The organism is Pseudomonas capeferrum, from assembly GCF_013523055.1.
Taxonomy (GTDB): Bacteria; Pseudomonadota; Gammaproteobacteria; order Pseudomonadales; family Pseudomonadaceae; genus Aquipseudomonas; species Aquipseudomonas capeferrum_A.
This window is the reverse complement of sequence record NZ_JAAMQM010000006.1, coordinates 1-114,356: the sequence shown is the minus strand read 5'-3', so window position 1 is coordinate 114,356 and position 114,356 is coordinate 1. Positions and strand designations below refer to the sequence as shown.

The 114,356-nt window shown below is 62.4% G+C and carries 105 protein-coding genes (1 of these 105 running past the window's edge); 54 read left to right on the top strand and 51 right to left on the bottom strand.

Annotation, left to right across the window (positions count from 1 at the left end):
* From hscB to G7009_RS08690, 15 genes are all read left to right on the top strand, one after another.
* A protein-coding gene (hscB, locus tag G7009_RS08760; RefSeq protein WP_181129602.1) for a co-chaperone HscB crosses the window boundary here: on the top strand, window positions 1-133 show its final stretch. Its footprint begins 389 nt before the window's first position; only the last 133 of its 522 coding nucleotides appear in the window; its start codon lies beyond the left edge, outside the window; it ends in the stop codon at window positions 131-133.
* Between the two features lie 42 nt (window positions 134-175).
* Window positions 176-2,038 (top strand): Fe-S protein assembly chaperone HscA, encoded by a 1,863-nt coding sequence (gene hscA / locus G7009_RS08755; protein ID WP_181129601.1) that lies wholly within the window; start codon window positions 176-178, stop codon window positions 2,036-2,038.
* Between the two features lie 5 nt (window positions 2,039-2,043).
* The gene (fdx, locus tag G7009_RS08750) at window positions 2,044-2,385 is read left to right on the top strand and encodes an ISC system 2Fe-2S type ferredoxin (protein ID WP_181129600.1); all 342 of its coding nucleotides are present in this window, start codon (window positions 2,044-2,046) and stop codon (window positions 2,383-2,385) included.
* 14 nt (window positions 2,386-2,399) lie between these two features.
* Entirely contained in the window at window positions 2,400-2,600 is a 201-nt protein-coding gene (gene iscX / locus G7009_RS08745) for a Fe-S cluster assembly protein IscX (RefSeq protein ID WP_181129599.1), read from the top strand.
* 88 nt (window positions 2,601-2,688) lie between these two features.
* Window positions 2,689-3,114, top strand: a complete 426-nt coding sequence (ndk, locus tag G7009_RS08740) for a nucleoside-diphosphate kinase (RefSeq protein WP_181129598.1) — start codon at window positions 2,689-2,691, stop codon at window positions 3,112-3,114.
* 28 nt (window positions 3,115-3,142) lie between these two features.
* Entirely contained in the window at window positions 3,143-4,288 is a 1,146-nt protein-coding gene (gene rlmN / locus G7009_RS08735) for a 23S rRNA (adenine(2503)-C(2))-methyltransferase RlmN (RefSeq protein ID WP_181129597.1), read from the top strand.
* Window positions 4,289-4,301: 13 nt separating this feature from the next.
* Entirely contained in the window at window positions 4,302-5,039 is a 738-nt protein-coding gene (pilW, locus tag G7009_RS08730) for a type IV pilus biogenesis/stability protein PilW (protein ID WP_181129596.1), read from the top strand.
* A gap of 20 nt (window positions 5,040-5,059) precedes the next feature.
* Window positions 5,060-6,073, top strand: coding sequence for a RodZ domain-containing protein (locus tag G7009_RS08725; protein ID WP_181129595.1), 1,014 nt, complete (start codon window positions 5,060-5,062; stop codon window positions 6,071-6,073).
* Between the two features lie 3 nt (window positions 6,074-6,076).
* Entirely contained in the window at window positions 6,077-7,186 is a 1,110-nt protein-coding gene (gene ispG / locus G7009_RS08720) for a flavodoxin-dependent (E)-4-hydroxy-3-methylbut-2-enyl-diphosphate synthase (protein WP_181129594.1), read from the top strand.
* Window positions 7,187-7,210: 24 nt separating this feature from the next.
* On the top strand, window positions 7,211-8,500 hold the full coding sequence (hisS, locus tag G7009_RS08715) for a histidine--tRNA ligase (RefSeq protein WP_181129593.1): 1,290 nt from the start codon (window positions 7,211-7,213) through the stop codon (window positions 8,498-8,500).
* Between the two features lie 37 nt (window positions 8,501-8,537).
* Complete coding sequence (locus tag G7009_RS08710) at window positions 8,538-9,179, top strand: tetratricopeptide repeat protein (protein WP_181129592.1); 642 nt, start codon at window positions 8,538-8,540, stop codon at window positions 9,177-9,179.
* A gap of 1 nt (window position 9,180) precedes the next feature.
* Complete coding sequence (bamB, locus tag G7009_RS08705) at window positions 9,181-10,323, top strand: outer membrane protein assembly factor BamB (RefSeq protein WP_181129591.1); 1,143 nt, start codon at window positions 9,181-9,183, stop codon at window positions 10,321-10,323.
* Window positions 10,324-10,440: 117 nt separating this feature from the next.
* A complete protein-coding gene (gene der, locus G7009_RS08700) occupies window positions 10,441-11,907 on the top strand; it encodes a ribosome biogenesis GTPase Der (RefSeq protein ID WP_181129590.1) in 1,467 nt (488 codons plus the stop codon).
* A gap of 489 nt (window positions 11,908-12,396) precedes the next feature.
* Entirely contained in the window at window positions 12,397-13,545 is a 1,149-nt protein-coding gene (locus G7009_RS08695) for a pyridoxal phosphate-dependent aminotransferase (RefSeq protein WP_181129589.1), read from the top strand.
* Window positions 13,533-14,333 (top strand): amidohydrolase, encoded by an 801-nt coding sequence (locus G7009_RS08690; RefSeq protein ID WP_181129588.1) that lies wholly within the window; start codon window positions 13,533-13,535, stop codon window positions 14,331-14,333. Before G7009_RS08695 ends, G7009_RS08690 begins: the two co-directional genes overlap by 13 nt.
* 491 nt (window positions 14,334-14,824) lie before the next feature.
* Here G7009_RS08690 and G7009_RS08685 read toward each other — a convergent pair whose 3' ends face one another.
* The gene (locus G7009_RS08685; protein ID WP_181129730.1) at window positions 14,825-17,380 is read right to left on the bottom strand and encodes a sulfite reductase flavoprotein subunit alpha; all 2,556 of its coding nucleotides are present in this window, start codon (window positions 17,378-17,380) and stop codon (window positions 14,825-14,827) included.
* 104 nt (window positions 17,381-17,484) lie between these two features.
* On the bottom strand, window positions 17,485-19,794 hold the full coding sequence (locus G7009_RS08680; protein ID WP_181129587.1) for a TonB-dependent receptor: 2,310 nt from the start codon (window positions 19,792-19,794) through the stop codon (window positions 17,485-17,487).
* Between the two features lie 205 nt (window positions 19,795-19,999).
* On the opposite strand from G7009_RS08680, the gene G7009_RS08675 reads away from it, so the two are divergent.
* Together G7009_RS08675 and G7009_RS08670 are read left to right on the top strand one after the other, a co-directional pair.
* Entirely contained in the window at window positions 20,000-20,680 is a 681-nt protein-coding gene (locus tag G7009_RS08675) for a Fe2+-dependent dioxygenase (protein ID WP_181129586.1), read from the top strand.
* A 1-nt stretch (window position 20,681) separates the two neighbouring features.
* Window positions 20,682-21,440 carry a tetratricopeptide repeat protein gene (locus G7009_RS08670; RefSeq protein ID WP_181129585.1) on the top strand — a complete coding sequence of 253 codons (759 nt, stop codon included), beginning with the start codon at window positions 20,682-20,684 and terminating at the stop codon, window positions 21,438-21,440.
* Window positions 21,441-21,928: 488 nt separating this feature from the next.
* Here G7009_RS08670 and G7009_RS08665 read toward each other — a convergent pair whose 3' ends face one another.
* From G7009_RS08665 to G7009_RS08645, 5 genes are all read right to left on the bottom strand, one after another.
* The gene (locus G7009_RS08665) at window positions 21,929-23,092 is read right to left on the bottom strand and encodes a type III PLP-dependent enzyme (RefSeq protein WP_181129584.1); all 1,164 of its coding nucleotides are present in this window, start codon (window positions 23,090-23,092) and stop codon (window positions 21,929-21,931) included.
* Window positions 23,093-23,813: 721 nt separating this feature from the next.
* A complete protein-coding gene (locus tag G7009_RS08660; RefSeq protein ID WP_181129583.1) occupies window positions 23,814-24,971 on the bottom strand; it encodes an osmoprotectant ABC transporter ATP-binding protein OsmV in 1,158 nt (385 codons plus the stop codon).
* Window positions 24,968-25,621, bottom strand: a complete 654-nt coding sequence (locus G7009_RS08655) for an ABC transporter permease (protein WP_181129582.1) — start codon at window positions 25,619-25,621, stop codon at window positions 24,968-24,970. Before G7009_RS08655 ends, G7009_RS08660 begins: the two co-directional genes overlap by 4 nt.
* Window positions 25,618-26,526 (bottom strand): glycine betaine ABC transporter substrate-binding protein, encoded by a 909-nt coding sequence (locus G7009_RS08650; protein WP_181129581.1) that lies wholly within the window; start codon window positions 26,524-26,526, stop codon window positions 25,618-25,620. The genes G7009_RS08655 and G7009_RS08650 overlap by 4 nt, the downstream gene beginning before the upstream one ends.
* A gap of 13 nt (window positions 26,527-26,539) precedes the next feature.
* On the bottom strand, window positions 26,540-27,253 hold the full coding sequence (locus G7009_RS08645; RefSeq protein WP_181129580.1) for an ABC transporter permease: 714 nt from the start codon (window positions 27,251-27,253) through the stop codon (window positions 26,540-26,542).
* A 380-nt stretch (window positions 27,254-27,633) separates the two neighbouring features.
* Between G7009_RS08645 and G7009_RS08640 the strand changes: the two genes are divergently transcribed.
* The 3 genes from G7009_RS08640 (at window position 27,634) to G7009_RS08630 (ending at window position 31,470) form a co-directional block, all read left to right on the top strand.
* Complete coding sequence (locus G7009_RS08640) at window positions 27,634-28,209, top strand: hypothetical protein (RefSeq protein WP_181129579.1); 576 nt, start codon at window positions 27,634-27,636, stop codon at window positions 28,207-28,209.
* A 115-nt stretch (window positions 28,210-28,324) separates the two neighbouring features.
* Entirely contained in the window at window positions 28,325-29,908 is a 1,584-nt protein-coding gene (locus tag G7009_RS08635) for a peptide chain release factor 3 (protein WP_181129578.1), read from the top strand.
* A 599-nt stretch (window positions 29,909-30,507) separates the two neighbouring features.
* Window positions 30,508-31,470, top strand: a complete 963-nt coding sequence (locus G7009_RS08630; RefSeq protein WP_181129577.1) for a hypothetical protein — start codon at window positions 30,508-30,510, stop codon at window positions 31,468-31,470.
* Between the two features lie 194 nt (window positions 31,471-31,664).
* Here the strand turns inward: G7009_RS08630 and G7009_RS08625 are convergent, their stop codons facing one another.
* From G7009_RS08625 to G7009_RS08585, 9 genes are all read right to left on the bottom strand, one after another.
* Window positions 31,665-32,636 carry a peptide ABC transporter ATP-binding protein gene (locus G7009_RS08625; RefSeq protein ID WP_181129576.1) on the bottom strand — a complete coding sequence of 324 codons (972 nt, stop codon included), beginning with the start codon at window positions 32,634-32,636 and terminating at the stop codon, window positions 31,665-31,667.
* Window positions 32,636-33,604: an ABC transporter ATP-binding protein gene (locus tag G7009_RS08620; protein ID WP_181129575.1), complete on the bottom strand. Its 969-nt coding sequence runs from the start codon at window positions 33,602-33,604 to the stop codon at window positions 32,636-32,638. The genes G7009_RS08625 and G7009_RS08620 overlap by 1 nt, the downstream gene beginning before the upstream one ends.
* 10 nt (window positions 33,605-33,614) lie before the next feature.
* Entirely contained in the window at window positions 33,615-34,535 is a 921-nt protein-coding gene (locus G7009_RS08615; RefSeq protein ID WP_181129574.1) for an ABC transporter permease subunit, read from the bottom strand.
* Between the two features lie 10 nt (window positions 34,536-34,545).
* Window positions 34,546-35,556 carry an ABC transporter permease subunit gene (locus G7009_RS08610; RefSeq protein ID WP_181129573.1) on the bottom strand — a complete coding sequence of 337 codons (1,011 nt, stop codon included), beginning with the start codon at window positions 35,554-35,556 and terminating at the stop codon, window positions 34,546-34,548.
* A gap of 71 nt (window positions 35,557-35,627) precedes the next feature.
* Window positions 35,628-37,223, bottom strand: coding sequence for an ABC transporter substrate-binding protein (locus G7009_RS08605; RefSeq protein WP_181129572.1), 1,596 nt, complete (start codon window positions 37,221-37,223; stop codon window positions 35,628-35,630).
* 70 nt (window positions 37,224-37,293) lie between these two features.
* A complete protein-coding gene (locus G7009_RS08600; RefSeq protein ID WP_181129571.1) occupies window positions 37,294-38,673 on the bottom strand; it encodes an OprD family porin in 1,380 nt (459 codons plus the stop codon).
* Window positions 38,674-38,834: 161 nt separating this feature from the next.
* Window positions 38,835-40,427, bottom strand: a complete 1,593-nt coding sequence (locus tag G7009_RS08595; protein ID WP_181129570.1) for an ABC transporter substrate-binding protein — start codon at window positions 40,425-40,427, stop codon at window positions 38,835-38,837.
* Window positions 40,428-40,657: 230 nt separating this feature from the next.
* Window positions 40,658-42,283 (bottom strand): ABC transporter substrate-binding protein, encoded by a 1,626-nt coding sequence (locus G7009_RS08590; RefSeq protein WP_181129569.1) that lies wholly within the window; start codon window positions 42,281-42,283, stop codon window positions 40,658-40,660.
* A gap of 334 nt (window positions 42,284-42,617) precedes the next feature.
* The gene (locus G7009_RS08585; RefSeq protein WP_181129568.1) at window positions 42,618-43,337 is read right to left on the bottom strand and encodes an SIMPL domain-containing protein; all 720 of its coding nucleotides are present in this window, start codon (window positions 43,335-43,337) and stop codon (window positions 42,618-42,620) included.
* A 200-nt stretch (window positions 43,338-43,537) separates the two neighbouring features.
* Here G7009_RS08585 and G7009_RS08580 point away from each other — a divergent pair, with 200 nt between their 5' ends.
* The 4 genes from G7009_RS08580 to G7009_RS08565 all read left to right on the top strand — a co-directional run bounded on the left by G7009_RS08580 (window position 43,538) and on the right by G7009_RS08565 (window position 48,171).
* Window positions 43,538-44,797, top strand: coding sequence for an ATP-binding protein (locus G7009_RS08580; protein WP_181129567.1), 1,260 nt, complete (start codon window positions 43,538-43,540; stop codon window positions 44,795-44,797).
* A complete protein-coding gene (locus G7009_RS08575) occupies window positions 44,794-45,354 on the top strand; it encodes a response regulator transcription factor (protein WP_181129566.1) in 561 nt (186 codons plus the stop codon). The genes G7009_RS08580 and G7009_RS08575 overlap by 4 nt, the downstream gene beginning before the upstream one ends.
* A 460-nt stretch (window positions 45,355-45,814) precedes the next feature.
* Window positions 45,815-46,756 carry an AEC family transporter gene (locus tag G7009_RS08570; protein WP_181129565.1) on the top strand — a complete coding sequence of 314 codons (942 nt, stop codon included), beginning with the start codon at window positions 45,815-45,817 and terminating at the stop codon, window positions 46,754-46,756.
* Window positions 46,757-46,800: 44 nt separating this feature from the next.
* Window positions 46,801-48,171: an amino acid permease gene (locus G7009_RS08565; protein WP_181129564.1), complete on the top strand. Its 1,371-nt coding sequence runs from the start codon at window positions 46,801-46,803 to the stop codon at window positions 48,169-48,171.
* A 60-nt stretch (window positions 48,172-48,231) separates the two neighbouring features.
* On the opposite strand, the gene G7009_RS08560 is transcribed toward G7009_RS08565, so the two are convergent.
* The 5 genes from G7009_RS08560 to gatC all read right to left on the bottom strand — a co-directional run bounded on the left by G7009_RS08560 (window position 48,232) and on the right by gatC (window position 53,064).
* Window positions 48,232-49,257 carry a calcium/sodium antiporter gene (locus G7009_RS08560; RefSeq protein WP_375139544.1) on the bottom strand — a complete coding sequence of 342 codons (1,026 nt, stop codon included), beginning with the start codon at window positions 49,255-49,257 and terminating at the stop codon, window positions 48,232-48,234.
* Window positions 49,258-49,334: 77 nt separating this feature from the next.
* Window positions 49,335-49,709 carry a septal ring lytic transglycosylase RlpA family protein gene (locus G7009_RS08555; protein WP_181129563.1) on the bottom strand — a complete coding sequence of 125 codons (375 nt, stop codon included), beginning with the start codon at window positions 49,707-49,709 and terminating at the stop codon, window positions 49,335-49,337.
* Window positions 49,710-49,852: 143 nt separating this feature from the next.
* Window positions 49,853-51,298: an Asp-tRNA(Asn)/Glu-tRNA(Gln) amidotransferase subunit GatB gene (gene gatB, locus G7009_RS08550; protein WP_181129562.1), complete on the bottom strand. Its 1,446-nt coding sequence runs from the start codon at window positions 51,296-51,298 to the stop codon at window positions 49,853-49,855.
* An 11-nt stretch (window positions 51,299-51,309) separates the two neighbouring features.
* Window positions 51,310-52,761, bottom strand: coding sequence for an Asp-tRNA(Asn)/Glu-tRNA(Gln) amidotransferase subunit GatA (gene gatA / locus G7009_RS08545; RefSeq protein WP_181129561.1), 1,452 nt, complete (start codon window positions 52,759-52,761; stop codon window positions 51,310-51,312).
* A 15-nt stretch (window positions 52,762-52,776) separates the two neighbouring features.
* Entirely contained in the window at window positions 52,777-53,064 is a 288-nt protein-coding gene (gatC, locus tag G7009_RS08540; protein ID WP_181129560.1) for an Asp-tRNA(Asn)/Glu-tRNA(Gln) amidotransferase subunit GatC, read from the bottom strand.
* A gap of 202 nt (window positions 53,065-53,266) precedes the next feature.
* Between gatC and mreB the strand changes: the two genes are divergently transcribed.
* The 8 genes from mreB to tldD all read left to right on the top strand — a co-directional run bounded on the left by mreB (window position 53,267) and on the right by tldD (window position 64,554).
* Window positions 53,267-54,304 carry a rod shape-determining protein MreB gene (gene mreB, locus G7009_RS08535; protein WP_039575577.1) on the top strand — a complete coding sequence of 346 codons (1,038 nt, stop codon included), beginning with the start codon at window positions 53,267-53,269 and terminating at the stop codon, window positions 54,302-54,304.
* A 203-nt stretch (window positions 54,305-54,507) separates the two neighbouring features.
* Window positions 54,508-55,608: a rod shape-determining protein MreC gene (mreC, locus tag G7009_RS08530; RefSeq protein WP_375139543.1), complete on the top strand. Its 1,101-nt coding sequence runs from the start codon at window positions 54,508-54,510 to the stop codon at window positions 55,606-55,608.
* On the top strand, window positions 55,608-56,096 hold the full coding sequence (mreD, locus tag G7009_RS08525; RefSeq protein ID WP_181129559.1) for a rod shape-determining protein MreD: 489 nt from the start codon (window positions 55,608-55,610) through the stop codon (window positions 56,094-56,096). Before mreC ends, mreD begins: the two co-directional genes overlap by 1 nt.
* Before the next feature lie 32 nt (window positions 56,097-56,128).
* Window positions 56,129-56,740 carry a Maf family protein gene (locus tag G7009_RS08520; RefSeq protein WP_181129558.1) on the top strand — a complete coding sequence of 204 codons (612 nt, stop codon included), beginning with the start codon at window positions 56,129-56,131 and terminating at the stop codon, window positions 56,738-56,740.
* A 54-nt stretch (window positions 56,741-56,794) separates the two neighbouring features.
* Window positions 56,795-58,252, top strand: coding sequence for a ribonuclease G (gene rng, locus G7009_RS08515; RefSeq protein WP_181129557.1), 1,458 nt, complete (start codon window positions 56,795-56,797; stop codon window positions 58,250-58,252).
* 196 nt (window positions 58,253-58,448) lie between these two features.
* Complete coding sequence (locus G7009_RS08510; RefSeq protein ID WP_258197892.1) at window positions 58,449-62,264, top strand: YhdP family protein; 3,816 nt, start codon at window positions 58,449-58,451, stop codon at window positions 62,262-62,264.
* Complete coding sequence (locus tag G7009_RS08505; protein ID WP_181129556.1) at window positions 62,261-63,112, top strand: carbon-nitrogen hydrolase family protein; 852 nt, start codon at window positions 62,261-62,263, stop codon at window positions 63,110-63,112. The genes G7009_RS08510 and G7009_RS08505 overlap by 4 nt, the downstream gene beginning before the upstream one ends.
* A 2-nt stretch (window positions 63,113-63,114) precedes the next feature.
* Complete coding sequence (tldD, locus tag G7009_RS08500) at window positions 63,115-64,554, top strand: metalloprotease TldD (protein ID WP_181129555.1); 1,440 nt, start codon at window positions 63,115-63,117, stop codon at window positions 64,552-64,554.
* 38 nt (window positions 64,555-64,592) lie between these two features.
* Here the strand turns inward: tldD and yjgA are convergent, their stop codons facing one another.
* Window positions 64,593-65,114, bottom strand: a complete 522-nt coding sequence (gene yjgA / locus G7009_RS08495; protein WP_181129554.1) for a ribosome biogenesis factor YjgA — start codon at window positions 65,112-65,114, stop codon at window positions 64,593-64,595.
* Between the two features lie 108 nt (window positions 65,115-65,222).
* Between yjgA and pmbA the strand changes: the two genes are divergently transcribed.
* The 6 genes from pmbA to G7009_RS08465 all read left to right on the top strand — a co-directional run bounded on the left by pmbA (window position 65,223) and on the right by G7009_RS08465 (window position 70,859).
* Complete coding sequence (gene pmbA, locus G7009_RS08490; RefSeq protein WP_181129553.1) at window positions 65,223-66,569, top strand: metalloprotease PmbA; 1,347 nt, start codon at window positions 65,223-65,225, stop codon at window positions 66,567-66,569.
* A gap of 512 nt (window positions 66,570-67,081) precedes the next feature.
* Window positions 67,082-67,483, top strand: coding sequence for a FagA protein (locus G7009_RS08485; protein WP_181129552.1), 402 nt, complete (start codon window positions 67,082-67,084; stop codon window positions 67,481-67,483).
* Window positions 67,476-68,852, top strand: coding sequence for a class II fumarate hydratase (locus tag G7009_RS08480; RefSeq protein ID WP_181129551.1), 1,377 nt, complete (start codon window positions 67,476-67,478; stop codon window positions 68,850-68,852). Before G7009_RS08485 ends, G7009_RS08480 begins: the two co-directional genes overlap by 8 nt.
* Window positions 68,853-68,879: 27 nt before the next feature.
* Complete coding sequence (locus tag G7009_RS08475) at window positions 68,880-69,341, top strand: DUF2753 family protein (RefSeq protein ID WP_181129550.1); 462 nt, start codon at window positions 68,880-68,882, stop codon at window positions 69,339-69,341.
* 1 nt (window position 69,342) lies between these two features.
* Window positions 69,343-69,954, top strand: coding sequence for a superoxide dismutase (locus tag G7009_RS08470; protein ID WP_181129549.1), 612 nt, complete (start codon window positions 69,343-69,345; stop codon window positions 69,952-69,954).
* A gap of 11 nt (window positions 69,955-69,965) precedes the next feature.
* Window positions 69,966-70,859 carry a ZIP family metal transporter gene (locus tag G7009_RS08465; RefSeq protein WP_181129726.1) on the top strand — a complete coding sequence of 298 codons (894 nt, stop codon included), beginning with the start codon at window positions 69,966-69,968 and terminating at the stop codon, window positions 70,857-70,859.
* Window positions 70,860-71,034: 175 nt separating this feature from the next.
* On the opposite strand, the gene G7009_RS08460 is transcribed toward G7009_RS08465, so the two are convergent.
* The 11 genes from G7009_RS08460 to G7009_RS08410 form a co-directional block, all read right to left on the bottom strand.
* Complete coding sequence (locus G7009_RS08460; protein ID WP_181129548.1) at window positions 71,035-71,547, bottom strand: hypothetical protein; 513 nt, start codon at window positions 71,545-71,547, stop codon at window positions 71,035-71,037.
* Window positions 71,548-71,637: 90 nt separating this feature from the next.
* The gene (locus G7009_RS08455) at window positions 71,638-71,910 is read right to left on the bottom strand and encodes an HPr family phosphocarrier protein (protein WP_181129547.1); all 273 of its coding nucleotides are present in this window, start codon (window positions 71,908-71,910) and stop codon (window positions 71,638-71,640) included.
* A gap of 20 nt (window positions 71,911-71,930) precedes the next feature.
* Window positions 71,931-72,785: an RNase adapter RapZ gene (rapZ, locus tag G7009_RS08450; RefSeq protein WP_181129546.1), complete on the bottom strand. Its 855-nt coding sequence runs from the start codon at window positions 72,783-72,785 to the stop codon at window positions 71,931-71,933.
* Window positions 72,786-72,787: 2 nt separating this feature from the next.
* On the bottom strand, window positions 72,788-73,252 hold the full coding sequence (gene ptsN / locus G7009_RS08445) for a PTS IIA-like nitrogen regulatory protein PtsN (protein WP_181129545.1): 465 nt from the start codon (window positions 73,250-73,252) through the stop codon (window positions 72,788-72,790).
* 12 nt (window positions 73,253-73,264) lie between these two features.
* On the bottom strand, window positions 73,265-73,573 hold the full coding sequence (hpf, locus tag G7009_RS08440) for a ribosome hibernation-promoting factor, HPF/YfiA family (protein WP_181129544.1): 309 nt from the start codon (window positions 73,571-73,573) through the stop codon (window positions 73,265-73,267).
* A 78-nt stretch (window positions 73,574-73,651) separates the two neighbouring features.
* Window positions 73,652-75,145, bottom strand: a complete 1,494-nt coding sequence (locus tag G7009_RS08435) for an RNA polymerase factor sigma-54 (protein ID WP_181129543.1) — start codon at window positions 75,143-75,145, stop codon at window positions 73,652-73,654.
* Between the two features lie 184 nt (window positions 75,146-75,329).
* The gene (gene lptB / locus G7009_RS08430) at window positions 75,330-76,055 is read right to left on the bottom strand and encodes an LPS export ABC transporter ATP-binding protein (protein ID WP_181129542.1); all 726 of its coding nucleotides are present in this window, start codon (window positions 76,053-76,055) and stop codon (window positions 75,330-75,332) included.
* Window positions 76,056-76,583, bottom strand: a complete 528-nt coding sequence (lptA, locus tag G7009_RS08425) for a lipopolysaccharide transport periplasmic protein LptA (protein WP_181129541.1) — start codon at window positions 76,581-76,583, stop codon at window positions 76,056-76,058. It lies immediately after the preceding gene.
* Window positions 76,570-77,142, bottom strand: a complete 573-nt coding sequence (lptC, locus tag G7009_RS08420; RefSeq protein ID WP_181129540.1) for an LPS export ABC transporter periplasmic protein LptC — start codon at window positions 77,140-77,142, stop codon at window positions 76,570-76,572. The genes lptA and lptC overlap by 14 nt, the downstream gene beginning before the upstream one ends.
* An 8-nt stretch (window positions 77,143-77,150) precedes the next feature.
* Entirely contained in the window at window positions 77,151-77,675 is a 525-nt protein-coding gene (locus G7009_RS08415; RefSeq protein ID WP_181129539.1) for a KdsC family phosphatase, read from the bottom strand.
* Window positions 77,675-78,649: a KpsF/GutQ family sugar-phosphate isomerase gene (locus tag G7009_RS08410; protein WP_181129538.1), complete on the bottom strand. Its 975-nt coding sequence runs from the start codon at window positions 78,647-78,649 to the stop codon at window positions 77,675-77,677. Before G7009_RS08410 ends, G7009_RS08415 begins: the two co-directional genes overlap by 1 nt.
* 242 nt (window positions 78,650-78,891) lie before the next feature.
* Between G7009_RS08410 and G7009_RS08405 the strand changes: the two genes are divergently transcribed.
* The 13 genes from G7009_RS08405 (at window position 78,892) to G7009_RS08345 (ending at window position 89,264) form a co-directional block, all read left to right on the top strand.
* Entirely contained in the window at window positions 78,892-79,701 is an 810-nt protein-coding gene (locus G7009_RS08405; RefSeq protein WP_181129537.1) for an ATP-binding cassette domain-containing protein, read from the top strand.
* Complete coding sequence (gene mlaE, locus G7009_RS08400) at window positions 79,701-80,498, top strand: lipid asymmetry maintenance ABC transporter permease subunit MlaE (RefSeq protein WP_181129536.1); 798 nt, start codon at window positions 79,701-79,703, stop codon at window positions 80,496-80,498. Before G7009_RS08405 ends, mlaE begins: the two co-directional genes overlap by 1 nt.
* Window positions 80,498-80,965, top strand: coding sequence for an outer membrane lipid asymmetry maintenance protein MlaD (gene mlaD / locus G7009_RS08395; protein ID WP_181129535.1), 468 nt, complete (start codon window positions 80,498-80,500; stop codon window positions 80,963-80,965). The genes mlaE and mlaD overlap by 1 nt, the downstream gene beginning before the upstream one ends.
* A 9-nt stretch (window positions 80,966-80,974) precedes the next feature.
* Window positions 80,975-81,628, top strand: a complete 654-nt coding sequence (locus G7009_RS08390; RefSeq protein ID WP_181129534.1) for an MlaC/ttg2D family ABC transporter substrate-binding protein — start codon at window positions 80,975-80,977, stop codon at window positions 81,626-81,628.
* Complete coding sequence (locus tag G7009_RS08385) at window positions 81,625-81,927, top strand: STAS domain-containing protein (protein WP_181129533.1); 303 nt, start codon at window positions 81,625-81,627, stop codon at window positions 81,925-81,927. The genes G7009_RS08390 and G7009_RS08385 overlap by 4 nt, the downstream gene beginning before the upstream one ends.
* A gap of 119 nt (window positions 81,928-82,046) precedes the next feature.
* Window positions 82,047-82,286, top strand: coding sequence for a BolA family protein (locus G7009_RS08380; protein WP_029613593.1), 240 nt, complete (start codon window positions 82,047-82,049; stop codon window positions 82,284-82,286).
* A gap of 23 nt (window positions 82,287-82,309) precedes the next feature.
* Complete coding sequence (gene murA, locus G7009_RS08375) at window positions 82,310-83,575, top strand: UDP-N-acetylglucosamine 1-carboxyvinyltransferase (protein ID WP_181129532.1); 1,266 nt, start codon at window positions 82,310-82,312, stop codon at window positions 83,573-83,575.
* 93 nt (window positions 83,576-83,668) lie between these two features.
* Window positions 83,669-84,304 carry an ATP phosphoribosyltransferase gene (hisG, locus tag G7009_RS08370; protein ID WP_181129531.1) on the top strand — a complete coding sequence of 212 codons (636 nt, stop codon included), beginning with the start codon at window positions 83,669-83,671 and terminating at the stop codon, window positions 84,302-84,304.
* A 126-nt stretch (window positions 84,305-84,430) separates the two neighbouring features.
* Window positions 84,431-85,756: a histidinol dehydrogenase gene (gene hisD, locus G7009_RS08365; protein ID WP_181129530.1), complete on the top strand. Its 1,326-nt coding sequence runs from the start codon at window positions 84,431-84,433 to the stop codon at window positions 85,754-85,756.
* A gap of 2 nt (window positions 85,757-85,758) precedes the next feature.
* Window positions 85,759-86,805, top strand: coding sequence for a histidinol-phosphate transaminase (hisC, locus tag G7009_RS08360; RefSeq protein ID WP_181129529.1), 1,047 nt, complete (start codon window positions 85,759-85,761; stop codon window positions 86,803-86,805).
* Between the two features lie 137 nt (window positions 86,806-86,942).
* Window positions 86,943-87,590 carry a FadR/GntR family transcriptional regulator gene (locus G7009_RS08355; RefSeq protein WP_181129528.1) on the top strand — a complete coding sequence of 216 codons (648 nt, stop codon included), beginning with the start codon at window positions 86,943-86,945 and terminating at the stop codon, window positions 87,588-87,590.
* A gap of 13 nt (window positions 87,591-87,603) precedes the next feature.
* Entirely contained in the window at window positions 87,604-88,884 is a 1,281-nt protein-coding gene (locus tag G7009_RS08350) for a CynX/NimT family MFS transporter (RefSeq protein ID WP_181129527.1), read from the top strand.
* 80 nt (window positions 88,885-88,964) lie between these two features.
* A complete protein-coding gene (locus G7009_RS08345) occupies window positions 88,965-89,264 on the top strand; it encodes a GIY-YIG nuclease family protein (RefSeq protein ID WP_181129526.1) in 300 nt (99 codons plus the stop codon).
* On the opposite strand, the gene yejK is transcribed toward G7009_RS08345, so the two are convergent.
* Window positions 89,245-90,252 (bottom strand): nucleoid-associated protein YejK, encoded by a 1,008-nt coding sequence (gene yejK / locus G7009_RS08340; RefSeq protein WP_181129525.1) that lies wholly within the window; start codon window positions 90,250-90,252, stop codon window positions 89,245-89,247. The two genes, G7009_RS08345 and yejK, sit on opposite strands and share 20 nt — an antisense overlap.
* 415 nt (window positions 90,253-90,667) lie before the next feature.
* Here yejK and G7009_RS08335 point away from each other — a divergent pair, with 415 nt between their 5' ends.
* Entirely contained in the window at window positions 90,668-90,949 is a 282-nt protein-coding gene (locus G7009_RS08335; protein ID WP_181129524.1) for an HU family DNA-binding protein, read from the top strand.
* Between the two features lie 50 nt (window positions 90,950-90,999).
* On the opposite strand, the gene rlmF is transcribed toward G7009_RS08335, so the two are convergent.
* The 5 genes from rlmF to G7009_RS08310 form a co-directional block, all read right to left on the bottom strand.
* Window positions 91,000-91,956, bottom strand: coding sequence for a 23S rRNA (adenine(1618)-N(6))-methyltransferase RlmF (rlmF, locus tag G7009_RS08330; protein ID WP_181129523.1), 957 nt, complete (start codon window positions 91,954-91,956; stop codon window positions 91,000-91,002).
* A gap of 157 nt (window positions 91,957-92,113) precedes the next feature.
* Complete coding sequence (locus G7009_RS08325; protein WP_181129522.1) at window positions 92,114-94,960, bottom strand: valine--tRNA ligase; 2,847 nt, start codon at window positions 94,958-94,960, stop codon at window positions 92,114-92,116.
* A 180-nt stretch (window positions 94,961-95,140) separates the two neighbouring features.
* Window positions 95,141-95,512: a DNA polymerase III subunit chi gene (locus tag G7009_RS08320; RefSeq protein ID WP_181129521.1), complete on the bottom strand. Its 372-nt coding sequence runs from the start codon at window positions 95,510-95,512 to the stop codon at window positions 95,141-95,143.
* Window positions 95,513-95,514: 2 nt separating this feature from the next.
* A complete protein-coding gene (locus tag G7009_RS08315) occupies window positions 95,515-95,946 on the bottom strand; it encodes a DNA polymerase III subunit chi (RefSeq protein ID WP_181129520.1) in 432 nt (143 codons plus the stop codon).
* Window positions 95,947-95,993: 47 nt separating this feature from the next.
* Window positions 95,994-97,487 (bottom strand): leucyl aminopeptidase, encoded by a 1,494-nt coding sequence (locus G7009_RS08310; protein ID WP_181129519.1) that lies wholly within the window; start codon window positions 97,485-97,487, stop codon window positions 95,994-95,996.
* Between the two features lie 288 nt (window positions 97,488-97,775).
* Between G7009_RS08310 and lptF the strand changes: the two genes are divergently transcribed.
* Together lptF and lptG are read left to right on the top strand one after the other, a co-directional pair.
* A complete protein-coding gene (lptF, locus tag G7009_RS08305) occupies window positions 97,776-98,891 on the top strand; it encodes an LPS export ABC transporter permease LptF (protein WP_181129518.1) in 1,116 nt (371 codons plus the stop codon).
* The gene (gene lptG / locus G7009_RS08300; protein WP_181129517.1) at window positions 98,884-99,945 is read left to right on the top strand and encodes an LPS export ABC transporter permease LptG; all 1,062 of its coding nucleotides are present in this window, start codon (window positions 98,884-98,886) and stop codon (window positions 99,943-99,945) included. The genes lptF and lptG overlap by 8 nt, the downstream gene beginning before the upstream one ends.
* A 531-nt stretch (window positions 99,946-100,476) precedes the next feature.
* Here lptG and G7009_RS08295 read toward each other — a convergent pair.
* The 12 genes from G7009_RS08295 to G7009_RS08240 all read right to left on the bottom strand — a co-directional run bounded on the left by G7009_RS08295 (window position 100,477) and on the right by G7009_RS08240 (window position 114,084).
* Window positions 100,477-100,971 (bottom strand): RDD family protein, encoded by a 495-nt coding sequence (locus tag G7009_RS08295; RefSeq protein WP_181129516.1) that lies wholly within the window; start codon window positions 100,969-100,971, stop codon window positions 100,477-100,479.
* Between the two features lie 93 nt (window positions 100,972-101,064).
* Window positions 101,065-101,277 carry a cold-shock protein gene (locus tag G7009_RS08290; RefSeq protein ID WP_181129515.1) on the bottom strand — a complete coding sequence of 71 codons (213 nt, stop codon included), beginning with the start codon at window positions 101,275-101,277 and terminating at the stop codon, window positions 101,065-101,067.
* A 341-nt stretch (window positions 101,278-101,618) separates the two neighbouring features.
* Window positions 101,619-102,740: a glycine cleavage system aminomethyltransferase GcvT gene (gene gcvT, locus G7009_RS08285; protein ID WP_181129514.1), complete on the bottom strand. Its 1,122-nt coding sequence runs from the start codon at window positions 102,738-102,740 to the stop codon at window positions 101,619-101,621.
* Between the two features lie 23 nt (window positions 102,741-102,763).
* Entirely contained in the window at window positions 102,764-104,140 is a 1,377-nt protein-coding gene (locus G7009_RS08280) for an L-serine ammonia-lyase (protein WP_181129513.1), read from the bottom strand.
* A 69-nt stretch (window positions 104,141-104,209) separates the two neighbouring features.
* Window positions 104,210-107,065 (bottom strand): aminomethyl-transferring glycine dehydrogenase, encoded by a 2,856-nt coding sequence (gene gcvP, locus G7009_RS08275; RefSeq protein ID WP_181129512.1) that lies wholly within the window; start codon window positions 107,063-107,065, stop codon window positions 104,210-104,212.
* A gap of 9 nt (window positions 107,066-107,074) precedes the next feature.
* On the bottom strand, window positions 107,075-107,458 hold the full coding sequence (gene gcvH / locus G7009_RS08270; protein WP_181129511.1) for a glycine cleavage system protein GcvH: 384 nt from the start codon (window positions 107,456-107,458) through the stop codon (window positions 107,075-107,077).
* Window positions 107,459-108,053: 595 nt separating this feature from the next.
* Window positions 108,054-109,562 carry a sigma-54-dependent transcriptional regulator gene (locus G7009_RS08265; RefSeq protein ID WP_181129510.1) on the bottom strand — a complete coding sequence of 503 codons (1,509 nt, stop codon included), beginning with the start codon at window positions 109,560-109,562 and terminating at the stop codon, window positions 108,054-108,056.
* Window positions 109,563-109,680: 118 nt separating this feature from the next.
* Window positions 109,681-110,040 carry a DUF5064 family protein gene (locus tag G7009_RS08260; RefSeq protein WP_181129509.1) on the bottom strand — a complete coding sequence of 120 codons (360 nt, stop codon included), beginning with the start codon at window positions 110,038-110,040 and terminating at the stop codon, window positions 109,681-109,683.
* Between the two features lie 188 nt (window positions 110,041-110,228).
* Window positions 110,229-111,485, bottom strand: coding sequence for an arginine deiminase (gene arcA / locus G7009_RS08255; RefSeq protein ID WP_181129508.1), 1,257 nt, complete (start codon window positions 111,483-111,485; stop codon window positions 110,229-110,231).
* Window positions 111,486-111,544: 59 nt separating this feature from the next.
* On the bottom strand, window positions 111,545-112,891 hold the full coding sequence (locus G7009_RS08250) for a CoA transferase (RefSeq protein WP_181129507.1): 1,347 nt from the start codon (window positions 112,889-112,891) through the stop codon (window positions 111,545-111,547).
* 117 nt (window positions 112,892-113,008) lie between these two features.
* A complete protein-coding gene (locus tag G7009_RS08245; RefSeq protein ID WP_181129506.1) occupies window positions 113,009-113,422 on the bottom strand; it encodes a YbaN family protein in 414 nt (137 codons plus the stop codon).
* A 53-nt stretch (window positions 113,423-113,475) separates the two neighbouring features.
* A complete protein-coding gene (locus tag G7009_RS08240; RefSeq protein ID WP_181129505.1) occupies window positions 113,476-114,084 on the bottom strand; it encodes a biliverdin-producing heme oxygenase in 609 nt (202 codons plus the stop codon).
* Between the last annotated feature and the right edge of the window lie 272 nt (window positions 114,085-114,356).

The window sequence follows — 114,356 nt, the reverse complement described above, 5'->3', positions numbered from 1 at the left end:
GAACGACGACTTCGCCGCCTGCTGGGATGACCCCGCGCAGCGCGAACAGGCCGAGCGCCTGATGCGTCGCATGCAGTTCCTCGACAAGCTCGCCTACGAAGTGCGCCAACTCGAAGAGCGCCTCGACGATTAACCCGGCGTTGCCCGTGACGACGCCTAAGGTATTCAGATAAGCATGGCCCTACTGCAGATCGCCGAACCCGGTCAGAGTCCCCAGCCGCACCAGCGTCGCCTGGCGGTGGGAATCGACCTTGGCACCACCAATTCGCTGGTCGCCGCCGTACGCAGCGGCCGTAGCGAACCCCTGCCCGATGCTCAGGGCGAAGTCATCCTGCCCTCCGCCGTGCGCTACCTCGACGACGGCATCGACGTCGGGCATGCCGCGCGCGCCTCGGCCTCCAGCGACCCGCTCAATACCATACTGTCGGTCAAGCGCCTGATGGGCCGTGGACTGGCAGACGTCAAGCAGCTCGGCGAGCAACTGCCGTACCGCTTCGTCGGTGGCGAGTCGCACATGCCGTTCATCGAGACTGTCCAGGGGCGCAAGAGCCCGGTGGAAGTCTCTGCCGACATTCTCAAGGTCCTGCGCAAGCGCGCCGAAGAGACCCTTGGCGGCGAACTGGTCGGTGCCGTTATCACCGTCCCGGCGTATTTCGACGACGCCCAACGGCAAGCCACCAAGGACGCCGCGCGTCTGGCCGGCCTCAACGTGCTGCGTCTGCTCAACGAGCCCACCGCTGCCGCCGTTGCCTATGGCCTGGACGAGAAGGCCGAAGGCCTGGTGGCCATCTATGACCTGGGTGGTGGGACCTTCGATATCTCTATCCTGCGTCTGACTGGCGGTGTCTTCGAAGTCCTGGCCACCGGTGGCGACACTGCCTTGGGTGGCGACGATTTCGATCACGCCATCGCCGGCTGGATCATCGAGCAGGCAGGCCTGAGCGCGGACCTGGACCCAGGTACCCAGCGCCAGCTTCTGCAGGCTGCCTGCGCCGCCAAGGAAGCCCTGACCGATGCCGATACCGTCGGTGTCAGTCACGGCGCCTGGCAGGGCGAGCTGAGCCGCGCCGCTTTCCAGGCCCTCATCGAACCCCTGGTGGCGCGTAGCCTCAAGGCATGCCGCCGCGCCGTGCGCGACAGTGGCGTCGAGCTGGAAGAGGTCGGTGCAGTGGTCATGGTCGGCGGTTCGACTCGCGTGCCGCGTGTGCGCGAAGCCGTGGGCGACTTGTTCGGACGCGCGCCGCTGACTTCGATCGACCCCGATCAGGTGGTGGCCATCGGCGCCGCCATCCAGGCCGACACCCTGGCCGGTAATCGCCGCGACGGTGGCGAGCTATTGTTGCTTGACGTGAACCCGCTGTCCCTCGGTCTCGAGACCATGGGCGGACTGATGGAAAAGGTCATCCCGCGCAACACTACCATCCCAGTGGCCCGCGCCCAGGAGTTCACTACCTACAAGGATGGCCAGTCGGCCATGATGATCCACGTGCTGCAAGGTGAGCGCGAGCTGGTCAGCGACTGCCGTTCCCTGGCGCGCTTCGAGCTGCGCGGGATTCCGGCCATGGTGGCCGGCGCGGCGAAGATCCGCGTGACCTTCCAGGTCGATGCCGATGGCTTGCTCAGCGTCGCGGCGCGGGAGATGGGCTCGGGTGTCGAGGCGAGCATTCAGGTCAAGCCGTCCTACGGCCTGACCGACGGCGAGATCGCGCGCATGCTCAAGGACTCCTTCCAGCATGCGGGCAGCGACAAGCATGCGCGCCAGTTGCGCGAGCATCAGGTCGACGCCGAACGCCTGCTCGAGGCCGTGCAGGGCGCCCTGGACGCCGACGGTGATCGCTTGCTCAGCGCCGAAGAGCGCATGGCGATCGACTACCAGATGCAAGAACTACGTGATTTGCTCACCGGCACCGATGGCGCCGCCATCGAGCAACAGACCAAGCGTCTGTCGCAGGTGACCGATGCTTTTGCCGCCCGTCGCCTTGATTCGACGGTCAAAGCTGCACTGGCCGGGCGCAACCTGAATGAGATCGAGGAATAATCCAGATGCCGCTGGTAACTTTTCTGCCACACGCAGAGCATTGCCCCGAGGGGATGACGGTAGAGGCCGCACCGGGTACCTCTCTGCTCGACCTGGCCCACGATCACCATATCGAGATCGAAAGCGCCTGCGGCGGGGTGAGTGCGTGCACCACCTGCCACTGCGTGATCCGCAAGGGTTTCGACTCGTTGGCCGAAGCCGACGAGCTCGAGGAAGACATGCTCGACCGCGCCTGGGGCCTTGAGCCTACGTCGCGCCTGTCGTGCCAGGCCAAGGTCGGTGACCAGGACCTGACCGTGGAGATTCCGAAGTATTCGCTCAATCACGCTGCCGAAGCGCCCCACTGAGTCAGGAGTCGAGCATGAGTCTGAAATGGGTTGATGTACTTGAGATCGCCATCCAGCTTGCGGAAAGCAAGCCGGAAGTCGATCCTCGCTACGTGAATTTCGTCAATCTGCACCGCTGGGTCATGGCTTTGCCGGATTTCAGCGACGATCCGTCACGTGGCGGTGAAAAGGTGCTCGAGGCCATCCAGGCGGCCTGGATTGAAGAAGCCGACTGAGCGCAACTCGCAGGTTAGGCAATCCCCTGGAACCCGCGTATAATTCGCGGGTTTAATTTTTCGCAACATTCAATTTCTGGAGTTTTCCATGGCTGTTCAACGTACTTTCTCCATCATCAAGCCTGACGCTGTCGCCAAGAACGTCATCGGCAAGATCACCACCCGCTTCGAAGAAGCCGGTCTGCGCGTCGTCGCTTCGAAACTCAAGCAGCTGTCCAAGGCCGAGGCCGAAGGCTTCTACGCCGAGCACAGCGAGCGCGGCTTCTTCGGTGATCTGGTTGCCTTCATGACCTCCGGCCCGGTCGTTGTTCAGGTTCTGGAAGGCGAGAACGCCATTGCTCTGAACCGCGAGCTGATGGGCGCTACCAACCCTAAAGAAGCTGCCGCTGGCACCATCCGCGCCGACTTCGCCGAGTCCATCGACGCCAACGCCGTCCACGGTTCGGACTCCGAAGCCGCCGCTGCTCGCGAAATCGCTTACTTCTTCGCTGCTACCGAGGTAACCACTCGCTAAGCGAAAGCTTACGGGTGAGGGTGAATCCATGACGACATCTGCTGGCAAAATCAACCTGTTGGGTCTGACCCAGCCGGAAATGGAAAAATTCTTCGAGTCGATCGGGGAAAAACGCTTCCGTGCCGGTCAGGTAATGAAATGGATTCACCACTTTGGCGTCGATGATTTCGACGCCATGAGCAATGTCGGCAAGGCCCTGCGCGAGAAGCTCAAGGGTGTTGCCGAAATTCGCGGTCCGGAAGTGGTCAGCGAGGACATCTCCAGCGACGGCACCCGCAAGTGGGTGGTGCGCGTGGCGTCCGGCAGCTGCGTCGAGACCGTGTACATTCCCCAGGGCAAGCGTGGCACGCTGTGTGTCTCGTCCCAGGCCGGTTGCGCCCTGGATTGCAGTTTCTGCTCCACCGGCAAGCAAGGATTCAACAGCAACCTCACCGCCGCCGAAGTGATCGGCCAGGTGTGGATTGCCAACAAGTCGTTCGGCAGCGTGCCGGCGACCGTAGATCGCGCCATCACTAACGTGGTGATGATGGGCATGGGCGAGCCCCTGCTCAATTTCGACAACGTCGTGGCCGCCATGCATCTGATGATGGACGACCTCGGCTACGGTATCTCCAAGCGCCGGGTGACCCTGTCCACCTCCGGCGTGGTACCGATGATCGACGAGCTGGCCAAGCATATCGACGTTTCCCTGGCCCTGTCGCTGCACGCGCCGAACGATGCGTTGCGCAACGAACTGGTGCCGATCAACAAGAAGTACCCCCTCAAGGTGCTGCTCGAGGCATGCCAGCGCTATATGTCGGCGCTGGGCGAAAAGCGGGTCCTGACGGTCGAGTACACCTTGCTCAAGGATGTCAACGACCAGCTGGAGCACGCTCAGGAGATGGCCGTCCTGCTCAAGGACGTACCTTGCAAGATCAACCTGATCCCGTTCAATCCTTTCCCGCACTCCGGCTACGAGCGACCGAGCAACAACGCGATCCGCCGTTTCCAGGACTACCTGCACCACGCGGGTTTCAACGTGACCGTGCGCACTACCCGTGGCGAAGACATCGACGCTGCCTGTGGCCAGCTGGTGGGACAGGTCATGGACCGTACCCGTCGCAGCGAGCGCTACATCGCCGTACGTCAGCTCGGCAGCGAGTCCGAGCAGCAAGACAGCGCCATGCGCAACTGACGGGACCCAGCCGATGATCCTGCGCGCCGCGCTGTCGATCCTGTCGCTTTCGCTGCTGGCCGGCTGCGTTTCCGATGGCGGGAGCGATCCGCTCGCCAGTCGCCAGGGGCGGGCGGAGGCGGGGGACGCTTACGTACGGTTGGGTCTGGGTTATTTGCAACAAGGTTTGACTGAAAGGGCCAAGGCGCCCTTGGCCAAGGCGCTGGCGCTCGACGCCGATAACGCCCAGGCCCATTCGGCCCTGGCGTTGGTGTTCCAGGCCCAGGGCGAGCCTGCCCTGGCCGCGGAGCATTTTCGCAAAGCGCTGTTAGAGCAGCCGAACGATACTCGCATTCGCAACAACTTCGGCAGTTTCCTTTATGCTCAAGGAGATTTTCGCCAGGCCGAGCAGATGTTTCGCCAAGCCGCGTCAGATACGCTGTATCCTGAACGCTCGCGCGTCTATGAGAACCTGGGTCTGACGGTTCTGAGGCTCGAACGCCGCGACGAGGCGCGCCAGTATCTGGAAAAAGCCCTGCAACTCGATCAGCGACAGCCAAGGGCGTTGCTGGAAATGGCTGAGTTGTCCTTCGAAGACAGGCATTATGTGCCAGCCCGGGATTTCTACCAGCGCTTCAGCCAACTGAGCGACCAGGACGCCCGTAGCCTGTTGCTGGGCAGCCGGCTGGCACGCGCCCTCGAAGAACGCAGCACCGAGGCCGAGTTGGGCCAGCAGTTACAACGACTTTATCCCGGTACGCCGGAATATTAGCAATACCTGTCGGAGCAATGATGAAAGCCGCGCACCCCGAAGTAGCAGCAGCGACTCGCCAGAATCCCGGTGAGATCTTGCGCCAGGCTCGTGAAGGCCGGGATTGGTCGCAAGCCGAGGTAGCCCGCAAGCTCAACCTTACGGTCAATTCGCTGAACAACCTGGAAACCGGCGCCTTCGACAAGCTGCCTGGGCACACCTTTGCCCGCGGCTATATCCGCGCCTATGCCAAATTGCTGGACATGGACCAGGCTCCCTTGGTGCAGGCGTTCGACCAGTACACCGGTACCCATGCCCAGGGCAGCGAAGTGCATTCGCTCGGCCGTATCGAAGAGCCGGTCCGTCTGTCACACAACATCCTGCGTGGCGTGAGCCTGCTGCTGCTGATCGCCGTGGTCGGCGGCAGCTTCGTCTGGTGGCAGGACAAGGGCAGCCAGCAAAGCAAGGACATGGCCAACATGGCCCTCGAGCACGTCGAGGTCGAAAGCGCCGACGGTACCACTCAGATTCATCCGCTGGACGAGCCGGAGGACCAGGCCGTGAGCGCCGGTCAGCAACCGCAGAGCGCTCCGTTGGCACTGGACTCGTCGTCGCAGGGCGAAGCCGCGTCCGAGGACCAAGCCGCTCCCGCTGCGCAGTCGCCGTCCACCGCCACCACCGCACCATCCACCCCAGCCCCCACGGCGCCGAGCCAGCCTGCTCCGGCAGCACCGAGCGCTGCGCCGGTTGCACCTGTTGCTCCAGTCGCCAGCGCACCGGCCGCTACGCCCGCGCAAACACCGGTTGCCTCAGGTAATGGCAAGGTCCAGGTGCAGTTCGTTGCCGATTGCTGGACGTCGGTCTCCGACGGCAACGGCAAGGTGCTGTTCAGCGGGATCAAGCGCAAGGGCGACAGCCTGGACCTGACCGGCAAGCCGCCATTCGCGGTACGCCTGGGCTTTGCCCGTGGCGCGCAGGTCAGTTACAACGGCCAGGCCGTCGATGTTGCCTCGTTTACCAGTGGCGAGACCGCTCGCCTCAAGTTGGGACAGTAAGTCATGCACGGTGAATCTCCGATCAAACGTCGCGAATCCCGGAAAATCTGGGTCGGCAATGTGCCTGTGGGTGGGGATGCCCCTATCGCGGTGCAGAGCATGACGAACACCGATACCAACGACGTTGCCGCCACCGTGGGCCAGATCAACCGTCTGGTCGACGCTGGCGTCGACATCGTGCGGGTCTCGGTGCCGGACATGGATGCGGCGGAAGCGTTCGGCCGCATCAAGCAACAGGTCAGCGTACCGCTGGTGGCCGATATCCATTTCGACTACCGCATAGCCCTGCGCGTAGCCGAACTGGGCGTCGACTGCCTGCGCATCAATCCCGGCAACATCGGTCGCGAAGACCGCGTCCGTGCCGTGGTCGATGCCGCGCGTGACCGGGGTATCCCGATCCGCATCGGGGTCAACGCGGGCTCCCTCGAAAAGGACCTGCAGAAGAAGTACGGCGAACCGACGCCAGAAGCGCTGGTCGAGTCGGCATTGCGTCACGTCGAGCACCTCGATCGCCTGGATTTCCAGGATTTCAAGGTCAGCGTCAAGGCATCCGACGTTTTCATGGCGGTCGAGGCCTACCGTCAACTGGCGCGGCAGATCGTCCAACCGCTGCACCTGGGCATCACCGAAGCCGGTGGATTGCGTTCAGGGACAGTGAAATCCGCTGTCGGCCTCGGTATGCTGCTGGCCGAAGGCATCGGCGATACCATCCGCATCTCCCTGGCCGCCGATCCGGTCGAGGAAGTGAAGGTCGGCTACGACATCCTCAAGTCGCTGCGCCTGCGTTCGCGTGGGATCAACTTCATCGCCTGCCCAAGCTGTTCGCGGCAGAACTTCGATGTGGTCAAGACCATGAACGAGCTGGAAGGGCGCCTGGAAGACCTGCTGGTGCCGTTGGACGTGGCCGTGATCGGTTGCGTGGTCAACGGCCCGGGTGAAGCCAAGGAGGCTCATGTCGGGCTGACCGGCGGCACGCCCAACCTGATCTACATCGATGGCAAGCCATCGCAGAAGCTGACCAATGACAACCTGGTCGATGAGCTGGAAAGGCTCATCCGCCAGAAAGCGGCCGAGAAGGCCGACGCCGACGCGGCGCTGATCGCCCGTGGCTGAAACACAGATTCGTAAGGATTTTCCGTGAGCAAATCGCTGCAAGCCATTCGTGGCATGAACGACATCCTGCCCGAGCAGACGCCGCTGTGGCGCTATTTCGAAAGCACCGTGGCCGGCCTTCTGGACACCTACGGCTACAGCCAGATCCGCACGCCGATCGTCGAGTTCACCGAGCTGTTCAAGCGCTCGATCGGTGAAGTGACCGATATCGTCGAGAAAGAGATGTACACCTTCGAGGACCGCAACGGTGATTCGCTCACCTTGCGCCCCGAGGGTACCGCCGCGTGCGTGCGTGCAGTGCTCGAGCATGGCATCACCGGCAATGGCCAGGTCCAGAAGCTCTGGTACATCGGCCAGATGTTCCGCCACGAGCGTCCGCAGAAGGGCCGCTACCGCCAGTTCCACCAAATCGGCGTCGAGGTGTTCAACCTCGACGGTCCGGACATCGACGCCGAGCTGATCATGCTGACCTGGCGTCTGTGGGGCCTGTTGGGTATCCGTGATGCGGTCAAGCTCGAACTCAACAGCCTGGGTACCAGCGAAGCCCGCGCGCGCTATCGCGATGCACTGGTCGAGTTCCTCTCCGCCCACCTTGAGCAGTTGGACGAAGACAGCCAGCGCCGCTTAAAGAGCAATCCGCTGCGCATCCTCGACACCAAGGACGCCAATACCCAGGCGTTGCTCGTCGACGCGCCGAAGCTGGAAGACTACCTGGACGAAGAGTCGCGCGTGCACTTCGAGGGGCTGAAGGCTCGCCTGGACGCCGCGGGCATTCCGTTCGTGATCAACACCAAGCTGGTGCGTGGCCTGGACTACTACAGCAAGACCGTGTTCGAGTGGGTCACCGACAAGCTCGGCGCCCAGGGCACCGTCTGCGCGGGCGGTCGCTATGATGGGCTGGTCGAGCAGATGGGCGGCAAGGCGACAACCGGTGTCGGCTTCGCCATGGGCATCGAGCGGCTGATCCTGCTGCTCGAAACCCTCGAGCAGGTGCCCGAATCCCTGAGCCGTCAGGTCGACGTCTACCTGTGCGCCTTTGGCGAGCAGGCGGAGCTGGCCGGCCTGATCTTGAGCGAGCGTCTGCGTGACAGCGCGCCGGGCCTGCGCCTGCAGGTCAATGCCGGTGGCGGCAGCTTCAAGAGCCAGTTCAAGAAAGCCGACAAGAGCGGCGCCTTGTTCGCCCTTATCCTGGGCGACGACGAGCTGGCGCAACAAGTGGTAGGTTTCAAGCCCCTGCGTGGTCAGGGCGAGCAACAGAATATTGCCTGGGATGCTCTGGCCGAGCACCTGCAAGCCGCTCTCGCACAGGCGTGAAGCGTCAACTGCCGAATTGCTGAAAAGGAGTATTGGGGTGTCGAGTACCGATGATGAAGAACTGGGTGCGGTCAAGGACTGGTGGGATCGCAATGGCAAGCCCCTGCTGACGGGCGCTCTGCTGGCGGCGGCGGTCGTGCTCGGCTGGCAGGCCTGGCAGAAGTACGAGGCCAAACAGTCGCAAGGTGCTTCGAGCCTGTATCAGGCGCTGCTGGAGACGTCCCTGACGCCGACCGGCCAGCCTGACACGACCAAGGTCGCCGAGCTGTCCGGCAAGCTCAAGAGCGAGTACGGCGGTTCCGCCTATGCCCAGTATGGCAGCCTGTTCGTGGCCAAGGTCGCGGTTGACAGCGACAAGCTGGACGACGCCGCCGCCGAACTCAAGACCGTGCTGGACAAGCCGGCCGATGACACCCTGGCTGAAATCGCCCGTCAGCGCCTGGCGCGTGTCCTGGCTGCGCAGAACAAGGCCGAAGACGCCTTGAAGCTGCTCGATGGAGATGCGGACAAGGCGTTCCTGGCCAGTCGCGAAGAGCTCAAGGGCGATCTGCTGGTCCAGCTGGGTCGCGCCAACGATGCTCATGGTGCCTACGAAAAGGCCAAGGCCGCGCTGTCTGACGACGCAGCGGTCGGTGGTCTGCAAATCAAGCTGGACGACCTTGCCAAAGGGGATGCCTGACGTGATCGGTTGGAAACAAGCAGCAGTGCTGACCCTGGCGGTCCTGGCCGCGGGTTGCAGCAGCAACAGCAAGAAGGAACTGCCTCCGGCCGAACTGGCCAAGTTCACCGAAGAGGTGGTGCTCCAGAAAAAATGGAGCCGCACCATCGGTGATGGCCAGGGCGACACCTACAACATGCTGGTACCGGCGATCGAGAACGATCGCATCTATGCATCCGACGTCAATGGCGTAGTCATGGCACTGGACCGCGGCACCGGCGACGTGGTGTGGAAGGAAGACCTCGAGCTGCCGGTCTCCGGCGCTGTCGGCGTCGGCTATGGCCTGGTCATGCTGGGCACGCTCAAGGGCGAGGTCATTGCCCTTGACGCCAGCACGGGTGAAGAGCGCTGGCGTTCGCGGGTGACCAGCGAGGTGCTCGCGCCTCCTGCCACCAATGGTGATGTGGTCGTGGTCCAGACCCAGGATGACCGCGTGATCGGTCTCGACGCCGCCACTGGCGATCGTCGCTGGATCTACGAAAGCACGCCGGCCGTCCTGACCCTGCGCGGTACCGGTGCGCCGATCCTCACCAATCGCCTGGCGATTGCGGGCCTGTCCACCGGCAAGGTCATTGCCCTGGACACCCAGAACGGCGTGCCGGTCTGGGAATCGCGAGTCGCCATCCCGCAGGGGCGTTCCGAACTGGAGCGGGTGGTCGATATCGACGGTGGTCTGCTGCTGTCCAATAACGTCATCTACGTCAGCACCTACCAGGGACGCACCGCCGGCCTGGACCTGGAGAGCGGACGCGTGCTGTGGCAGCGTGATGCCTCCAGCTATGTCGGCGTCGCGCACGGTTTCGGCAACGTCTACGTGAGCGAAGCATCGGGCACCGTCGAGAGTATCGACGAGCGTTCGTCCAGCGCCCTGTGGAGCAACGATTCCATGGCTCGTCGCCAACTGTCGGCGCCGGAAGTGTTTTCCAGCTACGTGGCCGTTGGCGACTTCGAGGGTTATCTGCACCTGCTCAGCCAGGTGGACGGCCGCTTCGTCGGTCGTGAGCGTATCGACAGCGATGGCCTGCGCGCCCGGCCACTGGTGGTCGACGACACCATCTATGTCTTTGGCAACAGCGGCAAGCTCGAGGCACTGACGCTGCGCTGAAGCTATGCTTGAGGCCACACAGGCCTCGAGCCGCGGCACCTCGCGTGCCGCCCGAACTCCGGCCGCTGCCCTGCAGCGGCCTTTGCATTTTCAAGAATTCAAGCATTGGAGAGCCGCATGGTTCCCGTTATCGCCCTGGTGGGCCGGCCGAACGTCGGCAAGTCCACCATGTTCAACCGCCTGACCAAGACCCGCGACGCCATTGTCGGCGACTTGTCGGGTTTGACTCGTGATCGCCAGTACGGCGAAGCACACTGGCAAGGTCGCACCTACATCCTGATCGACACCGGCGGTATCACCGGCGACGAAGAGGGCATGGACGAGAAGATGGCCGAGCAATCGCTCATGGCCATCGAGGAAGCCGACTACGTGCTGTTCCTGGTCGATGCCCGCGCCGGCATGACCGCTTCCGACCAGATGATCGCCGAGCACCTGCGCAAGCGGAACAAGCAGTCGTACTTGGTGGCCAACAAGATCGACAACATCGATCCGGACACCGCGCGTGCCGAGTTTGCTCCCATGGGCATGGGCAACGCCATTCCGGTAGCCGGTTCCCAGGGTCGCGGCATCAACACCCTGATGGAAATCGTGCTGGGCGACGTGCCGCGCGACAAGGAAGAGGACGCGCTCGACGAGCACGTTGCCGAAGGTCAGGAAGCCGTGCGCATTCCTGGCCCGAGCGAGAAGGATGGCATCAAGATCGCCATCATCGGCCGTCCCAACGTGGGCAAGTCGACGCTGGTCAACCGCATGCTCGGCGAAGAGCGTGTCGTGGTCTATGACGAGCCGGGCACCACACGCGACAGTATCTACATTCCTTTCCAACGGGATGACGAGAAGTACACCCTGATCGACACGGCAGGCGTGCGCAAGCGCGGCAAGATCCACGAGGAAGTCGAAAAGTTCTCGGTGGTCAAGACGCTGCAGGCGATCAAGGACGCCAACGTGGTGATTTTCGTCATGGACGCGCGCGAGGGCGTGGTCGACCACGACCTGAACCTGCTCGGCTTTGCCCTCGAAGCCGGTCGCGCCATCGTCATCGCCCTGAACAAGTGGGATGGCATGACCCCGGGCGAGCGTGACTACGTCAAGATCGAACTGGAGCGTCGACTGTTCTTCGTGGACTTCGCCGATATCCACTTCATCTCCGCCTTGCACGGGACCGGCGTCGGTCATCTGTACAAGTCGGTACAGGCCTCGTTCAAGTCGGCGGTCACCCGTTGGCCGACCAGCCGCCTGACCCAGGTTCTCGAGGATGCGGTCAGCGAGCACCAGCCGCCGATGGTCAACGGTCGTCGTATCAAGTTGCGTTATGCCCACCTCGGTGGTGCCAACCCGCCGATCATCGTCATCCACGGTAACCAGGTCGAAAAGGTCCCGCGCTCCTACTCGCGTTACCTGGAGAACACCTACCGCCGTGTGCTCAAGCTGGTCGGCACACCGATCCGCATCGAGTACAAGGGCGGTGAAAACCCTTACGAGGGTAACAAGAACGCGCTGACCGATCGCCAGGTCAACAAGAAGCGTCGCTTGATGTCGCACCACAAGAAGGCCGAGAAGAAGCGCAAGGACAAACGCAAGTAAACCCGGCCCGATTCTTGTGCAGGAGCGGTCTGGCATGAAATCCCCAGACCGCCGTCATGGAACGCATATACACGTGTGCGCCGCACTTGGGTCAATGCCAGTCAGCTTGTCTGGCAGCTCTCAAGCTTTTTGTGAGGCTGATGGCCTATCGCGGGGCAAGCCCGCTCTCCACCGGAGACATGTCTGGGCTACCCCGCACACCGGTAGCGAGCGGGCTTGTCCCGCGATAGGCCATCAACCTCACAGAAGATTCCATAAGCCGAAGGCTCCCGCATATGAATCCACTATTTTTCCTTAACTGACTGGCATTGCGCCTGGGGCTCTTTGGTCACAGCGCAGCCAATAGAGCTGGATGATCTCTCACAGAACCTGTCGAAGCGAACATCCCTCACCCCGCGCCGCAGTTCAAACCGCTCGCCCGATCCGCTATGCTCGAACTCCATCCCGTGCCGTCCCGAGCCGGATATCTCGTGCAGGAATGAGGGCTCCATGATCCAGAGCAAGCTGCCAAACGTCGGCGCGACCATCTTCACCACCATGTCTCAGCTGGCCGCGCAGACCGGCGCCCTGAACCTTTCCCAGGGCTTTCCCGATTTCAACGGCCCCCAAGCGCTGCTCGATGCCGTTGGCCGGCATGTCTGCGCGGGGCACAACCAGTATGCCCCTTCCACCGGCTTGCCCGCCCTGCGCGAGCAGGTGGCCGGCAAGATCGCTCGCAGCTATGGCGTGACAGTGGATGCCGAGCACGAGGTGACCATCACCCCTGGAGCCACCGAGGCCATCTTCTGTGCCATCCAGGCCATCGTGCGCACGGACGATGAGGTGATCATCTTCGATCCGGCTTACGACAGCTATGCACCTTCCGTGCAGTTGGCCGGTGGCCATTGCGTGCATGTGCAGCTCAATGCCAGCGACTTTCGCATCGACTGGCAGAAACTCGCCGATGCCCTCACCTCGCGGACGCGGCTGATCGTTCTCAATTCTCCACACAATCCCAGCGGTGCGTTGATCACGCGTGATGACCTGGACCAACTGGCCGGGCTGATCGAAGGGCGCGACATCTACCTGCTCAGCGACGAAGTCTACGAACACTTGATCTACGACGGTGTGACGCACGCCAGTGTGCTCGCCCATGAGGCCTTGTACGAACGGGCCTTCGTGGTCAGCTCGTTTGGCAAGACGTACCACGTCACCGGCTGGAAAACTGGGTACGTAGTGGCGCCACCGGCGCTCAGCGCGGAATTGCGCAAGGTTCATCAGTACGTCAATTTCTGTGGTGTTACCCCGCTGCAGCATGCTTTAGCTGATTTCATGGCCGAGCATCCGCAACATGTCGAGCAACTGCCGACCTTCTATCAGGCCAAGCGCGACCTGTTCTGTGGGCTCTTGCAGCGCTCGCGTTTCACGTTCACCCGCACGGCAGGTACCTACTTCCAGCTGGTCGACTATTCACAGATCCGTCCCGACCTCAACGATGTCGACATGGCGCTGTGGCTGACCCGTGAGCACGGCGTGGCGACCATCCCGATCTCGGTGTTCTACCAGCAACCTATCCCCGAGCAACGCCTGGTCCGCCTGTGCTTTGCCAAACGCGAGGAGACGCTGCGCCAGGCAGCGGAAAAACTATGCGCAATCTGAGTGAGCTGCCCAACCTGACCATCGCCCTGGTCCAGACCCATCTGGCCTGGCATGACCGCCAGGCCAACCTGGAGCGTTTCGACGAGTTGCTGCAACAGGTCGGCGATGTCGACCTGATGATTCTTCCGGAAATGTTCACCACTGGATTCTCCATGGAATCGGAGCGGCTGGCCGAGCCCGAGAATGGACCGACCTACAAGTGGCTGAGGGCCAAGGCGAAGAAGCATGATGCGGTGATCACCGGCAGTGTGATCGTCGAGGCCGCCGATGGCAGTCACCGCAACCGCCTGCTGTGGGCGCGACCGGATGGCGAAATCCTGCACTACGACAAGCGCCACCTGTTCCGCATGGCGGGCGAACACAACCACTACACGCCTGGCGAGCGGCAGGTGCAGTTCGAGCTGAAGGGGTGGCGCATCCGCCCGCTGATCTGCTACGACCTGCGCTTCCCGGTCTGGAGCCGCGATCCCCAGGATACCGATTTGCTGCTCTACACGGCCAACTGGCCTGCGGCGCGTCGCCAACACTGGAATCGGCTATTGCCGGCCAGGGGGATCGAGAATCTCTGTTATGTCGCAGCGGTCAACCGGGTCGGAACGGATGGCAAGGGCTTCGCGTATTCGGGCGACAGCCAAGTCCTGGATTTCCATGGCGAGAGCCTGCTCAGCGCTGGCGAAGCGGACGGTGTCTTTACCGTGGTGCTGAGCGCGGCGGAACTTGCGGCCTATCGTGCGCGGTTCCCGGCGAACCTGGATGCCGATGCGTTCGAACTGCATTGGGCACAGTGAAATCACGGGATTTGCATGCTGAGCCGTTATGGCAGTATCAAGTTGCAGGTGATGGTTGCATCGTAGCTTGCCCGGCATTCTGGCAAGCCCGCGCTCACAGTAAAATTTCTGATTTAGACGTTTTTTCGGAACTGCCGCGATAGGGGTGGGAGCGGGTTTACCCGCGAAGAGGTCCGCCCTGTCACCCCTCTGGTAAGGGCAAGGGCTGCGCCCTTGTTCGCGGGTAAACCCACTCCCACCCCATATCGCGACAGCTTATAAAAAACTTATGAATCGGATGAATTTTTTACTACGACAGCGGGCCTGCCGGATGGTGGGGTATGCAGTAAGACCCTCAGCTATCACAGGGGTCCTGAACGTCGAAATAAGCTTCGACCTTGAATCTTGAATGCTTTATTGACTAGCTGGCCGGGATGCCCGCGATGCGCCGCGTGAACGGCGCTCGATCTCGAGGGCGCTAGCAGTCCAGCGTCAGGCACTTGCATCCACTCTCAATACACATCCCGCCTGTACCGCCCATCCTCGATCAGCTGCTGGACCACTTCAGCGCCCAGGACCTCCTCGAGCACCGCGTTCACTCCCGACGCCATACCTTGCAGGCTGCCGCAGATATAGACACTGGCCCCGTCATTCACCCAACCGCGCAGCGCCTCGGCCTGCTCGCGCAATACGTCCTGGACGTAGATCTTCCGCTTCTGGTCCCGTGAAAAGGCCAGGTCCAGGCGTGCCAGGTCGCCGTTGGCCAGCCAGGCTTGCAGCTCATCGCCACAATGGAAATCGTGGGCTCGATTGCGCTCGCCGAACAATAGCCAGTTCCGCTGCTCGCCAGCCGCGATGCGCGCCTTGAGCAGGCTGCGCAAGCCGGACAGGCCGGTACCGTTACCGATGAGGATCATGGGCGCCGGTGCCTTCGGTAAGTGGAAGCCGCTATTACGGCGCAAGCGCAGGCTGACATTGCCTAGCACCGGCAGGTATTCGGTCAGCCAACCCGAACCCACGCCGAAGCTGCCGTCTGCGTGGCGCTCTTGGCGAACGATGAGTTCAAGCACGCCGTCGCTGGCAATCGATGCGATGGAATACTCGCGCGGCCCAAGCGGGACCAAAGCGTCGACCAGCGCCTGCGCGTGCAGACCGACCAGGTGCTCGCGGCTGATCGGCAACTGGCGGCTGGCCAAGGCTTGGGCCAGCGTCTCCTCCAGGCCGTCGACGCGGACCTGCGCGCTTGGGTCCAGTCCCAGGCCGAACAGGAAGGCGTCGACGCGCGGCTTCCCGTTGAGCGGCCGGATGTCGACCAGATCGCCTGCCTCCCAGGTCATGGGCTCCTGCGGCTGCAGACCCAGCAGATAGACACCAGAGCCCTGGCTGTCTGGGTTGAGCAGTTGGCGGCGCTGCAATGTCCAGTTCGAGAAACTGGGCGGCTGCCAGGCCGCGACAGACTGACTGCCGGTCAGCTGCGCCAGTTCCTGTTGCCACAATTGCAGGGCAGCCGGGTCGGCGCTGTCCACCTCGATCGGGCTGAACGCGGTAGTCGCGCCGCGCTCGCCGAGCCAGGCCTGCAAGCGGCGAGCGAAACCGCAGAAGTGCGGATATTGGCGATCGCCCACGGCCAGCAGGGCATAGTTCAGGTTGCTCAGCGACCATGGCTGACCGAGTACCTTGCGCTCGAACGCGCGTGCGCTGTCGGGCGCTTCGCCGTCACCGAAGGTGCTGACCACGAACAGGGCGCGCTGGGCCTGCCGCAGTTGGGCCTCGCCCACCTCTGCAAGCGGCATGACTTGCACCGGTACGCCGGCGGCTTGCAGCTGTCCGGCGCTCTGCCACGCCAGTTGCTCGGCAAAGCCGCTTTGACTGGCGAAACCGATGAGCCAACTGTCGCCCGTTACCGATGTGCCGTTCACCTTGCCTCGCGCGGCGCGGACCTGGCCTTTCTTGCGTCGGCGGTCGAGGTAGAGCAGCCAGCCGGTTACGAAGAACACGGGCATGGTCAGGCTGGCCAGGGTCACCACGATGCGTCCGGGCAGGCCGAAGTAACTGCCTACGTGCAGGGCATAGACGCTCGCCAGCAACTGCGCCTTGAAGGATTTCTCGTCGTATCGCTCGTGTCGTTTGACCTGGCCGGTCGCAGGGTCGAGGGTCAAGGTATCGAATGCCCGCTCATGGGCGGCATCGTCCAGGAGATAGAACAGCATCGCCGGCTGACCACCCGCCGGAGGCAGGCGCAGGTTATAGCTGGCCAGGCGCGGCCCGGCGGCGTTCCGCAGGCTGGTCCATACCGCGTCGTAGTCGACCACCAGGGGCGGGGCGCTCTTGTCCACCGGTTGAGGCCCATGTCGGCCTCGGCCTTCGCCACGTCTTTGCTCCTGCCCAGCGGGTGGCTTGTCCGCCAGCAGGGCGTTGAGGCCTTGCCGGTACCATTCGTACGACCAGAACAGGCCGGTGAGGGCGAACAACAGGTAGAACATCAGGCACCAGGTGCCGGCGACGGCATGCAGGTCCCAATTGAAGGCACGGCCTTTCTTGGCCCAATCGAAGGTCAGCCAGGCCCGCCAGTTCAGCGCTTGGCGAGGCCAGCGCAAGTAGAGCCCGGACAGGCAGAAGAAGATCAGCATCAGGGTACAGGCGCCGGTGATCTGCCGGCCTGTATCGCCCATGGCGAGGAAACGATGCAACTGCAGCATCAGGTTGAAGAAGTCCTGACCGACGACTTCGCCCGTGAACTCACCCGTATACGGATCGACGTAGCGTAGTTGCCCACGACGTTCGCCAGGCGCGGGAGTGAAGAACACGCGCGCGGCGTTGCCGCTTCGGGTATCGACCCAGAGCATGGAAACCTTGTCACCCTGGGCGGCCTCGACCCGGCGCACCAGTTCGACCGGAGGCAGGACGCCTTCCTCGCGGACTTCGACCTTCAGTGCATCGGCGTTGAACAGGCGCAGCAGTTCTTCCTGGAATGACCAGATCGCACCGGTTGTCCCCATCAAGGCCAGTACCAGTCCCGCAGTGATGCCAAAGAACCAGTGCAATTGGAACAGCGACTTCTTCAACACATCGATCACCTTGTCTGGCCGTCCGGACCGGCACGGCATGCAGTATGCCTTGATACGCCAAAGCCCCACTCATATGCATGGGTGGGGCTTTGGTTGCAGCGACCTTAGAAGTGGACGCTGGTGGTCAGCAGGGCAGTGCGCCCGGCAGCCTGGTTGGCAAAGTGGGTCGAGAATGCCTTGTCGTAATAGACCTCGTCGGTCAGGTTCTGCACGTTCAGTTGCAGGTCGACGTTCTTGGTCAACTTGTACGACGCCATGGCGTCATAGCGCACATAGCTATCGACCATGGTGGTGTTGGCGACACTGCCGAACACGTCGTCCACGTAGAACGCGCCGCCACCGATGGTCAGCTTTGGCGTGATCGCGTACGTGGTCCACACGCTGGCGCTGTTGTTCGGGGTGTTCGGCAACTGGTTGCCATCGTTGGCCGCGCCCAGCGGGCCGCCATCGATCTGACGTGCCTGGAGGTAGGTGTAGCCGGCAAATACCTGCCACTGGTCGGTCAACTTGCCGCTGGCCGACAGCTCGATGCCTTGAACGCGGGTCTTGCCGACGTTTTCATAGGTGGTGGTGTCGACCTGGACGCGGGCGTTTTCCTTCTCGGTGCGGAACACGGCAGCGGTCAGCGACAGGCGCTGGTCGAGCAGGTCCCACTTGGTGCCGATTTCGTAGTTGGTGGTTTCTTCCGGTTCGAGGTCGCTTTGCAGCAGGTTGCCGCCGCGGTCTGTACTGCCCGGTAGCGGGTTGCCTTCGGTGCCTTCGCCCAGCATGGAGCCCGGCGGAGTGGCGGAGGTGGCGTAGGAAACGTAGACGCTGCCGTTTTCGGTCGGTTTCCAGACTAAACCTAACTGGCCGGTGAAGAAATCGCTTTTATCCCGACCTTCACTTGGGACACCGTTATTCACGACTGTCGCGCCCGATGAGTCATAGGTGCGGTACTTAGTGTCGAAATGGTCGTAACGCAGGCCCATGTTCAGCAACCACTGCGGGGACAGCTCGAGCGTGTCGAACACATACAGCGCACGGGTCTTGCTCTTGGTGGTGGTCCCGGCGTAATTGCGCGAGATGGCGCCGTTCCATGGATCGTCTGGATTCGGGCTGCTCAACGAGGTGCAGTTGTAACCGCTGGAGACGATTGCGCCTGGCGTACAAGTCGTGGTGACCGGGTTGCCGCCTGGAGTGGTGTCGGTATCGACCGTGTAAGAAGAACGATCACTTTCTTCCCGGCTAAGCTCGATGCCCGTCGAGAAGCTGTTCTTGAACCCGGCCACATAGAAATCGCCGAACAGGTCGGTCTGGTTGGTGGTCGTCGTGGTGTTGCCCACACGGCTGTTTGCCCTGCGCCAGACGCTGCCGTTGTTGACGTTGCCCTTGCTGTCGTCCGGCTGGGTCAGGATGTAGTCCTGCAGGGTATTGCCGTGGCGCAGGGTGTTCTTGATCGTCAGCGCATCGGTCAGGTCATGCTCGATGGCGAAGGTCGCGATGTCGGTGCGCGTCTTGCGGAAGTCACGATCGGTCAGGCCGTAGAAGTTATCGCTGTCACCGCCGTCGTGGGGCTTGCTCGGGTCTGCCGAGGTGCGAGCACCACTGCCGCCGGTGGGGATGGTGTACGGGATTCCCGAATCCGGCAGGTCGTCGCTTTCCATGTGGTAGTAGTCGAGGTTGACGCGAGTCGGCGTGCCAAGGCCGAAAGCCAGGGAAGGCGCGATACCCCAACGGTCGTACTCGATCGAGTCACGGCCGGCGACGTTGCTTTCATGGCTCATCAGGTTGAGGCGGCCGGCAGCGGTCTCGCTGAACTGGTAATTGCCATCCAGGGTGTAGCGCTGGGTCTGGTCGCTGCCCCAGGTGAAGCCACCATCGAACGCGTTACCCAGGTGGGCGCGTTTGCTCACCAGGTTGATGGTGCCGCCCGCCGCGCCGCGACCGCCAATGGCGGAGTTGGGTCCCTTGCTGACTTCCACCGACTCCACGGCAAAGATCTCACGTGTTTGCGCACCGGTATCGCGCACGCCATCGAGGTAGGTATCGCCTTGTGCGTCGAAGCCGCGGATGAAAGGCCTGTCGCCTTGCGGGTTGCCTCCTTCACCGGCACCGAAGGTAATGCCCGGCACGGTGCGCAGGGCGTCCTGCAGAGTCAGGGCATTGGTGTCCTTGATGACCTGCTGCGGGATTACCGTGATCGAGCGCGGAGTGTCTACCAGAGGCGCGGTGTACTTCTGCGAAGAAGCCTTGTCGACCTTGTACTCGGTATTGGCCTGTTCCGCCTGACCATTGACGCTGGTAGCGTCAAGCGTGATGGCAGATGTGGCGACTGGTTCAGCGGCGTAGGCGGAACTGGCAGTGATCGCCACGCCGATGGCGGAAGCGAGCAGACGAGGTGAGCTGACTGCAGACGGCACGATGTGGCGCATTGGTGGACCTTCCCCAAGGAGTGAAGACCGCGAAATATAATGTAAGTAAATTTTAGTAACAATTGAGATTCATTACCATTGGTGACAAATTTACAATCTTTACACTTTTATGGCGGTTGCTTCATCGCACGCGTCGAAAGGATCTGTACGTCGCGAAAGGGAATCAATATCATTGGCGCCCTCTCAAAGCGCCAGGTGCCATGCCATGCTGCTTCATATTCCAGGACTGTTCGACGCTGATGAAACGGCCCGCATTCGCGCGGCCCTGGAGCAAACCGACTGGGCGGATGGCAAGATCACGGCGGGCTATCAGTCCGCCAAGGCCAAGCACAACCTGCAATTGCCGGAAGGCCACGCGCTGGCGAAGGAAATCGGCGCAGCACTGATAGAGCGGTTGTGGCGCAATCCTCGCTTCATGTCCGCCGCGCTGCCGCACAAGGTGTTCCCACCCTTGATCAATTGCTACCGCGAAGGTGGCAACTTCGACTTCCATATCGACAATGCCTTGCGTCAACCGCAAGGCAGCCACGAACGTGTGCGCACCGACCTGTCCTCGACCTTGTTCCTCAGCGAGCCCGACAGCTACGACGGTGGCGAACTGGTGATCCAGGACACCTACGGCGTACAGCAAGTCAAACTGGGAGCGGGCGATCTGGTGCTCTATCCCGGTACCAGCCTGCACAAGGTCAACCCAGTCACCCGTGGCACGCGCTACGCGGCGTTCTTCTGGACTCAGAGTCTGGTCCGCGAGGACAGCCAGCGAACCTTGTTGTTCGAGATGGACAACGCGATCCAGCAGCTCACCGCCGATGTGCCGGACCATCCCGCGCTGGTGCAGCTCACGGGGACTTACCACAACCTGCTGCGTCGCTGGATCGAGGTCTGAGATGAGCTACAACCTGCGACGTGAAGAGGTAGTGGATGCCGCGCAGTTGCGCGACATGCTCGAAGACAGTCCCGGCAAGGCGGCCCAGGCCATTCTCGCCGCTGCCGAGCAGGGCATCGTGCAGGCGCAGCTGCTGCTGGGACAGATCCTCCTGGATGGCCGCGGCATCGAGCGCGATCCGGTCCTGGCCCGGCAATGGTTCGCCATCGCTGCCAAGGGTAACAGCGCCATGGCGCACAACATGCTCGGTCGCTGCCTGGAGCACGGCTGGGGCGGCGAGCAGGATATCGGCCAGGCGGCTATGCATTACCGGAGCTCGGCCGAGGCCGGCCTGGACTGGGGTCTCTACAACTATGCGAACCTGCTCGCCACCGGCAGGGGCGTGGCCAAGGACCAGGCCGCGGCCTATGCCGCTTATCGTCGCGCCGCCGAAGGCGGGCATGCCAAGTCGATGAATCTGGTCGGGCGTTATCTGGAACTGGGCATTGGCTGCGAAGCCAGTTTCACGCGGGCACGGCGTTGGTATCGGCGTTCGGCGCAGGCGGGAGATTTTCGAGGACAGTTCAGCCATGCCGCCGTATTGGCCGAGCAAGGCGAGATCGAGGAAGCCCTGGTCTGGTTGCGGCGTGCGTTGGCCATCGGTAATGCCAACTTCCTGCGCAGCAGCATTCCCATGCTGGAGCAGGCGGGCGAGCCGAGGATTCGGGCGTTGGCGGTGGGGTATCGGGAGCGGTTGCACGAGATGCAGAAGGCAGGCTGACTGCCTAATGCTTGTCAGTTAAGGCCAGTGGGGTTGCTTCGCACCCCTTCGCGGGCAAGCCCGCTCCCACAAGTTGAGCGCCGAATGCAGAAATCGTGCAATTCCTGAGGGAGCGGGCTTGCCCGCGAAGGGGTGCGAAGCAGCCCCAATTGCAGATTGTGGGGCTTAACTGACTGGCATTAGGCTGACTGCCTGGCCTTGTTGCATGCCGGAGTATTGCCTGAAGCTGGTATTCGATTCAAGTGCCGGAGCTTAGCCTTCAGCCTTCGGAATTCTCTATGAAACTTGATGGCCTCATCGCGGGACAAGCCCGCTCGCCACCGGGGATGTGCCTCAGCTACACCGCGTACCGGTGGCGAGCGGGCTTGTCCCGCGATGAGGCCATCAGCGTCACGGAAGATTCCAGAAGTAGAAAGCTGGTTCCAGCATGTGAAATCGAAGCTTTGCCTCAATCGACTGGCATGGGGCCTTTCGGCCCCATTCCGCATTTACAGGTAATAAGCCTTCAACGGCGGGAACCCATTGAACTCCACCGCGCTGTAGCTGGTGGTATAGGCACCGGTCGACAGCCAGTACATCCGATCACCGATGGCCAGGTTCAGCGGCAGGCCATACTTGTAGTGCTCGTACATGATGTCGGCGCTGTCGCAGGTCGGGCCGGCGATGACGACTTCTTCCATCTCGCCTTTCTTCTCGGTCCAGATCGGGAACTTGATGGACTCGTCCATGGTTTCGATCAGGCCGGAGAACTTGCCCACGTCGGTATATACCCAACGCTCGACCGCGGTGCGCGACTTGCGTGCCACCAACACCACTTCACTGACCAGAATGCCGGCGTTGGCGATCAGCGAGCGGCCAGGCTCGAGGATGATTTCCGGCAGGTCGTCACCGAAGTCTTCCTTGAGGAAGCGGATGATTTCCTGGGCGTAGGTTTCCAGGCTATTGGTCCGGGTGATGTAGTTGGCCGGGAAGCCGCCACCCATGTTGATCATCTTCAGAACGATGCCGTCTTCTTCCTTCAAGCGCTCGAAGATCACCTTCACCTTGGCGATCGCGGCGTCCCAGACACTGATGTCGCGCTGCTGGGAACCGACATGGAAGGAAACGCCGTAAGGCACCAGGCCCAGGTCACGTGCCAGGATCAGCAGGTCCATGGCCATGTCGGTCTGGCAGCCGAACTTGCGCGACAGTGGCCAGTCGGCCGTGGTCGAGCCTTCGGTGAGGATGCGCACGTAGACTTTCGAGCCCGGCGCGGCCTTGGCGATGTTGCGCAGGTCGGCTTCCGAGTCGGTGGCGTACATGCGCACACCTTTCTCGTAGAAGTAACGGATGTCCTTGGACTTCTTGATGGTGTTGCCATAGCTGATGCGGTCAGCGGCGACGCCTTGATTCATCACCTTGTCCAGCTCGTAGATCGAGGCGATGTCGAAGTTCGACCCCTTGTCCTTGAGCAGGTCGATGATCTCGACCGCAGGGTTGGCCTTGACCGCGTAGTAGACCTTGGCGAATTCGAAACCGGCGCGCAGGTCGTCATAGGCCTGGCTGATCATCTGGGTATCGATGAGTACGAACGGGGTTTCCTGCTTGTCGGCGAATGCCTTCATCTTTTGGAAGGTATCACGTGCGAAATAGTCTTCGACCTGGATCGACATGCTCAGGGACTCCATGGGCAAACTGAAAGAATAAGTGGCTGCAACTGAACGTCCTCCGTATCCCCACTTTGGTTCGCCTACTTCCCAAGGCATGTCGCCGAAAGCAAAAAGGACAACCGCATTCCTATAAAGGAAGTACGTCGGGTGACCTTGCTGTCTCGTCGTCAGTACTTGAGCCGGATGGATCGTTTCCAGCATGGACGTTCGGCGCGAACTTTAGGACTTGAGAGGTTCAAGATCAACAGGAAATCTCACGTTTTCCGATACGTCCGTCGTCTCCGTTCGGTCAGCCACTTCGATAACCGACTCCCCACATGAACAGATGTTCAGGCAAATCGTTTGGACGTTAAAAATTGTGGAATAGGCAGGTATCTGGTGGCGATTGGCTTTAACCTTCCGAGTCGCCAATGTTCGGGGATTTTAGCGGCGAAAACGGCAAATAAGAAGGATGAGACCGTTTGTCGAGGTAAAACAACGCACCTTGGTTTTCTGTCGACTGTTCATATTTATGGCCACTTGCATGCGCTGAAACCCAGTCGCTTTTAAATATGAATATTGAATGAAAAACAGTTGTTCATTCCGTTCGTCGAGCGACTTGCAGCATGAGAACGGTAAACCCAGCCTCGTGACGCTGCTATCGATCAGCCGGACAGACATTCGCGACAACGTCGGACCAGCCAGAGCAATCTGCCAATCGACGTCATCGCGCAGTCTCATGCGATTACAGCACCGCCGTCTCCGCGGGCGAGACGATGCTGGTCTTGCCACCACGAGAACGCCCGGAACTCAGGTACGCGGCGATCGATTCCTGGGTCACCTCGCCCAGGAACACGTTCTCGGCATCCAGTACCGGCAGCCAGGCGCTGTTGAACTCGTACATCCGGGACAGCAGGATGCGCAAGTGCTCGTCATGCGAGGCGGTCGCGTGGTAAGGGCGCAGGAAGTCGGCGCAAGTACCTTGCTGGCGGTGCAGGTCGCGGCGGCGCACGTAGCCCAAGGCCTTGTTGCCCGCGTCGGTGACGACCACGTAGCGGCGGTCGTGCTCGTCCATCAGCTCCAGGGCATCGCTGACCGGCGTTTCAGGGCTCACCGCTGGCGCGTTGTCCGCCGCGTCTTCGGCACGGACCAGCAACAGGCGCTTGAGGGTGCTGTCCTGGCCGACGAAGTTGCTGACGAAGTCATCGACCGGGTGGGCCAGCAGGGTATCCGGGTGGTCCAGCTGGATCAGCTTGCCGGCCCGGAAGATAGCGATCTTGTCACCCAGCTTGATGGCTTCGTCGATGTCGTGGCTGACCATGATCACGGTCTTGTTCAATGCCCGTTGCATCTCGAAGAACTCGTTCTGGATCATCTCGCGGTTGATCGGGTCGACCGCACCGAACGGCTCGTCCATCAGCAATACCGGCGCCTCGGCCGCCAGGGCACGAATCACCCCGATACGCTGTTGCTGACCACCGGAAAGCTCGCGCGGGTAGCGCTGCAGGTACTGCTTGGGCTCGAGCTTGATCATGCTCATCAGCTCGCGCGCGCGGTCGTGGCACTTCTGCTTGTCCCAACCGAGCAGGCGGGGGACCACGGTGATGTTTTCCTCGATGGTCATGTTGGGGAACAGACCGATCTGCTGGATCACATAGCCGATATGGCGACGCAGACTCACTTCGTCCAGGTTGGTGGTGTCTTCGCCGTTGATCAGCACCTTGCCGGAAGTCGGCGCGATCAGGCGGTTGATCATCTTCAGCGTAGTGCTCTTGCCGCAACCGGAGGGTCCCAGGAATACGCAGATTTCACCTTCGTGGACAGTCAGGCTGACCGAGTCGACGGCCTTGACGGCCTTGCCATTGGCTTGGAAAGTCTTGCTCAGGTTCTGAAGTTCGATCATTTGCGCAGTCCTTCTGGAGTCAGGGTACGCTGCAGCCATTGCAGCAGGAGGTCGGCGATGATTGCCAGCAGGCTGACCAGCGCGGCGCCGATGAGCAGCATCGCGGTATCGCTGCTGCTGATGGCCGTGAGGATAAGAACGCCGAGGCCGCCGGCGCCGATAGTGGCGGCGATGGTCATGACGCCGATGTTCATGACCACGGCGGTGCGTACACCGGCCAGGATCACCGGGACCGCGATGGGCAGTTCGACCATGCGCAGGCGCTGCCAGAACGTCATGCCGATGCCGCGTCCGGCTTCACGGATGCCAGGCTCGATGTTGGTCAACGCCAGATAGGTGTTGCGCAAGATGGGCAAGAGTGAATAAAGGAATACGGCGGTGATCGCCGGCAGCGGGCCCAGACCCTGGCCGAACCTGGAGTAGAACGGCAGCATCAGCCCGAACAGGGCGATGGCGGGGATGGTCAGCAGCACGGTGGCGCTGGCTTGCAACGGGCCGGCGAATACCGGGTAGCGGGTCATCAGGATGCCCAGCGGCACCCCGATGAGAATGGCCAGGCTGACGGCAATGCCGACCAGGGTGATGTGCTGGCCGGTCAGGTGCAGGACCTGCGCCCAGTCGACGCGGGCGAAGATGTCGAGAACGGTCATGGCTGTACCTCGCTGATCGGATGCTCGCGCAGGAACTCGGCGGCCACCAGGCGCGGACTGCGGTGCTCCACATCGGCCTGGGCGCTCAGGTGACGCATGGTGTCGCCATCAAGGGCTTCGGCCAGTGGCTTGAGCAAACCGGCCAGTTCCGGGCTGGCATCCAGCAACTGCTTGCGGATCACTGGAGCGGCGGTGTAGTCGGGGAAGTAATGCTTGTCGTCTTCCAGCAACTTGATGCCGAAGGCATCCAGGCGACCGTCAGTGGTGTAGACCAGCCCGCAGAAGGCCTGGTTGTTGCGCAGCGCGGTGTAGACCAGGCCGCTGTTCATCTGGCGGATGTTCTCGCGACCGACCTGCAGGTCATAGGTCTCCTTCAGGCCGACCAGGCCGTCAGGGCGATTGGCGAACTCGGTGTCCAGGGCCACCAGGTGCTTGCGATCCTTTTCGTCACGCAACGCCTGGCTGAGCTGGCTGATGGTATCGATCTGCGGATAGGCCTCGGCCACCTTGCGCGGCAGGCCCAGCGCGTAGGTATTGCTGAAGCGCGAAGGGGCGAGCCAGATCAGGTCTTTCTCGCTATCCAGCTTCTTGACCAGCGCATAGGTGGCGGCAGGGTCCGTCATGCGTTCGTCGACGTGGTTGTAGGCCACCAGCGAGACACCGGTGTACTCCCACATCAGGTCCAACTGCCCGGTTTCCTGAGCCTGGCGTGCCAGGTTGCTGCCGAGGCCGGCGGTGATGCGTGTCTTGTACCCTTTGCTCTCGAGGTACTGCGCGGTGATTTCGGCGAGGATGGTCTGTTCGGTGAACACACGGGCACCGATGCGAATCAGCGGTTTTTCCGCTGCCTGGGCAAATCCGGCGAACAGCAGGGCCGCACCCAGGATCAAGGTGATTCTTTTCATGAGGTTCCCTCGTTTACTGGGTCAGGCCGCGTTCCAGCCAGCGGCGGCTGGAGAAACTCACCAGCGCATCGAGCAACAGCGCCAGCAGGGCTGTCGCGGCGGCGCCCAACAACAGTTGCGGCTGGTTGTTCAGCGCGATGCCAGGGAAGATCAGGCTACCCAGGCTGTTGGCGCCGATGAGGAATGCCAGCGGGGCGGTACCTACGTTCAGCGCCAGCGCCACGCGCACACCACCGACGATGATCGGCACGGCGTAGGGCAGTTCGACCTGCCAAAGGCTCTGGCGCGGGGTCATGCCGATGCCGGTGGCGGCTTCCTTGAGCGAGGCGGGAACGTTTTTCAGGCCCTCGTAGGTATTGCGCACGATGGGCAGGAGGGAGGCGATGAACAGCGCGAAGATGGCGGGGCCGGCACCGATGCCCAGGACACTGAGGGCGATGGCCAGTACGGCCAGAGGGGGAATGGTGTTGCCTACGTTGAAGAACTGCATGAAGCGTTCGGCCTTGTCGACCCGTTGAGGTCGACTCAACGCAATGCCGGCGGGAATGCCCACTGCAAGTGCCGCCGCCATCGAAGCCAACACCAGCACCAGGTGCGCTTGCAGGTAGAACAACAGGTCATCACGGTGACGCACGATCGTATCTAAGCCGATCCAGTGGATCAGCAGGGCCAGGATGATGAGCACGGCGGCCCATCCCAACAGCCCTTTGCCATAGCGTTCAGCCACAGGCGGACTCCTAATTTTCTTGTCGGCGCACACACTCCCGTGGCGGCCGCCATTCCAGGCGGCAGGCAGTGTGTTCGCGAGTAGTAGCAGCGGTTCCGCGGGGAGCGGAACGGCACGCCATAAGCCAAGCCCCGTCAGGCTCGAAATGCCGGTAAAACCAGCCCTGATCCAGGACTAATGCCTAGGGATTAACAGGAAAGAGGACGTCTCCAAGGGGGCAAAGGTTCCCATCTGAAGCGGCATTTGGCCACCCTTTTATTCTCCGCGAGGGGCTTTTTCCTGCTGCTTGAAAGCGCTGCGGCCCTGTTGAATCAAGGGCTCCAGTGAACCGCAAAGAGCGGTCGCGGAGGAACCGATTATTCCCCCAAGGCAGCCAGAACATGATGAATCACATCCAGCAACGCTCATTCATTGCCCACGTGCGCTCGACTACAGAGGGTTATGAAGGCTATCTCGATTTCGCCAAGATCGTGCCCAAGAAGGGAAGCGCCGCACGCGTAGCGGACGACTGGATGATCGTCACGTCGTTGCAGGCCACTCGCGAGCCGCATTACTTCTGGTTTCGTTGCATGGAAGAGCAGCGCAGTGGAGCACGTTACTACGATATCCAGTCATGGAGCCGCCGAACCGGCAGGGACTTCAACGCTAAGAGCAGGTATCTCGACCTTGGCAACAGCGGCTACGCCGGCCTGTATGATCAGCAGGTCGGGCATGATCGGCTGTGGAGCGTGATGACCCTTAAGGATGACGAGTTCATCAGCGTCGGTGACGAGCTGAACGTCGGTCAGGCGATCCCTGCGCAGTTCTGGACATGCACCAACCAGGTACTTTGCGCCTACAAGCGCGAGACCGTGGCAGAGCACTGGTTCGCCTATGCCGCATCCAGTGGCGGCCCGATCCTGGCGCTGAGTCTGGAGATCACGCATATCGGCGAGGAGCTGCTGGACGATCACTGACAGGATTCGCCGGCATCCGGTCCCGCGCGGCGGGGTGCTGGCGTTGTAGTTTGGTCTGGGGACGGTTTCAGGTATAATCTGCGCCCATTTTTGATCCCCAGTCAGGCGATTTCCCATGACCCACCAGGCCGCCGAAGTCGCGAAGCGCCGCACTTTCGCCATCATTTCCCACCCGGATGCGGGTAAGACCACCATCACCGAGAAGCTCCTGCTGATGGGCAAGGCGATTGCCGTCGCGGGCACGGTGAAGTCGCGCAAGTCCGACCGCCATGCCACGTCCGACTGGATGGAAATGGAGAAGCAGCGCGGCATCTCGATCACTACCTCGGTGATGCAGTTCCCCTATCGCGAGCACATGGTCAACCTGCTCGACACTCCCGGTCACGAAGACTTCTCGGAAGACACCTACCGCACCCTGACCGCCGTGGACTCGGCCCTGATGGTACTGGACGGCGGTAAGGGCGTAGAGCCACGGACCATCGCCCTGATGGACGTCTGCCGCCTGCGTGACACGCCGATCGTCAGCTTCATCAACAAGCTCGACCGCGACATTCGCGACCCGATCGAGCTGCTCGACGAGATCGAGGCGGTGTTGAAGATCAAGGCGGCGCCGATCACCTGGCCGATCGGCTGCTACCGGGACTTCAAGGGCGTCTATCACCTGGCGGGCGACTACATCGTCGCGTACACGCCGGGCCATGGCCACGAGCGTACCGAAGCCAGGATCATCGAGAACCTGGACTCCGACGAAGCTCGCGCGCATCTGGGAGATCAGTACGATTCGTTCGTCGATCAGCTCGAGCTGGTGCAGGGCGCCTGCCACGAATTCAATCAGGACGAGTTCCTCAACGGTCAGCTGACCCCGGTATTCTTCGGTACCGCGCTGGGCAACTTCGGCGTCGATCATGTGCTTGACGCCGTGGTCGACTGGGCGCCGCGTCCGCTGGGCCGGGTGGCCAACGAGCGGACCGTCGAGCCTGTGGAAGAGAAGTTCACCGGCTTCGTCTTCAAGATCCAGGCGAACATGGACCCCAAGCACCGCGACCGTATCGCCTTCATGCGTATCTGCTCGGGCAAGTACGAGAGGGGCATGAAGATGCGTCACGTCCGCCTGGGCAAGGACCTGAGGATCGGCGATGCGTTGACCTTCTTCTCCTCCGAGCGCGAGCAGCTGGAGGAGGCCTATGCCGGCGACATCATCGGGTTGCACAACCACGGTACCATCCAGATCGGCGATACCTTCACCGAGGGTGAGAGCCTGGGCTTCACCGGTATTCCCCACTTCGCCCCGGAACTGTTCCGCCGCGTGCGCCTGAAGGATCCGCTCAAGTCCAAGCAGCTTCGCCAAGGCTTGCAGCAGCTTGCCGAGGAGGGCGCGACCCAGGTGTTCTTCCCCGAGCGCAGCAACGACATCATTCTCGGCGCGGTGGGTGTGCTGCAGTTCGACGTGGTCGCCAGCCGCTTGAAGGAAGAGTACAAGGTGGAATGCGGCTATGAGCCCATCACCGTGTGGTCGGCGCGCTGGATTACCTGCGACGACAAGAAGAAGCTCGAGGACTTCAAGAACAAGGCCGTGGAGAACCTGGCCATCGATGGTGGCGGCCACCTGACCTACCTGGCGCCTACCCGGGTCAACCTGGCGGTGATGGAAGAGCGCTGGCCGGACGTGAAATTCCGCGCTACTCGCGAGCATCATTGATCGCGGGCCAGGGCCGCTGAGCGGCCCTGGTCGTGTTGATGTCGGAGACAGATATCATTGCGCAGGCTACTGGTGTTTCCACCGCTATCGTGTCGCGCCAACGGTATCTATTGCCAGGCGAGTCCTTCGGCCTCGAATCGCGGGGCAAGCCCGCTCGCCACCGGGGCGTTGCCAGGCAAGGTCAGCATAGAGCGATTCAAACGGCGTAAGTAGTTACCCGCTTACTTTCAGCCTACATCTTTCCGGTGGCGAGCGGGCTAGCCCCGCGATTCGAGGCCGAAGGACTCGCCTGGCAATACAGACTTCAATCCAATACATCCAGTAGAGGAAACTTCACCACTCCATCCCAATCCCCCTGCCATCCTTCCATGATCCCCCATCCCCATCCCCATTCCTGTTTTACGCCCGAATCCTTATTCCATCTTGCAGAAGACCATGCCCCATCTCTCTTGATCTGGCATTTTGCACGGTCCTAGGATACCCGTTCCAACCTAAGTAATTGATTTTAATATAATTCACGAATTGACACATTTGGCACGTCCAGTGCACTAACTAGTGAGCGAATGGACTTCTCGCTCACTAAATAAGGCGCTCCCCAAATGATCACGACTGCCGAATACCCCTCTGCCGTCACCGACGGTTCCAACCGCTCAGGCGTGTCCTGGGCAGCCATCTTCGCGGGCGCCGCTGGCGCGGCTGCTTTATCGCTGATTCTCGTCATTCTTGGAGCAGGCCTGGGCTTTGCGGCCACCTCTCCCTGGGCCAACGAAGGCGCAAGCGCGAAAGCATTAGGCATCACGACAATCATATGGCTGCTGGTTACGCAGATCCTGGCATCGGGCCTTGGCGGCTACATCGCCGGGCGCCTGCGCGTCAAATGGGCCAACCTGCACGGCGATGAAGTGTATTTCCGCGATACGGCGCATGGCTTCCTGGCATGGGCAGTCGCTACCTTGGTGGCGTTCACCTTGATCATCAGCACCGCCGGCAACGTCGTCAGCGCAGGTGCCCAGGCCGGCGCCAGCATGGCCTCCGGTGTCGTGACCGCAGCCGGTGCAGCCGCTGGCGGCGCCGCGGCCAATAGCGATGGCACCAGTGATCCGATGGGTTATTTCGTCGACAGCCTGTTCCGTACCGATGGCCCATCCTCGGTCAGCGAAGACGCGGCCAATGGCGTGGCCAGCCGCATCTTCACCAAGGCCATGGCCGGCGACGGCACCCTGAATGCCGATGACCGCACCTACCTGGCCCAACTGGTGGCCCAACGTACCCGTCTGACCCAGGCCGAAGCCGAAGCCCGCGTCGATCAGGTCTACGCTCAGGTACAGAAAACCGCCCAGGACGCCAAGGTCGCGGCTCAGGAAGCTGCCGATGCCGCTGCCTCCGCCGCCGCCTGGACCGCCCTGTGGACCTTCGTTGCCCTGCTGTGCGGCGCCTTCTTCGCCAGCCTGGCTGCCATATTCGGTGGTCGTCAACGTGATCAGGCTCGCTGGATCGACGTCGATGGCGCGGACTATGGCGACCGTCACGTGACCCGCACCACCACCGCGCCACTTCGTTAATACGCGGCTCAGCCGTCAGACAAGGAGAAATATCATGCGCTCGATCTTACTGTGGGTACTTGGGATTCCAATTCCACTGATCATTCTGATCGCTATCCTGACCTGATCGGTCTGGACTGAAAAAAACGCCGTCATCCCAGATGACGGCGTTTTTTTTCATGGTCGCAAAGCGCGTTTCTCGGCGCAGCAGCGAACTATTGAAGAAACTGCTCGGCATAGTGACAGGCAACCTGACGCGAGCCTACCGGTCTGAACGCGGGTGTATCCACGCTGCACTTCTGCGTGGCATAGGGGCAGCGTTTGTGGAAGGCGCAGCCTGAGGGCGGGTCGAGCGGGTTGGGCAGCTCGCCCACGATCTTGATCCGCGGCTTGGTCGGGTCGGGCTTGAGGGTAGGCGTCGCCGACAGTAGAGCCTGGGTATAGGGATGCAACGGGTTGCGATAAAGGTCCTCCTTGGGCCCCATCTCCACCGGTCGACCCAGGTACATCACCAGCACATCGTCCGCCACATGACGCACCACCGCCAGGTTGTGGGAAATGAACACGTAGGCCGTCCGGTACTGCTGCTGCAGGTCCATGAACAGGTTGAGGACCTGCGCCTGGATCGACACATCCAGCGCCGAGGTCGGTTCGTCCGCCACCAGCACCTTGGGTTGCAGCATCATGGCCCGGGCCAGGGCGATGCGCTGGCGCTGTCCCCCCGAGAACATGTGCGGATAACGCTGGTAATGTTCGGGACGCAAGCCGACCTGCTGCATCATCGCCTGGACCTTCTCGCGTCGTTCGACCCGGCTTAACGTGGTATTGATCAGCAGAGGTTCGGCCAACTGGTCGCCGATCTTCTGTCGTGGGTTAAGCGAAGCATACGGACTCTGGAAGACCATCTGCACATCGCGGCGCAATTGCTTGCGCTCGGCCTTGCTGGCGCCCTTGACCTCCTGCCCGGCGATCCGCAACGAGCCGGCGGTGGGCTCCTCGATCAGGGTCAGGGCGCGGGCCAGGGTTGACTTGCCACACCCGGACTCGCCTACCACGGCCAGGGTCTTGCCGGCTTCGAGCTCGAACGACACGCCATTCAACGCACGCACCAGCGCATGCCCCTTGAACAGGCCGCGAGAGACTTCGTAGTGACGGGTGAGTTCGCGGGCGGTGAGTACGACAGTCATCACGCCACCTCCTGATTCAGCGGATAGAAGCAGCGCGCCAGACTGTGCGCTTTCGGGTCAAGGGTGGGTCGCTGGGTGCGGCAGTTGTCCCGCACGTACGGACAACGTGGCGACAGCAGGCAGCCTTGCGGACGGTCATAGCGACCCGGAACGATGCCGGGCAGGGTGGCCAGGCGTTCGGCACCGATGCTGTGTTCGGGGATAGCAGCCAACAGCGCTTCGCTGTAAGGGTGGGCAGGCACGTCGAACAGCTCCGGCACCTGACCGACCTCCACGGCCTGGCCCGCGTACATCACGCACACCCGCTTGGCTGTCTCCGCCACCACGGCCAGATCGTGAGTGATCAGGATCAGCGCCATGTTGCGCTCCTTCTGCAGGTTGACCAGCAGGTCCATGATCTGCGCCTGGATGGTCACGTCCAAGGCAGTGGTCGGCTCGTCGGCGATCAGCAGCTTGGGTTCGCCGGCAATGGCCATGGCAATGGCCACGCGCTGGCTCATGCCGCCGGAGAGTTGATGCGGGTAAGCATCCAGACGGCTTTCAGGGGCCGGAATCTCGACCTTCTTCAACAATTCCAGGGCCCGCTGGCGCGCCGCCTTGCCCTTCAGGCCCAGGTGCTGGCGCAGGACTTCCTCGATCTGATAGCCCACCGTGTAGCTCGGATTGAGGGCGGTCATCGGATCCTGGAAGACCATGGCGATATCTTTGCCGACCACCTTGCGGCGCTGGCGACCGCTGAGCTTGAGCATGTCGGTGCCGGCGAAGGACAGGACATCGGCGGTGATCCGGCCGGGGGCCTCGATCAGGCCCATCACGGCCATCATGGTGACCGACTTGCCCGAGCCCGACTCCCCGACGATCGCCAGGATCTCGCCAGCGTCGACGGCCAGGTCCAGGCCATCGACCACGGGAACGGCGCCGGCATCGCCGAAGCGCACGTTCAGGTTGTTGATCTGCAACAGTGACATGACATTCTCCTCAGGCGGCATTCTTGAGTTTCGGGTCCAGCGCATCGCGCAGCCCGTCGCCCATCAGGTTGATTGCCAGCACGCTGAGCAGGATGGTCAGGCCAGGCAGGCTCACTACCCACCAGGCCCGCTCGATGTAATCGCGGGCCGAAGCCAGCATGGTGCCCCATTCGGGCGTCGGCGGCTGTACGCCAAGGCCGAGGAAGCCCAAGGCAGCGGCATCGAGGATCGCCGAAGAGAAGCTCAAGGTCGCCTGCACGATCAGCGGTGCCATGCAGTTGGGCAGCACGGTGATGAACATCAGGCGTGGCAGGCTCGCCCCCGCCAGGCGCGCGGCGGTGACGTAGTCGCGGTTGAGCTCGCCCATGACCGCTGCGCGGGTCAGGCGCACGTAGGACGGCAGCGAGACGATGGCGATGGCGATCACCGTATTGATCAGGCCAGGGCCGAGAATCGCGACGATGGCCACCGCCAGCAGCAGCGAAGGCAGCGCCAGCATGATGTCCATCAGCCGGGTGATCGAGGGGCCCAGCAAACGCGGAAAGAAGCCCGCCAGCAGGCCCAGCAGGATCCCGGGAATCAGCGACATCACCACCGACGACAGGCCGATCAGCAGCGACAGGCGGGCACCCTGGATCAGACGCGACAGCAGGTCGCGGCCCACTTCGTCGGTGCCGAGGATGAACTGCCAATTGCCGCCCTCGAGCCAGACCGGCGGCGTCAGGAGAAACTCGCGGTACTGTTCGCTGGGGTCATGAGGGGCGATCCAGGGGGCGAACAAGGCGCAGAAGACGATCAGGCACATGAAGGCCAGGCCAGCTACGGCGCCCTTGTTGCGCGAGAAGGCCTGCCAGAATTCCTTGTAGGGCGATGGATACAGCAGGCTTTGGTCAACGACGTCAGCCTGGGTGACGGGAGTAGGGCTAGTCATGACGAAGACCTCAGCGCTGATGACGGATGCGTGGGTTGGCCAGACCGTAGAGGATGTCCACGACGAAGTTGACCAGGATCACCAGGCAGGCGATCAACAGGATGCCATTCTGTACCACGGGGTAATCGCGGGCGCCGATGGCTTCGATCAGCCATTTGCCGATGCCCGGCCAGGAGAAGATGGTTTCGGTCAGTACGGCGCCAGCCAGCAAGGTGCCGACCTGCAGCCCGAACACCGTCAATACCGGAATCAGCGCGTTGCGCAGGCCGTGAATGAACACCACCCGGACCGGCGACAGGCCCTTGGCTCGCGCGGTGCGGATGTAGTCCTCGCGCAGCACTTCGAGCATCGACGAACGGGTCATGCGGGCGATCACCGCCAGCGGAATGGTACCCAGCACGATGGCCGGCAGGATCAGGTGCATCACCGCGTCCTTGAACGATCCTTCTTCATCGCTGAGCAGTGTGTCGATGAGCATGAAGCCGGTCTTCGGCTCGATGTCGTAGAGCAGATCGATGCGTCCGGAAACCGGCGTCCAGCCAAGGCTCACGGAGAAGAACATGATCAGGATCAGCCCCCACCAGAAGATCGGCATGGAATAGCCGGCCAGGGAGATGCCCATCACGCCATGATCGAACAGCGAGCCCCGCTTGAGCGCGGCGATCACCCCGGCGAGCAGGCCGAGTACCCCCGCGAACAGCAACGCGGCCAGGCCAAGTTCCACAGTGGCCGGGAACAGGGTAAGGAACTCGCTCCAGACGCTCTCCCGGGTACGCAGGGATTCACCCAGGTCGCCCTGGGCCAGCTTGCCGACATAGTCCAGGTACTGGGCGGGCAAGGGCTTGTTCAGGCCCAGGCGCTCCATGGCCTGGGCATGCATCTCGGGGTCGAGCCTGCGCTCGCCCATCATCACTTCCACCGGGTCTCCGGGGATCAGGCGTATCAGCGCGAAGGTCAGCAGGGTGATGCCGAAAAAGGTCGGGATCAGCAATCCCAGGCGCCGGGCAATAAAACTCAACATCTCAGGGTGTTCCTCATCAGCCGGTCAGGCAATGCCGTCGGCACCTTGTGGGCGCCGACGATCTACTTGTTCTACTTCACCCTTGTCGTGGCGAAGTTGTTGTTGGTCAGAGGGTTGACGTGGTATCCCTCCACGCTTTGGCGCATGGCCGTGAACAGCTTCGGATGGGCCACGCTGATCCAGGGCTGGTCGTCATCGTACACCGCCAGGGCCTGCTTATAGAGCGTCGCGCGTTCATCATTGTCGCTCACCTCGCGAGCGCGGGTGATCAGCTCATCGAACTTCGAGCTGCACCAGCGGGCGTAGTTCTCGCCATTTTTCGCGGCTTCGCAACTGAGCAGGGGCGTAAGGAAGTTATCCGGATCGCCGTTGTCGCTTGCCCAGCCAGTGGCCACCATGTCTGCCTCGCCCTTCTTGGCGCGGCGCAGCATCTCGGCCCACTCCATGATACGGATATCGAGCCTGATGCCGATCCGGGCCAGGTCCGCCTGCAGCATTTCCGCGCTCAGGCGCGGGTTGGGATTGATAGCGCCACCACCGTTGCGGGTGAACAGAGTAAGTACCGCGCCCTCCGGCACGTCGGCTTCCTCGAGCAGGGCGCGCGCCTTGTCGATGTCGCGCGGCGGATTGCGGTTGTCGCTGTTGTAACCCAGCACGCTCGGCGGATAGGGGTTCACGGCCACCAGCGCATTGCCCTTGCCGAACAGCTGGTCGACATGCGCCTGGTGGTCGAAGGCCATGCTGATGGCCTTGCGCACGCGGACATCGCTCAGGTACGGGTGCTCGGTATTGAGCGCGACATAGCCGATGACCAGGGCCTCCATCTCCGCGACCTTGAGCGCTGGATCGCGCTTGATGGAGGGTATGTCGTCGGGCTTGGGGTAGAGCGCTATCTGGCATTCGTCGGCGCGCAGCTTCTGCAGGCGCACATTGTTGTCCGGGGTGATGGCGAAGATCAGCGCATCGGCCGGCGGCTTGCCGCGAAAGTAGTCCGGGTTGGGCTTGTAGCGGACCTGCGCGTCCTTGCTGTAGCGCTGGAAGATGAACGGGCCGGTGCCGATCGGCTTGCTGTTGAGCTCGGCCGTCTTGCCGGACTTGAGCAACTGGTCGCCATATTCGGCGGAATAGATCGAGGTGAAGGCCATGGCCAGGTCCCGCAGGAACGGTGCCTGCGGACGGCTCAGGGTGAACACCACGGTATGCGCGTCTCGCTTCTCGACAGAGGTGAGCAGGTTCTTGAAGCTCATGCTCTCGAAATACGGATAGCCGACGCTGGTCTTGTCGTGCCAGGGATGGTTGGGGTCGAGCTGACGCTGGAAGCTCCACAGCACGTCATCGGCGTTGAAGTCGCGTGTCGGCGTGAAGTAATCGGTGCGGTGGAACTTCACCCCTTGGCGCAGGTGAAAGGTATAGGTCAGGCCATCGGCGCTGATTTCCCAGCGCTCGGCCAGGGCCGGCTGGAGCTCGGTGGTGCCGGGCTTGAAGTCGACCAGACGGTCGAACACGGTCTCGGCCGCGGCATCGGCGGTCACCGCGGTGGTGAACTGGACGATGTCGAAGCCTTCGGGGCTGGCTTCTGTGCATACCACCAGGGGCTTGGCCCACAGTCCGGACGATGCACTCAGGATGATGGCTGCCAGGGCAGCGCGTAGCGCTAGTGGATTCATGAAAGCTCCCTGCGTTCGATAGTTGCAGCGTAGTCGCCAGCGCCCGCGAAGACGGGGCTGGCAACGCCGGTCAGAGGATGTTGAACGGAATGGTGGTGACTACTCTAAACTCGTCCAGACTGCCGTCGCCCTGGGCCTTGCTGGCGCGGTGGGTGGTGTAGGTCGCGCGGACGGTGGTGTCCTTCAGCGCACCGTCCTGCACCGCGTAGCCGGCGCCGATACCCCATTCATAGTGGTTCTCGCCGTCCAGCCCTGCGACATCGTAGCCCGTGCCTTTGTAGTGGGTCCCGTCGATACCCCAGCCGCGGGCGTTGTACAGGTTGAACTTGAGGCCGGGGACGCCATATGGCGCCATGTTCAGGATGTAGCCGATCTGCAGCGACTTCTCGTTGGGGCCGTTGAAGTCCGACAGCAGGGAGTTGGCCAGGAAGATCCCGTTGGTCTCGTGCAGGTAGTCGAAGTACTCGTTGCCGTCGACCTGTTGCCAGGCGAAGGTCAGCGTGTGGGCCTGGTGAGTCAGCGCCAGGGACAGGCTATAGGTGTCGTTGTCGATCGCGCCGAGTTTGCCGCGGCCCTCGTCCCGAGTCTTGTAGTAGTTCAGCCCGGTGGTCAGGCCTAGCACCGCGCTGTCGCCCAGGTCGTGACTGGCGCCGAAGTAGTACTGGTTCCAGAAGTCGTCGACCTTGGAGGCGTAGACACTGGTGGCCAGGCTGGCAAAGGGCCGATAGTTGAAACCGACCATGCTGACCCGATCGGTTTCCTCGCCCGCGGCGCCGTATTCGGAGCGGAACTTGCTCAGGCTCTGTTCGGTACGTGGCGACACCTTGTCGAAAGTGCCGACATCGAAGGTCAGGTTGTCGAACTCGGCGCTGTTCAGGCTGACGCCCTGGAAGCTCGATGGCAGGGCGCGGTTGCCGATGCTGGCGATGACCGGCGTATCGACCGAGTGTCGGCCTGCGGTCAGGACGGTGTTGGAAACGCGTGCCTTGAGGTTGGCCTGGCCCGCTTTGCTCCATTGGCCGATCACCTCGCCATCGGCGTGGGTCAGGGTCCGGTTGTTGGGGCCGGCGACGGCTTGGCGCCCCTGCTCCAGAGCGATGGCGTTGTAGGCGGCAACCTCGGCGGCGAAACCGATGGTGCCCTGGGTGAAGCCGGAGCTATAGTCGAGGATGGTGCCTTGCAGCCAGTTCTGCCGGCTGTGCGTGTCATGGCGCGTGCCATCGCCTTTGTAATAGCGCCAGAGCGGTCCTCGCGCCGCGCGTTCGCGGGCGTACCAGTTGCGCGTCGTGCCGGACAGGCTCTGCCCTTCGATGAAGCCCTTGGCCTCTGCCTGGGCGCTGGTGGATGTGACGCTCAGAGGAATGAAAGCCTGGCTGGCGGGCTCGGCCTGAGCCAGGGCGGACATGACGCCGAGGGACAGGACCAGTGCGGTTGTGGTGGTGGGTTTCACGTTGAAGCTCCCTTTCTGTTTCTAGTTATCACCCCGGCCTCGTGGGCTGGGGTGTCGTGCGATGACGCGGGTGTTGCAGGGCTTGCCACGGGTTCGCCGGGCAAATCCGGGCTGCACGAGGGCGCGGGAGTGGGTTGCACTCCCGGCTTCACGAGGCAGGATCAGTCGCGGCTGACGCCGGAAAAGTCGTTGCGTCCGAAGGGGCTGACCTTGAAGTCGCGCACCTGGGTACTGATGGGCTGGTTGACGGTGGAGTGAGCCACGGGAGTGATCGGCACCTGCTGCTTGAGGCGGTGCTGGGCCTCCTGGTAGAGCGCGGTGCGCTGCGCCGGGTCGGTAAGCGTCTTGGCCTTTTTCACCAGGGCGTCGTAGAGCGGGTCGCACCACTGCGCATAGTTGTTGCTGCCGATGGCGTCGCAGTTGTAGAGCGTGCCCAGCCAGTTGTCCGGGTCGCCGTTGTCGCCGGTCCAGCCCATGAGCGCGACGTCGTGCTCGCCGTTCTTCAGACGCTTGAGGTGTTCCCCCCACTCGTAGCTGACGATGCGTACTTTCAAGCCGATCCTGGACCAGTCGGCCTGGAGCATTTGCGCCATCAGCTTGGCGTTGGGGTTGTAGGGACGCTGTACCGGCATTGCCCACAGGTCGATCTCGGTGCCGGGCGCGACGCCAGCGGCCCGCAGCAGTTCGCGGGCCTTGTCGGGGTCGTAGGCCGCGTCCTTGATGCTGTCGTCGTAGGACCATTGGGTGGGCGGCATGGCGTTGCTCGCCAGTTGGCCGGAGTCCTGGTAGACCGCCTGGACGATCGCCTGCTTGTTGACGGCCATGTCCATGGCCTGGCGCACCTGCAACTGGTCGAAGGGGGCGTGGCGGGTGTTGTAGGCGATGTAGCCGAGGTTGAAGCCAGGCTGCTGCAGTACCCGCAGGTTGGGGTCTGCCTTGAGCGAGGGAAGATCCGCTGGACGAGGGTGCAGGGTGACCTGGCATTCGCCTCGGCGCAGCTTCTGGATGCGCACCGATGGATCGAGGTTGATCGAGAAGATCAGGTTGTCGAGCTTGACCTCTTCGGGCGCCCAATAACGCGGATTGCCCTTGTAGCGGATCTGCGCGTCCTTCTGGTAACGCTGGAAGATGAAAGGCCCCGTGCCTATGGGCTTCTGGTTGATATCGCTGGCACGCCCGCCGGCCATCAGCGCTTCGGCATACTCGGCCGAAAGGATCGAGGCGAAGCTCATGGCAAGGTTCTGGATGAAAGCGGCATCGACGCTGTTGAGGGTGAAGACCACGGTCAGCGGGTCGGTCTTCTCGACGCGGGCAATGTTCTTGTCCAGGCTCATGCTGACGAAGTAGGGAAATTCGGTGGGGTAGGCCTGGCGGAACGGGTGATCCCTGTCGAGCATGCGCTGGAAAGTGAACAATACGTCGTCGGCGTTGAAGTCACGGCTGGGCGTGAAGGATGCGTTGGCGTGGAAACCGACACCCTTGCGCAGGTGGAAGGTATAGCGCAGGCCGTCATCGGACACTTTCCAGTCAGTCGCCAGTCCAGGCTGCACGGCGGTGCCGCCACGCTGGAACTCGACCAGGCGGTTGTAGATCGGCTCGGCGGCGTCGTTGTCGGTGGCGCTGGTGAACTGTGCGGTATCGAAGCCGGCGGGGCTGCCTTCCGAGCAGAACACCAGGTTGCCGGCCAGGCTGGTGGGTGCCTGGATCAGCAAACCCAGGTACAGCAGGGCGCAGGGCAGGGTGGGATGGCGCATGAGAGGTCCTTTTCTTTTTGCGGTAGCGATGCGTGAACGGACGAATCGCGGCAACAGTTGCCCGGTCCTGACGTTACGAGCGTCAGGACGGCGTGGGTAGATTCCAAAGGCGCTTCGAAGCGGGGGAAGACGCTGACAGACGCCAGGAAATTTCCTGCCGCGCCTGTCAGGTCCGTGTTCGATCGATCCGCCCCGCGCTTGCATCCTTGCGAGCGGGGCGGATCAGTTGCTCATTTCCCTACGCTGACGCCGTAGAAGGAGTTCAAGCCGAACGGGCTGATCTTGAAGTCCTTCACGGAGGCACTCATGGGTTGGTAGACCGTGGAATGGGCGATGGGCGTCATCGGCACCTGTTCCTTGAGAATGTGCTGCGCCTGTTTGTACAACTCGATGCGCTTGGCCTGATCGGAGGTGGCCTTGGCTTGCTTGACCAGGTCGTCGAAGGGCTTGTGGCACCACTTGGAGAAGTTGTTGCCGGCGAGCGCGTCGCAGCCGAACAGGGTTCCCAGCCAATTGTCCGGGTCGCCGTTGTCGCCGCTCCAGCCGATGATCATGGCGCCGTTCTCGCCGCCCTTGGAGCGCTTGATGTATTCGCCCCATTCATAGCTGACGATCTTGGCCTTGATGCCGACCTTCGCCCAATCGGCCTGCAGCATCTCGGCCATCAGCTTGGCGTTGGGGTTGTAGGGGCGTTGCACAGGCATGGCCCACAGGGTGATCTCGGTGCCTTCCTTGACGCCGGCTTCCTTGAGCAAGGCCTTGGCCTTTTCCGGATCGTAGGCGGCGTCCTTGATAGTGGTGTCATAGGACCATTGCGTGGGCGGCATGGCGTTGACCGCCAACTGGCCCGCGCCCTGGTACACCGAGGCGATGATCTGCTGCTTGTTCACCGCCATGTCCAGCGCTTGGCGTACCTTGAGCTGTGCCATCGGATTGGGCGCATCGCTGCCCTTGATCTTGTCCATCACGTTGTAGGCGACATAGCCGAGGTTGTACCCGGCCTGCTCCGGCATCCGCAGCTTGGTGTCCTTTTTCAGCGGTTCGATATCGGCCGGCCTTGGGAACAGGGTGACCTGGCACTCGTTCTTCTTCAGTTTCTGCATGCGTACCGAGGCATCGGTGCTGATGGCGAAGATCAGGTTGTCGATCTTCACGTCTTCGGGTTTCCAGTAGTCCTTGTTGCCCTTGAAGCGGATCTGCGCGTCCTTCTGGTACTTGCTGAACACGAACGGGCCGGTGCCGATGGGCTTCTGGTTGATGTCGGTCGCCTTGCCCTGCTCGAGCAGTTGCTCGGCGTACTCGGCGGACTGGATCGAAGCGAAGCTCATGGCCAGGTTCTGGATGAACGCGGCGTCGACCTGGTTGAGCGTGAAGCGCACGGTGAGCGCGTCGAGCTTTTCGATACCGGCGATGTTCTTGTCCATGCCCATGTCGGTGAAATACGGGAACTCGGTGGGGTAGACCTTGCGGAAAGGATGGTCCTTGTCGAGCATCCGGTTGAAGGTGAACAACACGTCGTCGGCGTTGAATGGCCGGCTGGGCTTGAAATAGTCGGTGGTGTGGAACTTGACGCCTTCACGCAAGTGGAAGGTGTAGGTCAGGCCGTCGTCGGAGACATCCCAGGAGGTCGCCAGCCCTGGAATGACGGTCGTACCGCCGCGCTCGAACTGGGTCAGGCGGTTGAAGACCGTCTCTGCGGAAGCGTCGAAGTCGGTGCCGGTGGTGTACTGCCCCGGATCGAATCCTGCCGGGCTGCCCTCGGAGCAGAACACCAGGTTGGATGCACCGAAGGCGGAAGATGCGCTGGCAAGCAAGCCTGCGCCGACCAGCAACGGAATGACGGCATGTTTGAGCATGGTGGCCTCATTGTTGTCATTTTCGGGTGAGGGCGGCCTCGTGAGCCGACTGACGCATACTTATGCAGCCAGGATTGGCTTTGCAACCATGCAGAGGATAGTTGGCGCCAAAAGTGTGGCACGACCGTACATCAATGTCGCATCCATGTAAGTTTTGGCGAAATTTGGCGATTTTTGGCTGTTTTTTAGCGGATTTTACGAAATATTTTAAGAAGATAAAGAAAGGAGGGAAGCTGCTGATGCGCTTGTAGGAATCTTCACTACAGGTTGCAGGCTGCAAGAAAACCAGGGGACAGCAGACGTTTTACGCATGCTTCTTGCAGCCTGCGGTGCCTCAAGGCGTAGTGATTTCGATGACGCCATCGGCATTGATGCTGACTTCGCTGGTACCGGCTTCGATGTCCGGCGTGGCGCTGGCCTCGTCAGCCGAGCCCATCGCTTTCATCGCCATCGGCGCGCTGCGCAGGTACGGGCGTGGGTAGCCGCTGCTGTTGAGGTTGAGGTTGACGACCTTGTAACCGGTTCCGCCCATGGCTTCGGTCGCGAGTTGCGCGCGGGCCTTGAAGGCATTCACGGCCTCCTTGAGCAGTTCATCCTCGCTGGCCTTGCGGGTGGCCGGCGCGATGGAGAAGTCCATGCCGCCCATCTTCAGGTCTTGCAGCAGTTCACCGGTAAGCTTGGACAGGGCAGGGAAGTCGGCACTTTCCAGGCGCACTTCGGCGCGCTCGCGCCAGCCGGTGATCTTCTGCCCCTTGCTGTCGTAGACCGGGTAGCTGTTGCGGCTGCCCTGGCTGATCTTCACGTCCTTGACCTGGCGGGCCTGCTGCATGGCCTTGTTCATGGTATCGGTGACTTCCTTGGCGAGCTTGCCCGGATCGGTGTTCTGGGCTTCGCTGTACAGGGTCACGACCATCAGATCGCGAGCGACTTCCTTGCTGACTTCGGCACGCAGCGAGATCTGGTTGTAGCGCGGCTCGTCGGCAGCCAGTGCCGGCAAGCTGGCGAGCAGACCGCAAGAGAGCGCCAGGGCAGCGCCGCGACGGTTGATTTGCATGTATGACTCCTTGGCTGTGGGGGCGTGGAAAAGACCATCGTTGCCACGCATGGCCCATCTGACCGGAAACAGGGTAGCCGGTTCACGATCGGCCCCCATCGGCCTGTGAGAAACTGTGGCGCTTTGCCGCATCGCCGCTGCGTGGCCGCCAGCTTCGGTATACTCCAGCCGATTTTCTGGAGCACTCATCAGGAGAGCTCATGCTCGCCGCCGAACATCCGTTGTCCGCTACTCGCCAGAACCTCTGGCGCCTGACCTTCATTCGCATCCTGGTACTCGCTGCCCAGGCCGGCTCCGTGGCTGTCGCCTACTGGACCGAGCTGCTGCCGCTGCCCTGGCTGTCCCTGGCGTTGACCCTGGTGCTGTCGTCGCTGCTGTGCGCCTTCACGGCCTTGCGCCTGCGTCTTTCGCTGCCCGTGACCGAGATGGAATACGCGCTGCAGCTGGCCTGCGACCTGCTCATCCACAGCGCCCTGCTGTATTACTCGGGAGGCTCGACCAACCCGTTCGTTTCCTACTACCTGGTGCCCTTGGCGATTGCCGCGGTGACCTTGCCCTGGATCTACTCGCTGGCGCTCTCGGGCCTGGCGCTGGCGGCCTACAGCATGCTGCTGGTGCAGTTCTATCCGCTGGAAACCTTGCCCATGGCGCGGGACAAGATGCAGGTCTACGGCATGTGGCTGAGTATTGCCCTGGCGGCTGCCGTGATCACCTTCTTCGCGGCGCGCATGGCCGAGGAGCTGCGCCGCCAGGAGCAATTGCGCGCCGAGCGCCGTGAAGACAGCCTGCGCGACGAGCAATTGCTGGCCGTCGCGACCCAGGCCGCGGGCGCGGCTCATGAGCTGGGGACCCCGCTGGCGACCATGAGCGTATTGATCAACGAAATGCGCCAGGACCATACCGATCCGCAGTTGCAGGAAGACCTGGCCGTGCTGCAGGACCAAGTCAAGCTGTGCAAGCAGACGTTGCAGCAACTGGTCCGGGCGGCCGAAGCCAACCGGCGCATGAATCTGGAGACTCAGGAGGTCACGGCCTGGGTCGATGAGGCGCTGGACCGCTGGCACCTGATGCGCCCCGAGACAAGCTACCGCTTCCAGCGTCTGGGGCTGGGCCCGGCACCGAGCCTGGCACCTCCTCCAGACCTGACCCAGGCCTTGCTCAATCTGCTGAACAACGCTGCCGATGCCTGCCCGGACGATCTGGAGATCAGCCTGGACTGGGACGTTCAGGACATCGTCATCGCCATCCGCGATCACGGCCCGGGCGTGCCGGTAGCGATTGCCGAATCGATCGGCAAACCCTTCTTTACCACCAAGGGCAAGGGCTTCGGCCTGGGCCTGTTCCTGAGCAAGGCCAGCGTAACGCGTGCAGGCGGCTCGGTGAAACTCTATAGTCATGAGCAGGGTGGCACCCTGACCGAATTGCGCCTGCCCCATGGCACGCGAGGAGATGAACGATGAGCGAAGAAATCCAGGTCGAGAGCGAAGAGCTGCCGCATCTGTTGCTGGTGGACGATGACGCCACCTTTACCCGTGTCATGGCCCGCGCCATGAGTCGTCGCGGCTTCCGGGTCAGTACCGCGGGCTCTGCCGAGGAAGGCTATGCGCTGGCCAAGCAGGACCTGCCTGACTACGCCACGTTGGACCTGAAGATGGAAGGCGACTCGGGGCTGGTCCTGCTGCCCAAGTTGCTCGAGCTGGATCCGGAGATGCGCGTGCTGATCCTGACCGGTTATTCGAGCATCGCCACTGCGGTGGAAGCGATCAAGCGCGGCGCCTGCAATTACCTGTGCAAGCCGGCCGATGCCGACGATGTGCTCGCGGCCCTGTTGTCCGAGCACGCCGATCTGGACAGCCTGGTGCCCGAGAACCCCATGTCGGTGGATCGCCTGCAGTGGGAGCATATCCAGCGCGTCCTGGCCGAGCACGACGGCAACATCTCCGCCACCGCCCGCGCCCTGGGCATGCACCGCCGTACCTTGCAGCGCAAGTTGCAGAAGCGGCCGGTCAGGCGCTGACAGAGTCTGGAAGGGGCCAGCCGCGCCACGAGTTCGTATAGGCTGAGGTGTATGTCGCTGGTTTCCAGTCTTCCAGATCAAAGGCCGCCTGCGTGGCGCATCGTGGGTGGCCCGGCGTCCGGCAAGCCAAATGCCGGTCAGTCAAGGAAAGCCATCCGATCTTCGAGGCAAGACTCGTTGTGTGGCTGCTGGCCTCATCGCGGGGCAAGCCCGCTCGCCACCGATGCGCGGCGCAGCAAGAACAGGCCCCCGGCGGCGAGCGGGTTTGTCCCGCGATGAGGCTGCAGGCTTCACAGAAGATTTCGGAAATTGAAAGATAAGTCTCAGCCTATGGCGCTCGACCTCGAGAACAGCGGAAATCACCTGACATACCCGCGGCAACCATCACACAATCCCCCAACCCCCCACCACTGGCGTATCATTGCCCCCTCCCTGACGGCCATCCCCGGGACCGCTTTCAATGCTCGCCCTTCTTATCCAGACGCTGAATATCACGGCTCCTGTCTTCGCCATGCTGTTCATGGGCGTGCTTCTCAAGCGCATCCGCCTGATCGACGATAACTTCATCCACATCGCCTCATCCCTGGTGTTCAACGTCTGCATGCCTGCGCTGCTGTTCCTGGGCATCTATCATGCAGACCTGTCGACGGCGGTCAAACCTGGCGTCATCCTGTATTTCACCCTGGCGACCGTGCTGGGCTTCGCCATGGCCTGGGGCTTCGCGATCTGGCGTTGTCCGCCGCAAGATCGCGGCATCTATACCCAGGGCAGCTTCCGTGGCAACAACGGCGTCATAGGCCTGGCCCTGGCGGCCAGCCTCTACGGTGACTACGGTATCTCGCTGGGCGCCGTCCTGGCCGGCCTGGTGATCCTGCTCTACAACTCCCTGTCGGCGGTGGTCCTGGCGGTCTATAGCCCCGACCTCAAGTCAGACCCCTTGAGCATCGCCAAGAACATCTTCACCAATCCGCTGATCATCAGCGTGCTGGCCGCCGCGCCCATGGCCTACGGCCAGGTGCCGCTGCCCAACTGGCTGCTGACTTCCGGCGATTACCTGGCGCAGATGTCCCTGCCACTGGCGCTGATCTGCATCGGTGGGACCCTGTCGCTCGCCGCCCTGCGCGACAGCGGTCGCCTGGCTGTCAGCGCCAGCCTGGTGAAGATGATCTGGCTGCCCCTGATTGGCACGCTCGGAGGCTGGCTCTGCGGCTTTCGCGGAGCGGAGCTGGGTATCATCTTCCTCTACATCGGCAGCCCTACCGCGGCGGCCAGTTATGTCATGGCTCGCGCGGCTAACGGCAACCACGAACTGGCTGCATCGATCATCGTGATCACCACGCTGGCAGCGGCGATCACCACCAATATCGGAATCTTCTTCTTGCAGTGGGGCGGATGGATCTAGATCCTGACCGCAAACAACACTGCCTCCTGAACTAAGGACACTTCATGCAAGACCAGAGCACGCCCGAGCGGTTGCAGCGCGGGCTGAAAAATCGCCATATCCAGTTGATCGCACTGGGCGGAGCCATCGGTACCGGGCTGTTCCTGGGGATCGCCCAGACCATCCAGCTGGCGGGTCCTTCCGTCCTGCTCGGCTATGCCGTTGCCGGCATGATGGCCTTCTTCATCATGCGCCAGCTTGGTGAAATGGTGGTCGAAGAGCCGGTCGCCGGCAGTTTCAGCCATTTCGCCCACCGCTACTGGAGCGAGTTCGCCGGCTTCGTGTCGGGCTGGAATTACTGGGTGGTGTATGTGCTGGTGGGCATGGCCGAACTGTCGGCCGTGGGTATCTATGTGCAGTACTGGTGGCCGGAATTTCCCACCTGGGCCACGGCAGCGATCTTCTTCGTCGCGATCAACGCCTTGAACCTCAGCCAGGTCAAGGTGTACGGAGAGATGGAGTTCTGGTTCGCGCTGGTCAAGGTGGTCGCTATCGTCGGCATGATCGGTTTCGGTGCATGGCTGTTGGCCAGTGGCACGGGCGGGCCTGATGCCAGCGTCGCCAATCTTTGGCAATACGGTGGCTTCTTCCCCAATGGCATCACTGGCCTGGTCATGGCACTGGCGGTGATCATGTTCTCCTTCGGCGGACTGGAGCTGGTCGGCATCACCGCCGCCGAGGCCGACGATCCGCGCCGGAGCATCCCCAAGGCCACGAATCAGGTGGTCTACCGTATCCTGATCTTCTACATCGGTGCCTTGGCCGTGCTGCTTGCGCTCTATCCCTGGCAGAAAGTGGTGCAGGGCGGCAGCCCGTTCGTGATGATCTTCCATGAGCTGGACAGCAATCTGGTCGCGACCGTACTCAATGTCGTCGTGCTCACGGCGGCCCTGTCGGTATACAACAGCTGCGTCTACTGCAACAGTCGCATGCTGTTCGGTCTGGCCAGCCAGGGCGACGCGCCGCGTCAGTTGCTCAAGGTCAACCGCAAGGGCGTGCCGCTGCTGGCTTTGGCCGTCTCCGCGGTGGCCACGGGCCTGTGCGTGCTGATCAACTACCTGATGCCGGGCGAGGCCTTCGGGCTGTTGATGGCCCTGGCGGTGTCGGCGCTGGTGATCAACTGGGCAAGTATCAGCATCACCCACCTGAAGTTCCGTCGCGCCAAGCAGGCCGCTGGCGAGAGGCCGTTCTACAAGAGCTGGGGTCATCCCGTGACCAACTACCTCTGCCTGGCCTTTATCGTGTTGATCCTGGTAGTGATGTACCTCACGCCCTCGATCCGTATCTCGGTGATCTTCATCCCGTTCTGGATTGCGGCGCTGGGTGTGGCGTTCTGGCTGAAGAAACGCACGCGTGCGGTCGCGCTCGACCGCTGAGCATGGAGCTGACAGCGGGTTGCCCCGGCACTGGGAGCGATCCGCTGTTCGCGCGTGACCCTAGTGCTGGCGTCGCCAGGCGCGCACCGTCGTGTACAGCAGGGCGATCCCCAGTATTGGCAACACATACGAGAGCATGACCCCTTCCAGTCTTTCGGCCAGTGCCATGCCGGTGGTGAAGGTCACGATGTGCAGGCCGTAGGCCAGGTACAGGAAGAGAAAGACTAGGCCTTCGGCGCGGGTGATCCGATAGCCGGAATAGAACACCGGCAGACACAGCACCGCGACGCCGAGCATGATCGGCAGGTCGAAATCCAGTGCGTTGGGCGAGATCGACAGGGGTTGCGGCGTGACCACGGCGGTAAACCCGAGCACGGCCAGGAGGTTGAACAGGTTGCTGCCGATCACCGTGCCGACCGCGATTTCCCGCTCACCGCGCAGGGCGGCGATCAGCGCGGCCGCCAGCTCCGGCAACGATGTGCACACCGCGACCACCGTAAGGCCGATGATGCGCTCGGACAGTCCGAGATCGGTGGCGACTTCGACTGCAGCCTCCAGTACCAAGTGCCCGGCCAGGCTGAGCAGCGCCAGGCCGATCAGAATCTGTGTGACGGCAACCACCCAGAAGCGCCTGGGCGTGACGCTTGCGGGCGCGGGCGCAGGGTAGGTGCGGGCATGGTGGCGCGACTGGTGCCAGAGGACAGCCAGGTAACCGATCAGTCCCACCAGCAGAAGCACACCCTCAAGTCGGCCCAGATACCCATTGAGGGCCAGCAGGTAGACCAGTGCGCTGGCGATGATCATCAGCGGAATGTCCAAGCGGACCAGTTGCCAGGAAACCCGCAGCGGAATGAGCAGCGCAGCCAGGCCGAGGATGACCAGGATATTGAAGATGTTGCTGCCGATCACGCTGCCTACGGCCACGTCTGGCGCGCCCAGGTAGGCCGCTTGCAGGCTCACGGTCAGTTGCGGCGCGGTACTGCCGAAAGCCACCAGGCTCAGGCCGATGATCAAGGGCCGCACATGCAGCCGATGGGCCAGGCGCAGGGCGGTGCGCACCAATAGTTCCGCTCCCCCTATCAGCAACAGCAGGCCGACGCCAAGTTGCAGAAGGCTGAAAGTGGGAAGGGTGGCGAGGTCGAAAATGGTCTCTGCTCCTCAGGTCAATCGTCCAGACCTTGTACCCGCACGCGCGCCGTTCCGCTACGCAGCATGCCGATTTTTTCCGCGGCGCCGCGTGACAAGTCGATGAGCCGGCTTCGGCCGTGAGGCCCGCGGTCGTTGATACGAACCACGACGCTACGCTGATTGCGCGTGTTGGTCACCCTCACTCGGCTGCCGAATGGCAGGCTTCGGTGGGCGGCGGTCAGGCCGTTCTGGTTGAAACGTTCGCCGCTGGCGGTGCGCTTGCCTTGATGGCGTGCGCCATACCATGAAGCGAGGCCCGACTTGTCGTACCCATGCGGATCGACATCATGGCTGGCGCAGCCGGCCACCTGGGCGAGAAATACAGACGCGCAAAGGAGACGCCACTTCACGTCGGTTACTCCTGTAGAAAAGGTCTCGAGGCGCACGTGGCTCGACCTGACGATGAAAGTGCCAGGCCCGACGATTTCGTCGGGCCTGGCGCCAGTACGGCCCCGTCATGGCCAGGCGCGCCGCAGCGGTGCGCTTCGGACGATCAGCCTTCGAGCTTGGCCTTGAGCAACTGGTTCACCTGCTGCGGGTTGGCCTTGCCCTTGGACGCCTTCATCGCCTGGCCGACGAAGAAGCCGAACATCTTGCCGCGCTTGGCCTCGTCGGCGGCGCGGTACTGTTCGACCTGCTCGGCGTTGGCGGCCAGCATGTCGTCGAGCATGGTCTCGATCGCGCCCGTGTCGGTGACCTGCTTCAGGCCCCGGCTGTCGATGATGCTGTCGGCATCGCCTTCGCCGGCCGCCATGGCCTCGAACACGGTCTTGGCGATCTTGCCGCTGATGGTGTTGTCGCGGATGCGCAGCAGCATGCCACCGAGCTGCTCGGCGGTGACCGGCGCCTGGTCGATTTCCACGCCCAGCTTGTTCAGCAGGCTACCCAGCTCGACCATGACCCAGTTGGCCGCCAGCTTGGCATCGCCACCGATGGCGACGACCTTCTCGAAGTAGTCGGCCTGTTCGCGGCTCGTGGCCAGGACGTTGGCGTCGTATGGCGACAAGCCATACTGCACCTGGAAACGCTCGACCTTCTGCTGCGGCAGTTCCGGCAGGCTGGCACGGGTGGACTCGAGGAACGCGTCCTCGATGATCACCGGCAGCAGGTCCGGGTCGGGGAAGTAACGGTAGTCGTTGGCTTCCTCCTTGCTACGCATCGAGCGGGTCTCGTCCTTGTTGGGATCGTACAGGCGGGTTTCCTGGATGACCCTGCCGCCGTCCTCGATGAGGTCGATCTGGCGCTGGATTTCGCTGTTGATGGCGCGCTCGATGAAGCGGAACGAGTTGACGTTCTTGATCTCGCAGCGGGTGCCGAACTCTGCCTGGCCCTTCGGGCGGATCGAGACGTTGCAGTCGCAGCGCAACGAACCTTCGGCCATGTTGCCGTCACAGATGCCCAGGTAGCGCACCAGGGCGTGGATGGTCTTGACGTAGGCCACCGCTTCCTTGGCGCTGCGCATGTCCGGCTCGGACACGATCTCCAGCAGCGGCGTGCCGGCACGGTTCAGGTCGATGCCGGTGGCACCGGTGAAGTCTTCGTGCAGGCTCTTGCCGGCGTCTTCCTCCAAGTGCGCGCGGGTGACGCCCACGCGCTTGATGGTGCCGTCTTCCAGGGCGATGTCCAGGTAGCCCTTGCCGACGATCGGCAGCTCCATCTGGCTGATCTGGTAGCCCTTGGGCAGGTCGGGGTAGAAGTAGTTCTTGCGGGCGAAGACGTTGCGCTGGCCTATTTCGGCGTTGATGGCCAGGCCGAACATGCAGGCCATGCGCACCGCTTCCTGGTTGAGCACCGGCAGCACGCCCGGCATGCCCAAATCGATCAGGCTCGCCTGGGTGTTCGGCTCGGAGCCGAAGGTGGTGGAGCTGCCGGAGAAGATCTTCGACTGGGTGGCGAGCTGGGTATGAATCTCCAGCCCGATCACAACTTCCCATTGCATGTGTGAATTCCTCAGAAGCCGTTGGGGGCGCGGGTGTGCCAGTCAGTCACTTGCTGATAGCGATGCGCGACGTTGAGCAGGCGGCCTTCCTGGAAGTAAGGAGCGAGCAACTGCACGCCGACCGGCAAGCCTTCGACGAAACCGGCCGGCATCGACAGGCCCGGCAGGCCTGCGAGGTTGGCGGTGATGGTGTAGACGTCTTCCAGGTAGGCGGCGACCGGGTCGCTGCTCTTGGCGCCCAGCTTCCAGGCCGGGTTCGGCGTGGTAGGGCCGAGGATCAGGTCGACTTGCTCGAAGGCGGCCATGAAATCGTTCTTGATCAGGCGGCGGATCTTCTGTGCCTGCAGGTAGTAGGCATCGTAGTAGCCGGCCGACAGGGCGTAGGTGCCGACCAGGATGCGCCGCTGCACCTCGGTGCCGAAACCTTCGCCGCGGGAGCGCTTGTACAGGTCGGTCAGATCCTTGGGGTTCTCGCAGCGGTAGCCGAAGCGCACGCCATCGAAGCGCGACAGGTTGGAGGAGGCTTCCGCCGGCGCGATCACGTAGTAGGCCGGGATGGCGTGCTGCATGTTCGGCAGGCTGATTTCCTTGACCACCGCGCCGAGCTTCTCCAGCTCCTTGACGCTGGCATGCACCAGGTCGGCGATGCGCGGGTCGAGGCCAGCGCCGAAGTATTCTTTCGGCAGCCCGATACGCAGACCCTCGAGGGGCGCGTTGAGGTTGGCGCTGTAGTCCGGCACCGGCTCGTCGATGCTAGTGGAGTCCTTGGGGTCGAAGCCGGCCATGCCTTGCAGGAGCAGGGCGCAGTCTTCGGCCGTGCGGGCCATCGGGCCTCCCTGGTCCAGGCTCGAGGCGTAGGCGATCATGCCCCAGCGAGAAACCCGTCCGTAGGTCGGCTTGAGGCCGGTCAGGTTGGTCAGTGCGGCGGGTTGGCGGATCGAGCCGCCGGTATCTGTACCGGTGCTGGCGGGCAGCAGGCGCGCGGCCACCGCCGCGGCCGAACCACCGGACGAACCGCCGGGGACGTGCTCCAGGCTCCAGGGGTTCTTCACCGCGCCGTAGTAGCTGGACTCGTTGGCCGAGCCCATGGCGAATTCGTCCATGTTGGTCTTGCCCAGCGTGACCATGCCAGCATCGGCCAGGCGCGAAACCACGGTGGCGTCGTAGGGCGCCTTGAAGTTGTCGAGCATCTTCGAGCCGCAGCTGGTGCGCACGCCAGAAGTGCAGAACAGGTCCTTGTGGGCGATCGGGGCACCCAGCAGCGTACCCGTCTCGCCGGCGGCGCGACGGGTGTCGGCGGCACGGGCCTGGCTCAGGGCCAGTTCCTCGGTGACGCTGATGAAGCTGTTGATCTGCGGGTCGAGTTGCTGAATTCGCGCCAGCAGGGCGCGGGTCAGCTCTTCGGAAGAAAACGACTTGTCGGCGAGTCCGCGGGCGATCTCGGCCAGGGTCAATTGATGCATGACGGCTACTATCCCTTACTCGATGACTTTGGGAACCAGGTAGAGACCGTTTTCGGTCGCCGGGGCGATGGCCTGGTAGGCTTCGCGCTGATTGCTTTCGCTGACCTGGTCGGGACGCAAGCGTTGGCTGGCCTCCAGGGGGTGGGCGAGGGGCTCGATGCCGTTGGTATCGACGGCTTGCATCTGGTCGACCAGCCCGAGAATACTGTTCAAGGCATCGGTGTAGCGTGGCAGTTCGCCTTCATTCAGGCCCAGGCGGGCCAGATGGGCGATCTTTTCCACGTCGCAGCGTTCAAGCGCCATGGGGATCTCCAGGAGGAACAGGAGCGGAAAGGGTCCGCGATGAGGAACATGCCAGCGTTTTGGCGGTCATATGGCCGCGATCATCTGCTGGCGTGCTCGGAAAAACTGCCAATTTAACATATTGGCGCCTTGCCCAAAATCCCCGCCATTGTTAGAGTTTGCCGCACTTTTTTACCCACGCTTTGCCTAGGGTCACTTTCCCATGTTCAAGAAACTGCGTGGCATGTTTTCCAGCGATCTTTCCATCGACCTGGGTACTGCCAACACCCTTATCTACGTGCGTGAGCGCGGTATCGTCCTGAATGAGCCCTCGGTTGTTGCCATCCGTACCCACGGCAACCAGAAAAGCGTCGTCGCCGTTGGTACCGAAGCCAAACGCATGCTGGGTCGTACCCCCGGCAACATTGCTGCCATTCGTCCGATGAAGGATGGCGTGATCGCCGACTTCAGCGTTTGTGAAAAAATGTTGCAGTACTTCATCAACAAGGTACACGAAAACAGCTTTCTGCAGCCCAGCCCTCGTGTGCTGATCTGCGTTCCGTGCAAATCGACCCAGGTCGAACGTCGCGCCATCCGCGAGTCGGCGCTGGGTGCCGGTGCACGTGAAGTATTCCTGATCGAAGAGCCCATGGCGGCCGCGATCGGTGCCGGTTTGCCGGTCGAGGAAGCACGTGGTTCGATGGTCGTCGATATCGGCGGCGGTACGACCGAAATCGCCCTGATTTCCTTGAACGGCGTGGTCTACGCCGAATCCGTGCGCGTAGGCGGCGATCGCTTCGACGAAGCCATCGTCACCTATGTACGTCGCAACTACGGCAGCCTGATCGGCGAGTCGACCGCCGAGCGCATCAAGCAGGAAATCGGTACCGCCTACCCAGGTGGCGAGATCCGTGAAGTGGATGTTCGTGGTCGTAACCTGGCCGAGGGCGTCCCGCGTGCCTTCACGCTCAATTCCAACGAAGTCCTCGAAGCGCTGCAGGAATCGCTGGCGACCATCGTCCAGGCCGTCAAGAGCGCCCTGGAGCAGTCGCCTCCGGAGCTGGCTTCGGACATCGCCGAGCGTGGCCTGGTGCTGACCGGCGGCGGCGCGCTGCTGCGTGACCTGGACAAGCTGCTGGCCCAGGAAACCGGCCTGCCGGTGATCGTCGCCGAAGACCCGCTGACCTGCGTCGCTCGTGGTGGTGGCCGCGCGCTGGAGATGATGGACAAGCATGCCATGGACCTGCTTTCCAGCGAGTGACGTCAGAGGCTGTCCGTTGGTCGCCCGGTTTACAGGTAGCACGTGCAGTGCTACCTGTATGCGCTGGGCTGGCGTCCGTCGGGCGTCGTTTCCGTCAATCCGCAAGCAGGCCGGTGCGTTGTTCATGTCCAATGACCTCCTGAATCGTCGTCCACGAGGAACGGTCCATTAAACCGCTTTTCACCAAGGGCCCTTCGCTGGGCGTGCGCCTGCTCGTGCTGGTGGTGTTGTCGATCGCCCTCATGGTGGTCGATGCGCGCTTTGCCGTCCTCAAACCGGTGCGCAGCCAGATGGGGCTGGTACTGATGGAGTCGTACCTGATCACCGACCTGCCCCAGCGCCTGTGGCAAGGGGTGGCGGGGCAGTTCGGCAGCCGTACCGAGCTGATCGCCGAGAACGAGAAACTCAGGACCGAAGGCCTGCTGCTGCAGGGACGCCTGCAGAAACTCGCGGCCCTGACCGAGCAGAACGTGCGTCTGCGCGAGTTGCTCAACTCCTCGGCGCTGGTCAACGAGAAGGTCGAGGTGGCCGAGCTGATCGGCGTCGATCCCAATCCGTTCACTCATCGTATCCTGATCAACAAGGGCGAACGCGATGGGGTGTTTCTCGGCCAACCGGTGCTCGACGCCCGCGGCCTGATGGGTCAGGTGGTCGAGCTGATGCCCTATACCGCACGGGTTCTCTTGCTGACCGACACGACTCACAGTATTCCGGTACAGATCAATCGCAACGGCCTGCGCGCCATCGCCAGTGGTACCGGTAACCCGGAGCGGCTGGAGTTGCGCCATGTGGCGGACACCGCCGACGTCAAGGAAGGGGACCTGCTGGTCAGCTCGGGCATGGGCCAGCGCTTTCCTGCCGGTTACCCCGTGGCCACGGTCAATGAAGTGATTCACGACTCCGGCCAGCCGTTCGCCATCGTGCGGGCCATTCCCACGGCGGCGCTCAACCGCAGCCGCTACATGCTGCTGGTCTTCACCGACAGCCGTTCCGCCGAGCAGCGTGCCACCGACGCGGCCATGGCTCAGGAAGAAGCGGACCGTCGCGGTATTTCAGGTGCCGCCGCTCCGGTCGAGGGCCAGACACCTGCCGCGGGCCCACAGGGTACGGCGCCGACGGCTCCGGCAGGCGCCGCACCCTCCGCGCCCGTACCGGCCACGCCGGCAGGCGTGGCTCCGGCTGTACCTTCCAGGCCGACGGTCACTGCGCCCGCGATGCCACCAGCCCCCGCCGCGCCCGCTGCCACCGTCCCCGCCAGACCGGCAGCGACGCCCGTGGCGCCGGCCCAGCCTCGGAGAGAATGATGGCGAGTACTCGCAGCAAGAATGGCTGGTTTATCTGGCTGACCTTCGCGGTCGGCCTGTTGCTCAGCGTTTCCCCCATGCCGCAGTTCATGGAAGTGTTCCGGCCCATGTGGCTGGCAATGTTGCTGGCGTTCTGGAGCCTTTCGTTACCGCACAAGGTAGGGATGACCACCGCCTTTCTGCTGGGCCTGGCCGAAGACGTGCTGTACGGTACCCTGCTGGGTCAGAATGCCTTGATCCTGACCCTGATCACCTTTCTGGTGCTGTCGCTGCAACAGCGTCTGCGCATGTTCCCGATGTGGCAGCAGAGCCTGGTAATCCTGGTCATCTTCGGCATCGCCCAGTTGATCCAGCTATGGCTGAGCGCATTGACGGGCAACCGCCTGCCCACCCTGGCACTGGTCTGGTCCGCCGTGATCAGCGCCTTGCTCTGGCCCTGGATCAGCTTCGCCCTGCGCGATCTGCGCAAGCGGCTGAACATCAACTGAAGCTGCGCCACGACCGACAGGGAGATGTCCACATGATCGCGCTATACCTGGCTTCCGGATCGCCTCGCCGGCGTGAGTTGCTGACCCAGATCGGCGTGCCTTTCACCACGCTCGGCGCGCCCATCGATGAAACTCCTTTGCCCGGCGAAGCCGCGCCGGCCTATGTCGAACGCCTGGCGCGCGGCAAGGCCGAGGCCGGGCTCGCGGGCCTGGGACAGCCCGGTGTGGTGCTTGGCGCCGACACCGCCGTGGTGCTCGACGGCAAGATCCTCGGCAAGCCGCGGGACCGTGAGCAGGCGCTGGCCATGCTGGCCGAGCTCTCCAACCGTGAACATCAGGTACTGACCGCCGTGGCCCTCGGCGATGGCCAGCGCTGCGAGAGCCTGTGCGTTGCCAGCCAGGTACGCTTTCGTGCCATCGGCGCCGAGGAGGCCGCGCGCTACTGGGCCAGCGGCGAGCCGGCGGACAAGGCTGGCGGCTATGCCATCCAGGGCCTTGGCGCGGTATTCGTCATCGGCTTGCAAGGCAGTTATTCGGCGGTGGTCGGTCTGCCCCTGAGTGAAACCGCCGATCTGCTCGCGCGTTTCGGCATCGCTTGCTGGCAGCCGTCGTCGACTTTCGCAGAGGATGTGCTCCAGCAGTAGCCAGTTGCCCTTCCGCGATCCATCATTAGCGAAGACCTATGACGAGAGCCTGCCATGAGTGAAGAGATTCTGATCAACATCACCCCGATGGAATCGCGCGTGGCGGTGGTGGAGAACGGTGTCCTGCAGGAGGTGCACGTCGAGCGTACCCAGCGCCGGGGCATCGTCGGCAACATCTACAAGGGCAAGGTGGTGCGTGTTCTGCCAGGCATGCAGGCGGCGTTCATCGATATCGGCCTGGAGCGCGCCGCGTTCATCCATGCCTCGGAAATATCCCAGCGTGAAGGCTCTGCGGTGGAAAGCATCAGTGCCCTGGTGCACGAGGGCCAAAGCCTGGTCGTACAGGTCACCAAGGACCCCATCGGCACAAAAGGCGCACGTCTGACCACCCAGCTGTCGATCCCTTCGCGTTATCTGGTGTACATGCCGCGCAGCAGCCATGTCGGCATCTCCCTGAAGATCGAGGACGAGGTCGAGCGTGAGCGCCTGAAACAGGTGGTCTGCGACTGCGTCGGGCAGGATGACATCAAGGAAGCCGGTGGCTTCATTCTGCGCACCGCCGCCGAGGGCGCGCGAGCCGAGGACATCTTCCAGGACATCCGTTACCTGCGCCGTCTGTGGGAGCAGATCAGCACGCAGGTCAAGACCTGCGGCGCGCCTTCCGTCATCTACGAGGACCTCGGCCTGGCCTTGCGTACCCTGCGCGACCTGGTCAACGCCAAGATCGAGAAGATTCGCATCGACTCGCGGGAAACCTTCCAGAAGACGACCCATTTCGTCGCCGAGCTCATGCCGGAAGTGTCCGATCGGCTCGAACACTACCCTGGCGAGCGACCGATCTTCGATCTGTATGGCGTCGAAGACGAGATCCAGCGCGCGCTGGATCGCAAGGTGCCGCTCAAGTCTGGCGGTTACCTGGTCGTCGATCCGGCCGAGGCGATGACCACGATCGACGTCAACACCGGGGCCTTCGTCGGTCATCGCAACCTCGAGGAAACCATCTTCAAGACCAACCTCGAAGCGGCCACCGCGATTGCCCGGCAACTGCGCCTGCGCAATATCGGCGGCATCATCATCATCGATTTCATCGACATGGAGGATGAAGAGCACCAGCGCCAGGTCCTGCGCACGCTGGAGAAACAGCTCGAGCGGGATCATGCCAAGACCAACATCATCGGCATCACCGAGTTGGGCCTGGTGCAGATGACCCGCAAGCGCACCCGCGAAAGCCTCGAGCAGGTACTGTGCGAGCCCTGTTTCTGCTGTCAGGGGCGCGGCAAGCTGAAAACGCCCGAGACGATCTGCTACGAAATCTTCCGTGAAATTCTGCGAGTCTCTCGTGCCTATCCCGCCGAGGGCTATCGCGTGCTGGCCAACCAGAAGGTGGTGGACCGCCTGCTCGACGAAGAGTCTGGCAACGTCGCCGAACTGGTGACCTTCATCGGTAGAACCATTCGTTTCCAGGTCGAGTCCATGTATTCCCAGGAACAATACGATGTGGTGCTGCTCTGACGTGTTCTGATGACCTCTACCGGAGAGGGTGGCCGGCAAAGCGGCTTTCTTGGGCCATAGTCAGGAACTGTCGCCACGTTCGTGGCGATCGCGAGATGACGAGACATGCCTTCCATCCAGGCGCGGGCGCCGTGGCGCCTGAAGCTGCACGATCCCCTGGCGAACGACGTGGAGGGCAACAGCCTTGGAACGACTGATGCGCGTCCTTGGCGCCATGACCCGCTGGGGTCTGCTGCTCTGTGCCCTGGTGGCCGTGCTGGTGGCGGTATACGTCAGCCTTGGCCGACAGTTGGTCCCGTTGATCGCGGAGTATCGCGCCGAGGTGCAGGAGCAAGCCGAACAGGCGTTGGGCATGCCGGTGCACCTGGGTTCGCTGGAAGGTCGCTGGAGCGGGCTGTCGCCGATTCTCCGTGGCCGTGATATCCAGTTGGGCGAGGGCGCCGCTGCCTTGCGCCTGGATGACGTGAGCGTGATGCCCGACCTCTGGGGCAGCCTGCTGGCTCGAGAGGTACGCCTGTCGCGGATCCAGTTGGGCGGTCTGCAGTTGCATTTGCGCGAGGACGAGCAGGGTGCCTGGCGACTCGAAGGGCTCGCGCAGCGCGATGATGAACCTTTCGATCCGGCGCAGTTGATGCGCCGCTTGCAGCAGCTGGGACGGGTCGATGTATTCGATAGTCAGGTGACCGTGGTGCCTTGGCAGCATGATCCCATGACGATGACCTACGTCAGCGTAGGGATGGAGGGCGCTAGCTCCCGGCAGCGCCTCGACGTACGCCTGACCCTGCCCGACGGTCAGCCAGCGGCGTTTAACCTGCGAAGCCGAGCCACGGCGCAAGCCTGGCGCGATGGCCGTCTCGAGGCCTACCTGAGCCTGCCGCAAAGTGACTGGTCGCGCTGGATCCCGCCGCGCCTGCTTGGCCAGTGGCAGACGGCGCACTTGCAGGCCGGGGGTGAGTACTGGCTCGAATGGGACGACGGGCATCTGCAAAGCGCCGTGGTCCGGCTCAATGCGCCGCGCCTGGAAGGCGCCTACGCCGGGCGCGAATCGATCAGGCTCGACAATCTGGCCCTGAATGCCTGGTTCCAGCGCCGGGGCGAGGGTTTCGATGCAGTGTTCGATTCCCTGGCGTTCACGCTGGGCGAGACCCGCTGGGAATCTCACCTGCAACTCAAGCAGCAGCGTGGGGAAGACCCGACCCAGGCGTCATGGCGAGTCCAGGCCGACCGCCTGGACCTGACCCCGCTCACGCCGGTGATCAAGGCCCTGGCCCCGCTGCCGGACAAGCTCATGGCAGTGGTCGACGCGCTGAAGGTCACGGGGGCCGTGCGTAACCTGAACCTGGAAATCCGGCCCAAGGCCGAAGGTGACCAGCGTCTGCAGTTCGCCGCCAACCTGGAGCGGATCGGCTTCGATGCGTACCATGGGGCGCCGGCGGCCGGAAATGTCAGCGGCAGCATCAGCGGCGACCTGGGGCACGGTGAGCTGCGCCTGGATACCGATGCTTTCATGCTGCATCTGTACCCGATTTTCGCCAAGCCCTGGCATTACAAGCAGGCCAACGCACGTTTGACCTGGCGTCTCGACCAGGAAGGATTCACGCTGGTCGCGCCCTACCTCAAGGTCCTGGGCGAAGAAGGCAAGATCGCAGGTGACTTCCTGATTCGCCTGTTGTTCGAGGAGGGCAGGGAAGACTATATGGACCTGCGGGTCGGCCTGACCGATGGCGACGGTCGCTATACCGCCAAATACCTGCCCGAAGTCCTCAGCCCCGGGCTCGAGGAGTGGCTGCGCAGCGCTATCGTCAAAGGCACGGTGGATGAAGGCTACTTCCAGTATCAAGGTTCGCTGAACCATGGCGCGCCAGCGCATGCACGCAGTATCAGCCTGTTCTTCAAGGTCCGCGATGCCGCGCTCGACTTCCAGCCCGGCTGGCCACAGGTCCAACAGGTCGATGGCGATGTCTCCATCGACGATGCCGGGGTGCGTATCAAAGCCAGGAGCGGCCTGCTGCTCGATACCCAGGTCAGTGACGTCAACGTCGACATTCCTCATGTCGACGAAGGCCAGCACAGCCATCTGCACCTGGACGGCGCCTTCAAGGGAGGGTTGCCGGATGGGTTGAAGATCCTTCAGCAAGCGCCTATCGGTACCGCGGATATTTTCGCCGGATGGGAAGGCGAGGGCCCGTTGCACGGCAAGCTGAAGTTGGACATTCCGCTTGCCAAAGGTGAGCAGCCCAAGGTCCTGGTCGACTTCTCCACCCGGGATGCGCTGCTGAAGATCGCATCGCCCAGCCTGGAGCTCAGCCGTCTCAAGGGCGATTTCCGCTTCGATTACGACAGGGGGCTCAGTGGCAGCGATATCAACCTGCGAGCCTTCGACAGGCCGGTCAAGGCGCAGATCTTCGCCGAGGGCGCGCCGGGTCAGATGCAGACACGCATTGCCGCCAATGGTCAGATCGCTCTCAAGTCACTGACCGACTGGTTGCAGTTCAAGCAGGCATTGCCGGCGTCGGGCAACCTGCCGTATCAACTGCAGGTCAACCTGGGCAGTCGTCTCAACAACCTGACCATCGACTCGTCGCTCAAGGGCTTGGCGATCGATCTGCCAGCGCCGTTCGGCAAGTCTGCGGCAGAGGTTCGCGACAGCCGTTTCGCCATGAACCTGCAAGGCAAAGAGCGGCGCTTCGATGCGCGCTACGTCGATCTGGCGCGCCTGGCCTACGTCGCATCCGCCGATGCACTCGACAAGGGTCGCGGCGAGCTCCTGCTGGGCCCGGGCGAAGCCACGCCGCCTTCGGGGCAGGGCATCCGCGTCAGGGGGCGGCTCGAGTCATTGGACCTGGAACCCTGGCAGCGACAGATGCAACGCTTCGCCGGTGATGACCCCGGTGGCAATGCCCGTCAGATACTGCAGGGCATCGACCTGAGCATCGGCCAACTCAAGACCTCGGCCATCGAACTCAACCAGGCGGTGGTACGCCTGGAACGTGCTGGCGCGAACTGGGACTTGCGCCTGGACAGCAAGGAAGTCATCGGCAATGCGCGTATTCCCGATACCAAGTCGGCGCCAATGACCGTGAAGCTGCAGACCTTGCGCCTGCCGCCCGCCGACCCTGCCCAGGCGCAGGACGAAGATGCGCCCGATCCGCTGGCCTCGTTCGATCCGCGCACGGTTCCCGCTATCGACCTGGCCATCGACAAGCTGTATCGCGGGGACGACCTGCTCGGGCGGTGGGCCATGAAGCTGCGCCCGAACGCACGCGGTGTCGCGTTCCAGGACCTCGATCTCGATCTCAAGGGACTGCGCATCAACGGTAGCGGCGGCTGGGAAGGCGCCCCCGGCACCAGCGGCAGCTGGTACAAGGGGCGTCTGCAGGGCAATGACCTGGCGGATGTCCTCAAGGCTTGGGGCTTCGCGCCGACGGTCACCAGCCGCAGGTTCCGCCTGGACGCCGATGGCCGTTGGCCGGGCTCGCCTGCCTGGATCGGACTCAAGCGTTTTTCCGGAAGCCTCGATGCATCGCTGCGCACGGGCCAGTTCGTCGAGGTGGAGGGCGGCGCCCAGGCATTGCGGGTATTTGGCCTGCTCAATTTCAACTCGATCGGCCGCAGACTGCGCCTGGACTTCTCCGACCTACTCGGCAAAGGCCTGGCCTACGATCGGGTCAAGGGGTTGTTGGTTTCCAGTGAAGGCGTCTACGTGACCCGTGAGCCGATTACCATGACCGGGCCCTCTAGCAACTTTGAGCTCGAAGGCACGCTGGACATGGTCCGCGACCGGATAAACGCCAACCTGCAGGTCACCCTGCCGGTCACCAATAATCTGCCGCTGGCGGCGCTGCTCGTCGGGGCGCCGGCCATCGGTGGCGCTCTGTTCCTGGTGGACCAATTGATCGGTGATCGCGTCGCCCGCTACGCCAGTGTGCACTACCGGGTCGAAGGACCGTGGAAAGAGCCTAGAATCACCTTTGTGAAACCTTTCGAGAAGTCGCGCCGGGAGCAACCATGAAGTCAGCGGTCATCCAGATGGTCAGTCAGGACGATGTCCTGACCAACCTGCAACGGGCCAGGACCCTGCTGGAGCAGGCCGCCAAGGGCGGTGCGCGGCTGGCGGTGCTGCCGGAGAATTTCGCTGCCATGGGCCGTCGCGATGCCGCGGCCATCGGTCGGGCCGAGGCCCAAGGCCAGGGTCCGATCCTGCCATGGTTGAAAGACGCCGCCCGTGACCTCAACTTATGGATAGTCGCCGGTACTTTGCCGTTGCCGCCTGTGGACCAGCCGCAAGCCAAGACTCATGCCTGCTCGCTGCTGATCGACGAGCACGGCGAGGTGGTGGCGCGGTACGACAAGCTGCACCTGTTCGATGTGGACGTGGCCGACGCGCGCGGGCGTTATCGCGAATCGGATGACTACGCCCATGGCGCCCAGGTGGTAGTGGCCGATACTCCGGTAGGCCGGCTGGGGCTGAGTGTCTGTTACGACCTGCGCTTTCCCGAGCTGTACAGCGCCTTGCGCGCCGCCGGGGCCGAATTGATCAGCGCGCCGTCCGCGTTCACCGCGATCACCGGCGCGGCGCATTGGGAAGTGTTGGTTCGCGCTCGCGCGATCGAGACGCAGTGCTACGTATTGGCCGCTGCCCAGGGCGGCGTCCATCCAGGGCCCCGGGAGACCCACGGCCATACGGCGATCATCGACCCTTGGGGTCGGATCGTCGCTCAACAGGCCAGCGGCGAAGCCGTGCTGCTGGCCGATCGCGACAGCGATGAACAGGCGTCCATCAGGGCGCGAATGCCGGTGCTTTCACATCGGCGCTTTTTCTCGCAGGACGCCTTGCGTCCTGCGTACACCTCGGAGTGACTATGAGCCAGATGTTATCCACCGTCAGCGAGCAGCTCCTGGCACCAGGCGGACTGACCCTGGACAGCCTTCAGGCTGTGCTGGGTGACTTGGCCGGGCCGGGTATCGATGCCGCCGACCTGTACTTCCAAGGCCAGATCTCAGAGACCTGGGCACTGGAGGACGGCATCGTCAAGGAAGGCAGTTTCAACCTCGACCAGGGCGTGGGCGTACGTGCCCAGTCGGGCGAGAAGACCGGGTTCGCTTACAGCAACGCGATCAACCTCGAGGCCCTGACCGCGGCGGCTCGTGCCGCGCGCTCGATTTCCCGCGCCGGGCAGGAGGGCCGGGTGGAGGCCTTTCGCACCCAGGATGTGGCGGCCTTGTACGCCCCGGACAACCCTCTGGATGTATTGAGTCGTGCCGACAAGGTCGACCTGCTCAAGCGTGTCGATGTCGCCACGCGTGCGCTGGACCCGCGCATCCAGCAGGTCAGCGTCAGCATGGCCGGCGTCTGGGAACGCATTCTGGTGGCTGCCGCCGATGGTAGTCTGGCCGCCGATGTACGGCCTCTGGTACGTTTCAACGTCAGTGTCATCGTCGAGCACGAGGGGCGTCGCGAACGGGGTGGCCAAGGCGGCGGCGGTCGCACCGACTATCGCTATTTCACCGAAGAACGCGTGATGGGCTACGCCCGCGAAGCTCTGCGTCAGGCCCTGGTCAACCTGGACGCCAAGCCGGCGCCGGCCGGTACCCTGCCGGTCGTCCTCGGCCCAGGGTGGTCCGGGGTGCTCCTGCACGAGGCCGTCGGCCACGGGCTGGAAGGCGACTTCAACCGCAAGGGCAGCTCGGCCTACAGTGGCCAACTGGGCCAGAAGGTCGCCTCGACCCTGTGCACCATCGTCGATGACGGTACGCTCGAGGGTCGTCGCGGTTCGCTGAGCGTCGATGATGAAGGCACGCCGACCGAATGCACCACGTTGATCGAGAACGGCATCCTCAAGGGCTACATGCAGGACAAGCTCAATGCGCGTCTGATGGGCATGGCCGTCACCGGTAATGGACGCCGCGAGTCCTATGCGCACCTGCCGATGCCGCGCATGACCAATACCTACATGCGCGCCGGCGAGAGCGATCCGCAGGAGATCATCGCGTCGGTCAAGAAGGGTCTGTATTGCGCCAACCTCGGCGGCGGCCAGGTGGACATCACCAGTGGCAAGTTCGTCTTTTCCACCAGCGAGGCGTACTTGATCGAGGACGGCAAGATCACCGCGCCAGTCAAGGGCGCCACACTGATCGGAAACGGCCCGGAGGCCATGAGTCGAGTGTCGATGGTCGGCAACGACCTGGCCCTGGACAGCGGCGTAGGAACCTGCGGCAAGGACGGGCAGTCGGTGCCGGTCGGCGTAGGCCAGCCTACCCTGAAGCTGGATGCGATCACCGTGGGTGGGACGGGCGGATGAAGGAAGCGGGGCAGGCTGGTGCCTGCCCGCGACGAGACTCAGCGCAGGCCGCGTTGGGTTTCGTCGAGATCGCGGATGTACTTGAAGATCTTGCGCGAGGCGGAAGGCGGTTTGTTCCGCGCTTTCTCGTGCTGGGCGTGGCGCACCAGCGAACGCAGGTGCTGACGGTCGGCATCGGGGAATTCGTTGACGAACCGTTCCAGATCCTCGTCGTTACCGTCGATGAGTCGGTCGCGCCAGCGCTCCAGGCCGTGGAATCGCTCGTTGTACTGGCGGGTGGAGGAATCGAGCTGGTCGATAACCGCCTGGATGGCCTCGATGTCCTGATCGCGCATCAGCTTGCCGACGAACGACATATGGCGTTTGCGGGCGATATGCGCGGTGTGCTTGCTGGCTTCGGCCAGCGCCTTGCGCAGGGCATCGGTCAGCGGCAGGCGGGCGAGGGTATCCGGCTTGAGCGTCGTCAGGCGCTCGCCGAGTTCGACCAGCGCATGCAGCTCGCGCTTGATCTGGGTTTTGCTTTTTTCGCCGTCGAAGGCGTCGTCGTAAGAATCAACCATGGTGGCAGTCCGCTGGAAAACGCCGCCATGATAACCAGTCGGGGGCCGCTTGTCCGGTCCGGTCTTGGAAAGACCCTCGCCGAACACAGAATTTGAGTGGAGAAAACCATGAGTGCAGTCCAGAGCGTAGGCCCCCAGGCCCTGCCGGCGTTGCAGGAGCAGGTCGAGCAGATCATCGCCGAGGCGCGTCGCCAGGGCGCCAGCGCCTGCGAGGTGGCGGTATCGCTGGAGCAGGGGTTGTCCACCACGGTACGCCAGCGCGAGGTCGAGACCGTAGAGTTCAATCGCGACCAAGGGTTTGGCATTACCTTGTATGTCGGTCAGCGTAAAGGCTCTGCCAGCACCTCGGCCAGTGGCGAGGAGGCGATCCGCGAGACGGTGGCGGCCGCCCTTGCCATTGCCAGACACACCTCCGAGGACGAATGTTCGGGGCTTGCCGATGCCGCGCTGATGGCGCGCGAGTTGCCGGACCTGGACCTCTACCATGCCTGGGATATCAGCCCGGAGCAGGCGATCGAAAAGGCCCTGGAATGCGAGGCCGCTGCCTTCGACGCCGATTTGCGCATTCTCAACGCCGATGGCACCAGCCTGAATACGCATCAAGGCTGCCGCGTCTATGGCAACAGCCATGGCTTCATCGGTGGTTATGCCTCGACTCGCCATAGCCTCAGCTGCGTGATGATCGCCGAAAGCGAGGGGCAGATGCAGCGTGACTACTGGTACGACGTCAATCGCCAGGGCGCTCTGCTGAGCGATCCCCGCACGATCGGCAAGCGCGCCGCCGAGCGCGCCGCGAGCCGCCTGGGTGCCAGGCCGGTGCCGACCTGCGAAGTGCCGGTGCTGTTCTCGGCGGAGTTGGCTGGGGGGCTGTTCGGCAGCTTCCTGTCCGCGATTTCTGGAGGCAATCTCTATCGCAAGTCATCGTTTCTGGACGGCGCCATCGGCCAGCGGCTGTTTCCTGAGTGGCTGACCCTGGACGAGCGCCCGCACTTGCCTCGTGCACTGGCCAGTGCCGCCTTCGACGGTGACGGATTGGCAACCTATGCAAAACCGTTCGTCGAAAAGGGCGAGTTGGTGTCTTACGTGCTGGGTACCTACTCCGGCCGCAAGCTGGGGCTGCCGAGTACCGCCAACGCTGGCGGGGTACACAACCTTTTCGTTACCCGCGGAGAAGAAGACCAGGCCGCGTTGATTCGTCGGATGGGCCGGGGCCTGCTGGTCACCGAATTGATGGGCCATGGCCTGAATATGGTTACCGGGGATTACTCGCGCGGCGCGGCCGGTTACTGGGTCGAGAACGGCGAGATTCAGTTTGCCGTTCAGGAAGTTACCATCGCCGGCAACATGAAGGACATGTTCCAGCAAATCGTCGCTATCGGCAGCGATCTGGAAACACGTAGCAATATCCATACGGGCTCGGTCCTGATTGAACGGATGATGGTGGCAGGGAGCTGAAACCCGTGGCGCGCCTACCGCATTTGCAGTTGTCGGCGCGCCATTAAGCCAATCCCAGCCCATTTAAGGTGAATATTCATCTTTCATATGCTGAAGCTTGGCTTTCGGTTCCTAGATTTTTGTGAGGCTGATGGCCTCATCGCGGGGCAAGCCCGCTCGCCACTTGGAATGTATTTTCGCTACGCCGCGCACCGGTGGCGAGCGGGCTTGTCCCGCGATGAGGCCATCAGCCTCACAAGCAGTTGGAGAGCTGCAAATAGGCTTCCGCACATGAAAATCGGCATCAGCCTAGTGGCCCCCAGTTAAATCCCAGCCTGCAATTAGACGGTTTCGTATCTTTTCGAGGCCGATTCGCACGGCCTGCCTACCTGTCGTGATGACCTGACTCAGGCGGCTTGCGCTTCTTCCCGGTCATGAAGTCTCCAACAACGCCTAGCAGTATTTCTTGGTAACCGCTTGAAGTGATTCTATTTATCACTTAATAATGAATATCATTACCCAGTCACCCGGCGATGATGTTCATGAAAACCGTCCTCCACGAGTTGTCCTACCTGGAAAACTGGCGCTGGCTCAGCCGTCGCATCCGTTGTGCCCTCGAACCTGACGAGCCGCGCTTGCTCCAGCATTACCTGGCCGAAGGCCGCTACCTGGTCTGCTGTACCGAGACCTCGTCCTGGACCGTGGCCCTGACTTCTTTCCGTTTGCTGCTGGATACTGCCTGCGACCGCATGTTGCCCTGGCATTGGCGCTGCCTGTGCCTGGACCAGGCCTGGCGCCCGTTGTTGGACCTGCGCACGCTCGACCGCTGCGAACAGAATCAACGCTGGCAGCCCTACGCGTTGCAATTGGCCAACTGCGTACTGCTGCCCTCGATTTCTCCCGCCGAACTGATGCAAGGATTCGAAGATGAGTGATACCCGTATCGAGCGTGACAGCATGGGCGAACTGCAGGTGCCAGCCCAGGCGCTCTATGGCGCCCAGACGCAGCGCGCGGTCGACAACTTTCCGATCAGCGGCCAGCGCATGCCCGCCCAGTTCATTCGTGCGCTGCTGCTGGCCAAGTCGGCGGCGGCCAAGGCCAACGTCGAGCTGGAGCAACTGACGACTGAGCAGGGCGGGGCGATCGTCAAGGCGGTCGAGCAACTGCTGGCCGATGACTTCCTGCAGCATTTCCCGGTGGACATCTTCCAGACCGGCTCGGGCACCAGTTCGAACATGAACGCCAACGAGGTCATCGCCACGCTGGCCAGTCGCGTGCTCGGCGATGCAGTCAATGCCAACGATCACGTCAACTGCGGCCAGAGCAGCAATGACATCATCCCGACCACCATCCATGTCAGTGCGGCCCTCGCGCTGCATGAGCAGCTGCTGCCGGCGCTGCGTCACCTGGTCCAGGTCATCGACACCAAGGCCGCGCAGGTGCACCACCATGTCAAGACCGGGCGTACCCATCTCATGGACGCCATGCCGGTTCGCATGAGTCAGGTGCTGGGTGGCTGGTCGGCGCAGATCCAGGGTGCGCAGGGTCATCTGGAAATGACGCTGCCAAGCCTGCAGTCGCTGGCTCAAGGAGGTACCGCAGTCGGGACGGGCATCAACGCCCACCCGCAGTTCGCCGCGGGTTTCGCGTGCCAGCTCAGTCGCCTGACGGGTGTCGAGTTCGTGCCGGGGGAGAATCTGTTTGCCCTGATCGGTTCGCAGGATACCGCCGTGGCCCTGTCCGGCCAGCTCAAGACCACAGCCGTAGCGCTGATGAAGATCGCCAACGATCTGCGCTGGATGAACTCGGGGCCGCTGGCCGGTCTAGGCGAAATCGAGCTGCAAGCGCTGCAGCCCGGCTCTTCCATCATGCCGGGCAAGGTCAATCCGGTGATCCCGGAAGCGACCGCCATGGTCGCCGCACAGGTCATCGGCAATGACGCCACCATCGCGATCGCCGGGCAGTCGGGCAATTTCGAATTGAACGTGATGCTGCCGGTGATCGCGCGCAATCTGCTCGAAAGTATCGAGCTGATGGCCAACGCCAGTCGTCTGCTGGCCGACAAGGCCATCGCCAGCTTCAAGGTGAATGAATCGAAACTGCATGAGGCTCTGTCGCGCAACCCCATCCTGGTCACTGCGCTGAACCCGATCATCGGTTATCTCAAGGCCGCTGAAATCGCCAAGACCGCCTACAGGCAAGGTCGTCCCGTCATCGATGTCGCGTTGGAACATACCGAGCTGACCCGCAGTCAACTGGAGGTGTTGCTCGATCCGGAAAAACTAACCGCGGGCGGCATCTGACCGCGTCCGCCGTTCTGGAGGTTCGTCATGCAGCACTGGAAACGCACTACTGAACTGGCCAATCGGCTGTTCGAACAGGGTGAGCTGGTCGATGCCCGTGAGCACTACCTGCAAGCCCTGGCCCTGGCCCAGGTGTTGTTCGAGCGCTGGCATGACATCGACGAAGCGGTGGCGGTATTCGTCATTGCCCACCATAACCTGGCCGATCTGCACCTGCGGCTGAACCAGCCGCACGAAAGCGCCGACTACCTGTGTGCCGCCCACCAGCGGCTGCTCCAGGCGAGCCAGGAACCGCGTCTGCCGCAGGCGTTGCGTGAAGCGGCGTTGCGGCACAGTTGCCGGACCTATACCGAGCTGCTCAACTTCATCGCCGAGTACGGGCAGTACCCGCGCACCGAGCGTCTGCTCAATCGTCATGCACCCGAGACAAGCGAACTGGCGGCCCAGCCGGACGCTATTCCCCGAATCCACGCTTACGGAGTCCACTGACATGTCCCATACCTTGCCAGCATTGCCTTATGCCTACGATGCGCTGGAACCGCACATCGACGCCCAGACCATGGAGATTCACCACACCAAGCACCATCAGACCTACATCAACAACCTCAATGCCGCCATCGACGGTACCGAATGGGCCGAATGGCCGGTGGAAAAACTCTTGGCCAGCGTCAAGCAGTTGCCCGAGAAACTTCAGGGTCCTGTGATCAATCAGGGCGGCGGCCACGCTAACCACACCTTGTTCTGGACCGTGATGTCGCCCCAGGGCGGAGGCCAGCCACAAGGCAGCGTAGCCAAGGCAATCGAGGAGCAATTGGGTGGTTTCGACGCCTTCAAGGAAGCCTTCACCAAAGCGGCAGTGAGCCGTTTCGGCAGCGGCTGGGCCTGGCTCAGCGTTACCCCGTCCAAGCAACTGGTGGTCGAGAGCAGCGGCAACCAGGATAGCCCGCTGATGAACGGCAACACGCCGATCCTTGGCTTGGACGTCTGGGAGCACGCCTACTACCTGAAGTACCAGAACCGTCGCCCGGAATACATCGGCGCCTTCTACAACGTCGTCGACTGGGCTGAAGTGGAACGTCGATACCTCGAAGCCCTGAAGTGAGTCGTTCCGGTATGCGTTCGCAGGTGATGTCTGTCAGCAGTGTGCGCCTTTTTCGGCTGGCGCTCGGGACTTTGCTGCTGCTGGTAGGTACTGCGCTGCTGGTCGGGCGCGGCATCGCCTGGCTCGACCTCGAGCCGCGCATGCTGCGCGCGCTCGAGGGGGGTGCGCTGTGTGCCTTGGGCACGGCGCTGGGCGCAGTACCGGTACTGATCATCCGCAACATGCCAGTCGCCCTGGCCGATACCCTTCTGGGCTTCGGTGCCGGGGTGATGCTGGCAGCGACCGCCTTTTCCCTGGTCATCCCTGGCCTGGAGGCGGCCCAGTCTATCGGCTTCAGTCCCTGGAGTGCTGGTGGCCTGATCAGCTTCGGCTTGTTGTTCGGCGCCCTGTGCCTGTTCCTGGTCGATCTCAAGGTGTCAGGCGCTTCTTCGCCAGCCTTGGTCGGCACTGGGAGCCAGCCCGTGATCGCTGCGCGGATCTGGCTCTTCGTGATTGCCATCATTGCCCACAATATCCCTGAAGGGATGGCCATTGGCGTTTCTGCCGGTGGCGGTATGGCTGATGCCGACAGCCTGGCCATGGGTATTGCCTTGCAGGATGTGCCGGAGGGGCTGGTCATAGCCTTGGTACTGGCAGGCGCGGGAATGTCGCGCTTCAAGGCTTTCCTGATCGGTGCCGCTTCCGGGCTGGTGGAGCCGCTGGCGGCAGTGATCTGTGCGTGGTTGGTGAATGTGGCCGAATTGCTGTTGCCACTGGGTCTGGCCTGCGCAGCAGGGGCCATGCTGCTGGTGGTGACGCAAGAAATCATCCCTGAATCGCGCAGCAACGGCCATCACCGACTCGCAAGCCTGGGCTTGTGTATCGGCTTCTGCCTGATGATGGTGATGGATACCGCGATGTCTTGAAAAAGGCGCGTCACGGATTGCCGGGAGACATGGCGCGCGGGATAGTGCGATGCCCCTCCCAGCTCCTCTGCCGCAATGGCTTCAGCTGCATCATTCCACGGCATACCGGCGGGCGCACCGCAACCAGGCCTGACGCTGCTGAAGTCGCTGCTTCAGCTTCGGGGTGGACTTGGGGCTACGCCTTGTCACATGTCAGCTTCGCCTTGAATGTAGCACTCGCATAACTGCCCGGCAGACGCAGGGTAGCGGACTCGTGCGGCTTGATCATGACCGGGCCGGGCACACTGTCACTGGCTTCGGCAGGCCCGGCCTCTAACTCGCAGCGCACCTGACTCGACGTATTGTTGGTCACTTTCATAACCTGTAGCCCTGACATACTGGACCCCGGCCCACTGGAGTTGTCACCGGCAATCTGCGTGGTGATGTCCAAGCCGTTAAAATTCTTTTCCATCTCGACCTCTGCAGCGCCAGCGCTAAGAGGCAGAAACGCAGCAAACACACACAACATGAAGTTTCTATTGTTCATTTTTTGTTCCCTCGACATCAAGCCAAGCGAAGAGTCGCTCTGACTGTTGAGCTGCGCGGGGAACTTGAGTTCCTTGGGTTTTGGGAGGGCAGGACACTTTTTGCGAATGCGGACAAGCAGCCAATGGCACAGCAAGCGGGCTCTATGACGTTTTTCGATCACACCGATGCCGATTCATTCTTGCCGAGCTGCTGCCCTTGCATGACTCTTCAGGCATCTGCCTGCGAAGATTGCAGGTGCACTACCGAGCGCTTACTCGCCTTCGTCGAACCTGTTGTCGATCAGCGCTACCAGTGCTTCGAGGGCATCGCTGTCCTGGTCACCCTCGGTATGAAGATGGACCTGCGTGCCCTTGCCGGCAGCAAGCATCATCACCGCCATGATGCTCTTGCCGTCGACCAGCTTGTCGGGCGCACGGCCTACCTTGACCTGGCAGGGAAAGCGTCCTGCGACACCGACGAACTTTGCCGCTGCCCGGGCATGCAGCCCAAGCTTGTTGATGATGGTGATTTCGCGGGCGGGCATCGTGGCGCTGATCCTGTGGGCTAGAGGTCGCGATGGCGGACCTGAACGTTTTTCAGGGATTGCTGGAGTTGCCGACCAAGGCGCTCGGTGAGATAGACCGAGCGGTGGTGACCGCCGGTGCAGCCGATGGCAATGGTGACATAGGCACGGTTGCTCGCGGCAAAGCGAGGGAGCCATTTGAGCAGGTAGCTGGAGATGTCCTGGTACATCTCCTCCACATCGGCCTGCGCCGACAGGTAGTCGACGACCGGCTGCTCCAGACCCGAATGCTCGCGCAGTTCGGGCTTCCAGTAAGGGTTCGGCAGGCACCGTACGTCGAACACCAGATCGGCATCCACCGGCATGCCGCGCTTGAATCCGAAAGACTCCACCAGGAAGGCTGTCCCGGGCTCGGGCTGGTTCAGCAGGCGCAGCTTGATCGAGTCGCGCAGCTGATACAGATTCAGATTGGTGGTATCGATCTTCAGGTCGGCCAGGTCGGCGATAGGGCCCAGCAATTCGCTTTCGACGCGGATCGCCTCGGCCAGCGACCGGTTGGCGTTGGTCAAGGGATGGCGACGACGCGTCTCGGAAAAGCGCTTGAGCAAGATGTCTTCATCGGCATCCAGATACAGCACATCACACTGGATATGCCGGGCACGCGCATCGTCGAGCAGTTCGGGAAAGCGCGACAGATGGCTGGGCAGGTTGCGCGCATCGATGGACACGGCGACCTTTGGCTGCAGCAGTTCGGTATTGATCAGCGCATTCTCGGCCAATTGCGGCAGCAGCCCGGCGGGCAGGTTGTCGATGCAGTAGTAGCCATGATCCTCGAGAACATCGAGGGCGGTACTCTTGCCGGAGCCGGACCGGCCGCTGACGATGATCAAACGCATGTTCAGGGCCTGTTCTGTTCGTCCAGGACAACCTGGTACAGGGCCTCGCTGCTGTCTGCCGCACGCAGGCGTTCGCGAACGTCCTTGCGGTCGAGCATGCTGGCGATCTGGCGCAGCAGTTCGAGGTGGGCATCGGTGGCAGCGGCCGGTACCAGCAGGACAAACAGCAGGTCCACGGGCGCGCCATCGATGGCGTCATAATCGATAGGTGCATCCAGGTGCAGCAGCGCGCTGACCGGTGCGGTGCAGCCTTCGAGGCGGCAGTGGGGAATGGCTATGCCATTACCGAAACCGGTCGAGCCCAGCTTTTCGCGAGCGACCAGTTTTTCGAATACGTCTTCCATCTCCAGTTCCGGTACTTCCTTGGCAATCAGGGTAGCGGTTTGCTGGAGCACGCGTTTCTTGCTGCCGCCCGGCACGTTCACGAGGGAACGGCCGGGGGTCAGGATGTTTTCGAGTCGGATCATGGATGAGGGGGGTCAGCGGGCGGCTGCGCCTTGCAGCAGACTCTGCTGTTTTTCCTTGTGTTTTTTCAGTTGACGGTCGAGCTTGTCGGCCAAGGAATCGATTGCTGCATACATGTCTTCGTGTTCGGCGTTGGCAACCACTTCACCGCCAGGAATCTGCAAGGTCGCCTCGATCTTCTGCTGAAGCTTCTCGACCTTCATGATGACCTGCACGTTGGTGATCTTGTCGAAATGACCCTCCAGACGCTTGAGTTTCTGTTCGACGTAATCGCGCAGCGGCGGGGTGACTTCTACATGGTGTCCACTGATGTTGACTTGCATACAGCTTCTCCTTTGTTGCCCGTGCATAAAGAGGCAGGTGGTCCACCTGCCACTGAAACGCTGTGGCACATCCCGCGGCTACATCAGTCGCTTGCGCTCACTCGACGGTGCGATGCCGAGCGACTCGCGATACTTGGCGACGGTGCGACGGGCTACCTGGATGCCTTGTGCCTCCAGTAAACCAGCGATCTTGCTGTCACTCAATGGCTTTTTCTGATTTTCCGCGGCAACCAGTTTCTTGATGATCGCGCGGATCGCCGTGGAGGAGCATTCGCCGCCTTCCGAAGTGCTGACATGGCTCGAGAAAAAGTATTTCAGTTCGTAGATGCCACGTGGGGTATGCATGTACTTCTGGGTCGTGACCCGGGAGATGGTGGATTCGTGCATGCCCACGGCTTCGGCGATATCGTGCAGCACCAGCGGCTTCATGGCCTCGTCGCCATGGTCGAGGAAACCGCGCTGGTGCTCGACGATCTGCGTGGCCACTTTCATCAGGGTCTCGTTACGGCTCTGCAGGCTCTTGATGAACCAGCGCGCCTCCTGCAGCTGGTTGCGCATGAAGGTGTTGTCGGCGCTGGTGTCGGCGCGGCGGACGAAGCCGGCATACTGCGGGTTGACCCGCAGGCGGGGGACCGCCTCCTGGTTCAGCTCCACCAGCCAGCGATCACTGTCCTTGCGCACGATCACATCCGGTACCACGTACTCCGGCTCACTGGATTCGATCTGCGAACCCGGGCGTGGGTTGAGGCTCTGCACCAGCTCGATGACCTGGCGCAGTTCGTCTTCCTTGAGCTTCATGCGGCGCATCAGCTGGCTGTAGTCACGTCCGCCCAGCAGGTCGATGTAGTCGCTGACGAGGCGCTGGGCCTCGGCCATCCACGGCGTGCTGGCCGGCAATTGCCGCAGCTGCAGCAGCAGACATTCGCCCAGGTTGCGCGCGGCCACGCCCGCCGGTTCGAACTGCTGGATGCGGTGCAGCACGGCCTCGACCTCGTCGAGCTCGATATCCAGCTCGGGATCGAAGGACTCGCAGATTTCTTCCAGAGACTCTTCCAGGTAACCCTGCGGGTTGATGCAGTCGATCAGGGTTACCGCGATCAGCCGGTCGGTGTCCGACATCGGCGCCAGATTCAACTGCCAGAGCAGATGGCTCTGCAGGCTTTCGCCCACCGAGGTGCGGGTGGTGAAATCCCACTCGTCATCATCGCTGCTGGGCAAGCTGCTGGCGCTGGTCTGATAGATGTCTTCCCAGGCGGTGTCGACCGGAAGTTCATTGGGAATGCGCTCGTTCCATTCACCGTCTTCCAGGTTGTCGGCACTCAGGGCGCTTTCCTGGAAGCTGTTGTCCTGGACTTCGGCGACCGGTTTGCTTTCGGCGTTGTCGGCCATCGGGTCGCTGTTGTCGAAGTCTTCGCCGTCTTCCTGACGTTCGAGCATCGGGTTCGACTCCAGGGCTTCCTGGATTTCCTGTTGGAGATCCAGGGTGGAGAGCTGGAGCAGGCGGATGGCTTGTTGCAACTGAGGTGTCATCGTCAGTTGCTGGCCCATTTTTAGGACGAGCGATGGTTTCATGGCAGGGACTTAATACCTTGTTCGCCGGCGCGCATGCGCCATCCACTACAGAGATACAGGGCGCCTGAAGCGCCGAATCCAAGCAAGTTATATGCCTGAAATCCTTGCGTTTGCCTAGAGCACCGTGACAATTCAGTCGTCATCCACGGCAAGCAGGTGCTCATCCGGCCGCTGCCTACCCGGCTCAGAGTCGGAACTCGTGGCCCAGGTAGACCTCCTTAACCAGGTCGTTGGCCAGGATGGTCGCGGCATCGCCTTCGGCAATCAGTTGGCCATCGTTGACAATGTAGGCGGTTTCGCAGATGTCCAGGGTTTCACGGACGTTATGATCGGTGATCAACACGCCGATGCCCTTGGCTTTCAGGTGATGGATGATCTGCTTGATGTCACCGACGGAAATCGGGTCGACGCCGGCGAATGGTTCGTCCAGGAGGATGAACTTGGGTGCCGTGGCCAAGGCGCGAGCGATTTCCACGCGGCGACGCTCGCCGCCCGACAGGCTCATGCCGAGGTTGTCACGGATGTGGCTGATGTGGAACTCCTGCAGCAAGCCTTCGAGCTCCTTGCGACGCCCATCGCGATCGAGGTCGCTACGCGTTTCCAGGATCGCCATGATGTTGTCGGCCACGGACAGCTTGCGGAAGATCGAAGCTTCCTGCGGCAGGTAACCGATGCCCGCGCGAGCCCGACCATGCATGGGTTGGTGGCTGACGTCGAGGTTGTCGATCAGCACGCGGCCCTGGTCGGCCTGTACCAGGCCCACGATCATGTAGAAACAGGTGGTCTTGCCGGCACCGTTGGGGCCAAGCAAGCCGACGATCTGGCCGCTATCGATGGACAGGCTGACGTCGCGCACGACTTGTCGGCTTTTGTAGCTCTTGGCCAGGTGCTGGGCTTTGAGGGTCGCCATTTACTCGGCCTTCTTCTTGGGCTGGATCACCATGTCGATGCGTTGGCGCGGCGTGCCAACGGTGTTGCCGCCGCGACCGGCGGTGGCCACCTGGGTCTTGCTGTTGTAGACGATCTTCTCGCCTTCGGTGGTGTTGCCTTCGTTCTGGACCTTGGCGCGGTCGGTCAGGATGACCAGGTCTTTTGCCGCCTGGTACTGGATGGTCACTGCCCATCCTTTCATCTTGTCCGGCTTGGCCGAGCTCTGCTGCTGCTCGAAATAGGCCAGGTTGCCCACCGAGGTAACCACGTCGATGTCGCCGGAAGCGGCGCGGGTGATGGTCACGGTGTTGCCTTTGATCATCATAGAGCCCTGGGTGATGATCACGTCGCCTGTATAGGTCGCGACGCCCTGCCGGTCGTCGAGATGGGCGTTGTCGGCCTGGATACGGATAGGCTGATCACGATCGGTCGGCAAGGCCCAGGCGCTCGCGCTTCCCAGTGCAGCGCTCAGGCTGAGCAAAAAGGGGAGGGTTTTAACGAGCCTCATACTGTCCTCTTACATTGGACAGCAGGTCCATCCTGCCGTCTTTCAAATAGGCTTTCATGCCCTTGCCCGTAGTGGTGCCACCGGCGCCGTCGATTCTAACGGCTTGCTCGGTCTGCGCATATTGCTTCTGCGGGAATACGGTCATGCGCGTGCTGGTAATGATGGTCTGGCGCTTCTTTTCGTCGGTGCGCGCCACGCGCACGGCATCGATCAGTTCCACCTCGGTACCGTCCGGGTTGACCTCGGCGCGCGCGCTCTGCACATGCCAAGGGAACTGCGTGCCCCGGTACATCTGCAGGTCAGGCTTGGTCACCAGTGTGACCTCGCTGGCCTTGAGGTGTTCGACCTTGTCGGCGGTCATCTCGTACTGGACCTTGCCATCTGGCAGGTACTGGACGCTGCGTGCATTGATCGCGTAATAGTCGATGGCGTTCTCGTCGACCTTGGCCACCGGCTGGTCGAGGAATGTCTCGGGGCTGATGTTCCAGTACCCGACCGCTGCCAGCAAGGCTGCGATCACACTGGACAGCGCAATGATGCGGACTTTCTTGCTGAACATGTATGGCTCTACAGGTAATTGGCGTTGGCGGCATCCAGGTTTCCCTGGGCCTGCAGGATCAATTCGCAGAATTCGCGCGCGGCGCCTTCTCCGCCACGGGCCTGGGTGACGCCATGGGCATGCTGGCGCACGAAGGACGCGGCATTGGCCACGGCCATGCCCAGCCCTACACGGCGGATCACCGGCAGGTCCGGCAGGTCGTCACCCAGGTAGGCGACCTGGTCATAGCTTAGATGGAGTTGGGCGAGAAGCCCGTCCAGGACCACCAGTTTGTCTTCGCGTCCCTGGAACAGGTGGGGAATGCCGAGGTTCCTGGCGCGTCGCTCGACCACCGGGGTCTTGCGACCGCTGATGATCGCGGTGGTGACACCGGAAGCCATCAACATCTTGATGCCTTGCCCATCCAGTGTATTGAAGGTCTTGAATTCGCTGCCATCTTCGAGAAAGTACAGGCGACCATCGGTCAGTACGCCGTCGACGTCGAAGACCGCCAGCTTGATTCCCTGGCCGCGTTGCATCAATTCGTCGTTCATTACATCACTCCTGCGCGCAACAGGTCGTGCATGTTCAGCGCGCCTGTCGGATAGTCGTCCTTATCGACCACCACCAAGGCGCCGATCTTGTGGTCTTCCATGATTTTCAACGCTTCGGCGGCGAGCATGTCAGGTCGTACCGTCTGGCCATGAGCCGTCATGACTTGGTCGATCGGGGTGCGGTGGATGTCGATGTTGCGGTCCAGGCTGCGGCGCAGATCGCCGTCGGTGAAGATGCCGGCCAACCGTCCGTCCGCTTCGACGATGGCGGTCATGCCTAAACCTTTGCGAGACATTTCCAGCAAAGCGTCTTTCAGCAGAGTCTCGCGTGATACCCGGGGCAGCTCGTCACCCACGTGCATGACGTTTTCGACTTTCAGCAGCAGCCGTCGACCGAGAGTGCCACCCGGGTGCGAGAAAGCGAAATCCTCGGCTGTGAACCCGCGTGCCTCGAGCAGCGCGATCGCCAGCGCGTCTCCCAGCACCAGTGCCGCGGTGGTCGAAGACGTGGGCGCAAGGTTCAATGGGCACGCCTCCTGGGCCACCCGGGCGTCGAGATTGACTTCCGCCGCGCGTGCCAGTGGCGAATCGGGGTTGCCGGTGAGGCTGATCAGCTGGATGCCCAGGCGCTTGATCAGCGGCAGCAGCGTGATGATTTCCGCGGTGCCCCCGGAGTTGGACAGGGCCAGGATCACATCGTCGCGGGTAATCATGCCCATGTCGCCGTGGCTGGCTTCGGCCGGGTGCACGAAAAAGGCCGGTGTGCCGGTGCTCGCCAGGGTCGCGGCGATCTTGTTGCCGATATGCCCCGACTTGCCCATGCCCACGACGACGACACGGCCCTTGCTGGCCAGGATCAGCTCGCACGCCTTGACGAAGCTGTCGTCGAAGCGGCTCAGCAGGCCCTCTATCGCCTCAAGCTCCAGGCGCAGTGTGCGCTGGGCGGATTGGATCAGCTCGCTGGATTGGCTCATGTGAGAACGCAGTACTTGAAGAAAAGGGGCCGATTATAACTGTAATGTGAGAAAGGCTCATCCTGTGATTGTCATACCAGTCATACAAGCCTGTCGCAGGGCTGAACGAACCGGGCGAGAGCCTTGGGGCGGGACCACCTGCGGTGCTATAGTTCGCCGCTGTCCGGCCCGCTCGGGGCGCGTGTGTCTTCATGATGGAGGCAAGCGTCCAAGCAGACGAGGCCGCATTGCAAGGAGTCTAGATGAGTTTGGATAGCGCCTACGCAGTCGAGTTGAAGGGCGTGAGCTTCAAGCGCGGTTCGCGCAGCATTTTCAACAATGTTGACATACGTATTCCGCGTGGCAAGGTCACGGGCATCATGGGGCCTTCCGGCTGTGGCAAGACCACGCTGCTGCGCCTGATGGGCGCGCAACTGCGCCCGTCCGCTGGCGAAGTGTGGGTCGCCGGGCAGAATCTTCCGACGTTGTCGCGTGGCGATCTGTTCGATGCCCGCAAGCAGATGGGTGTGTTGTTCCAGAGTGGCGCACTGTTCACCGACCTCGATGTCTTCGAGAACGTCGCGTTCCCGTTGCGTGTGCATACCCAGCTGTCCGACGAGATGATCCGCGACATCGTCCTGATGAAGCTCCAGGCCGTCGGCCTGCGCGGCGCCATCGACCTGATGCCGGATGAACTCTCGGGCGGCATGAAGCGTCGCGTGGCACTGGCCCGCGCGATTGCGCTGGACCCCCAGATCCTCATGTACGACGAGCCTTTCGTGGGCCAGGATCCTATCGCCATGGGTGTGCTGGTGCGCCTGATCCGCCTGCTCAACGATGCCCTGGGTATTACCAGCATCGTGGTCTCGCACGATCTGGCCGAAACCGCGAGCATAGCCGATTACCTCTATGTGGTAGGCGATGGTCAGGTCCTGGGGCAGGGCACGCCGGCCGAACTGATGGGCTCGGACAACCCGCGCATTCGTCAATTCATGAAAGGCGATCCCGACGGTCCGGTCCCTTTCCATTTTCCCGCGCCCGATTACCGCGCCGACCTGCTGGGAGCGCGTTGATGCGCAGAAGATCCTTACTCGAACGTATCCGTCTCTTCGGACGCTCGGCCATCGATATCGTGGCAGTGCTGGGGCGCTCGTGTCTGTTCCTCGGTCACGCCCTGATCGGCCGTGGCGGTATCGGTGGCAGCTTCCAGCTGCTGGTCAAGCAGCTTTATTCGGTTGGCGTGCTGTCGCTGGCAATCATTTCGGTGTCGGGCGTGTTCATCGGCATGGTGCTGTCGCTGCAGGGCTACAGCATCCTGACCAAATACGGGTCGGAGCAGGCCGTCGGGCAGATGATCGCGCTGACCCTGCTACGCGAGCTCGGTCCTGTGGTTACGGCGCTGCTGTTCGCAGGTCGCGCGGGTTCGGCACTGACCGCCGAGATCGGCAACATGAAGTCCACCGAGCAGCTGTCGAGCCTGGAAATGATCGGTGTCGACCCGCTCAAGTACATCGTCGCGCCGCGCCTGTGGGCCGGCTTCATCTCGCTGCCATTGCTGGCGCTGATCTTCAGCGTGGTCGGTATCTGGGGCGGGTCGTGGGTGGCGGTGGACTGGCTGGGTGTCTATGAAGGCTCGTTCTGGGCCAACATGCAAAATAGTGTTTCCTTTACAGATGACGTGCTCAACGGGCTGATCAAAAGCCTGGTGTTCGCATTCGTCGTCACCTGGATCGCCGTGTTCCAGGGTTACGACTGCGAGCCCACTTCGGAAGGGATCAGCCGTGCCACTACCAAGACCGTGGTCTACGCCTCGTTGGCGGTCCTGGGACTGGATTTCATTTTGACCGCCTTGATGTTTGGAGATTTCTGATGCAAAACCGCACCCTGGAAATCGGTGTCGGCCTGTTCCTGCTGGCCGGGATCCTGGCGCTGCTCCTGCTGGCCCTGCGTGTCAGCGGGCTGTCGGCGAGTCCGAGCACCGATACCTATAAAGTTTACGCCTACTTCGACAATATCGCCGGTTTGACGGTCAGAGCCAAGGTGACCATGGCCGGTGTCACCATCGGCAAGGTCACCGCCATCGATCTGGATCGCGACAGCTATACCGGTCGGGTGACCCTGCAGCTGGACCAGCACGTCGACAACCTGCCGACCGATTCCACTGCCTCGATCCTGACCGCCGGATTGCTCGGTGAGAAATACATCGGCATCAGCGTAGGCGGCGAAGAGGCCGTGCTCAAGGAAGGCGGTACCATCCATGACACGCAGTCGTCCCTGGTGCTGGAAGACCTGATTGGCAAGTTCCTGCTCAATTCCGTTGGCAAAGAAGCTAAATAAGGAGTTTCCATGATTTCCATCCTGCGACGCGGCCTGTTGGTCCTGTTGGCTGCACTGCCCATGCTGGCTCAGGCCGCGCCTGGTCAGTCTGCCCATGAGGTGATCCAAGGGACCACCAATGCCTTGCTGTCCGACCTCAAGAGCAACAAGGAACAATACCGGGCCAATCCGCAAACCTTCTACGAAGCCCTCAATCGGATCCTGGGACCGATGGTGGATGCCGACGGCATCTCCCGCAGCATCATGACGGTCAAGTATTCGCGCAAGGCGAGCCCCGAGCAGATGCAGCGCTTCCAGGAGAACTTCAAGCGCAGCCTGATGCAGTTCTATGGCAACGCCCTGCTCGAATACAACAATCAGGGCATTACCGTCGATCCCGCCAAGGACGAGAGCGGCAATCGCACCAGCGTCGGCATGAAAGTCACCGGCAACAATGGCGCGACCTATCCAGTGTCCTACACCCTGGAGAAGATCGGCGGCGAATGGAAAGTGCGCAATGTGATCGTCAACGGCATCAATATCGGCAAGCTGTTCCGCGACCAGTTCGCCGACGCCATGTCGCGCAACGGCAATGACCTGGACAAGACCATCGACACCTGGGCGGGCGAAGTGGCCAAGGCCAAGGAAGCCGCCGAGAGTTCGCCGGAGAAGGAAGTCCAATGAGCGAGACCGGCGTGAGCATGGCCGAGCCGGGTGTACTGCGCCTGGCCGGCGTGCTGGACTACCGCAATGGTCCGGCCCTGCGCAAGGCGGGCGGCGCGTTGATCGCAGCCTGCCGCGATTCACGCCTGGTCCTGGATTGCTCGGAAGTCCAGCAGTCCAGCAGTGTCGGTCTTTCATTGCTCCTGGCGTTCATTCGTGACGCCCGGGAGCTGGGCAAGCACTGCGAATGCCGAGGCATGCCCGATGGCATGCGGGAAATCGCCGAGGTCTATGACCTGGATGAAGTACTGGCGGGCTGATGGCCCCCGGCTGGTGAAAAGCCCCCCGGTCAGCGTACCTCTGTCATGGGGTTCGCAGGCGAGGGGCTTTTTTGTATGATGGCCGACCCGCGCGCACTGGGCGCCGATTGAGGTTGAGCATGCAGGCCGTAGAAGTTAAAAGCTTCCTTGAAGAAAAATTGCCGGGAACCCGGGTCGAAGTTGAAGGCGAAGGCTGCAACTTCCAGTTGAACGTGATCAGCGACGAGCTGGCCGGCCAGAGCCCGGTGAAGCGTCAGCAGGCAATCTACGCTCATCTGAACCCGTGGATCGCCGATGGCAGCATCCATGCGGTAACCATGAAATTTTTCAGCAGCGCAGCCTGGGCTGAGCGCACCTGAGCCAACTTGGCGGCGAGATTCCAATGGACAAACTGATTATTACTGGTGGCGCGCGTCTCGACGGCGAGATCCGCATATCCGGGGCAAAGAACGCTGCCCTGCCGATCCTTGCCGCAACCTTGCTGGCCGATGGCCCGGTGACGGTTGGCAACCTGCCGCACCTGCACGACATCACCACCATGATCGAGCTGTTCGGTCGCATGGGCATCGAGCCTGTGATCGACGAGAAGCTCGCGGTGGAAATCGACCCTCGGACCATCAAGACTCTCGTGGCCCCCTACGAGCTGGTCAAGACCATGCGTGCCTCGATCCTGGTCCTGGGCCCCATGGTCGCCCGCTTCGGCAAGGCCGAAGTCGCGCTGCCCGGCGGCTGCGCCATCGGCTCGCGTCCGGTCGACCTGCACATCCGTGGCCTCGAGGCCATGGGCGCGACGATCGAGGTCGAGGGCGGCTACATCAAGGCCCAGGCGCCTGAAGGCGGTTTGCGCGGTGCGCACTTCTTCTTCGACACCGTGAGCGTGACCGGTACCGAGAACATCATGATGGCCGCGGCACTGGCCCGGGGCCGTAGCGTCCTGCAGAACGCCGCGCGCGAGCCGGAAGTGGTCGACCTGGCCAACTTCCTCATCGCCATGGGCGCCAAGGTCCAGGGCGCCGGCACCGATACCATCGTCATCGATGGCGTCGAGCGCCTGTCCTCGGCGACCTACCGCGTCATGCCCGACCGTATCGAAACTGGCACCTACCTGGTGGCGGCCGCCGTGACCGGTGGTCGTGTCAAGGTCAAGGACACCGATCCGACCATCCTCGAAGCCGTCCTTGAAAAACTCAAGGAAGCGGGTGCCGACATCACCACCGGCGAAGACTGGATCGAGCTGAACATGCACGGCAAGCGGCCAAAGGCAGTCAACCTGCGTACCGCGCCGTACCCAGCCTTCCCGACCGACATGCAGGCGCAGTTCATCTCGCTCAACGCCATCGCCGAAGGTACCGGCGCGGTGATCGAGACCATCTTCGAGAACCGTTTCATGCACGTGTACGAAATGCACCGCATGGGCGCGCAGATCCAGGTCGAAGGCAATACCGCCATCGTCACCGGCACCAAGACTCTCAAGGGCGCGCCTGTCATGGCGACCGACCTGCGGGCCTCGGCCAGCCTGGTGCTGTCGGCCCTGGTGGCCGAGGGTGACACCCTGATCGATCGCATCTACCACATCGACCGTGGCTACGAGTGCATCGAGGAAAAACTGCAGATGCTGGGCGCGAAGATCCGTCGCGTACCGGGCTAGCCTGTAACCGGCGCAGGGACGCGCCACGAAGAATCGAATACCGCCGAGCCTCGCGCTCGGCCGGTTGTAGCCGCTTAAGGACCGACGTTCCCCATGTTGACCATCGCGCTATCCAAGGGCCGCATTCTCGACGATACCCTGCCACTGCTCGCAGAAGCCGGTATCGTGCCTACCGAGAATCCGGACAAGAGCCGCAAGCTGATCATCCCTACGACCCAGGACGACGTGCGCCTGCTCATCGTCCGCGCCACCGATGTGCCGACTTACGTCGAGCATGGTGCCGCCGACCTAGGTGTGGCCGGCAAGGACGTGCTGATGGAGTACGGCGGCCAGGGCATGTACGAGCCGCTGGACCTGCAGATCGCCCGCTGCAAGCTGATGACCGCGGGCGCGGTCGGCGCCCCCGAACCCAAGGGCCGCCTGCGCGTGGCTACCAAGTTCGTCAACGTAGCCAAGCGCTACTATGCCGAACAGGGTCGTCAGGTCGACATCATCAAGCTCTACGGCTCCATGGAGCTCGCTCCGCTGATCGGCCTGGCCGACAAGATCATCGACGTCGTCGATACTGGCAATACCCTGCGTGCCAATGGCCTGGAACCCCAGGAAATGATCGCTCACATCAGCTCGCGCCTGGTCGTCAACAAGGCGTCCATGAAGATGCAGCACGCACGCATCCAGAACCTGATCGATACCCTGCGCCAGGCCGTGGAGTCGCGACACCGCGACTGACACCTGCGCGCGACCTTCGCTGTCGCGTCCGTCTATCCGCGTCATAGCCATTATTCTCGGGTGCCCGCGCGGATGGATTGGTAGCCTTGGGCGCCTGAGCATTCGTCATCTATCGAGGCCCTCGCCATGACCACGTCCACTGCAATCGCCCGTCTCAACGCCGCTGACCCGGATTTCGCCCGACATCTGGATCATCTGCTGAGCTGGGAAAGCGTGTCCGATGAGTCGGTCAACCAGCGGGTGCTCGACATCATCAAGGCCGTGCGTGAGCGTGGCGATGCGGCACTGGTGGAGTTCACCCAGCGTTTCGACGGCCTGCAAGCGGCCGGTATCGAGGACCTGATCCTCGGCCGCGAGCGACTGGAGCTGGCGCTTACCCGCATCACTGCGGCTCAGCGCACGGCCCTGGAAACCGCCGCCAACCGCGTGCGCAACTACCACGAGCGGCAAAAGCAGGATTCCTGGCAGTACACCGAGGCCGACGGCACGGTCCTGGGCCAAAAGGTCACGCCACTGGACCGCGCCGGCCTGTATGTTCCTGGCGGCAAGGCGTCCTATCCCTCGTCGGTGCTGATGAACGCGATTCCCGCCAAGGTCGCCGGCGTGGCGGAAGTGGTCATGGTCGTGCCGACCCCGCGTGGCGAGATCAACGAGCTGGTGCTGGCCGCAGCCTGCATTGCCGGTGTCGATCGGGTGTTCACCATCGGTGGAGCCCAGGCGATCGCCGCCCTGGCTTATGGAACCGAAAGCGTGCCACCGGTGGACAAGATCGTCGGCCCCGGAAACATCTACGTTGCCACTGCCAAGCGTCATGTCTTCGGCCAGGTCGGTATCGACATGATTGCCGGTCCTTCGGAAATCCTCGTGGTCTGCGACGGCCAGACCGATCCCGACTGGATCGCCATGGACCTCTTCTCCCAGGCCGAGCATGACGAAGACGCCCAGGCCATTCTGGTCAGCCCCGATGCCGAGTTTCTTGATCGCGTCGCCGCGAGTATCGACAAGCTGCTGCCGACCATGGAGCGTGCCGAGATCATTCGCACCTCGATCGATGGCCGTGGCGCGTTGATCCAGGTCCGCGACATGCAGCAGGCCATCGAAGTCGCCAACCGCATCGCCCCCGAGCACCTGGAGCTTTCGGTGGCTGATCCGCATGCCTGGCTGCCGCACATTCGCCATGCCGGCGCGATCTTCATGGGACGCCACACCAGCGAAGCGCTAGGCGACTACTGCGCAGGCCCCAACCACGTCTTGCCGACCTCCGGCACCGCGCGTTTTTCCTCGCCCCTGGGGGTCTATGACTTCCAGAAGCGTTCGTCGATCATCTTCTGCTCCGAGCAGGGCGCATCCGTGCTGGGCGAGACCGCGTCGGTCCTGGCCCGCGGCGAATCGCTGACCGCCCACGCACGCAGCGCCGAATACCGTATCAACTCCGAGAAGAAGGGGAACTGAACATGAGTCGATTCTGGAGCCCTTTCGTCAAGGACCTGGTGCCTTACGTTCCCGGCGAGCAGCCCAAGCTGACCCGCCTGGTCAAGCTCAATACCAACGAGAACCCCTATGGCCCGTCGCCCAAGGCTCTGGAAGCCATGCGTGGCGAGCTCGGCGACGGCCTGCGGCTGTATCCCGACCCCAATGGCGATCTGCTCAAGCAGGCCGTTTCGGAGTATTACGGCATTACGCCCCAGCAGGTATTCCTGGGCAACGGCTCGGACGAGGTGTTGGCGCACATCTTCCACGGCCTCTTCCAGCACGGTGCACCGCTGCTGTTCCCAGATATCAGCTACAGCTTCTATCCGGTGTATTGCGGCCTGTACGGCATCGCCTTCGAGCAAGTGGCGCTGGACGAGCGGTTCCAGATCCGCGTCGAAGACTATCGCAAGCCCAACGCCGGCATCATCTTTCCCAACCCCAACGCGCCGACCGGGTGCCTGATGCCACTGGAGGCGGTCGAGCAGTTGCTGCAAGCGAACCGTGATTCGGTGGTGGTAGTCGATGAGGCCTACATCGACTTCGGCGGTCAGACCGCCATCAGCCTGGTAGACCGTTACGATAACCTGCTGGTCACCCAGACCCTGTCCAAGTCGCGTTCCCTGGCCGGTTTGCGCGTGGGCCTGGCGGTGGGGCATCCGGATCTCATCGAAGCGCTGGAGCGGATCAAGAACAGCTTCAACTCCTACCCCCTCGATCGGATGGCGATCGCGGGTGCGGCGGCGGCGTTCGCCGATCGAGCCTATTTCGAAGAGACCTGCCGCAAGGTGATCGACAGCCGCGAAACCCTGGTCGCGGAGTTGACCGCTCGTGGCTTCGAAATATTGCCATCGGCCGCCAACTTCATCTTTGCTCGCCATCCGCAGCAGGATGCCGGTGAACTGGCGGCGCGCCTGCGTGAGGAGGGAGTGATCGTGCGGCACTTCAAGCAGGCGCGAATCGCGCAGTTCCTGCGTATCACCATCGGTACTCCAGAGCAGAACCAGGCGCTGCTGGATGCGTTGAACTGAATGCACGCCCGGTGGAGGCCAGTCCTCGACCGGGTTGCTTCGGCATGCTGTGAGACTACAGACCTGCTACCACTTGCCCTCTCCAAGACCGGTCTATATCTTACAGCTCTAAATTCGTCCGATGACTGGATGTAAGCATGAATCTGTTGGTCAAACGATCCCTGGTCGAACAAGCGGTCGATCAACTACGCGGCCGCATCGCAGAAGGCGCCTGGGCAGTGGGTCAGCGCTTGCCGACCGAGCCCGAGCTGGCAGCGGAGCTGGGCATCAGTCGCAATACCGTGCGCGAGGCCATGCGAGTGCTGGCCTTCAGTGGCCTGGTGGAGATTCGCCAGGGCGATGGCAGCTATCTGCGCACGGCGCTCGACCCTCTACAAGCGGTTCAAGCGCTTTCCCGTTGTACGGCAGAGCAGGCGCGCGAGACTCGCCATATTCTCGAGGCCGAAGCCATCGGCCTGGCGGCCTTGCGCCGTACTGAAGAGGACCTGGAGGGCCTGCGCCAAGCCTTGCGGGCCAGTGGCGCGCATTATCACGACGATCTCGATGCCTACGTCGAATGCGACATGGTGTTCCACCAGAGGTTGATCGACGCCGCGCACAATCCCGCGCTCAGCGAGCTGTATCGCTATTTCTCCGGGGTGGTCGCCGCCACGGTGCAACGCAATCTGAGCCATGTGCCGCGCTGCCAGTCGGTCTTCGACCTGCACGGGCAGATCCTCGAGGCCATCGAGCAGCGCGACGCAGAGCGTGCCAAGCGCTTGAGCCGAACCCTGATCGAATCCTGAAGACGAGATGACCATGAACGATCTTGATACCCGCGCCTCGGCGCCTTGCCAGGCAGAGCTGGACCAGATGCTGATCGATACCGAAGTCGACGACGAGCAGGTCCGGCAGCCCCCTATGGCGCTTCGTCGCCCTTGGTTGCTGTTGCTGGGCCTGGTCATGGTCGCCCTGAATCTGCGTCCGGCCCTGTCGAGCATGGCGCCATTGCTGGGGCAAGTCTCTGAAGGGCTAGGGCTGAGCGCTTCCCAGGCAGGCCTGCTGACGACCTTGCCGGTGCTCTGCCTTGGGCTTTTCGCACCGCTGGCGCCAGTGCTGGCGCGACGCTTCGGTAGCGAGCGGGTGATTTTCGGCATCCTCCTGACGCTGGCGTTGGGCATGTTGGTACGCAGTGCGCTGGGCGTGAACGGTCTGTTCCTGGGCAGTATTCTCGCCGGCGCGAGCATTGGGGTGATCGGTGTGCTGCTGCCTGGCATCGTCAAGCGCGACTTCGCGCGACATGCCGGCACCCTGACGGGTGTCTACACCATGGCATTGTGCCTGGGTGCCGCCGTGGCGGCTGGGTCGACGGTCCCGCTGGCGCGCTACTTCGACGACAGCTGGGCCATCGGCCTTGGCTTCTGGCTGGTGCCGGCGCTGTTGGCCATGCTGGTCTGGCTACCCCAGGTGCGGCATGGCCACGCTACCCATCGCGTGGCCTATCGCGTGCGTGGCCTGTGGCGCGATCCCCTGGCGTGGCAGGTGACCTTGTACATGGGCCTGCAGTCCTCTTTGGCCTACATCGTTTTCGGCTGGCTGCCTTCGATCCTCATCGGGCGCGGCCTGAGCCCGACCGAGGCAGGCCTGGTGCTGTCCGGCTCGGTGCTGGTGCAATTGATCAGCTCGCTCGGCGCACCCTGGCTGGCCACCCGTGGCAAGGATCAGCGCCTGGCGATCGTCATCGTCATGCTGGTGACGATGGCCGGTCTGTTCGGATGCCTGTATGCGCCCATCGAGGGGCTCTGGGGCTGGGCCATCCTGCTGGGTCTGGGGCAGGGCGGTACCTTCGCACTGGCGCTCACGCTCATCGTATTGCGTTCCAGTGATGCCCATGTCGCCGCCAACCTGTCGAGCATGGCCCAGGGCGTCGGTTACACCTTGGCTTCCATGGGGCCCTTCGCGGTGGGCGTAGTGCATGACCTTACCGGCGGCTGGGCCGCGGTAGGCTGGATCTTCGCGATAGTGGGCACGGGTGCCATCCTGTTCGGGCTCAAGGCCGGTCGTGCCCAGCATGTGCAAGTGACCAGCGAGCGCGTCTGAGACGGGGATCTTTGCATGCATTTCAGGCGTGTCGTCGAACAGGTAAACTGCAGCCTCCATTACACGCCTGATAGCTGCCCGTGAGCGAAATCCCTACTGCCGTACGGCCGAAGTCCTGGTACGTCTATCTGGTCCGCGCCGCCAACGGTTCGCTGTACTGCGGTATCAGCGACGACCCGCAAAGGCGCTTCCAGGCGCACCAGAAGGGGCAAGGCGCGCGTTACTTCAAGACTAGCCCGGCGCAGGCGCTGGTCTACGTCGAGCGGTGGCCGGACAAGGGCGAAGCCCTGCGTCAGGAACGCCTGATCAAGAAGCTGCGCAAGTCTGCCAAGGAGGCGCTGGTGGCCTCCTGGGCAGGCTTCAATCCTTGCGACGCTTGAGCTGATCGATCAGTTGGGTCGGCAAGCCCTTGATGACCAGGGTGCCCGCCTCTTCGTCGTACTCGACCTTCGAGCCCAGCAAGTGCGCCTCGAAACTGATCGACAGGCCTTCGGCGCGTCCGGTGAAGCGGCGGAACTGATTGAGGGTACGTTTATCGGCCGGGATCTCGGGCGACAACCCGTAGTCCTTGTTGCGGATATGGTCGTAGAACGCTTTGGGCCGATCCTCGTCGATCAGGCTGGAGAGCTCCGTGAGGGTCACCGGCTCGCCGGCCTTGGTCTGGCTGGTGGCATAGTCGACCAGTGTCTGGGTCTTCTCGCGAGCGGCTTCCTCGGGCAGGTCCTCGCTCTCTACATAGTCGCTGAACGCCTTGAGCAGGGTGCGGGTCTCGCCAGGCCCGTCGACGCCTTCTTGGCAGCCGATGAAGTCACGGAAGTACTCCGAGACCTTCTTGCCGTTCTTGCCCTTGATGAAAGAAATATATTGCTTGGAATTCCGGTTGTTCTGCCATTCCGACAGGTTGATACGCGCCGCGAGGTGCAACTGGCCCAGGTCGAGGTGGCGCGATGGCGTGACATCGAGCGTGTCGCTGACCGCCACGCCCTCGCTGTGGTGCAGCAAGGCGATAGCCAGGTAGTCGGTCATGCCCTGCTGGTAGTGAGCGAACAGGACATGGCCGCCCGTCGACAGGTTGGACTCCTCCATCAGCTTTTGCAGATGCTCGACGGCTTGTTTGCTGAAGGCGGTGAAGTCCTGTTCTTCTTCCATGTACTGCTTGAGCCAACCGCTGAACGGGTAGGCCCCGGACTCGGCGTGGAAGAATCCCCACGCCTTGCCTTGCTTGGCGTTGTAGCTGTCGTTGAGGTCGGCCAGCAGGTTTTCGATAGCGTCCGATTCGGCCAGCTCTGTATCGCGTGCATGCAACACGGCAGGGCTGCCATCGGGTTTCTTGTCGATCAGGTGAACGATGCAGTGACGAATGGGCATGAGGCTCTCGATTGCAGGAAGACGGTGCTTTCGACTGAAGGGCGCGATCCGGGCCGCGCTACAAAGTCGTCCAGTTTACTCCAGTGCATCGGCGATGCACCGGCCTGACGATAGCGGAAATGCAGGTTGTCGAAATTTTGTCCAATTTGTCGACTTTTTGGCGTTAACCCCTGAAAAACCTGCACAAAAGCCCTGTAGGCTGCGGATATTTATCCGTTCCTGTGGTAGCTTTGCCCGGTCTTGCGCACCCCGTGTGGCGCATTGCTGGCAGGTCGCTCACGTACGGTCGAACCAAACGCCGATTTGCGTATCTACATACGCAACTGGCAGGCCCGCCGGGCTTATTCAGGGTTGGCCCGATCACCGACGTAGCACACTGCATATCCACTGAATTTGATAGGGAAGGAACACCACCATGGCATTGACCAAAGACCAACTGATTGCCGATATCGCCGAAGCGATCGACGCGCCGAAGACCACCGCTCGCAATGCTCTGGAGCAACTGGGCCAGATCGTTGCCGACCAGCTGGAAAACGGCGCTGAAATCACTCTGCCAGGCATCGGCAAGCTGAAAGTCTCCGAGCGTCCTGCCCGTACCGGCCGTAACCCTTCGACTGGCGCTGCCATCGAAATCGCTGCCAAGAAGGTCGTGAAGTTCGTTCCTGCCAAGATCCTGAACGACGCCATCAACAAGTAATTGTCGATGCTTCGCTGAAACCGCGCCCGGCTTGTCCGGGCGCGGTTTTTTCATGCCTGCGATTTGCCGGAGCGGGCCGCGTGCCATGCCTGTCGGGCAGTCTGGTCGTGGAAGGTCCAGGCGACCATGCGACTCTGTTTCTGCCCTTGGCCCATGTCGACTACCTGCCGGTCAACGACTCCTGCCTTCTTCAACGCCGCCTCGATGCCAGGCAGGTTGCTGGCCTTGGAGACCAGGGTGGTGAACCAGAGCACCTGACGCGCGTATTGCACACTCTCGCCGATCAGTTGGGTGACGAAACGGATCTCGCCGCCTTCGCACCACAGCTCATTGTTCCGCCCACCGAAGTTCAGCACTGGCAGCTTGCGCTTGGGATCCGCCTTGCCTAGCGCTCGCCATTTGCGCTGGCTGCCGCGGGTAGCCTCTTCACGCGAGGCATGGAAGGGCGGATTGCACAAGGTCACGTCAAAGCGTTCGTCTGGCTCGAGCAGGCCCATGAGGATGTGCTTGGGGTTGTTCTGCTGGCGTAGGTCAATGGCCTTGCCCAAGGCATTGGCCTGGACGATCGCCTTGGCTGCCGCGAGGGCGACGGGATCGATGTCCGATCCCAGGAACCGCCAGCGGTAATCGCTGTGGCCCAGCAACGGATAGATACAGTTGGCGCCTACTCCGATATCCAGCGCTCGTACTTTGGGGCCTCGGGGCGGTTCGCCGGCACCGTCCTCGGCCAACAGGTCGGCCAGCACGTGGAGGTAATCGGCACGCCCGGGGATGGGAGGGCACAGGTAATCAGCGGGAATGTCCCAGTGCTGGATACCGTATTGGGTCTTGAGCAGAGCGCGATTGAACACCCTTACGGCTTCGGGATCGGCGAAGTCGATGCTGGGTTTGCCGTAGGGGTTGGTGATCATGAAGCGCCCCAGCTCCGGATATCCCTCGATCAGTCTGGGAAAGTCGTAACGGCCTTGATGGCGGTTGCGCGGGTGCAGGGTGGGTTTGCTGGTCATGGACAGATCCTGGAAAGCATCGCGGCGGTCCGGTGGCCCGGCAAGCCGCGGTGCCAGGATGCTGCTTCCACAGGTCGACTTCGATCCTGGAGAGACAGCATCCGGCACCGCGACTTGCCGGGCCGCCGGACCGCCGCGATGGCGTCACTGAGGGTGGTTACAGCGCCGCGATCCGCGCATGCTGCTCGGTGAAGTTGGCCAGGGCCTGTTCGGCTTCAGCCAGCTTGGCGCGCTCCTTGTCGATGACCGCAGGCGGTGCCTTGTCGACGAAGGCGGCATTGGACAGCTTGCCGCCAACGCGCTGGACTTCGCCCTGCAGACGCTGGATTTCCTTGTTCAGGCGCGCCAGTTCGGCATCCTTGTCGATCAGACCGGCCATGGGTACGAGTACCTGCAGGTCGCCGACCAGGGCAGTGGCGGACAGCGGGGCTTCGTCCTGTTCGCCCAGCACGGTGAACGATTCGATCTTCGCCAGCTTCTTGAGCAGCGCTTCGTTTTCGCTCAGGCGGCGCTGGTCTTCGGCGCTGGCATTCTTCAGGAACAGCGGCAACGGCTTGCCGGGACCGATATTCATCTCCGCGCGGATATTGCGCAGTCCGACCATCAGCTCCTTGAGCCATTCGATGTCACCTTCGGCGGCGGCATCGATACGGCTCTCGTCGGCCACGGGCCAAGGCTGCAGCATCAGGGTCTTGCCCTGGACACCGGCCAGCGGCGCGATGCGCTGCCAGATTTCCTCGGTGATGAACGGCATGAACGGATGTGCCAGGCGCAGTGCCACTTCAAGCACGCGGACCAGCGTGCGACGAGTGCCGCGGGCGCGCTCGATCGGCGCGTTCTCGTCCCACAGGACTGGTTTGGAAAGCTCCAGGTACCAGTCGCAGTACTGGTTCCAGATGAACTCGTAGAGCGCCTGCGCGGCCAGGTCGAAGCGGAACTGCTCGAGCTGGCGGGTCACTTCGGCTTCGGTGCGCTGAAGCTGCGAGATGATCCAGCGATCGGCCAGCGACAGCTCGTAGGCCTCGCCGTTCTGGCCGCAGTCCTCGCCCTTGTCCAGCACGTAGCGGGCGGCGTTCCAGATCTTGTTGCAGAAGTTGCGGTAGCCTTCGACGCGACCCATGTCGAACTTGATGTCGCGGCCGGTGGACGCCAGCGAGCAGAAGGTGAAACGCAAGGCGTCGGTGCCGTAGCTGGCGATGCCTTCGGGGAACTCGGCCCTGGTCTGCTTGGCGATCTTCTCCGCAAGCTTTGGCTGCATCATGCCGCTGGTGCGTTTTTCCAGCAGGGCGTCAAGGGTGATGCCGTCGACGATATCCAGCGGATCGAGGACGTTGCCCTTGGACTTGGACATCTTCTGTCCCTGCCCGTCACGGACCAGGCCATGCACGTATACGGTCTTGAACGGCACCTGCGGAGTACCGTCCTCGTTCTTCACCAGGTGCATGGTCAGCATGATCATCCGGGCGACCCAGAAGAAGATGATGTCGAAACCGGTGACCAGCACGTCGGTGGAGTGGAATTTCTTCAGGAACTCGGTCTGCTCGGGCCAGCCCAGCGTGGAGAAGGTCCACAGGCCGGAGCTGAACCAGGTATCGAGCACGTCGTCGTCCTGGCGCAGGGCCACGTCGGCGCCCAGGCCATGCTTGGCGCGCACCTGCTCTTCGTTGCGACCGACATAGACCTGGCCGGCCTCGTCGTACCACGCGGGAATGCGGTGGCCCCACCACAGCTGGCGGCTGATGCACCAGTCCTGGATATCGCGCATCCAGGAGAAGTACATGTTTTCGTACTGCTTGGGCACGAACTGGATGCGACCGTCTTCGACGGCGGCGATGGCCGGTTCGGCCAATGGCTTGGTGGAAACGTACCACTGGTCGGTCAACCACGGTTCGATGACCGTGCCGGAGCGGTCGCCCTTGGGCACCTTGAGCGCATGATCATCGACGCTGACCAGCAAGCCTGCGGCATCCAGGTCGGCAACGATCTGCTTGCGCGCGACGAAGCGGTCGAGACCGGCGTATTGGGCGGGCAGGCCGGTATCGACAGTGTCGTTGACGCTGCCGTCGAGGTTGAACGCCTGGGCGTTGGCCAGCACCACGGCATTCTTGTCGAAAATGTTGAGCAGCGGCAGGTTGTGGCGCTTGCCGACTTCGTAGTCGTTGAAGTCGTGGGCCGGGGTGATCTTCACGCAGCCGGTACCGAATTCGGGGTCGCAATAGTCGTCGGCGACGATCGGAATGCGGCGGCCGACCAGCGGCAGCTCGACGAACTTGCCGATCAGCGCCTGGTAGCGCTCATCGTTCGGGTTGACCGCCACGGCCGCGTCACCCAGAAGTGTCTCGGGACGCGTGGTGGCGACCACCAGGTGATCCTTGCCATCGGCGGTACGAGCGCCGTCTGCCAACGGGTAGCGCAGGTTCCACAGATGGCCTTTCTCGTCGTGGTTTTCCACTTCGAGGTCGGAGATCGCGGTGTGCAGCTTGGTGTCCCAGTTGACCAGGCGCTTGCCACGGTAGATCAGCCCATCCTCGTGCAGGCGCACGAAGGCTTCCTTGACCGCCTCGGACAGGCCATCGTCCATGGTGAAGCGTTCGCGGGACCAGTCCACCGACGAGCCCAGGCGGCGGATCTGCCGGCTGATGTTGCCACCGGACTGGTCCTTCCACTCCCAGATCTTCTCCAGGAACTGTTCGCGACCCAGGTCGTGACGGTTCTGGCCCTTCGCCTCGAGTTGGCGCTCGACCAGCATCTGGGTCGCGATACCGGCATGGTCCGTACCCGGTTGCCACAGGGTATTGCGACCTTGCATGCGGCGGAAACGGATCAGGGCATCCATGATCGCGTTGTTGAAGCCGTGACCCATGTGCAGGCTGCCGGTGACGTTCGGCGGCGGGATCATGATGGTGTAGGACTCACCTGCACCTTGAGGGGCGAAATAGTTCTCTGACTCCCAGGTTTTGTACCAGGAAGTTTCGATGGCGTGCGGCTGGTAGGTCTTATCCATGCGCGGCGGGACCCTATGGCATTTATTCAGGAAAGCCGGGAAGTATAAACCAAGGGGCAACCATCAAGCGACAGGCCCGCGCGGGAGGTCAGCATGAACGATCCGGCGCACTGGCGAGGCCTGCAGGCCTCGTCGAGCAGACCAGGGTCGGCGCACCGATCCTGGAAGCCGGAAGCCGTGCTAATCGGACGAACGCTTGAGCATTCGCTCCAGGCGTGCATCGAGACGGCGCTTGATTTCGGTCTCGATGTGGGGGGTGAAGTCGTTGATCACGTCCTGCATGATCAACCGCGCGGCGGCGCGCAGCTCTTCGTCCAGGTGCAGCAAGGTGTCCTGGCGGCGAGACTGAGAGTCCTCGGAAGAAGGGCGGCCAGATTCGGCCATGGCCGACATGGCCGACGGCGCGGAAGGTTCATCCCGTAGAACGGGAACCTGCTCGACCGTCTCGGTCAGCAGCGGCGGCTGCAGGTCGGCGTCGCCCAGCAGCTGGCGAATCGACTCGAGGTCGTCGAGCAGATGGGCGGAGTGGGGTAGGGCAGTGGGCTTGTCCATCGTCATCCAAGTCGCTGTAAGCGGTGGTCTTGCAGAGCATAGCCCTGTTCACGGTAGAAGCGGAATCGCTCGCGAGCCGACTGGCGGATGGCCGGATCCTCGACGACGATTTCGGCGACGCGCTCGAACTGGCCGACGAACGTTGGCACCTCTGTGCCGAGGTTGATCAGTAGGTCGCGATGCTCGCCGGCATCATCGCCGATACCCAGGACGACCGGGGCATCCGCATGGGCCTGCGCGAGGTCGTGCGGCACGAAGGCTTCGCCCTTGAAGTGCCAGAGCCGGGCGTCCAGCTCGCTGCGCTGGTCGGCATCCTGACAGTGCAGGTAGACCTTGTGACCGAGACGCCAGGCTTTTTCGCACAGCTTGCAGGCGAAATCCAGGCGCGCCGACAGGGAGTCGGTGGGCAGGATATAGAAGTCAGCTTTGCTCATGTTCGATCTGCCGGCCGACGGCGCAGGGCACCGTCGGCACCAGGGCTTCAGCCGTTCGCGCGGTCCAGGAGGTACTGGGTCAGCAGGGGCACCGGACGGCCAGTGGCGCCCTTGTCCTTGCCACCGCTGATCCAGGCGGTGCCGGCGATGTCCAGGTGAGCCCAGCTGTAGGCCTTGGCGAAACGCGACAGGAAGCAACCCGCCGTGATGGTTCCGGCTTTCGGCCCGCCGATGTTGGCGATGTCGGCGAACGGGCTGTCCAGTTGCTCCTGGTACTCATCGAACAGCGGCAGTTGCCAGGCGCGGTCGTCGGCACGCTTGCCGGCGTCGAGCAACTGGTCGACCAGTTCGTCATTGTTGCCCATCAGTCCGGAGGTGTGGCTGCCCAGGGCGACGATGCACGCGCCGGTCAGCGTGGCGATATCGATCACCGCCTGAGGCTTGAAGCGTTCGGCGTAGGTCAGGGTATCGCACAGCACCAGTCGGCCTTCGGCGTCGGTATTGAGGATCTCGACCGTCTGCCCACTCATGGTCGTGACGATGTCGCCTGGACGCGTCGCACCGCCGCTGGGCATGTTCTCGGCGCAGGCCAGCAGGCACACCAGGTTGATCGGCAGGTCCAGCTCGACCACCGCGCGCAGGGTGCCGAACACGCTGGCGGCGCCACACATGTCGTACTTCATCTCATCCATGCCGGCGCCGGGCTTGAGGCTGATGCCGCCGGTATCGAAAGTAATGCCCTTGCCCACCAGTACGAACGGCTTGTCGCTCTTCTTGCCGCCCTGGTGCTGGAGAACGATCAGGCGTGGCGGCTGGTCACTGCCTTGGCCGACGGCATGGAACGCACCCATGCCCAGGTCCTTGATCTTCTTTTCGTCGAGCACTTCGACCTTGAGGCTCTTGTGCGCCTTGGCCAGCTCCTTGGCCTGTTCGGCGAGGAAGGTCGGGTGGCAGATGTTCGGCGGCAGGTTGCCCAGGTCGCGAGTCAGGCGCATACCGGTGGCAATCGCCATTGCGTGCTTGACCGCGCGCTCGATCTCCTGCTGGCCTGCCTTGACAGTCAGCAGGGTGATCTTCTTGAGTGCACGGGCTTCAGCCTTGGTGCTCTTGAAACGATCGAATACATATTCGCCGTCGAGCAGGCTTTCGGCCAGCAGACGGTACTTGCCGTAGTGGCCGTCACGCGCGCTGACGGCGATATCGTCCAGCGCCAGTACCGCGTCGCTGCCACCCAGGTTCTTCAGCACGCCGGCGACACTGGCGACCAGCTTGCGCCAGCTGCGGTCACCCAGTGCCTCGTCCTTGCCGCTACCGACCAGCAGCACGCGTTCGGCCTTGAGGCCTGGCAGGTTCTGCAGCAGGAGTGTCTGGCCGACCTTGCCGGCCAGGTCGCCGCGCTTGAGCAGTGTGCTCAGCGCACCATCGGTCGCCTCGTCGACGGCCTTGGCACTGGCGCCCAGCCTGCGGTCTTCGCCGATGGCGAGCACCAGGGTTGCGGTCTTCAACGATGCAGCGGCTACGCTTTTTACAACCAGTTCCATGTCAGGTTCCCCGAATGATCTGTCAATTGGCGCTGTCTTTTGCAGGCGCTCGAAGCAGGCCTGGCCGCGTGGTCACGTGCCAGTGGAAAAGCTGCCAGTTTGAGCCCCTGGCGGCAGCGATGACAACCCCGATGTGCGCCATCATGCGCCGCCCGTGACAGGGGCAGCCAATCACAGGATAATGCGCGCACTTTACATGGAGGTTCGCCCCTGGCGAACCGGCATTGATCTTGGCTGTCCGAATGCAACGTTCGGCATCCGCCCCTGACAACACCAGGAGTGTCTGGTTTGATCGTCTTTCGATATCTGTCTCGCGAGGTCCTCGTGACCTTGAGCGCCGTCAGCGCAGTGCTGCTGGTGATCATCATGAGCGGGCGCTTCATCAAGTACCTGGCCCAGGCGGCCCAAGGCGCACTCGATCCGGGCGTGCTGTTCATGATCATGGGCTTCCGTCTGCCCGGTTTCCTGCAGCTGATCCTGCCCTTGGGCCTGTTCCTCGGCATCCTGCTGGCCTATGGCCGACTCTATCTCGAAAGCGAGATGACCGTGCTTTCGGCCACCGGCATGAGCCAGCAGCGGCTGCTGGGCATGACCCTGGCGCCTGCGACCCTGGTCGCACTGCTGGTCGCCTGGCTGAGCCTGAGTCTGGCGCCACAGGGCGTGGCACAGGTTCAGCAGATCATCAACCAGCAGGATGCGTTGACCGAATTCGACACGCTCGTCCCGGGTCGCTTCCAGACCCTGCGCGACGGTACGCGGGTCACCTATACCCAGGAACTCTCCGATGACCGGGCCAAGCTCGGTGGCGTGTTCATTTCCGAGAAACGCTTCAGCCAGGACAAGACCAAGGATCGCGCCCCGTCCGTACTGGTCGCCGAAAGAGGCCATCAGGAAGTCCAGGCCGATGGCAACCGCTACCTGATCCTCGAGAACGGCTATCGCTATGACGGCAATCCTGGCCAGGCCAATTACCGTGCGATCAAGTACGACACCTATGGTGTCCTGCTGCCCAAGCCGGAAGTCAGCCAGGAAGTGACCGAGCGCGAAGCCATCCCCACTTCGCAACTGCTGGGCGCGGAGGATCTGCGTGAGCGTGCCGAGCTTCAGTGGCGCCTGTCGCTGCCCTTGCTGGTGTTCATCGTTACCCTGATGGCGGTCCCACTGGCCAGGGTCAACCCGCGCCAGGGCCGTTTCCTCAAGCTGTTGCCAGCGATTCTCTTGTACATGGCTTACCTTACGATGCTGATTTCCGTACGTGGCGCCCTGGAAAAGGGCAAGTTACCGATCGCCCTGGGCATGTGGTGGGTGCATGGCCTGTTCCTGTTGATAGGCCTGGCCCTGTTGTACTGGGAGCCCTTGCGCCTGAAGCTGGCTTCGCGTCGTGCGGAGGTGGCCCGTGGTTAAACTGGATCGCTATATCGGCAAGAGCGTCCTGGTGGCGATCATCGCGGTACTGGGGATCATCCTCGGTCTTGCTTCCCTGTTCGCCTTCATCGATGAGATGGGCGACCTGAGCGACACTTACACCCTCATGGACGCGGGCGTCTTCGTTCTCCTGACTGCGCCACGACGTCTTTACGACATGCTGCCGATGGCGGCGCTGATCGGCTGCCTGATCGGTCTGGGCAGCCTGGCCAGCAGCAGCGAGCTGACGATCATGCGGGCAGCCGGGGTATCCATCGGGCGCATTGTCTGGGCCGTCATGAAGCCCATGCTGGTATTGATGCTGGTCGGTCTGTTGATTGGCGAATACCTGGCCCCGGTCACCGAGAACAAGGCCCAGGCCGAGCGCTCGCTGGCCCAGGGGAGCGGCGAATCGCAGAGTTCCAAGCGGGGTATGTGGCATCGCCAGGGCGACGAGTTCGTGCACATCAACTCGGTTCAGCCCAATGGACTGCTGCTTGGGGTGACGCGTTACCGTTTCGACAACGATCGCAACATGCTCGCCTCGAGTTTCGCCCGACGCGCGCAGTACCAGGATGATCACTGGATGTTGAGCGACGTGAGCACCACGTACTTCCGGGGGGACCGCACCGAGGTGATCAACAGCCCTGAAGAGCGCTGGGATGTCACGGTGTCGCCGCAGTTGCTCAATACGGTGGTCCTCTCTCCTGAATCGCTTTCCATCACTGGTCTATGGGATTACATCCATTATCTTGGCGACCAGGGTTTGAACAATGCGCGGTACTGGTTGGCATTCTGGACCAAGGTGCTGCAACCGGCGGTGACCGCGGCGCTCGTGTTGATGGCCATTTCGTTCATCTTTGGGCCGCTGCGGTCCGTGACGTTGGGGCAGCGGGTCTTTACCGGTGTTCTGGTCGGTTTCGTTTTCCGGATCGGGCAGGATTTGCTTGGGCCTTCCAGTCAGGTCTTTGGATTCCCACCGTTGTTGGCGGTGGTCATTCCCGCGGGGATATGCGCGTTGGCGGGGGTTTGGTTGTTGCGTAGGGCGGGGTAATACGGTTGTTGGATGCTCTGGCGCGTTGGGCTGTCCTGGTCCGACGCGTTTTGGCTCCCTAGTCCGGGTTTTGTTTTTCGGATAATTGATTCATTATTTCCATCATCATTATTCCAGTAACAACTGTTGCTATTGCTATTTATTTCATAATGCCACTTACCGTCGCTGGGGCACTTATATGGGGTGAATATCCATTGGCGATAGGGGCTCATACTCACCTTTCCGCCCTTACGGCGGGTCACTTTTTTCCAAACGATGAAAAAAGTAACCAAAAAAATCTGCCCCACCATGGCCCCTCCGCTTCGCTACGGGTTCCCTCACTCCGGCGCCACTTCGGGGGCTCCGCCGACTATGGGCTAAAGCCCTCCGTACGGCGCTCCGGCTTCGCCAGAGGGGCTGCGCCCGGCCCCCTCCATGACACCTCCGTTCGGCCTGCTGGAATGGGGCGGTAGATCAAGATCAAAAGCAAAAGCCAAGGCAAGATCAACGGCAACGGCACTGTGGGCTTGTATCTATACGGGGGATTAAAAACTATTTGCTACTTCCCCGCTTCGGAACCCTTACCAACTCCGTTTCCGAATAGATATCGTGCCACCCCCGCTTGCGCTTATCCCACAGTATCCACAAGAACCCCAGCCCAAAACATAACCACGAAGCAATTCCCACGACAAACCTCAACAACGCCTGCCACAGACTGATCGCGCTGCCATCCGCGTTCTGCACCCGTACTCCCCATACCTGCATCCCCAGCGTCTGCCCTCCATGAGTCCAGAACTTGGCAAAGAATCCGAACAATACAAACAGCAACAACGTCGACAGCAATGGATCTCCATCCAATGCCCCAGCCTCTGTCAACGCTCGCATGCGCTCCTGTCCGATGACCGCCATCTGGACCACCTTGTAGACCCCGGTGGTCACTATCAGCAACGCTGTACACAACAGAAAGTCGTAGAACACCGCCGCCAGGCGACGACCCAGGCCTACCGGCTGGAAGTCGCCTTGGGGATTGAGCAATGACTTGGGCATACGCGCAGCTCCGGATGGCAAAATGCACATTCTACGGAATCGCAGGCACAAAAAAGCCCCTGCTGTTACCAGCAAGGGCTTTCTGAAGAAAACTTAGCCTTCGGCCTGAACTTCATCAGCCTGCATGCCCTTCTGGCCTTGCACGGCGACGAAGGTGACCTTCTGGCCCTCTTTCAGGCTCTTGAAGCCGTTCCCCTGGATAGCGCGGAAGTGCACGAACAGATCCGGACCGCTCTCTGGAGTGATGAAACCATAACCTTTCTCGTCGTTGAACCACTTGACGGTACCGTTCTGACGCTGACTCATTGTCTTGTTTCCTATCAAACTTGAAGGGTGATTACAGTGTCTCCGCTCGATAGAGAGGAAAGACTACCGCGCTGGTTGCAGGAAAGTAAGACGTCGAACGGGTTGTAGCAAAACGTGGCGCTACGCCCAGGTCACGAACTGTTGAGACCCATGCAAACACAGTGAAATGACTCTACGCCAACTCTGACGAAAAAAACAAGCCTATGGCCATGCAACATATCGGAGATTTCCAGGGCGCTCCCTGGAAAGCACGACGCATAGCCCGCGGACATTTTCGAAAGTTATTGAAAGCGTTCGAAATCGAATAACAAGTGTGCAATATGATGCACACTTGTCGGACTTCAGCCCCGATGGTAACGCGGGGGCGTAAAAGGTAGTTTGCTAACTTTCAGAGCAACTCGTCTGCCCCGTACAAGTGCAAAGAGCGGCGTATCGAGCGCCGCATGTTCAACGTCCACGTAGCCCATTGCAACAGGTGCGCCACAGGTAGGTCCGAACCCGCCACTGCAGACGATACCGACAGCTTGTCCATGGTCATCGACAATTTCCGCGCCTTCGCGGACCGGTGTACGTTCCTGAGGCGACAACCCGACGCGTTTGCGTGCCACGCCATCTCGCTGCTGGGCAAAGATCGTCTCGGCGCCAGGAAAACCCCCGGCGCGCGCGCCGTCGGCGCGGCGAACCTTGGAGATGGCCCAGAGCAGGCTGGCTTGCACCGGCGTGGTCTGCTGATCCATGTCATGGCCGTAAAGACACAGACCGGCTTCCAGGCGCAGCGAATCCCGTGCGCCCAGCCCGATCGGTTGGACTTCGGGTTCGGCCAGCAGGCAGCGAGCCAGAGACTCGGCAACGTTGGCCGGTACTGAAATCTCGTAGCCATCCTCCCCGGTGTAACCCGACCGACTGACGTAACAGTCCGTCCCCATCAGTTCGACCGTACGCAGCTGCATGAACGTCATGTCGGCGACCTGCGGGGCCAGGCGGGCCAGAACCGTCACTGCCGCGGGGCCTTGAAGGGCGAGCAGGGCGCGCTCTTCGAACAGCGGGGTGATTTCGCAGCGATTACCGATGTGCGTGCGCAGGTGCGCCAGGTCCTGCTCCTTGCAAGCGGCATTGACCACCAGCAACAGTTCGTCATTGCCCAGGTTGGCGACCATCAGGTCATCGAGAATCCCGCCTTGCTCGTTGGTGAACATGGCATAGCGTTGCAGGCCTACCGGCAGATCGACGATGTCCACTGGCACGAGGCTTTCAAGGGCACGTGCGGCATCATTGCCGGCGAGGCGGATCTGGCCCATGTGCGAAACGTCGAACAGTCCGGCCTGCTCACGGGTATGCAGGTGCTCCTTGAGCACGCCCAGGGGATACTGCACCGGCATGTCGTAGCCGGCAAACGGCACCATGCGCGCGCCCAGTTCCAGGTGCAGGGCGTGCAGCGGGGTCTTGTGCAGTGTTTCGGACATCGGTGACTCCTTGATTGAATGGGTCAGCATTCGATGATGTTGACGGCCAGACCGCCACGAGCGGTCTCCTTGTATTTGCTTTTCATGTCGGCACCGGTCTGGCGCATGGTGCGGATGACCTTGTCCAGGGAGACGAAATGCTGCCCGTCGCCGCGCAGGGCCATGCGCACCGCATTGATCGCCTTGACCGAGCCCATGGCGTTTCGCTCGATGCAGGGCACCTGGACCAGGCCGCCGATAGGGTCGCAAGTCAGGCCCAGGTTATGTTCCATGCCGATTTCGGCGGCATTCTCGACTTGTTGCGGGGTGCCTCCCAATACCTCGCAAAGCGCGCCTGCCGCCATCGAACAGGCGACGCCGACTTCACCCTGGCAGCCGACCTCGGCGCCAGAGATCGAGGCGTTTTCCTTGTAGAGGATGCCGATTGCCGCCGCCGTGAGCAGGAACTTCACTACGCCGTCCTCGTTGGCGCCGTTGGTGAAGCGCATGTAGTAGTGCAAGACGGCCGGGATGATCCCGGCTGCGCCGTTGGTCGGCGCCGTCACCACCCGCCCACCCGCCGCGTTCTCTTCATTGACGGCCAGGGCATAGAGGTTGACCCAGTCGAGCACCGACAGCGCATCGCGCAAGCTCGCCTCCGGATGCTCGCTGAGTTGCCGATAGAGTGCCGGCGCACGGCGTTTGACCTTCAGGCCTCCCGGAAGAATACCTTCGTGATGGCAACCGGCGTCCACGCAGTCCTGCATCACCTGCCAGATCTGCAACAGGCCCGCGCGGGTCTGCGCCTCCTTACGCCAGGCGGCCTCGTTGGCCAGCATGATCTGGCTGATCGACATCTGCTGGGCGCTGCAATGAGCGAGCAGTTCCTTGGCGGTGCGAAACGGGTAGGCGAGCACGCTGCTGTCTTCGACAATGCGGTCCTGGCCGGCGGCGTCCTGATCGACCACGAAGCCGCCGCCCACCGAGTAATACTCGCGGCTGCGGATCTGCAGCCCGGCCGCATCCAAGGCGCGGAAGATCATGCCGTTGGGATGGAAGTCCAGGGCCTTGCGGATCATCGCCAGGTGTTGCTTCTCGATGAAGTCGATCTCATGCTCGCCCAGCAGCTTCAGGCGGCCGCTGTCGCGGATCACCTGGAGCCGCGCTGGTATGGATTCGGTGTCTACCGTGTCGGGGTGTTCACCTTCGAGCCCTAGCAGCACCGCCTTGTCACTGCCATGGCCCTTGCCAGTGGCGCCTAGCGAACCATACAGCTCGACCTTGACAGTCAGCGTGGCGGTCAGCAGCCCATCACGGCGCAAACCTTCTGCAAAGCGGGCTGCGGCTCGCATGGGGCCGACCGTATGGGAACTGGAAGGGCCGATGCCGATCTTGAACAGGTCGAAAACGCTCAGTGACATGATGGTGCTCCTGTGTGGGCGGCCGCGAAGGTGCCGCGCCTCCAGGACGCGGCGCCCTTCACAGGGGCTTCAAGCGTCCTGGTAGCTCTCGATCGGTGGGCACGCGCAGACCAGGTTGCGATCGCCGAAGACGTTGTCGACACGACCGACCGGAGGCCAGTACTTGCCTTCCACCAGGCTCGGCAAGGGGTACACCGCCTGCTCGCGGCTGTAGCCATGGGTCCACTCGCCCGCCAGTTCGGCCGCCGTGTGCGGGGCGTTCTTCAGCGGATTGTCTTCCTTGTCCAGGCTACCGATTTCCACATCGCGGATTTCTTCGCGGATCCGGATCATCGCCTCGCAGAAGCGGTCCAGTTCTTCCTTGGATTCACTCTCGGTCGGCTCGATCATCAACGTGCCCGCCACCGGGAAGGACATGGTCGGCGCATGGAAGCCGAAATCGACCAGGCGCTTGGCCACGTCGTCGACGCTGATGCCGCTGCTGTCCTTCAACGGTCGCAGGTCGAGGATGCATTCGTGGGCCACCAGGCTGTTGCTGCCCGTGTACAGGACAGGATAGTGCTCCTCCAGGCGCCGGGCGATGTAGTTGGCATTGAGGATCGCCATTTGCGAAGCGCGCTTGAGCCCCGCGCCGCCCATCATACGAATGTACATCCAGGTGATCGGCAGGATGCTCGCGCTGCCGAACGGCGCCGCGCAAACGGCGCCTTCCCTGTTGTCCAGCTGGGCATGTCCGGGAAGGAAGGGCGCCAGATGCGCCTTCACGCCTATGGGGCCGACACCCGGGCCGCCACCGCCATGGGGAATGCAGAAGGTCTTGTGCAGGTTCAGGTGCGAGACATCGCCGCCGAACTTGCCCGGCGCGCACAGGCCGACCATCGCGTTCATGTTGGCGCCGTCGATATACACCTGGCCGCCGTTGTCGTGGACGATCGCACAGATATCGCCGATGGCTTCCTCGAACACGCCGTGGGTCGAGGGGTAGGTGATCATCAGCGCGGCGAGGTGCTCGCGATGTTCGCTGGCCTTGCTACGCAGATCCTCGATGTCGACGTTGCCACGCGCGTCGCAGGCGGCGACCACCACGCGCATGCCGGCCATGTGCGCGGTGGCAGGGTTGGTCCCGTGAGCCGAAGAGGGGATGAGACAGATGTCGCGATGGCTGTCGCCACGGCTGCGATGGTAGGCGCGGATCGCCAGCAGACCGGCGTATTCGCCCTGTGAACCGGCGTTGGGCTGCAACGAGACCGCGTCGTAACCGGTAGCGGCGCAGAGCATGGCTTCCAGCTCGTCGGTCAATTGCCGGTAACCCTGGCTCTGCTCGACGGGGGCGAAGGGGTGCAGGTTGCCGAACTCGGCCCAGGTCACCGGGATCATCTCGCTGGCGGCGTTGAGCTTCATGGTGCAAGAGCCGAGCGGGATCATGGTGCGGTCCAGTGCCAGGTCCTTGTCGGCCAGGCGACGCAGGTAACGCATCAGTTCGGTTTCGCTGTGGTAGCGGTTGAAGACCGGGTGCTCGAGGAACGCCGTCTGGCGCTGCAGGTCTGTCGGCAGGCGCGAGGTGACGCCTGCGGCCAACGCGTCGAAATCCGGCAGGGTCCGGTCGCCTGCGAAGACCTTCCAGAGACCCTCGACGTCGGCGCGGGTGCTGGTCTCGTCCAGCGACAGGCCAAGGTGACGGGCGTCGATCTGGCGCAGGTTCAAGCGTTGCGTGCGGGCCTGATCATGTAGCGCGGCGGTGGCGTCGCCAGTGGCCAGGGTCAGTGTATCGAAGTACGCCTGGTTCACGACCTCGACGCCCAGCGCCTGCAGGCCGCTGGCCAGGATCGCGGTCAGGGCATGGGTACGTTCGGCGATGCGCTTGAGGCCGACCGGGCCATGATAGACGGCATACATGCTGGCGATGTTGGCCAACAACACCTGGGCCGTGCAGATGTTGCTGGTGGCCTTCTCACGGCGGATATGCTGTTCGCGAGTCTGCATGGCCAGGCGCAGGGCGGTCTTGCCGAAGCGGTCGATGGAAACGCCGACCAGACGGCCCGGCATGTCGCGCTTGAAGGTATCACGGGTAGCGAAGTAGGCCGCGTGCGGCCCCCCGAAGCCCAGCGGCACACCAAAGCGCTGGGCGCTGCCCAGCGCGACATCGGCGTCGAATTCGCCTGGAGGAGTGAGCAGGGTCAGGGCCAGCAGATCCGCGGCAACGGCGACCAGGGCATTGGCGGCGTGGAAGCGACCGACCAGCTCACGATAGTCGAACAGTTCGCCGTTGCTCGCCGGGTACTGCAGCAGGGCACCAAAGAAGGCGCCGACATCGGTCAGCTCGCGCTCATCGCCGACCACGACGTCGATGCCCAGTGGCTCCGCGCGGGTACGCAGGACATCCAGCGTCTGCGGATGGCAATGGATCGATGCGAAAAATGCCGTGCTGCCCTTGTTCTTGCTCAGGCGCTTGCAGAACGTCATGGCTTCGGCGGCGGCGGTGGCCTCGTCGAGCAGCGAGGCATTGGCGATCGGCAGGCCGGTCAGGTCGCTGATCAGGGTCTGGAAGTTGAGCAGCGCCTCCAGGCGACCTTGGGAAATCTCCGGCTGGTAGGGCGTATAGGCGGTGTACCAGGCCGGGTTCTCCAGCAGGTTGCGCAGGATGGGCGCGGGCATATGGCAGTTGTAGTAACCCTGGCCGATGTAATTCTTGAACAACTGGTTCTTGCCGGCGATCGCTTTCAGCGCGGCAAGGGCATCGGCCTCGCCCTGACCATTGCCCAGATCGAGCACGCTGGTGCCCTTGATGCTTTCGGGAATGACCGCGGCGGACATCGCGTCCAGCGAGTCGAAGCCCAGGGCGGTCAGCATGGCCTGTTCATCGGCGGCGCGCGGGCCGATGTGACGGGCGATGAATTCGTTGGCGGTATCGAGTTCGAGGGTCATGGTCGTTCCTCAGGCGTCAGCGTTGGCATTGAGCAGGCGATCGTAGGCATCCTGGTCGAGCAGGGCCGTCACGGCGTCGGCATCGTCCGGTACGAAGCGGAAGAACCATCCCTGGCCCAGCGGGTCCTCGTTGACCTGCTCGGGGTTGGCATCGAGTTGCTCGTTCACCTCGACCACTTCGCCTGTCAGCGGCATGTAGACGCCGCTGGCAGCCTTCACCGATTCGACGGTGGATACTTCGGCGCCTTTCTCATAGTGCTGCAGTTCCGGCAGTTGCACGAAGACCACATCGCCCAGGGCGTCCTGAGCATAGGCGGTAATACCGACGGTGACACTGCCATCGGCTTCGACACGCAGCCATTCGTGATCTTCGGTGAAACGCAACTCGCTCATGGAGACTCCTTGGGGAAGCGGGGCGTGGGCGCGGTGGGGCCACACTTGGTTTTAGCTCCTTAGCAAGAACCCGGCCATCTAAAATTTAGTCATTGAAATCAACAGGTTGTATCTAATCGTAGGAAGAGGTGGAAAGCTTATGTAATGAAATCGTTCCGATCTCAGGGAAAGTCATGGCGGCAGGGCGCCCACGCCCTTACTTGGCAGTGTCACGCCAAGCCTGTAATTAAATCAATACACTGTATTGAATTCATTCCAGTTCTGGGCATGATACTTGGTTTTGTGAAGAAATATGTCTCTTATGAGTTGTTGCTGCCTGGACTGAGGATAATGTCAATTTATCAGCGCAGAAATAACGAGGCCGCTACCAGTGTTCCGTAAAAATCGAGTTCGAACATCACGCTACTCTTTTGCCATATCCAAGGATCGAACGTTTATTCTCTCTTGACGAATTAGCCAATGGAGGAAGATGTTTCTGGAGTTCCCCGGTGACATGCCTGATTGCAATGTCACCATTCTGCGCGGGCGTATTCGGGAAGGTATCCTGTGAACAAACAGGAGAAATCTGAAGAACGTGATGGCTTGGCAACAAGTATCAGGACTTGCCCGGTATGCCATATTTGCGCAGCCGCTGCGCAATGGCGGTGTGCGACGTCTGCAAACGCCCCGCCAGTTGCCGTGTCGACGGGTAACTGGCATACAACCGCTGCAACAGCTCCCGTTCGAAATCCCCTACCGCCTGCTCCAGGCTCGCCACTTCGCCATCCTGGCCGCGCGCCACCGAAGTGCCGGCGATATCCAGGTCACCGATATCCACGACATTGCTCTCGCAGATGGCAGCCGCGCGGAAGATCACGTTCTGCAGTTGCCGCACGTTGCCCGGCCATGGATTGGCCAGCAGCGCCGAGTGTGTCGTCAAGGCCAGTTGGCACGCCGGGCGCTGGATCTGGGTGCAGGCCTGGCGCATGAAGAAGTGCGCCAGTAGCAGGATGTCCTGCCCACGTTCACGCAGCGGTGGTACGTCCAGGTTGAGGACATGCAGTCGATAGAACAGGTCTTCACGAAAACTGCCTTCGGCAACCATTCGCTCGAGGTCGCGATGGGTGGCGCTGATGATGCGCACGTCGACCTTGACCTCCCGGTCACCGCCTACCCTGCGGAAGCTGCCATCGTTGAGGAAGCGCAGCAGCTTGGCCTGCAGATAAGGCGACATCTCCCCGATTTCATCGAGAAATACCGTGCCCTGGTTGGCCAGTTCCATCAGGCCAGGCTTGCCGCCTCGCTGTGCCCCCGTGAAAGCCCCTGGCGCATAACCGAACAGCTCGCTCTCGGCCAGGCTTTCGGGCAGGGCGGCACAGTTGAGCGCCAGGAAAGGCGCCGCGTGACGGCTGCTGATGGCGTGGCAACCGCGTGCGACCAGCTCCTTGCCGGTGCCGGTTTCGCCATGGATCAGCAATGGCGCATCCAGGGCGGCGACCCTTAATGCCCGGGCCTTGAGGGTACGTATGGCGGGCGACTCGCCAAGCAGGGCGTCGAAGCCTTCGGCGTGATCATGATGCAAGGCCGAGAGACGCTCGCCCATGCGGTTCGGAGGGTAGAGCGTAAGCAGCCCGCCGGCGTGGGTGATAGGGGTGGCATCGAGCAGCAGGCTCTGACCGTTGAGCTGCATCTCGCGCATTGGCAGGTGAAAGTTGTTTTCCAGCAGCGCCTGCAACAGGCCCGGGTCTGCAAACAGCTCACCGACCGAGCGTCCCGCCGATTCACGTCCGCAGAGTGCGATCAGTGCCGGGTTGGCCAGCAGCACCTTGCCTGCGCTGTCAACCGCCAGCACCGGGTCGCTCATCGCCGCCAGCAGGGCATCCAGTTGCAGGTGCCGACGCTGCCCCGGCAGGATGTCGACCACCTCCACCGACTTTACCCCGCGAACCTCGAACAGGGCGTCATGCAGCTCCTCGAGCACGGCCGGGCTCAGGGTCGGCGCATCGATGTACACGTTGGGCGGGACCATCTCCACGGCATCCAGGTTGAGATTGCGAGCACCGAGCAGGGCCAGGACTTCCTGGGTGATGCCAACGCGGTCGATGAAGCTTACGTGGATACGCATGGGATGAAATGCCAAGCAGGGGGAGAAAGGCAGTATGCCTCGACCCTCGACACAACGACACCGTCTCGCGCCGTCGAGGTGGACGTCGGCAATCGATGCGTGTCAGACGCTTGCGCTGCTATTGAAGGTGTTCCGGCTTGACCGGGTCCCCGGACTTCACGTCCAGTTGCTGGCGCACGTCTTCGAACATCTCGTCATAATACTTGTGCACGGAACCGATGCTGGCCGTCTTTGGCATGCCGTATTTCTGGGCAATGCGCGTGGCGTGGCGGGCGAAATCGAATGCCTGGTCCTTGGGCAGGAAAAAGGATTCGTCCAAGGCCTTGTCCTCGACCGTGCCATGCAGATGGAACTGCATGCCGATGCCTTCCTTGGGGTCATGCTCGACTCGATAATCGATGGACAGGTTGTAGCTGTGGTCCTCCTTGCCTAGCGCGTGACGCTCGATGTGCAGGTGACCGGGTTCGAACTGGGCCATGAGACGGTCCTCTTCGGCAGTGGAACGAGCGAGCCGACAAGCTCGCGTGCAGACGTCAACGGTAGCCTATATCCGACCACGTGATGATGAGCCCCTCAACTGCACAGAAGGCCTGTAAGGCCAGAGGCCACATTTCGGCATTGAAAAATGCTTATCTTTGACCGTTGCCCTCGAGGCGGTGCAGACAATCAGTAATCGACCGGATCGCGCACGATCGGACAGGTCATGCAGCGTCCGCCGCCGCGTCCACGTCCCAGTTCGCTGGCGCTGATGGTGATGACCTCGACACCGGCCTTGCGCAGCAGTGTATTGGTATACGTGTTGCGGTCGTAACCGATCACCACCCCGGGTTCCAGCGCCACGACGTTATTGCCATCGTCCCATTGCTCGCGCGCCGCCGCGAAAGGGTTGCCGCCTGTCTCGACCACGCGCAGGGCCGGCAGGCGCAGGTGCTCGGCGACTACGTCGACGAGCGACTTGTCCTCTCGGCGTACATCCAGGCCGTCGGGTCTGGTCTCGTCGGGACGAATGATGAAGGGCACGATCTCTTTCATCGCTTCCGGGAAGACCGTGACCAGATCGCGGTCGCAGAAGCTGAACACGGTATCCAGGTGCATGGTCGCTCGGTTCCTGGGCAGGCCGGCGACCACTACCTTGTCCGCCGCGCCCCTGGCGAACAAGGTCTGTGCCAGTTGGGCGATGGCCTGGCGCGACGTGCGTTCGCCCATGCCGACCAGCACCACTCCATTGCCGATTGGCATGACGTCGCCGCCTTCGAGGGTCGCCTGGCCATGGTCTCGGTCGGGGTCGCCGTACCATACCTGGAAGTCGGCCTGGGCGAACTGCGGATGAAATCGGTAGATGGCGCTCGTCAGCAGGGTTTCCTGGCGTCGTGCCGGCCAGAACATCGGGTTGAGCGTCACGCCGCCATAGATCCAGCAGGTGGTGTCGCGGGTGAACTGTGTGTTGGGCAGCGGCGGCAGAATGAAGCTGGAATGCCCCAGGCATGTGCTGTAAAGCTTGAAGAGGCTGGCGCCTTCGCCATCTGGCAGGTCCTGGCCTGCGAGGCCGCCGATCAGGAACTCGGCCAGCAGGCGAGGTTCGAGGCCTTCGAGCCAGCTGCGTACTTCGTGGATCAGGCCAAGACCCACAGTGTCCGGGTTGATCTTGCGATCGAGTATCCATTTCAGCGCCGTGGGGTCCTGCACGGTTTCGGTCAGCAGATTGTGCATTTCCAACACTTCGATGCCTCGCTCGCGCATGCGCGTGACGAAGTCGAAATGATCACGCCTGGCCTGGGCGACCCAGATCACGTCGTCGAACAGCAATTCCTTGCAATTGTGCGGCGTCAGCCGCTGGTGCGCCAGGCCGGGGGCGCAAACCATCACCTTGTGCAGCTTGCCGGCTTCGGAATGCACGCCGTACTTCACTTTTTCGGTGACCATCTTTATCTCTCCAGATGTGCCGACCCGTTCTCGGGACGCGCCGCCACGCGATCCACGAATCACCAGCTCGGCAGGTCGGTGCCCAAGGCGCGGGCAGCGCGTGCCCATTGCAGCCCGGCCTCGCCTACCTTGAGCGGCGACTGGATTCGTCTCGCCGGTCCCCAAGGGGTCTGTTCGACCTTGGTATCGAGGTCCGCGACCGTTTCGCTTGCCAGCGGCAGGTCATCGCCGACCGTCCCGCGTTCGATCAGCAGCTTGGCCGTGCGCGCCAGGGACAACCGCGCGCGGGTACCGTGGCCCTGTTCCAGACGTTCGGCCAGGGCGCGGATCGCTTCGGCGGCCATCAGGTATCCGGTGGCATGATCCAACGCCTGGACTGGCAAGGGCACGGGCCGTTCGGCCTGCTGCCAGCGCATGCCTTCGCGGGCGATGCCGGTACTCATCTGCACCAGGCTGTCGAAACCCCGGCGGTCCTTCCAGGGGCCGCTCCAGCCGTAGGCATTGAGGCATACATCGATCAAGGCGGGATTGAGCAGCCGGCGCTGTAGCGGACCGTAACCCAGCCGCTCCAGGGCATCGGCCCGGTAGCCGTGAAGGAGAATGTCCGCATCGCCGAGCAGGGTATCGAAGAGGCGGCGATCATCCGGCAGGCGCAGGTCGAGGCGAGCGCATCGCTTGCCCAAGGTGACCTCCGGCACGGCCGCGGGCTCTTCCCAGCCGGGAGGATCGATGCGCAACACGTCGGCGCCAAATCCCGCCAACAGGCGGCTGGCGACAGGCCCTGCGAGGATGCGGGTCAGGTCCAGGACCTTGACACCGGCCAGCGGACGCGCCTGGCAACCGGTCCAGGGGCGCTTTTCAGCCACGAAGGTCTCGCGAAGGATCAGCGGTTCGCCGTTCACCGCCTGGCCCTGTGGATGGGCACACCACTGTGGCCAGCTTTGCAGGGTGGCCGCACAACCGCCAGCGGCCACTACGGCATCCTCCAGGTCGTTCGAGGACCATTGCGCGACTTGCCTGGCCATGTCCTCCCACGCGTTGGCCCTGCCCAACACCCGCTCGACGGCCTTGCGGTGCAAGGGCGCATTGGTATGCAGACGTATCCAGCCGTCGCGGGTGGGGTAGTCGCCGGCCAGAGCGTCCCACGTCGGCGGGACCTGCCAACCTTGCGGGCGCAGGGAGGTGCCGAACCAGAACGAAGCGAGACGGCGGTCGACCTGTACCAGTGGGCACTGTTGGGTCTGCCCTTTCAATAGATCGGCCATCGCGAGGCCCGCGGCCGCAAGGCTGGCGCTGGCCAGTTCGGTAACCGCGAAGGCTGACGGCAGGGCGCCAATGCCATGCCAGCGGACGGCGGCGGGATCCACCGGCAGGTCTTTGGCGATGTCGCTGAGTAACTGTTGCATGCACGGCCTCCTGAGCGGTGTCGCTGTATATGAGGCGTCGCGGGGCGGGACTTGGTTCGATCCGAATGTGTCAGGACCTGTACGATTGATTCGAACCCGAACCGATCGCACAGGCCACTAGCGTTGCAGATCGGCCGGGCAGGGCTCCGGCAAGCGCTCGGGCCGTGACCAGATCCACAGGTTGCCCAAGGCCATGCCACCGATGGCCAGGAATACCGGCCAGCGATGCTCCAGGAACACCAGCATCAGGCAGGCGCACAGCAGCATGCTCAGCGTGGCGCTGACCTTGGCACGGCGCTGGATGATCCTGCCATTGCGCCAGTTGAACAGAATCGGTCCGAACAGCCGATGGTTTTCCAGCCAGGCACTCAGGCGTGGCGAACTGCGGGTCGCCGCCCAGGCGGCGAGCAGAATGAATTCGGTGGTTGGCAGGCCCGGTATGACAATAGCGACCAGGCCGACGCCAAGACTGACGTAGGCCAGGATCCCATAGAGCAGTCGGGACGGTTTCGAGCGGGCGATTCGGGTCATGGTCTCACTGCAAGGGACGGTCCGGTCGCCGATGAGGCGACCGGGTGAGCGTTTCAGGCCAGCGCGGCATCGGCAGCGTAGGCATGCTTGAGCAATTCGGTGAAGCGCTCGAAGGCGGCGACGGCGCCACGTTCGGCGGCGGCTTCTTCCTCGGCGCTCAGTTCCAGGCTGTCGAGTATACGGGTGAACTGCTTCCAGCCCTCGGCACGGCCACCGACCGGCTCGCCCAGGTGGCGGGCGCCGAAGCTGTCCGACAGCCCCAGGGCCACGGCACGCTTGATCAGGAACGCGGCACCCAGTTTGGAGCCTTCGGAGACGAAGATCCAGCCCATCGCCTCACCCAAGGTCGTGGCCCGCAAGGCGCCCGGGACGGCGGAGGGTGCGCGCGCGCCCAGGTCGGCCAGGTCCAGAAGGGCCTGCTCCGCGCGGCAACGCTGGCTCAGGTCCGGGACGATGGCGATCAGCCGAGGGTCGTTGTACAGCGCCTGGAGCTCCGCCTGGAACAGGTATTGAGCGACCACGAAGCGGGCGAAACTTTCACGGCTATCGAATGGCGCGTGGGACTTGACCAGCGCATCCAGTTCGCCGTGCGGCGCATGGGTCAGTTGGTTGAGACGTTGCGAGCGCAGGCTGGCGCGTTCGGGGGAGGAGGTGGCAGTCATGAGAGCATCCTTGAATTCGGGTATCTAGTGACAAGACGAACCAGGCGAGTCGAGACAGTAAAAATCGTCTCGGCCGCGCTGAAGGCATGTGGAAAAAGAGCAGTAAAGGTAGGTCCGGCGCCTAATGCTGGTCAGTAAAGCAAAAGCCATCAATTTTCGTTGGCTGGTGCTCTTGTTTGGCTTCCGAAATCTTCAGTGATGCTGCCGGCCTCATCGCGGGGCAAGCCCGCTCGCCACCAGGAACCGTGCACCAGTGGCGAGCGGGCTTGCCC

Excerpts from the sequence above, each read along its gene's own strand:
- hscA (WP_181129601.1), top strand. The coding sequence starts at position 176 with ATGGCCCTACTGCAGATCGCCGAACCCGGTCAGAGTCCCCAGCCGCAC.
- fdx (WP_181129600.1), top strand. The coding sequence starts at position 2,044 with ATGCCGCTGGTAACTTTTCTGCCACACGCAGAGCATTGCCCCGAGGGG.
- iscX (WP_181129599.1), top strand. The coding sequence starts at position 2,400 with ATGAGTCTGAAATGGGTTGATGTACTTGAGATCGCCATCCAGCTTGCG.
- ndk (WP_181129598.1), top strand. The coding sequence starts at position 2,689 with ATGGCTGTTCAACGTACTTTCTCCATCATCAAGCCTGACGCTGTCGCC.
- rlmN (WP_181129597.1), top strand. The coding sequence starts at position 3,143 with ATGACGACATCTGCTGGCAAAATCAACCTGTTGGGTCTGACCCAGCCG.
- pilW (WP_181129596.1), top strand. The coding sequence starts at position 4,302 with ATGATCCTGCGCGCCGCGCTGTCGATCCTGTCGCTTTCGCTGCTGGCC.
- G7009_RS08725 (WP_181129595.1), top strand. The coding sequence starts at position 5,060 with ATGAAAGCCGCGCACCCCGAAGTAGCAGCAGCGACTCGCCAGAATCCC.
- ispG (WP_181129594.1), top strand. The coding sequence starts at position 6,077 with ATGCACGGTGAATCTCCGATCAAACGTCGCGAATCCCGGAAAATCTGG.
- der (WP_181129590.1), top strand. The coding sequence starts at position 10,441 with ATGGTTCCCGTTATCGCCCTGGTGGGCCGGCCGAACGTCGGCAAGTCC.
- G7009_RS08695 (WP_181129589.1), top strand. The coding sequence starts at position 12,397 with ATGATCCAGAGCAAGCTGCCAAACGTCGGCGCGACCATCTTCACCACC.
- G7009_RS08690 (WP_181129588.1), top strand. The coding sequence starts at position 13,533 with ATGCGCAATCTGAGTGAGCTGCCCAACCTGACCATCGCCCTGGTCCAG.
- G7009_RS08680 (WP_181129587.1), bottom strand. The coding sequence starts at position 19,794 with ATGCGCCACATCGTGCCGTCTGCAGTCAGCTCACCTCGTCTGCTCGCT.
- G7009_RS08675 (WP_181129586.1), top strand. The coding sequence starts at position 20,000 with ATGCTGCTTCATATTCCAGGACTGTTCGACGCTGATGAAACGGCCCGC.
- G7009_RS08670 (WP_181129585.1), top strand. The coding sequence starts at position 20,682 with ATGAGCTACAACCTGCGACGTGAAGAGGTAGTGGATGCCGCGCAGTTG.
- G7009_RS08665 (WP_181129584.1), bottom strand. The coding sequence starts at position 23,092 with ATGTCGATCCAGGTCGAAGACTATTTCGCACGTGATACCTTCCAAAAG.
- G7009_RS08660 (WP_181129583.1), bottom strand. The coding sequence starts at position 24,971 with ATGATCGAACTTCAGAACCTGAGCAAGACTTTCCAAGCCAATGGCAAG.
- G7009_RS08655 (WP_181129582.1), bottom strand. The coding sequence starts at position 25,621 with ATGACCGTTCTCGACATCTTCGCCCGCGTCGACTGGGCGCAGGTCCTG.
- G7009_RS08650 (WP_181129581.1), bottom strand. The coding sequence starts at position 26,526 with ATGAAAAGAATCACCTTGATCCTGGGTGCGGCCCTGCTGTTCGCCGGA.
- G7009_RS08640 (WP_181129579.1), top strand. The coding sequence starts at position 27,634 with ATGATGAATCACATCCAGCAACGCTCATTCATTGCCCACGTGCGCTCG.
- G7009_RS08635 (WP_181129578.1), top strand. The coding sequence starts at position 28,325 with ATGACCCACCAGGCCGCCGAAGTCGCGAAGCGCCGCACTTTCGCCATC.
- G7009_RS08630 (WP_181129577.1), top strand. The coding sequence starts at position 30,508 with ATGATCACGACTGCCGAATACCCCTCTGCCGTCACCGACGGTTCCAAC.
- G7009_RS08625 (WP_181129576.1), bottom strand. The coding sequence starts at position 32,636 with ATGACTGTCGTACTCACCGCCCGCGAACTCACCCGTCACTACGAAGTC.
- G7009_RS08620 (WP_181129575.1), bottom strand. The coding sequence starts at position 33,604 with ATGTCACTGTTGCAGATCAACAACCTGAACGTGCGCTTCGGCGATGCC.
- G7009_RS08615 (WP_181129574.1), bottom strand. The coding sequence starts at position 34,535 with ATGACTAGCCCTACTCCCGTCACCCAGGCTGACGTCGTTGACCAAAGC.
- G7009_RS08610 (WP_181129573.1), bottom strand. The coding sequence starts at position 35,556 with ATGTTGAGTTTTATTGCCCGGCGCCTGGGATTGCTGATCCCGACCTTT.
- G7009_RS08605 (WP_181129572.1), bottom strand. The coding sequence starts at position 37,223 with ATGAATCCACTAGCGCTACGCGCTGCCCTGGCAGCCATCATCCTGAGT.
- G7009_RS08595 (WP_181129570.1), bottom strand. The coding sequence starts at position 40,427 with ATGCGCCATCCCACCCTGCCCTGCGCCCTGCTGTACCTGGGTTTGCTG.
- G7009_RS08590 (WP_181129569.1), bottom strand. The coding sequence starts at position 42,283 with ATGCTCAAACATGCCGTCATTCCGTTGCTGGTCGGCGCAGGCTTGCTT.
- G7009_RS08585 (WP_181129568.1), bottom strand. The coding sequence starts at position 43,337 with ATGCAAATCAACCGTCGCGGCGCTGCCCTGGCGCTCTCTTGCGGTCTG.
- G7009_RS08580 (WP_181129567.1), top strand. The coding sequence starts at position 43,538 with ATGCTCGCCGCCGAACATCCGTTGTCCGCTACTCGCCAGAACCTCTGG.
- G7009_RS08575 (WP_181129566.1), top strand. The coding sequence starts at position 44,794 with ATGAGCGAAGAAATCCAGGTCGAGAGCGAAGAGCTGCCGCATCTGTTG.
- G7009_RS08570 (WP_181129565.1), top strand. The coding sequence starts at position 45,815 with ATGCTCGCCCTTCTTATCCAGACGCTGAATATCACGGCTCCTGTCTTC.
- G7009_RS08565 (WP_181129564.1), top strand. The coding sequence starts at position 46,801 with ATGCAAGACCAGAGCACGCCCGAGCGGTTGCAGCGCGGGCTGAAAAAT.
- gatB (WP_181129562.1), bottom strand. The coding sequence starts at position 51,298 with ATGCAATGGGAAGTTGTGATCGGGCTGGAGATTCATACCCAGCTCGCC.
- gatA (WP_181129561.1), bottom strand. The coding sequence starts at position 52,761 with ATGCATCAATTGACCCTGGCCGAGATCGCCCGCGGACTCGCCGACAAG.
- gatC (WP_181129560.1), bottom strand. The coding sequence starts at position 53,064 with ATGGCGCTTGAACGCTGCGACGTGGAAAAGATCGCCCATCTGGCCCGC.
- mreB (WP_039575577.1), top strand. The coding sequence starts at position 53,267 with ATGTTCAAGAAACTGCGTGGCATGTTTTCCAGCGATCTTTCCATCGAC.
- mreD (WP_181129559.1), top strand. The coding sequence starts at position 55,608 with ATGGCGAGTACTCGCAGCAAGAATGGCTGGTTTATCTGGCTGACCTTC.
- G7009_RS08520 (WP_181129558.1), top strand. The coding sequence starts at position 56,129 with ATGATCGCGCTATACCTGGCTTCCGGATCGCCTCGCCGGCGTGAGTTG.
- rng (WP_181129557.1), top strand. The coding sequence starts at position 56,795 with ATGAGTGAAGAGATTCTGATCAACATCACCCCGATGGAATCGCGCGTG.
- G7009_RS08510 (WP_258197892.1), top strand. The coding sequence starts at position 58,449 with ATGCGCGTCCTTGGCGCCATGACCCGCTGGGGTCTGCTGCTCTGTGCC.
- G7009_RS08505 (WP_181129556.1), top strand. The coding sequence starts at position 62,261 with ATGAAGTCAGCGGTCATCCAGATGGTCAGTCAGGACGATGTCCTGACC.
- tldD (WP_181129555.1), top strand. The coding sequence starts at position 63,115 with ATGAGCCAGATGTTATCCACCGTCAGCGAGCAGCTCCTGGCACCAGGC.
- yjgA (WP_181129554.1), bottom strand. The coding sequence starts at position 65,114 with ATGGTTGATTCTTACGACGACGCCTTCGACGGCGAAAAAAGCAAAACC.
- pmbA (WP_181129553.1), top strand. The coding sequence starts at position 65,223 with ATGAGTGCAGTCCAGAGCGTAGGCCCCCAGGCCCTGCCGGCGTTGCAG.
- G7009_RS08485 (WP_181129552.1), top strand. The coding sequence starts at position 67,082 with ATGATGTTCATGAAAACCGTCCTCCACGAGTTGTCCTACCTGGAAAAC.
- G7009_RS08480 (WP_181129551.1), top strand. The coding sequence starts at position 67,476 with ATGAGTGATACCCGTATCGAGCGTGACAGCATGGGCGAACTGCAGGTG.
- G7009_RS08475 (WP_181129550.1), top strand. The coding sequence starts at position 68,880 with ATGCAGCACTGGAAACGCACTACTGAACTGGCCAATCGGCTGTTCGAA.
- G7009_RS08470 (WP_181129549.1), top strand. The coding sequence starts at position 69,343 with ATGTCCCATACCTTGCCAGCATTGCCTTATGCCTACGATGCGCTGGAA.
- G7009_RS08465 (WP_181129726.1), top strand. The coding sequence starts at position 69,966 with ATGCGTTCGCAGGTGATGTCTGTCAGCAGTGTGCGCCTTTTTCGGCTG.
- G7009_RS08455 (WP_181129547.1), bottom strand. The coding sequence starts at position 71,910 with ATGCCCGCCCGCGAAATCACCATCATCAACAAGCTTGGGCTGCATGCC.
- rapZ (WP_181129546.1), bottom strand. The coding sequence starts at position 72,785 with ATGCGTTTGATCATCGTCAGCGGCCGGTCCGGCTCCGGCAAGAGTACC.
- ptsN (WP_181129545.1), bottom strand. The coding sequence starts at position 73,252 with ATGATCCGACTCGAAAACATCCTGACCCCCGGCCGTTCCCTCGTGAAC.
- hpf (WP_181129544.1), bottom strand. The coding sequence starts at position 73,573 with ATGCAAGTCAACATCAGTGGACACCATGTAGAAGTCACCCCGCCGCTG.
- G7009_RS08435 (WP_181129543.1), bottom strand. The coding sequence starts at position 75,145 with ATGAAACCATCGCTCGTCCTAAAAATGGGCCAGCAACTGACGATGACA.
- lptB (WP_181129542.1), bottom strand. The coding sequence starts at position 76,055 with ATGGCGACCCTCAAAGCCCAGCACCTGGCCAAGAGCTACAAAAGCCGA.
- lptA (WP_181129541.1), bottom strand. The coding sequence starts at position 76,583 with ATGAGGCTCGTTAAAACCCTCCCCTTTTTGCTCAGCCTGAGCGCTGCA.
- lptC (WP_181129540.1), bottom strand. The coding sequence starts at position 77,142 with ATGTTCAGCAAGAAAGTCCGCATCATTGCGCTGTCCAGTGTGATCGCA.
- G7009_RS08415 (WP_181129539.1), bottom strand. The coding sequence starts at position 77,675 with ATGAACGACGAATTGATGCAACGCGGCCAGGGAATCAAGCTGGCGGTC.
- G7009_RS08410 (WP_181129538.1), bottom strand. The coding sequence starts at position 78,649 with ATGAGCCAATCCAGCGAGCTGATCCAATCCGCCCAGCGCACACTGCGC.
- G7009_RS08405 (WP_181129537.1), top strand. The coding sequence starts at position 78,892 with ATGAGTTTGGATAGCGCCTACGCAGTCGAGTTGAAGGGCGTGAGCTTC.
- mlaE (WP_181129536.1), top strand. The coding sequence starts at position 79,701 with ATGCGCAGAAGATCCTTACTCGAACGTATCCGTCTCTTCGGACGCTCG.
- mlaD (WP_181129535.1), top strand. The coding sequence starts at position 80,498 with ATGCAAAACCGCACCCTGGAAATCGGTGTCGGCCTGTTCCTGCTGGCC.
- G7009_RS08390 (WP_181129534.1), top strand. The coding sequence starts at position 80,975 with ATGATTTCCATCCTGCGACGCGGCCTGTTGGTCCTGTTGGCTGCACTG.
- G7009_RS08385 (WP_181129533.1), top strand. The coding sequence starts at position 81,625 with ATGAGCGAGACCGGCGTGAGCATGGCCGAGCCGGGTGTACTGCGCCTG.
- G7009_RS08380 (WP_029613593.1), top strand. The coding sequence starts at position 82,047 with ATGCAGGCCGTAGAAGTTAAAAGCTTCCTTGAAGAAAAATTGCCGGGA.
- murA (WP_181129532.1), top strand. The coding sequence starts at position 82,310 with ATGGACAAACTGATTATTACTGGTGGCGCGCGTCTCGACGGCGAGATC.
- hisG (WP_181129531.1), top strand. The coding sequence starts at position 83,669 with ATGTTGACCATCGCGCTATCCAAGGGCCGCATTCTCGACGATACCCTG.
- hisD (WP_181129530.1), top strand. The coding sequence starts at position 84,431 with ATGACCACGTCCACTGCAATCGCCCGTCTCAACGCCGCTGACCCGGAT.
- hisC (WP_181129529.1), top strand. The coding sequence starts at position 85,759 with ATGAGTCGATTCTGGAGCCCTTTCGTCAAGGACCTGGTGCCTTACGTT.
- G7009_RS08355 (WP_181129528.1), top strand. The coding sequence starts at position 86,943 with ATGAATCTGTTGGTCAAACGATCCCTGGTCGAACAAGCGGTCGATCAA.
- G7009_RS08350 (WP_181129527.1), top strand. The coding sequence starts at position 87,604 with ATGAACGATCTTGATACCCGCGCCTCGGCGCCTTGCCAGGCAGAGCTG.
- yejK (WP_181129525.1), bottom strand. The coding sequence starts at position 90,252 with ATGCCCATTCGTCACTGCATCGTTCACCTGATCGACAAGAAACCCGAT.
- G7009_RS08335 (WP_181129524.1), top strand. The coding sequence starts at position 90,668 with ATGGCATTGACCAAAGACCAACTGATTGCCGATATCGCCGAAGCGATC.
- rlmF (WP_181129523.1), bottom strand. The coding sequence starts at position 91,956 with ATGACCAGCAAACCCACCCTGCACCCGCGCAACCGCCATCAAGGCCGT.
- G7009_RS08325 (WP_181129522.1), bottom strand. The coding sequence starts at position 94,960 with ATGGATAAGACCTACCAGCCGCACGCCATCGAAACTTCCTGGTACAAA.
- G7009_RS08320 (WP_181129521.1), bottom strand. The coding sequence starts at position 95,512 with ATGGACAAGCCCACTGCCCTACCCCACTCCGCCCATCTGCTCGACGAC.
- G7009_RS08315 (WP_181129520.1), bottom strand. The coding sequence starts at position 95,946 with ATGAGCAAAGCTGACTTCTATATCCTGCCCACCGACTCCCTGTCGGCG.
- G7009_RS08310 (WP_181129519.1), bottom strand. The coding sequence starts at position 97,487 with ATGGAACTGGTTGTAAAAAGCGTAGCCGCTGCATCGTTGAAGACCGCA.
- G7009_RS08295 (WP_181129516.1), bottom strand. The coding sequence starts at position 100,971 with ATGCCCAAGTCATTGCTCAATCCCCAAGGCGACTTCCAGCCGGTAGGC.
- G7009_RS08290 (WP_181129515.1), bottom strand. The coding sequence starts at position 101,277 with ATGAGTCAGCGTCAGAACGGTACCGTCAAGTGGTTCAACGACGAGAAA.
- gcvT (WP_181129514.1), bottom strand. The coding sequence starts at position 102,740 with ATGTCCGAAACACTGCACAAGACCCCGCTGCACGCCCTGCACCTGGAA.
- G7009_RS08280 (WP_181129513.1), bottom strand. The coding sequence starts at position 104,140 with ATGTCACTGAGCGTTTTCGACCTGTTCAAGATCGGCATCGGCCCTTCC.
- gcvP (WP_181129512.1), bottom strand. The coding sequence starts at position 107,065 with ATGACCCTCGAACTCGATACCGCCAACGAATTCATCGCCCGTCACATC.
- gcvH (WP_181129511.1), bottom strand. The coding sequence starts at position 107,458 with ATGAGCGAGTTGCGTTTCACCGAAGATCACGAATGGCTGCGTGTCGAA.
- G7009_RS08265 (WP_181129510.1), bottom strand. The coding sequence starts at position 109,562 with ATGCGTATCCACGTAAGCTTCATCGACCGCGTTGGCATCACCCAGGAA.
- G7009_RS08260 (WP_181129509.1), bottom strand. The coding sequence starts at position 110,040 with ATGGCCCAGTTCGAACCCGGTCACCTGCACATCGAGCGTCACGCGCTA.
- arcA (WP_181129508.1), bottom strand. The coding sequence starts at position 111,485 with ATGGTCACCGAAAAAGTGAAGTACGGCGTGCATTCCGAAGCCGGCAAG.
- G7009_RS08250 (WP_181129507.1), bottom strand. The coding sequence starts at position 112,891 with ATGCAACAGTTACTCAGCGACATCGCCAAAGACCTGCCGGTGGATCCC.
- G7009_RS08245 (WP_181129506.1), bottom strand. The coding sequence starts at position 113,422 with ATGACCCGAATCGCCCGCTCGAAACCGTCCCGACTGCTCTATGGGATC.
- G7009_RS08240 (WP_181129505.1), bottom strand. The coding sequence starts at position 114,084 with ATGACTGCCACCTCCTCCCCCGAACGCGCCAGCCTGCGCTCGCAACGT.